The sequence below is a fragment of the Sphingomonas daechungensis genome, from assembly GCF_014489495.1.
GTDB lineage: Bacteria > Pseudomonadota > Alphaproteobacteria > Sphingomonadales > Sphingomonadaceae > Sphingomicrobium > Sphingomicrobium daechungense.
This window is the reverse complement of record NZ_CP060780.1, coordinates 1065001-1174640: the sequence shown is the minus strand read 5'-3', so window position 1 is coordinate 1174640 and position 109640 is coordinate 1065001. Positions and strand designations below refer to the sequence as shown.

The following is a 109640-nucleotide window of genomic DNA, read 5'->3' as shown; positions in this document are numbered from 1 at the left end:
ATTCGATATCGCTTCGGACGAAGGATTGGAAAAACGGCTTTAGTCAAAAAGCTCGGGACGGGCAGGACGCCTCATCCGGGACAAACGGTTCGTCGGCAAAGGAAGTGAACTGGCCGATTTAGCCGTCGCTGTTCGAGGTATGTCTGGCGGTGACCCAAGTCAATGCCGCCAATGAAGATTCGCGATCAGAACGGTTTGACGATCACTAGCACGACGATGATCGCTGTCGCGATTCCCGGCAGCTCGTTCATGATTCTCAAGGTGCGGCTGTCGAGCGGGCGCTTTCCGGCGGCCAGCCCCTTCCCGTACTTGCCCAGCCATCCCTGGTAACCCGTCAAGGCGATCACGAGCAACAGCTTGGCCTGAAACCAGTGCTGGTCCCAGGCACCAATCAGGTAGGCCAAGATCAAGCCCAGCACCCAGACGATGATCATCGACGGTGTAAGGATGATCGTGCGGACGCGATCCTCCCGCTCGATCCAGGCGCGGTCCTCGGCCGACCCGGGGTCGTCTCATGATGATAGACGTAGAAGCGCGGCAAGATGAACAGGCCCGCGATCCAGAACATGACGAACGTCAGGTGCGCGGCCTTAATCCACGGATAGGCGACGGTCAGCAGCTCGAAGGTGTTGTTCATGCGCGCTGTTTCACCTGGGCAAGCATCTGCTCGACATGAGCAATGGGCGTTTCCTGAAGAATTCCGTGGCCGAGATTGAAGATGTGCGGCCGTCCCGCGAAGGCGTCAAGGACGCGCTCGACGGAGTCGGCGAGGCTTTCCCCGCCTGACAGCAAAGCGAGGGGATCGAGGTTGCCCTGTACCGGCAGGCCGGAGGGCAGCTCACGATCGGCCCAGACCGGATCGACCGTTTCATCGACGCCGATCGCATCGATGCCGGTTTCGCGAGCATAAGCGCCGAGCTTGCCGCCGGCGCCCTTGGGGAAGCCGATGAACCGAACATGGGGATGGCGCTGCTTGACGGCGGTCGCGATGCGCGCGGTCGGCGCAATGACCCAGCGCTCGAACTCGGCCGGAGCCAGGCTGCCGGCCCAACTGTCGAATAACTGGACTGCTTCCGCTCCGGCCTCGATCTGTCCGGACAGATAATCGAGCGTCGTCATCTCGATACTCTCGATGATGGCTGCAAATCGCGCCGGGTCGGCATAGGCCAGCCGGCGCGTTTCCGACTGGTCGCGGCTGCCCTGGCCGGCGACCATGTAGGTCGCGACCGTCCAGGGCGCTCCTGCAAAGCCGATCAGCGTCTTCGACGGGTCGAGCGCTGCCTTCACCCTGCGAACCGTCTCGTAAATCGGATCCAGGCGCTGCAGCGCAGGCTGGAGGTCCTCCAGGGAAGCATTTGCGAGCGGAGGCGTGAGGCGCGGACCCTCGCCCGTGACGAAGGTCAGGTTCTGGCCCAATGCAAATGGGACGATGAGGATGTCCGAGAACAGGATCGCCGCGTCGAGTTCCGGGAAGCGGCGCAGCGGCTGCAGCGTGATTTCCGCCGCGGCTTCGCTGTCATAGACCAGATTGAGAAAGCTTCCGCGATCGGCTCGCAACTCGCGATATTCAGGGAGGTAGCGACCGGCCTGGCGCATCATCCAGACGGGAGGCGGATCACGCCGCTCACCGCTCAGTACGGCCAGCATGGGCTTCTGCAACGATCCGATTTCACAGGTTTCGCTCGGGCTCGAAGCCACCCTCTACTCTCCCTTATATATAGATTCTTAGAAGACTGATGATGTTGTTGGCGCGCGGGACGCGGGGTTTAGGCGTGGCTCCCGTATTTGCCAACAAGAGTGCGTTCCGGACTCCTGAGGGGAACCGGCGAGTCGCCTTGGCTCGTGCCCGCGATTCACAGGCTGGGGATAGAATCGGGCGCCCGTGGATGAATCTCGGGAAGGTCCAAAAGGGACGTCGAAGAATGGCACGATTGAGCCGCTCCCCAACTCCGCGCTAGGACGCCACACCCACTTTTCCACAAGGTTGTTCCAAACGTGCTGATCCTCGCGTCCGCTAGCCCCATCCGCCGCCAAATCCTCGAGAACGTCGGGCTCGAGTTCGAAGTCGTCCCGGCGAATATCGACGAGAGTGCCGAGAAGGACCTCGGGAAGGGTCTGGAAATGATCGCAAAGAGTCTCGCGGAAGCCAAGGCGGTCGCGGTCAGTCGGGAGCGGCCGGGCGACTGGGTGATTGGCAGCGATTCCGTGGTCGGCGTGGACGGCGCACTGTTCAACAAGCCCGCCAGCCGCGAAGAGGCCGCCGAGCACCTTCGGAAATTCTCCGGCAAGAAGATGCTGCTGACGAGCGGCGTGGCCTTGGCTCGCGACGGAGAGGTCGACTGGTCGCACTTCGGCCGGGCCGAGCTGGAAGTTCGCGACCTTTCGGAGGAGTTCATCCAGTCCTACCTCGATGCAGAATGGCCGGACGTCGGCAATACCGTGGGCGTGTTCCGCATCGAGGGCCGCGGGATCCAGCTGTTCGAGACGATCGCTGGAGGGCACTTCACGATCCTGGGCATGCCGCTGCTCCCTTGCTGAAGCGGCTTCGCAACAAGGGTCTGATGCAGTCATGACGTCATGTTTGACGTCACGACGCCAGGCTCGCGGGGCGGTGCAATGATGATGCTCGCGATCACCGGCTCCATCGGAATGGGGAAGTCCACGGTCGCGAGATTGTTCGAGAAGGCGGGCATACCGTTGTTCGATGCCGATGCTGTCGTCCGCGATTTGCAGGCCAACGATCCGGAAATGATTGCGGCGATCGGCAAGCGTTTCCCGGATGCCGTTCGCGGAACTGTGCTCGATCGGGAGACACTGGCGCGGGCCGTGCTCGGTGCCCCGGCGGAGCTTCAAGCTCTTGAGGCTATCGTCCATCCGGAAGTGCAGGCCGCGCGTCAGCGTTTCATCGAAGATCATCAAGACGCATCGGCGCTTCTGTTCGACATTCCCTTGTTATTCGAAACCGGCGGCGAAGAGGCGTTCGACAAGGTCATCGTGGTTTCGGCTCCGGCCGAGGTCCAGCGCGAAAGGGTACTTCAGCGACCTGGGATGAACGAGGCCAAGCTGAATGCGATCTTGGCGCGGCAAATGCCCGACGCCCAAAAGCGGGAGCGTGCCGACTTCGTCGTCGATACCGGCGCCGACCTTTCCGCAACCGAAGCCCAGGTGAATGAAATTCTTTATTGTCTCGGGCTCCGCTGAGGCCGATAGAAATCGGGTGCGAGAGATTGTCTTCGATACTGAAACCACCGGCCTGAATCCCGCCGGTGGCGACCGGATGGTCGAAATAGGTTGCATCGAGATGGTCAATCGGGTCGAGACCGGCCGCCATTTTCACGCCTATTTCAATCCGCAACGCCACATGCCTGCCGAGGCCGAGGCGATCCACGGACTCAGCAACCTGTTCCTGTCGGCGCAGCCGTTCTTTGAGGACAAGGTCGAGGAGCTGATCGAGTTCCTGGCGGATTCGCCGCTCGTTGCGCACAACGCCTCGTTCGATTTCGGCTTCCTCAATCACGAGCTCCAGCTGTGCGGTCGGCCGCTCGTCTGCATGAGCAGGATGGTCGATACGCTGGTGCTTGCGCGTACGCGGCATCCAGGCGCGAAACACAGCCTCGATGCCTTATGCACGCGCTTCGGCGTCGATCGCAGCCTTCGCGTGAAGCACGGCGCGTTGCTCGATGCTCAGCTTCTTGCGCAAGTCTATGTCGAGTTGACCGGTGGGAGGCAGATCGGTCTCGGCCTGGTCGCCGATACCAACGCCAAGGATGTCAAAGTCGGCGGACCGACCGTTACGGTCCGCGAGCCGCGCGTTCCGCGTCCGCACTTTGCGAGCGCGGAGGAACTGGAACGGCATCGTGCGTTTATCGCACGTATGGCGAACCCGCTTTGGGAACGCTTCGCGCCACTCGCCGCCTAGGGTGATTGACGCAATGGCCGGAGCGCGCCTAGCCGGCGCGCCGCACAGGAAAGGAGGGCTGAATGGTGGACGTACGGGTGACGGGCCATCAGGTCGACATCGGGGATTCGCTTCGCGAACTGGCAGTCGGCCGGATGCAATCGCTGACCGAAAAATACTTCTCGCGAGCCGTTTCGGCCAATGTGACCATGAGTCCGGGGCCCCATAACGATTTCATTTGCGATATCGTCGCGCCGGTCGCCCAGGGAGTGGTTTTGAAGGCGCATCACCGGGCGCCGGAAGCCAGGATTGCGTTCGAAGGCGCGGGTGACAAGATCGAGAAGCAGTTGCGTCGCTACGCCAAGCGACTGCGCGACCATAAAGGGAATGGCAGCGACGACTTCGTCGAGACGGCCGGCTATACCATTTTCGCAGTCCCGCCGGAGGCCGAGGAGCAATCCGAGGAGTCGTCGGACCATCCTGCGATCATCGCAGAGACGAAAGTCGACATTCCCGAGGCCACTGTGTCCGACGCGGTGATGATGCTCGACCTGCGCAACACGAACGCGCTGATGTTCAAGAATAGGGCATCGGGAGAATTGAACATGATCTACCGCCGCGACGACGGTAATATCGGCTGGGTTGAACCGCCCGCCCGCTGACAACATCTGGAATGTGTGTATCGGTGGACGTGCGGCGTTTGCCGTAGTGGTGAGTAGAATATGCAACTGGCCGATTTCCTGGATTTTGACGCGATCAAGCCTGCACTGCCGGGCGGCAACAAGCGCGCGCTGCTGCAGCAGTTGGCGCAGATTGCGGCCGGTCGTCTTCTCGCCGACGCCGGCGAGATCATGTCGAGCGTTTCCGAACGCGAACGGCTTGGATCGACGGGGTTCGGCCAGGGCGTCGCCATCCCGCATGGCAAGATCGAAGGCCTCAATCGGATCTATTGCTTGTTCGTGCGCCTCGCGGAGCCGGTCGACTACAAGTCGATCGACGGACAAAAGGTCGACCTCGTGTTTTTGCTTCTCTCGCCGCCCGATGCGGGGGCGGAGCATTTGAAGGCCCTGGCCGCGATCAGCCGTGTTACGCGCCATGCTCCGACGCTGGAGAAGATGCGAGGCGCCCGCAGCCGGGACGCGCTCGCGGCCGTTCTCATGGGGGCCGATGAGCGAGACGCCGCCTGACGCTTCCGAGCTGACGGCGACCGGAGCGGAAGGGCATTTCCGCCGTCTCGAATCGCTCTACCGCTCGGCCCCGGTCAACCGGACATTTGAATCGCGGATCGAGATCAGCGGGCCGGGTCATGCCAGGATCCGGTTCCAGGTCGACGAATCGTCATTTCACGCGGCAGGTGCGGCGCACGGAACGCTATATTTCAAGATGCTCGACGACGTGGCTTTCTACGCCGCGAACAGCCTCGTCAGCGACCGCTTCCTCCTGACCACAGCCTTCAACCTGCACTTCACGCGGCCGATGCGCGCGGGTGAGGCCGTCGCCGAGGGACGCTGGATCAGCGGGCGCCGCAGGGTGCTGATCGCCGATGCTCACATCATCGGCTCGGACGGAGAGGAAGCCGCGCGCGGGACCGGCACGTTCGTCAGGTCTCACATCCCGTTGAGCAGCCTGCCCGGCTACAAAAGCTGATGAACGAACGCCTTCCGGCGCACGTCGAAGTGTCGGCGATCATGCGACGGGTCGAAGCGGAGGGCGGTTTCGCAACCATGCTCCGCAGGGGCGATCCGGATCGCGGCGCAGTTGTCCTCTATATTCAGAAAAGAGGAGATTTTTGCGGAATTCTTGAGCGGGAACTCGGGCCGAACTTCACTTACGACTGGGTCTTCAAAACTGATGGTTCCGAAACTCTTGGCGATTTGATCGCGCGGAAATCGCGATTCGACCCGGATTTCTGGTTAATTGAACTGGACGTCGCGGAGCCGGAACGATTCATCGCTGAAACGACCGGCTCGGGTTGACCCCTGCTCCCGCGCCGGGAAAACAGGGTCCAACAAGAGCGGGGGCACCATCTTACCGGAACAAGCCGGGGCAGGTGCCACGCAAGACGGGGAACAAACACCAGGCGCTAAGCACAGTTTTTGAGTGCGATGTTGCGCGCCTGTGATGTCGGTTCACCGCCCAATGTTCGGATTTCATGTTTGTGACTTTACGATCGGCCTTGCTGATCTTCGCCGCAGCCAGCGCAAGCTCGGTTGCTCCGGCCCAAGTCGGCCCGACTTCGCAAGAGCCGCTAATTCCCGTGACGACTGCTTCGCTTCCGAAGATCGTCGTTCCGGAACCGATTACCAACCCGACCTATACGCCTGATGCCGACACACAGTCGGACGTTGATGGCGCGGCAGACTCCGTTGCTCCGCAAATCGTCAAGCCGACGGGCGACCTTTCGTCGCTGGTGGCCCAGCTTCGCGGCCCCGACGCCGGGAGTCGGGAGCTCGAGTGCCTCGCGGTCGGAATCTATTTCGAGTCGAAGAGCGAGCCCCTGGCGGGGCAGCTGGCTGTTGGCGAGGTCATCGCCAACCGTGCGAATTCGAACGGCCGCTTTCCGTCCACCTATTGCGGCGTGCTGTTCCAGCGTGGGCAGTTCAGCTTCATTCGCGGCCGGTCGCTTCCGACGGTCGCGCGGTCGAACCGCCAGTGGCAGACGGCTGTCGCAATCGCCAAGATTGTCGACCAGGACCTCAAGGATTCCGCGGCCGAAAACGCGCTGTTCTTTCACGCCAAGCGCGTGTCCCCGGGCTGGCGCCTGAAGCGCGTCGCATCGATCGGGAATCACGTCTTCTACCGCTAGAGCGGTTTTCGATATTCTTGTTTCGTTCTAGGGTGACCAGCGATGGCCACCCTAATCGATTCGTGCTTTGCCGACGCTCCGCCAATCGCTGCCGAAGTGGCGCGCGGAGTGACCCGGCTGTTCTGCCGCTCCGACCTGTTCGCGATCTGCGAAGTGCCGCTCCCTAACGGGCGGCGGGCGGACATGATGGCCATCGATGCCAAGGGCTGCTGACGATCGTCGAGATCAAGGTTGCGAAGGCCGACCTGCTTGGCGACGGAAAGTGGACCGACTACCTGGACTATTGCGATCGCTTCTTCTGGGCCGTCCCACCGGATCTGGCATCCATCTGTGACGGCGAGCGGTTCAAGCCTGGCGAGGCCGGCCTGATCGTGGCCGACCGCTACGACGCGGTGCTGATCCGTGAGGCGACCTATCGGCCGCTGGCGCCGGCACGGCGAAAGGCAGAGCTACTGAGGTTCGCGCGCAGAGCAGCCCGGCGCTTGTCGGCGCAGATCGACCCAAGCATGGGCGACGATTTCTAGGGCCTACTTCAGCTTGAAGCTGTCGAGATCGTCGGTCTTGGCCGGCTTCGCTTTGCCAGCCGCTTCGATGGTCGCGATGATCTTACGATTGCGCGTGTCGCGCTTCGCATAATCGCGAGCCGAATACCCGGCAGCGGCATCCTTCTTGTCAGGGTTCGCGCCCCTGGCGAGAAGAAGCTTCACCGACTCCAACTGGCGCTGCTGGACCGCGAGGATTAGCGCGGTCTCGCCCATCTTATTGGTAGCGTCGACCTTTGCGCCGAGTTGCAGAAGCATGTCGACGGCATCGGTGTAGCCAACCCGCGCAGCAACGATTAGCGGAGTGTTTCCGCCTCCATCCGCCAGGTTCGGGTCGGCGCCCTTGCCGAGCAGGAACTTGGTCCACAAATCGTCACCGCGCGCGATGACGATGGTGAGCGCAGTCTCGCCCTTCAGGTTCCGGGAATTGAGAAGGGCCGGGCGGCTTTCCAGCAACTCGGTCGCCTTGTTGCCGTCGCGTGAGCGGACCGCAGTCAGGAACGGCTCAGCATCTGAAACATATTGTGCGGCCACCGGCGCCGATGCTGCCGCAAGCGCGAAAGCGATCAATGCGAACCATTTCATATTGTCTGCCCTTTTGAGCCCTGCTCCTTGAACGCGCCCCGATAGCAAAGCATGTCTGAACTTGTCATGGCCAAGCCGAGCAAAACTTCCATCCCGTTCTGGAGCGGCCGCTGTCCGAACTGGATCGCGGGCAGTGGGAGGCGTTGTGTGACGGCTGCGGGCGGTGCTGCCTGCACAAGCTCGAGGATGAAGACACGGGCTTGCTTTATCCTACGAACGTCGCCTGCGCGCTTCTCGACCGCAAGAATGGGATGTGCATCGACTACGCTCACCGCAAGAAGCGCGTGACAGATTGCGTGGTGCTGGACCGCAACTCGCTCGGTGGACTCGACTGGTTGCCAGAAAGTTGCGCCTATCGGCTGCGGTCGGAAGGAAAGCCGCTTCGCGCATGGCATTATCTTATTTCGGGGAGCCGCGAGACGGTGCACGAAGCGGGCCAATCGACGCGTGGCTGGACGGTGAGCGAACTCGATGTGGATGAACTGGAAGATCATGTCGTCGACCGCGGGCTCTGAGGCTCTCTTTCGGCACGGCGACCTTCCGTTGCCGGTCGAAATTCGCGGCATCCGGGGTGCGCGGCGCCTGCGCCTGCGCCTGGACGAGAAGCGCCAGGTGCTAAAGCTCACCGGTCCGTTGCGAATGAGCCGCAAGGCGGCCCTGAAGTGGGCTGCGGAGCAGCGCGACTGGGTCGAAACGCAAGTCGCAGCGATGCTGCCAGCCGAGCCGTTCGAGCCCGGCGCGGTAATCCCGGTCGAGGGCGAGATGTGCGCCTCAGTTGGTCCGAAGAGGCACCGCGAACGCCGCGACTGGAAGGCGATTTACTCGCCTGTGGGGACCGCGAGATGGCTTTGCCAGGCGCATCGAAGTTTTCCTGCGCCGCCGATCTCTCAAGCTGCTTTCCGAGGAGACGGCGGAGTTCGCAGAACGCGCGAAGGTGACGCTGAAAGGCGTGTCAGTGGGCGATCCCGACACGCGTTGGGGAAGCTGCTCGTCGGCTGGCCGGCTGCGTTACAGCTGGCGGCTGATTCTCGCTCCGTCGGAGGTCCGGCGATACGTCGTCGCCCACGAGGTCGCGCACCTCGTGCACCTCAATCACGGTCCCGAATTCAAGGCATTGGAGCGCGAGCTCTTCGACGGTGACGCCGACGCCGCGCGGCTATTGCTGCGACGGATCGGGGCCGGTTGAAGCGGATCGGGCGGACGCTGTGAACCCGGCTGGGGCGGCCTGACCACTTGCGGCCGGGGCGCCGGCTGCCGCTGAGGTTGCTGGCGGTCCGCACTTCCAGGGGAAGCACCTTGTCGAGCCACTGCTGGTCGAGCTGATTGCCGGTCTGGGGCACTTGCTGGGGCTGGCCCGGAAGCGGCTGGCCGGGCGGGGGAATGGTGTCGATCGGCTGACCGGGAAGCGGATTGCCATTCTCGTCGACCAGCGGAGGCGGGCCAACGCTATTGTCGACGGCATAGGGATCTTCCTCGGCATCGAGGTTCCAGTCGGGCATCGGCACTTCGGTCTGGAAATTCTCCACCGGCCGGTTGGCGACGGCGACGACCATGAAGTCATGAAAGGCGCGCGCGGGGGCGGTGCCACCCTGCAATCCGGCAATTGCGCGAGCATCGTCGCGGCCCATCCAGACTCCGGTTGTCAGGCCGCTCGAGAAGCCGATGAACCAGCCGTCCTTGTTGGAGCTCGTGGTTCCGGTCTTGCCGGCCACCGGCCGTCCGATCTGCGCGGCGCGACCCGTACCCGTCAGCACGGCAGATTGCAGCAGGTCTGTCATTTCCGCAGCAACCCAGGGAGCGACCAGCACTCGGCCCTCCTCGCTTTCCTTCTGATAGAGCAGCCGGCCGTCGGCGGTGACCACCTTGCGGATCGCATACGGCGTAACAGAGACCCCTGGTTGGCGACCGACGCAAAGGCCCGAGTCATGTCGATCAGGCGCACGTCGCTCGTGCCAAGCACCATCGAAGGATAGGTCGAGATCTTGCTGGTGATACCGAAGCGGCGGCCATGTCGGCGATCGTGCCGAACCCGAGCTGGGCGCCGATCTTGGCACTGACCGTGTTGATCGACAGAGCGAAGGCTTCGCGCAGGCTGACCGGACCGCGGTTGGTTCGCGTCGAGTTGCGCGGCGTCCAGCCGTCGATCGTCACCGGTTCATCGACGATGGTGTCGGTCGGCTTCATCCCGGACTCGAGCGCCGCCAGGTACACGAACAGCTTGAACGATGAGCCGGGCTGGCGCTCCGCCTGCGTAGCGCGATTGTAGATGGAATCGACGTAATCCTTGCCGCCGATCATGGCGCGAACGGCGCCGTCCCTGTCGAGCGATACCAGAGCACCTTGGGCATTGGCGGGCGCGTTGGCAGCAATTGCCCGCTCCGCCGCGGCCTGCATGTTCGGATCAAGCGTCGTCCAGACGTCGATCGGTTCGTTGCTTTCATCGATCAACGTGTCGAGCTGGGCAGCGCCCAGTCGGTGAAGTATCGAACGCTGTTCTGCTTGGTGGTCGGCTGGATCTTCACCGCAGCGGAATCGACCTGCGCGGCGCGGTCCGGCGAGACGAACCCATTGTCGACCATGGTCTTGAGAACGACCTCGGACCGGCTACGGGCAGCCTCAATGTCGGCGGTCGGCGAATAGTTCGACGGTGCCTTCACCAGGCCGGCGATGATCGCGGCCTCGCCCAGCGAAAGGTTGCGTGCGCTATGCCCGAAGAAGCGCCTAGACGCCGCATCGATGCCGTAGGCGCCGCCGCCAAAATAGACGCGGTTCAGGTAGAGCTCGAGAATCTGGTCCTTGGTGAACTTGCGCTCGATCGCCAGCGCGAGGACCGCCTCCTTCACCTTGCGGCCGAACGTGCGGCTGTTGGTGAGAAAGATGTTGCGGGCCAGCTGCTGGGTGATGGTCGATCCGCCCTGCGTCCAGTGCCCGGTGTCCACGCGCACTTTCGCGGCGCGAGCGACTCCGACCGGATCGACTCCGAGGTGCGAGCGAAAGCGCTTGTCCTCCACCGCGATCATCGCGGCGCGCATTTCGGCCGGGATCTGGTCGTAGGGGAGCCACTGCCCGAAGCTTGGGCCGATGTTGACCAGGACCGCGCCGTTCGATGCTCGGACGCGGATCATCTGCCCCTGCCCGGTGCGGCTCTTGAGGTCCGAGTAGCTGGGAAGATTGGCATAGGCGACCGCGACCGCGACGATCAGGGCGATCAGGCCGAGCAGCGCTCCGTAAAGGGCAATCTTCAGCGCGGTCACGAGTGGCCTGCGGATGGGGTTCGAAGCGGCGCGGGCCATCGTGTGACGAGGATTATAAACTCATGTGACACCCGACAAGCGCTATCGCCATCGGCATCTTACCGCAGGATTAACCCTGTTTTGATGTTTCACCCGTAGCCACGGCCGCATGTTGGCCCGCACCGCACTCTTTGCTGTGGGTTTGGCGGCGGCGGCGTTGCTGGCGGCGATCCCCGACGCGCGCGCCCAGTGCAGGCTCTGCGACAAGCCGGTAACCGCGCCCAGAGCAGACTCGTCCGGCGAGATCATCGAGCTCCAAATCGAAGCCAGCCTCGACTTCGACCGGCTGGTCGTCCTTGGCGATGGTGAAGGCACGGCAACCCTGCTGCCCAACGGAACCCGGCAGACTTCGGGCTCCGTTGAGGCAATGGGCGGACGGGCGATGGTCGGCGAAGCGCATATCCGGGGGAGCCTGGCCGCTCCGTTCGAATCGACATGCCATCGCGTCTTCAGCTGCACTCCATGGGAGGCGGGCGAATCACGATCGACGAGATCGTCACCGACTTGCCGGGCGACCCTCGCCTCGATTCGCGGGCATTCTCAATTTCCGCTTCGGCGGGCGAATTCGTTTCAACGGAAGTAACGATGGCGACTTCCGGGGTGAGCTGCCGATCACCGTGGAATACCCTTGAGAGAATGGCCCAAAACGGCGGAATCCTTTCCGTCTTGGTAACCATGACCTTGAAGCAACCTCTAATCGGTTGGGTTAATGCGGCGATCACGGTGAGCGGACCAGCGGTCAGCCCAACCGCGAGACTTTTGGTTCGGAACAAGTGGGGATTCTCAAATGACGAAACTTCTTCGTAATACGTGCCTCGCCGCCTCGGTAGCGGCTTCGGCACTGGTTGCCACGCCGGCCGTCGCTGCGCCGGTTGGCGCCGCCACGCCCGCCACGGCGCGCGCTCGCATCGTTCGTCCGCTCCTGCTGACGGCGACCCGCAACCTGGACTTCGGCACGATCACGCTCGGCACGGTTGCTGCCGGCGGTGAGACCGTCGCGATGAACCAGGCCGGCGTTGTCACCTGCGGTTCGGGTGGCCTGACCTGCTCGGGCACCCCGGTTTCGGCGGCTTACAACGTGCAGGGCACCAACAACCAGGTCGTCGTGATCACCGCGGTCGCCAGCCCGCTGACGAACGCGAACGATGGCACGACCCTGTCGTTCTCGCCGAATGCTCCGGTTTCGGTCACTCTGACCAACTCGGGCGCTCCGGGCACCAACTTCAACGTTGGCGGCTCGATCACGATCGTCCCGGCAACGACCGACGGCGTCTACAGCGGCAACGTCAACGTCACCGTTGACTATCAATAAGCTGCTGAGGGCCCGCAAGGGCTGATCGGAAGGGAAAGGGCCGCGGTTCGCCGCGGCCCTTTTTCGTTGTCTGCATTCCGCGGGCGATATGGTTAGCGGGATATCAACCATTTTGGACCAAATCTCCCTCCGAACCCGTGGGAGATTTCGATGTCGTTCTTTCGTCTTGCTGCGCGCGCCGCGCTTCTTGCTCCGCTGCTGCTCGCCGCACCCGTTGCGCAGGCCGGCGTCGGCGACCTCCTGGTCGCGCCGACGCGCATCGTCCTCAACGGCAGTCGCGGCACCGAGATCGTGCTCAACAACATCGGCGATGACGTTGCGACGTATCGTATCTCGGTCGAGCTGCGGCGGATGACACCGGACGGGATGCTCCACGACGTCACCGATCCGAATGCGGAAGAAAAGCTCGCGGAATCAATGATCTTCTACGCGCCGCGGAGGGTCACGCTGGCTCCACGCGAGCCGCAGACCATCCGCATTTCCGCCCGTGCGCCGAAGGATCTTCCGGACGGCGAATATCGCGTCCACCTGCTCTTCCGCGCCGTCCCGCCGCCGACGCCAGTGCAGGCGCCGCAGGACGTGAAGGGCATCGCCTTCGCCCTGACGCCGATTTACGGCGTGACCATCCCCGTCATCACCCGCTTCGGCAATCTCGAGGCCAAGGCCGGAATCAGCAACGTGAAACTGACCAAGGCAGAGGGAAGCCCGCCGTCAGCGTTGAGCTGACCCGCAACGGCGAGCGCTCGACCTTCGGCGAGGTTCGGGTCATGAAATCGGGGATCAAGGACCCGATCGCCGTGCAGCGCGGCGTCGCCGTCTATACCGAGGTCGGGCAGCGAAGCCTCACCATCCCGATCGACGAGAAATATCTGGCCTCGGCCAGCGGGCATGTGACGGTTCAATATGTCGAACCGAGCGACAACGGCCCGCTCACCATCGCCGAGACCGACGCGGTCTTGAACTAGGACGCGGGAGCAGCCGCAGGACCGATCGATGCTGCGCGGCGGCAAGATCCTGGGGGCCTTCGCCCTGGTCGGCGCACTGTGCGCCGGCGCGCCTGCCGCGACGCCACTTGCGGACAGCTGGTCGGCGGACCCGGAAGGCCAATTCCTTCTCGACGTGAACCTTCACCGTCTCCGGCTTGGGGACGGTGTTCGCGCTTATGCGACGCCGGAGGGCACGTGCATCGTGTTCGGCGACTTTCTCGCGGCGCTCGACGTGCCGATGAAGATCGATCTTGCCGCGAAGAAGGCATCAGGCTGGGCGTTCAAGGAAGAGCACCGCATCTCCATCGATATCGCTTCCGGATCTGTAACGTACGGGAAAAGCACGGAAAACCTCGTGAAGGGCGCCGTCCGGGAAACCCGGAGGGATGGTGCGTCGACAGCACCGCCCTTGCTCGCTGGTTCGGGATCGGGGTCAAGCCGAACACCAACGGCTCGGCGCTGATCCTCGAATCCGATGCGAAATTGCCGGTCGAACTGGCGATCGAGCGCGAGAAGCGCGCGGCGCAAATCAAGCCGGCCAAGTTCGACCTCAGCACCCTGCCCCAGGTGAAGCTGCCCTATCGCATGTGGCGTGCACCCGCGCTCGACTTCGTCGTCAGCGGAGGAGTGACCTATCGCGCCAACGATGGCGTTCGCGTCGATCGCAGCACGTCGATCTACGCGGCCGGCGAAATCGCGCATTTGTCCTATGACGCCCGCCTCTCCACGGATTCCAAGGGCATTCCGAGCTCGCTGCGGGTGAGCGCCTATCGTTCCGATCCCGACGCAAAGCTGCTGGGGCCGCTCAAGGCGACGCACTTCGGCTTTGGCGACGTTAACGGTCTCGACAGTGGGCTCGGCGGCTCCGGCGCGAGCGGACGTGGCGCGGTCGTCACCAACCGGCCACTGTTCAATCCCACGGCGTTCGACAAAACGCGCTTCGAAGGCGACCTGCCAGTGGGATGGGAGGCCGAACTTTATCGCAACGGGGAACTGCTGGCCTTCGCCCGTCCGACAGCGTCTTCGCGCTATGTCTTTGAAGACGTGCAGCTTTTGTACGGCGAGAACCAGATCAGCATCGTCATGTACGGTCCGCAGGGGCAAATCCGTACGCGCGAGGAGATGATCAACGTCGGCCAGGAGAACGTGCCCAAGGGCAAGACCTGGTACTGGGCGGGCGCCAACCAGCCTGGCCGCGATGTCATCGCGTTCCACGATTCGCCCGACACGCTCAACTTGCCGAAAGCCCAGGCGGCTGTCTCAGTCGAGCACGGCATCGATGATCGCATGTCCGTAGGCGCGATTGCGCGCACGATGCTGATGGGCGACGAGCGACTGACGTTCGTGGAGGGCTCGATTCGCCGTTCGATCGGCCCCGCCCTCGTCGCAGTCGGCGTTGCCTGGGAGAGCGGTGGCGGCAAGGCTGCCCGCGCTCAGGTCCTGGCAAAGTTCGGCAAGGTCAATGTCAGTGGCGAGGCGCTGCTGACCGACAATTTCCACCTTGAGGGCCAGCGGCTCCGCCGATCAGGCAAAGACTTCAAGCTGGCCGTCGACGCACCATTCACTGTGGGCAAGACGTTCGTATCCGCACATTCTGATGTGCGACTGATCAAATATGAAGACAATTCGAGCCAGCTGGAGGCGGCGGCGCGACTTTCGACGACATTGCGGCGGTTCAATCTCGCGACGGATGTCCGCTATCGCAGGCAGTACCTCGCCAACGGCCCTGCGCCGCCCGGCGAACTCGAGGTCTCGTTGATCGGCTCCGGAGGCATCGGCAACGTCCGTCTCCGGGGCTACGGCACGTTTGAGGTCGCGCCGGAACGCCGTTTCCGCGCGGCCGAACTCAGTGCCTATTGGTCGGCGAGCGAACATGTCGACTGGGAGGGCGCGGTCGCTTACGACCCGGGTGCGAAGCGCGGGCGAATGCGAGTGTCGCACATCCGGCGCATCAACACGCTCGCACTTGCCGTGACCGGAGAGGCGGCGACCGATGGCTCGGTGGCAGTGGGCTTCAACCTCAACTTCTCGCTCGATCCCAACCACGGCTTTGGACTTTCGCGCGAGCCGTTGGCGGCTGCCGGCGCTGTGCGGGCGCGCGTCTACCGCGATCGCAACGACAATGGCGTACGCGACCCGTCCGAGCCGTTCGAAAAGGGCGCGCTCATCACCACTGGAACCAGGATTACAGAGAAGACCACTGACGAGCGGGGATCAGTTATGGTCGGAGGCCTCGCGACATTCACGCCCGTGGCCGTTGGCGTCGACACCACCAGCCTTGCCGACCCCAATCTGGTGCCGAGCAAGGCGTTGCAGGTGGTCGTGCCACGGCCCGGCGTGCCAGCTGAGGTGGAAATCGGCCTGGTCGGCGGTGGTGAAATCGAGGGCGCAATCGTCAAGAATGGCGGTCTCGGCTTCGAAGGCCTGGCGCTCGAGCTTGTCGACGCGCAGGGCAAGGTTATCGCCACGACGCAAACGGATTACGACGGCTACTTCCTGTTCGAACGCGCCGCGTATGGGCGTTACACGATTCGTGTAGCGAAGGATTCGGCGGTCGCTGCGAAGATCCTGCCCGACCTCAACACCGTGGCTGAGCTCACCGAAGAAAGGTCGGTTGCACGGCTGGGATCAATCCAGGTGACGAGGATACCGACCGTCGCATCGGCACAGTGAAAGTCGTCTCGGGCGACTTAAACTGTTATTGATTCTCAGTCGCAGCAGAGCGTACCGCTGGCGCTGATCCCGTTTCATTGGTGCGGTCGAGAAGACTCGAACTTCCACGGCCTTTCGGCCACAGCGACCTCAACGCTGCGCGTCTACCAGTTCCGCCACGACCGCACGCCATGAAGATTGGGAGCGGTCGGCGACCGCAATCCCGGTAGGCGCGCGCCTCTAGCAAGGGATGGCGAGCCGCGCAACGGGGGCAATCTGTCCCTCGGAGGGACGAATTCTTAAAGCACTGTTTACCATCGGGCACTGACGCGTTTAGCTGAGCGACAATGCTCACGCTTTTGCTCGCTTCGACCATCGCCGCCACGCCCGCGCAGTCGCCTTCGCGCACTGTCGCGTCGGCCTCGGCGCAGGCGACGGTCCGGATCGTTCGTGGAGCCGAAATGCGGTGGGGCCGGCCCGCGGATTTTGAGGCGAGTGTTGTTCGAGCATCCACGATCCGCGAGCGCGACGGCTCCCGCCGGACTGCATCGCTGGTGGAGTTCTACTAGCCGCCGACTTTCGGATCGCCGAGGGTCACCGTCAGCTCCTGCGCGGCGGGCGGGATATTGAGCTCGGCGCTGTTGAAACTGGCACTGCCGCCTGGGGAAGCATCTTCATCGGCGGCGGAATCGTCCATTTGTAGACCACTTTGCCCGACGCATCGTGGAGCTGGGCGGTGATCGGCGGGATCTTCTGCTGCTCGTCCGTCGGATTGATGATCCGGCCGCTGATGTTCAGGAACTCGTTGCCGCTGGCGAGCTGAGTTCGGTCGCTATGGGTCATCATCAGCTGCAACGGCGTATCCCCGGACCCCGCAATGCCGAGGCGCTGGCGAAGCTCGGGCGGAGCCAGGAACCAGACCGCGGCAACGATGGCCGCGATTCCCAGGATCGCCAGGATGATGATGAGCAGCCGACGCTTCGGCTTCGCACCAACGTCGTCCCGGGTTGCGAACGGGCTGAAGTCTTCGTCCCGCTCAACCCATTCCAGCCGTCCGGATGGCGCGGCTTCGGCAAGCTCGGGAATTTCCGTCTCCGGCGGGATCGGCGGGGAAGCCGGCGCTTCGGCGAGCGTCTCCTCTTCGCGATAGGACTCTTCGAGCGCGGCCTCCTCCGGCATCACCTCCTCGGCGGCAACGTCCGAATATTCTTCCGCCACAGAGTAACTCTCAGCGGAGGCTTCGATTGGCTGAATGTCTGGCTCGGCGAACTCCGGCATTAAAGCTTCGGGCTCCGAAACCTGTCCCTCGGCGGGAGGCATTTCGCGCCAGCTGTGCTGACACGCCTTGCAGCGGACCTGACGCCCGCTCGGCGGGATGGCGCCATCCTTCACGACATATTGCGTGCCGCAGGAAGGGCAGGTCAGGATCATGGCAGCACTCGTTCTTGGTTTTCAGAGGGTAAACAGGAATGCGCGCCCATTGGCAAGGCGGCGGCCACATGCAAGAAGCCGTTCGACAAGGAGGGCGGGCCTCTGTCGGCAATCGTGGAATTCGACAGCGTCGGTTTGCGTTACGGTACAGGCGCCGAGGTTTTGCGCGACCTCGACTTCCGGCTCGCGAAAGGCGGCTTCTATTTCCTGACCGGGCCCTCTGGCGCGGGAAAGACGTCCCTGCTGCAATTGCTCTATCTTGCGCGACGTCCGACCCGCGGGCGGATCCAGCTGTTCGGGCAGGATCTGACCGACGCTCCGCGCGACTTCCTGCCCGACTTTCGTCGCCGCATCGGCGTTGTGTTTCAGGACTTCCGCCTGATCCGGCATCTGTCGACCTTCGATAATGTCGCACTGCCACTACGCATCGCCGGGACGAGCGAAGCGGAGCTAGAAGGTCCGGTGCGCGAGATGCTCGCCTGGGTTGGGCTGGCCGATCGGGCCAGCGCTCGGCCGCCGACGCTTTCGGGTGGTGAGCAGCAACGTGTCGCCATTGCCCGTGCGGTCATCAGCCAGCCGGAGCTCCTCGTCGCCGACGAGCCGACCGGAAACGTCGATGCGGAGATGGCGATTCGCTTGCTGCACCTGTTCACCGCTCTCAATCGCCTCGGCACGACGATTGTCGTCGCGACTCACGACATCAGCCTGATCGCCCGCACCCCGGGAGCGCAGTTGATCAGGATCGAGAAGGGGACAGTGAGCGACCCGACCGGTCTTCTGAAGAATCCGCCGGCGGGGGCGCGCGAGTCCCATGAAGCTGTCCATCCTTGCTGGCACGGAGGCCGAGCGGCGACTCTTGCCCGGCGGGACTCATCGCGGACCGACGCCTTACGTCATCGCCATCATGACCTTTGCGATGATGATCGTCGCTGCCGCCGGCCTTGCGCTCGCCAATGCGGCCGGGATCGTCGCCGGTGCGGTAGAGCATCGCTACGTCCTGCAGCTTCCCGACGGGACTTCAGGCAAGCTGGACCAGGCCGTGAAGGCTGCGGCATCGGTCCGCGGCGTGACCAACGTCGAACCGGTCAGCGAAGACGAGATGCGGCGAACCCTGGAGAAGTGGGTCGGGCCAGGCGGCCTCGGGAAGGATCTTCCCGTCCCGGCAATTGTTCATCTCGAACTGGCTCCGAATGCCCGTGCAGCCAACATTGCGGCGCAGCTTGGCCGCGCCCTCCCCGGCTCGAGGTTCATTGCCGAGGAAGCAACCGTAGCACCCTTGCTGGGGTCGCTGAGGGCGCTTCGCTGGTTGGCAGTAGCGCTGGTCCTGTTGATGGCCGCGGCCACGTCAGCCGCGGTCGTACTGGCGGCGAGGGGTGCGCTCGACACGCACCGCTCCACGATCGAGATCATGCACGGGATCGGCGCGACGGATGAGCAGGTGGCGTTGCTGTTCCAGCGCAAGATTGCGCTCGACGCTATGGTCGGCGCCCTGATTGGCGGAGCGCTTGCAGCGATCGCGCTGCTGGTCATCGGCGGCGGCGGGATGGCGATGGCGCGAGAGCTTGCGGGGGCCCTCCGCTGGACGTGACGGATCTGGTCGTGCTGGCGATGCTGCCGATCGCGGCCGTCGTACTCGCAACTTTGGTTGCGAGGTTCGCGGTCCTCAGTGCATTGCACAAGGTCATATGATTGCTCGCTTTCTCTCGCTGTTTCTTCTTCTCTACGCGCTCGGCTTCATCCTCTTCTCGGTGACGCTGGGGCGGCCGGCCGAGAGCGATCTCAGGACCGACGCAATCGTAGTCATCACGGGCGGCAAGGGACGCATCGAGCATGCCTTGAAGGTGCTGGAGCAAGGCAAGGCGAAGCGTGTCCTCATCGCGGGCGCGGACCCCCTGGTGACGAAAAAGGATCTCGTCGACCGGTTTAACGCCGAGCGGCGGCTGGTGCGCTGTTGCGTCGATCTCGGCAGCGAGTCCGTCGATACGCGATCGAATGCGGAGGAGGCGCAACGGTGGCTGGCGAAGCATAGCTACCGGACGGTCCGCCTGATCACCAACGACTGGCACATGCGCCGGGCGGACTATGAATTTCGCAAAGGCCTGGACGGCAAGTACAAGATCTTTCCCGACGCGGTTCGGACCGAGCCTGCGTTCGGCACTTTGTTCGCCGAGTATAACAAGTATCTGCTTCGGCGCGCGGCGGTCTGGCTGGACGTGTGATGCGGCTGTTCCGGCAGGGCACTTACGCCCTGATCTTCTATCCTGCGACGTTTATGTTCGTGATCGGATGCTTTGCAGCAGGGCTGTTCGGATCGAAGCCGCTTCGCGCCGTGGTTCACGCCTGGACCGATTTTCATCACGCGCTGGTGCGAATGCTGGGGATCTTCACCGAGGTTCGTGGGAGCATTCCGTCCGGCGCGTTCCTCATTGCGGTCAAGCACCAGTCGATGTTCGAGACGCTGGAGATCGTACGCATCGCCAATACGCCGGTAATCGTCCTCAAGCGCGAGCTTAGCCAGTTGCCGGGTTTGGGTGGGCGACGCGACGTTATGGCGTCATCCCGGTCGACCGCTCGGCAGGAGCCAAGGCGCTCCGGGAAATGCTGCTGTTGGGCAAGGAGGCTGCCGCGATCGGGCGGCCGGTCATCATTTATCCTGAGGGCACGCGAGTTCGGCCGGGGGAGACGCCGCCGCTCCAGGCCGGCTTCGCAGGACTTTACAAGGCGCTCGGTCTGCCGGTCGTTCCTGTGGCGATGGACAGCGGACGCCTGTGGGGCCGAAACCTGCCGCGGAACGCAGGCACAGTTCACTTCGTGGTCGGCGAGCCGATCCCGGCCGAGCTCAAGCGCGAAGACATCGAGGCGCGGGTTCACGCCGCGATCAACGTGCTCGAATCAGGTCCGCAGGCGAGCGCCTAGCTTCTCGGCGGCTGCCACGATCCTTCTTGTAGTCTCGCCAAGCTCTGCCTCGGTGAAGCTCCTTTCGCCGGGCTGTAGGACCACCTCCACGGCGAGGCTGAGGCCGTCGGCCGTCTCGAACCGATCGAACAAGCGAGCGCCGGTGATGACCTGCTTGTCCGCGCCACGGATCGCACGGACGAGAGCATCGGCCTGGACCTCGGCGGGTACGATGAAGGCAAAGTCGCGAGTCACGGGCTGGAGCGCCGGCGGCGTGTAAGCCGAACGGGCATGACCGCTCGAGCGGGGCAGGGGAATCGCGTCGAGATAGATTTCGGCCGCGACTGCACGCTCGGGGGCGTCGATCACCTTCTCAAGCTTCGGGTGAAGCTCGCCGAAGGCCGCCACGATCGTTTTCGGGCCGAGACGAAGCGTCGCCGAACGGCCAGGGTGCCAGTTCGGCCCAGCATCCGGGAAGATCTGCAAGTTGGCCACTGGCGCACCGGCAGCCTCAAGCAAGGCCAAAGCTTCTGCCTTGGCATCGAACGCGTCGAATCGCTGCGCCTTGCCGCTTTGCCAGCCGCGCGGCTGCTTCTCACCGGCGAGCAGCAGCGTTGCCGTGGGCCGCTCGGCGTCGGCGAGATAGCGGCGCCCGATCTCGAACAGCCTGACCGAAGGAGCACCGCGGTCGAGATTCCGCCGAGCCGCCGAGATCAGGCCCGGAAGCAGCGAGGGTCGCATCACCTTCATGTCCTCGCTGATCGGGTTGGCGAGCGACCATTCGCCCGGACCGAAAGCGTCAGCCTCCGGCTCCGAAATAAAGCTCCAGGTCACGGCTTCGTCGAGGCCGCGCGCGGCAGCGGTCCGCCGGACAACACGCTCCAGCATCTGGGAGCGGGTGGCGGTCGGCTTGGCAACGCCAGCAGTGCGGGCAGGGGTTCGGCAATCACCTTATCGTAGCCCGTGATGCGGGCGACTTCCTCGACCAGGTCCGCGGTGCCGATGACGTCACGACGCCAGCTTGGGACGCGAACGCTCGCCGGATCGGCGAACTCGAAACCAAGCGACTCCAGGATGTTGCGCTGACGGTTCTCGGCGACCTCGACTCCGCCGAGGGCGAATGCGCGCTCCGGAACGAAGCGGACGGTACGATCTTCAAGCGGCGGGGTGCCGACGTGGATCGCCTCCGAAGCTTCGCCACCGCAGATGTCGAGGATGAGGCCAGTGAGGATGTCGAGCCCATCACCGAGGAAGGCGGGATCGACGCCGCGCTCGAACCGGCTGCGGGCATCGCTGGTGAGGCCGAGCTTCTGCCCCGTCTGCGCAATGCGTTCGGGCGTGAAGTAGGCGATCTCGAGCATCACGTCGGTCGTGCTCTCGCTGACGCCCGAATGCTCGCCGCCCATGATGCCGCCGATGTCGTGTACCTCGCGCTCGTCGGCGATGACCGTCATCGACGGGTCGAGCGTGTATTCCTTCTCATTCAGCGCAAGCACCTTCTCGCCGTCCCGGGCGGGCCGGGCGACGAGAGCGCGATCGAGCTTGGCGATGTCGTAGGCGTGCGCGGGACGCCCGACATCGAGCATGACATAGTTGGTGATGTCGACCAGCGCGGAGATCGGCCGTTGGCCCGCGCTCTTCAGCCGCCGCTGCATCCAGTCCGGCGAGGGGCCGTTGCGGACGCCGCGAACCGCGCGGCCGAAGAAGGCGGGGCATCCCGCCGAATCCTCGATGCGGATGTCGATGGGTGACTTGAAGCTGCCCTCGATCTGCGGAACCGCGAGCGGCTTCAACGTTCCGATGCCGGCAGCGGCAAGATCGCGGGCGATGCCCCGAACGCCCATGCAATCCTGCCGGTTGGGCGTGACGTTCACGTCGAACACCGGATCGTTGAGCCCGGCATAATCGGCGAAGGCGGTCCCGACGGGCGCATCGGCGGGAAGCTCGATGATGCCGTCGTGCTCGTCGCCGATCTGCAACTCACGAACGGAGCACATCATGCCTCGGCTCTCGACGCCGCGGATGGCCGCGACTTTGAGTGTGAGGTCGGAACCCGGCACGTAAGCGCCCGGAGGACCGAACACGCCGAGCATTCCAGCCCGAGCGTTGGGAGCCCCGCAAACGACCTGGACCGCTCCCTCCCCGCGTCGACTGTCAGCACCTGCAGCTTGTCGGCCTGCGGGTGGTTCTCCGCCGTCAGCACTTTCGCGACCCGGAAGGGCGCAAGCGCTTCGGCCGGATTGTCGAGGCTTTCGATCTCCAGCCCGATCGCCGTCAGTGTGTCGGCAATCGTCTGCTCGTTGGCATCGGTTTCGAGGTGTTGCTTGAGCCAGCTCAGCGAGAACTTCATGCGCCTACTCCCCCGCTGAGCGTGGGCACGTCGAGCGCTCGGAAGCCATAGTGCTTCAACCAGCGAATATCGCCGTCGAAAAAAGCGCGGAGGTCGTCCATTCCGTACTTGAGCATGGCGAGGCGATCGATGCCGCAGCCGAAGGCGAAGCCCTGCCATTCGTCCGGGTCGAGCCCACAATTGGCGATTACGCGCGGGTGGACCATCCCCGAGCCGAGAACTTCCATAAAGCCTTCGCTGCCGCCGATGGTCCGCTTGCCGTTCACGAGCGTGTAGCCGACGTCGACCTCGGCGGACGGCTCGGTGAACGGGAAGTAGGACGGGCGCATCCGCAGCACGACATCGTCGCGCTCGAAGAAGGCCTTCAGGAAGGTTTCCAGCGTCCACTTGAGGTGCCCCATGTGGATCGCGCGGTCGATGACCAGACCCTCGACCTGGTGGAACATCGGCGTATGGGTCGCGTCGCTGTCGGAGCGGTAAACGCGGCCCGGAGCAATCACGTAGAGCGGCGCGCCGGTCGCCTGCATCGCCCGAATCTGCACCGGCGAGGTGTGGGTCCGCAGGACTTTCGACTCTGTCTCACCCTCTTGGCGTTCGAGGTAGAAGGTGTCCTGCATCGCGCGCGCCGGGTGGAACTCCGGCATGTTGAGCGCGGTGAAGTTGTGCCACTGGTCCTCGATCTCCGGTCCTTCCGCGACCGCGAAGCCGAGGTCGGCGAAAATCTCCGCCAGCTCGTCCATGACCTGGCTGACCGGATGGACCGTACCGGTCGGCGTGTCCTGAGCCGGAAGCGACAAGTCGATCGTTTCGGTCGCGAGCTTGCGGTCCAATTCGGCCATTTCCAGCGCCGACTTCCGGTCGGCGATTGCAGAGGTGACCTGCTCGCGAAAAGCGTGGATCTCCGGCGCCTGGGCGGCCCGCGTCTCCGGGTCCATCGCCCCAAGCGACTTCAGCTGCTGCGTGATGCTTCCGGACTTGCCGAGCACGGACACGCGCAGTTGGTCGAGCGCGCCAAGGTCGGGCGCGGAGCGGATTTGGTCGAGAAGGTCAGTGTCTGACGCCATGGCGCGGCCTTAGCTGCACCGCAGCGCAAAATGCAAAGGCGCGTGCTACAGGGGTTCCATGAGCTGGCCTGTTCTCGATCCGGAGAAGGATCATGAAACGCTGACGATCCTGCATCTCACGGCGCAGATGCTCGGGAAGATCAGAGTGCGGCACGCACCATGGACCAATCACGGCTGGCATGTCGCGCTGCAGCCGAATGCGCGAGGCCTGGCGACCCTGCCGACGGCTGCCAGCGACGGGCGGACGTTCACGCTGGCGCTGGATCTGTGCCGCAACGCGATCGTCCTGACCACGAGCGCGGCAGAGCGCGGCGTTCTGCCGCTGGATGCCGGCTCCATTTCGGCATTGCATTCCGGACTCGTCGAGATGCTCCAGAAGTATCGGCTCCCATCCGATTTCAACGGAAAGCCGAACGAGATCGCTGACGCCGTACCGTTTGCCGAGGATGTCCAGCCGCGCGCGTACTCGCCGGAGTCGGCGGCGACCTTTCGCGAAGCACTTGCGGCGATGCTGCCCGCCTTCGAACGCTACCGTGCGAGTTTCATCGGCAAGTCGAGCCCTGTCCATTTCTGGTGGGGAAGCTTCGATCTGGCGGTAACGCGATTCTCGGGCCGAATCGCACCGCCGCATCCGGGCGGCGTCCCGGGACTTCCCGACAGCGTCGCGCGCGAAGCCTACAGCCAGGAAGTGTCCAGCGCAGGATTCTGGGCTGGCGGAGCAACCAAGGCGGACGCATTCTTCTACAACTATGCCTATCCGGAGCCCGCCGGCTTCAGGGATCGCCCGATCGCAGCAGGCGGCTGGAACTCCGACTGGCAGGAGTTCACCTTGCCCTATGACGAGGTGCGAGCCGCGCCGGATCCCGACGCTTTGCTGACCAGCTTTCTGCATTCGACCTACGAGGCAGCGGCAGATCTTGCCGACTGGGATCGAGCGACGCTCGAGAGAGAACCGGTCGCGCCCTAGCCGGGCAGGAAAGGGAAGGGCGAAATCGTTTTCCGGTTCTCATGCACCGCAAGCATCCGCCCCGCTGGGGGCATGGCGCGATAGGCGCACTCCATCCTCGGGCAGATTGAGCAGGCCGGCCCGACCGGAGTTGCCGGCGTATTGGTAAGGTCGAGGCCGTCGGCATAGGCAATGCGCGGGGCGTAGCGGACGTCGCATCCAAGACCGATGGCGAGCAATGCGTCGTCTCTCAACTCGGGACGAATCGGGCGCTCGATGGTGCGGCTGATCGTGAAGAAGCGCTGGCCGTCAGGCGTTTCGATCAGCTGGCGGATCGTCTGACCGGGCGTCTGGAAGGCCGCGTGGAGATGCCAGCGCGGGCAGGTCCCACCGAAGTGCGAGAAGGGGAAATTCTCGCCGGCATAGCGCTTGGAAATGTTTCCGGCCGGATCGACGCGCAGCATGAAGAAGGGGACGCCGCGTGCGCCGGAGCGCCCAAGTGTCGTCATCCGGTGCGCGATCTGCTCGACGTTGGCACCGAACTGTCCGCATAGGCGATCGATTGCGTAACGGTGCTCCTCCGCGGCGCGCAGGAAACGGCCGTAGGGCATCATGATCGCGCCCGCGGCATAATTGGCGAAGCTCATGTGCAACAGCGCTCGCGTTCCGGCGTCGGGTGGCCGCGCGTCGTCCGCCATGCGCTGTAGCAGGGGCGCAAGCTCAAGCAGAGCGAGCTGGTAGGCGAGGCCGAAGGTGCGATTCTCTGCCCGCAACAGGGCCGAAATCATGAAGGTGCGGCGCTGGGCGTCGTAATGCTGGCTGAAGTTGTCGAGCAGCTCCGGCGACACGACCTGCGCCTCGACGCCGTAGGCCTCCTTCAGGCGGCGGCGCAGCGCTTCGGAAACCGACAGCGGATCGCTGAGTGAATTGCCAAGGATTTCGCAGCGCTCTTCCAGCTCCGGGTAATGGTTCCGCTGCGACTGGATGTAGTCTCGCACCCACGTCTCAGGCGTGATCAGCGCGCGGGGTCGCCGGCTGCCTCCTCGTCCGTTCCGCTCGGCGGCCTGCGTTGGAGCTCTCGTAACGCGGTGTAGAGGCGGACCACGCCTTCCGAGACAGCGGGAGCGTTGTCAGACAGCTCGATCAGCTCCGCTCGGCCGATCCCGAGGTCAGCGAGCATTGGATCCGTAAAGATCTCGCCCAACTGGTCCGCGCCAGCCGTGTCACCGCCTTCGGAGGCGAACGCCTTCATGTCGATGTCGAAGGCTTCGGCCAGCCGGAGCAGGATTCCGGCGGTGACCGGCCGTTGGTTCCGCTCGAGGTGGTTCAGGTATGAGGCGGAGATGCCGATTTCCTCGGCCATCGCAGCCTGATGCAGCCCGCGCTCGCGCCTCAGGCGCCGCAGCCTTGCCCCTAGGAACAGCTTGCGTTGTGCAACCATTGTCGAATTGTGAACGAATTTACAAAGTACACAAGTATAGTTTTGTCACCTTGGCCCTTATTTGTGCAACGTTAACCAAAAGGCTGTGTTTCCCTGCACTTAGATCACAGGGATTCGCTATGTCTGACTTTGGTGTCGTTGTTTCCGCTCCCGCTGGCCGCTTCGATGGAATCGAGCGCCCGTATAGCGCTGAAGACGTCCTCCGCCTGCGCGGCTCGTTCCCGATCGAGCACACGCTCGCTCGTCGTGGTGCGCTGCGCCTGTGGGAACTGCTGCATCAGGACGAGCCGACTCGTGCGCTTGGCGCCATTACCGGCAACCAGGCGATGCAAATGGTCCGCGCGGGCCTCAAGGCAATCTATCTGTCGGGCTGGCAAGCCGCGGCAGACGCCAACACGGCCTGCTCGATGTACCCTGACCAATCGCTCTATCCCGCGAACACGGGCCCCGAGCTCGCCAAGCGGATCAACCGCGCCCTCCAACGCGCCGACCAGGTCGAGCACAGCGAAGGCGGAGCGAAGCGCGACTGGTTCGCGCCGATCGTTGCCGACGCGGAAGCCGGGTTCGGCGGTCCGCTCAACTGCTTCGAGATCATGAAGGCCTATATCGAAGCGGGCGTCGCCGGCGTTCATTTCGAAGATCAGCTCGCGTCGGAGAAGAAGTGCGGCCACCTCGGCGGCAAGGTCCTGATCCCGACCCAGGCAGCGGTCCGCAACCTCGATGCCGCGCGTCTCGCCGCCGACGTCTGCGGAGTTCCGACGATCCTCGTCGCCCGCACGGACGCGGAGAGCGCCAAGCTGATCACGTCCGACGTCGACGAGCGCGACCGGCCGTTCATGACCGGTGAGCGCACGCCGGAAGGATTCTTCCGCCTCGCCGACGGCACGGGCCTCGACCATTGCATCTCGCGCGGTCTCGCCTTCGCTCCGCACGCGGACCTGATCTGGTTTGAAACCAGCCATCCGAACCTGGACGAAGCGAGGACCTTCGCGGAGGGCATTCACGCCCGCTTCCCCGGCAAGATGCTCGCCTACAATTGCTCGCCCAGCTTCAACTGGCGCGCCAAGCTCGACGAGCAGACGATCGCCAACTTCCAGCGCGAGCTGGGCGCAATGGGCTACAAGTTCCAGTTCGTCACGTTGGCCGGCTTCCACAGCCTCAACCACGGCATGTTCGAGCTGGCGACCGGCTACCGCGATCGCGGCATGGCGGCTTACTCCGAGCTTCAGCAGGCGGAATTCGCCAGCGAGGCCAAGGGCTACACTGCGACCCGCCACCAGCGCGAAGTCGGCACCGGCTATTTCGACGCCGTCGCGACCGCCATTTCCGGCGGCCAGTCGTCGACCGTCGCACTCAAGGAATCCACCGAAGCCGCCCAGTTCATCGCGGCCGAATGAAGCCTTCTGGAGGAGGACGAGTATGACTTACCGTTACTGGGTGATCGGCGGCGATTATCGCGACTGCCGCTTCACGGACCTCAAGCCGGGCACCGAGATCGTGCATGGTCCCTACGACAACGAGCTGAAGGCACGAACCGAGTGGCAGCGGCTCACTTTTCGGGATCATTGCGAGGCCACGACGCGCTATTCGATCTGCATGGAGCCGAATCGCGCATGAACTCTGTGATCGACCGGCCGCGGATCGTGGCCGAGGCCAGCCGGGTACCGGGGCGGGCGCAGTGCTCACCCCGGACGCTCTCGACCTCGTTGCAGAGCTGCACGAGCGCTTCGATTCGCGGCGGCGGCAGCAGCTCGACAAAAGGCTGGAAAGGCAGGCGCGGTTCGACGCCGGCGAACTTCCCGACTTCCGCGAGGACACGCGAGAGATCCGTGAATCGAACTGGTCTGTCGGCAGCAACCCGGCCGATCTGCAGGACCGCCGCGTCGAGATAACCGGCCCGACCAACGCCAAGATGGTGATCAATGCGCTCAATTCCGGCGCAAAGGTGTTCATGGCGGACTTCGAGGATGCGACCTCGCCGACCTGGGACGAGCTGATCACCGGCCAGGCGAACCTCAAGGCTTATTGGCTTGGGCGCCTTGGTTTTACCGATCCGGAAAGCGGCAAGGGCTACCAGGTCGGAGAGAATCCGGCGGTGCTGATGGTGCGCCCGCGCGGACTTCACCTGCCGGAAGATCATGTGACGGTCGACGGCGAGGTCGTCGCGGGCGCATTCTTCGATTTCGCGCTCTACGCCTGGCACAATGCCCGGGCGGCGCTGACCAAGGGTTCCGGGCCATATTTCTACATTCCGAAGCTCGAGAGCATGGAAGAGGCGGCGCTGTGGAGCGACATTTTCGCTCTGACTGAAGACCGGCTTCGCCTCGAACGCGGGACGATCAAGGCGACGATCCTGATCGAGACCATCCCGGCGGCGTTCGAGATGGAAGAGATCCTCTACGCGTTGAAGGAGAATATCGTCGGCCTGAACTGCGGCCGCTGGGACTATATCTTCTCGACCATCAAACGACTGGGCCGGAGCGCCGATCGCCTGACGCCCGACCGCTCGGCGATGACGATGGATAAGGCCTTTCTCGCGGCCTACTCGCTGCGGCTGATCGACACCTGTCATCGGCGCGGAGCCTTCGCGATGGGCGGCATGTCGGCTTTCATCCCGGTGAAGGGCGACGAGGGGGCGAACCGCGCAGCGATGGACAAGGTCCGCGCCGACAAGCTGCGCGAAGTCACCAACGGGCATGACGGCACCTGGGTCGCTCACCCGGCCTTGGTACCGGCTGCGCTGGAAGCGTTCGAGGCGATGACCGGTCCGAACCAGCTATCGAAGCGGCCGGACCGCGTTCCCGGCCGCGACGAGATGCTGGAGCTGCACACCGGCCCTCGCACCGAGCAGGGCGCCCGCGAAAACATCCGCGTCGGCGTGCAATATCTAGCCGCCTGGCTCGGCGGGAAAGGCGCGGTGCCGCTGTACAATCTGATGGAGGATGCGGCGACGGCGGAGATCAGCCGCGCCCAGCTATGGCAGTGGCTGCATTTCGAGGCTCCCCTAGACGACGGCCGCAAGTTCAACCGTGAACTGTTCGACGCGCTCTACGAGGAAGAGATTGGCCTATTGCAGGAAGTCGAAAACATCGCCGACGCCTCCGACCTGTTCCGCGAAATGGTCGTCTCAGACGACTTCGTCGAATTCCTGACCCTGCCGGCCTACGAGCTACTCGACTGAAGCAGCGCATAGTAAGCGGCGGCGCCTGAGCGCCCCGGCGGCACCGCCCGAGCCGATTACCGCGCCCGCTGTGCCTGAGGCTGCGACTGATAGGTTGAAGGCCGCTTCTGCGCCACCATCGGGAAGGTTTCGCCTCTGTGGTAGGTTACGGTTCCGCACATGAAGTCGCCCTTGGCGGACAGCTTGCCGTCGAACCGGACGTCGCCCTCGCGGGAGGCAACAATCAGTTGGATGCTTTTGCCGGCCAAGGTGACCTTGCGCAGGACAACGGGCGCGGTCCTCGCCGGTGCCAGCGATCCGCCATAGTCAGCGCCGACGAAGCCGATCGACATTAGCCCGAAGCTGAGCGTTCCGCGGGGAATCATGAGGAAATCCCAATGGCCGTGAATGTTCGGAGCCTCGTCGCCCGCCGTAACGGCTCCCGCGTCGCAGTCCACGGCGATCGACGGTGCGGCTTCGCTCGCTGCCGGCAGTAGAGCTGCACATACCAACGCAAGGCCTGCGATAATCCGATTCATTACTTCCTCCCTGTCGCCATAGCGGCGTTGTGGTGCTCGGTTGGCGGGTGGCGATGCCGGTCGACAACAGGGAAAGTCGTGAATAGCCTTCGATATTTCGTGACCGGTGGGCCGATGCAATTGGCGATGCGTGAATGGCGGCAGATGGGGAAATGGCGCGGGCCGATCAGTGCCTTCGCTATCGGCGCGCTGCTTGGAGTGACAGGTCCATTCGGATCGCAAACCGCACTCGCCCCGGCCGTGAAATATGCATTCTGGATGGACGTAGCGCTCGTCGGCTTTGGCGCCGCCGCCGCCGCCGGGCGAGTGCTTTCATCCGCTGCGTTGGGCGGGAAGCAGGCAACGCGGATCGTCGCCATAGCAGCCGCATCCGCGGTGCCCATGACCTTCTTCGTGGCGTGGGCCATGGGCGTGGTTCGACCAGGCAGAGCATTCAGTCCTCTGCAGTTGCTCGGCTTGTATCCGTACGTGGCGCTGGTGCAGCTGCTGATCGCCTGGCTCACATCTCCGGACAACTGGATGAGTGCGGCCGCACCCGTGGAACAGCCAGCCGCCGCTCCCGAATACCCGCCCGAGTTCGTGTCGAAGCTTCCGCCTGCCTTGCGCCGAGACATACTCGCGCTTGAGGCCGAGGATCATTACGTGCGTGTGCACACCCTCCACGGCTCGGCACTGGTCTTGATGCGGCTGGCGGACGCGGCGGCACTGATCGATTCCCGGCTGGGCCTTCGCGTGCACCGTAGCTGGTGGGTGGCCAAAGACGGTGTTCGCGTGCTGGAAAGAACGTCCGGACGAGCGATTGCCCGGCTGGTTGATGACACGGTAGTTCCAATCAGCAGGGCACATTTGTCGGCAGCGCGGACAGTTTTGACAGGTTAGTTCTGTCGGGACGCGAAATGTCCTTATGCCCGCTATCCGCCCAAAGCTGACAGCTAACCCGAAACGAAAAGGGCGCCGGAACCGAAGCTCCGACGCCCTTTCCTTTTTCTTCAGCGCTGAGGCTTAGGCCGCGGCCTTGTTGCCTTCGAGAGCCTTCTTCGCCTGAGCGATGATGGCACTGAACGCTTCGCCTTCGTGCATCGCGATGTCGGCCAGGACCTTCCGGTCGAGGTCGATGTTCGCAAGCTTGAGGGCGTGGATGAACTGCCCGTAGGTCAGGCCTTCCGCGCGGACCGCAGCGTTGATGCGCTGGATCCAGAGGGCGCGGAAGCTCCGCTTCTTCACCTTGCGGTCGCGGTAGGCGTACTGGCCTGCCTTCTCGACTGCCTGGCGGGCGATGCGGATCGTGTTCTTGCGACGGCCGTAATAGCCCTTCGCATTGTCGAGGATCCGCTTGTGCTTTGCGCGCGTGGTTACGCCGCGCTTGACGCGTGCCATGTCCCGCTACTCCTTACTTGAGGCCGTAGGGCGCCCAGAGCTTCACGCGCGCCGTATCGGCGTCGGCGAGAACATCTGTACCGCGGTTCTGGCGAATATATTTGGCGTTGTGGCTGATCAGGCGGTGGCGCTTGCCCGCGACACCATGCTTGATCTTGCCGGTCGCCGTGAGCTTGAAGCGCTTTTTCACGCCGCTCTTGGTCTTCAGCTTGGGCATTTCGTCTCCTTTGCGTCCCGAAAGACGCGACATAATCCAACCGCCACGGCATGCCTTTTGGCCGGGCCATCGGTCTTCCAATGATTTGGAAAGCTGGGCGCCTATAGAGAGGGCAGCCGTTTAAGGCAAGTTCCCAGGCCCAGGCCGAACGCCCGTCAGTCGAACAGGCTGGAGACGGAGCTTTCGTCGGCAATGCGGCGGACCGCCTCCGCCAGCAAGGGTGCGATCGTCAGGCGGCGAATCTTGTCGCCTTCGGTATCGGGCTCGCCGCTGTAGATGGAATCGGTGACCACCAACTCCTTGAGCTCCGAAGCGCCGACGCGAGCGGCGGCCCCGCCCGAAAGGACGCCGTGGGTGCAATAAGCGAAGACTTCCTCGGCGCCCTGCTGGCGGAGGGCTGCAGCAGCGTTGCAGAGAGTGCCGGCGCTATCGACGATGTCGTCGACGAGGATGCAGGTGCGGCCCTCGACGTCGCCGATGATGTTCATGACCTCGGACTCGCCGGCGCGTTCGCGCCGCTTGTCGACGATCGCCAGCGGGGCGTTGTCGAGCCGCTTGGCGAGGCCGCGAGCGCGAACCACGCCGCCGACGTCCGGCGATACGATCATCAGGTTTTTGTTCGAAAGGCGCGCCTGAATATCGGCCGCGATGACCGGAGCGGCGAACAAATTGTCGGTCGGAATGTCGAAGAAGCCCTGAATCTGGCCGGCGTGCAGGTCGACCGAGAGGACGCGGTTGGCTCCGGCGGTGGTAATCAGGTTGGCGACCAGCTTGGCCGAAATTGGCGTGCGCGGCCCGGGCTTCCGGTCCTGGCGGGCGTAGCCGAAATAGGGGACGACCGCGGTGATCCGCTTGGCCGACGCACGGCGGAGCGCGTCGATGCAAATCAGCAGTTCCATCAGATTGTCGTTGGCCGGATAGCTGGTGGACTGCAGGACGAAGACATCCTCGCCGCGCACGTTCTCGTTGATCTCGACGAAAATCTCCTCATCGGCGAAGCGGCGGACGCTCGCCTCCGTCAGCGGAATCTCGAGATAGTCGGCGATGGATCGGGCCAGCGGCGTGTTGCTGTTCCCGGCGAGAAGTTTCATCGGCTGTGCTTCCCCCTTGCGGTCTCATCGCCTTAGCGAGCGAGTCACGGTGCCGTAAAGGTTGCCGAGGGCTGCCCAGACGCTAAATCGCCCGCATGGCTGCCGAAGTGACCAATCGACTGAGCATTGCGCTCGCCCAGATGAACCAAAGGGTCGGCGACCTTGAGGGCAACGCCAGGGCGATCCTGGCAGTGCGCGATCGGGCGTCCGGCGCCGACCTGCTGATGGTGCCGGAGCTGCAGCTTACGGGCTATCCTCCCGAAGACCTCGTCCTCAAACCCGAATTTGTTCGGCGGACGATGGAAGCAGCCGAGCGATTGATCGACGCGACGGCCTCGCCCGGGCCGGCGCTGCTGTTCGGATCAATCCACAACGAGGGCGGCCTCGACTACAATGTGATGATCCTTGCGGAAGGCGGGCGGATGGTCGCGCGCCGGCTAAAGCGCGAGCTCCCGAACTACGGCACGTTCGATGAGAAGCGCGTCTTCGCGTCGGGGCCCTTGCCGGAACCGATCGAGTTTCGCGGCGTCAAAATCGGCGTCCCGATCTGCGAGGATATCTGGCAGGAGATCGTTTGCTCGCACCTCGCCGATGCCGGCGCGGAAATCCTGCTGGTGCCGAATGGCAGTCCCTACGAGCTGGACAAGGACGACAAGCGCGCCCTGCTCGTCCGTTCGCGGGTCACGATGACCGGCCTGCCGATGGCGTACCTCAACCGCGTCGGGGCCAGGATGAGTTGGTATTCGACGGTTCGTCGTTCATCATGCATCCCGACGGGGAGCGTGTGGTGCAGTTCCCGGACTGGGATGAGAAGCTGTTGCTGACCGAATGGAAGCGGGAAGCCGACGGCTGGGTCTGCGAGACGCAGGAAAGCCATGAGCTCGATCCGTTTCCCGAGGATGTCTACCGGGCGATGATGGTGGGCCTTCGCGACTACGTCGGGCGGAATGGCTTCCCCGGCGTGATCCTCGGGCTGTCCGGAGGAATCGACAGCGCACTTTCGGCGGCAATTGCGGTCGATGCTTTGGGCCCCGACAAGGTTTGGGGCGTGATGCTGCCCTCCAAGTATACGTCTGACGAAAGCCTGGAAGACGCACGCGAGTGCGCTCGACTGCTCGGCTGCCGCCATGACGTCATCTCCATCGCCCGGGGGTGAACGCGATGGACGAAGCGCTTGCCGAGGCGTTTGCCGGAACGATGCCCGGTCTGGCGGAGGAAAATATCCAGGCTCGTCTGCGAATGGTCGCGCTGATGGCCTTGTCGAACAAGTTCGGACCCATGCTGCTGACGACCGGCAACAAGAGCGAGATGAGCGTGGGCTATGCGACGCTCTACGGCGACATGTCGGGCGGCTACAACGTACTGAAGGACGCCTACAAGACGACCGTGTTCGCGCTATCGCGCTGGCGTAACCGCAATAGACCGGAGGGTGCGCTCGGGCCGGACGGACCTGTGATGCCGGCCAGCGTCATCACCAAGCCGCCAACGGCCGAGTTGCGTCCGGGACAGAAAGACGAGGACAGCCTCCCGCCCTATTCCGACCTCGACCGCATTCTCGAGGCCCTGATCGACAAGGAGATGTCGGTTCGGGAGACGGCAAACGCGACGGGCGAGCCGGAAGAGCTTGTCGCGAAGATGGAGCAACTCGTGCTCCGCGCGGAATACAAGCGGAGGCAGGCTCCGCCGGGCGTGAAGATCGGCGCGCGCAACTTCGGCCGCGACCGTCGCTACCCGATCAGCAACTTCTTCCACACCGGCTTGCCGAAGTGAGCGTCGTCACTCGCTTTGCGCCGTCGCCGACCGGGCGGCTCCACGTCGGCAATATCCGGACCGCGCTGCACAACTTCCTGTTCGCGCGAAAGCATCGCGGCAGGTTCCTGCTGCGGATCGACGACACCGATCGCGAGCGCAGCCGGAAGGAATTCGTCGAAGCCATCCGCGACGATCTTGGCTGGATGGGACTCGATCCGGACGCCGAGGTCCGCCAGTCGGAGCGGTTCGACCTTTACGAGCGCGAATTCGATCGGCTGAAGTCGGTGGGACGCGTCTATCCCTGCTACGAAACGCCGGGGGAGCTTGAGCTTCGCCGAAAGGTCCTGCTCGGGCGCGGCCTGCCGCCGGTTTATGAGCGGAAACCTGACAATGCGCCGGTCCCCGAAGGCCGCCGTCCGCACTGGCGCTTCCGGCTCGATCACGAGCGGCCGATAGAATGGACCGATCTTATCCGCGGTCCGCAGCGGTTCGATCCGAAGCTGCTGTCCGATCCGGTCGTCCGGCGGGAGGACGGCAGCTGGCTCTATTTGCTGCCGAGCGTGATCGACGACGTCGACCTTGGCATCACGCACATCGTGCGTGGCGAGGATCATGTCACCAACAGCGCCGCGCAGATCCAGATGTTCGAGGCGCTTGGAAGCGAGGCGCCGTCTTTTGCCCACGAGGCTTTGCTGGTCGCATCGGAAGGCAAATTGTCCAAGCGGCTGGGTTCCTACGGCGCCGAGCATCTTCGCGAGGAGGGCGTCGAGCCCATGGCGATGCTGTCGTTGCTGGCGCGGATCGGGACCTCGCAGCCGGTCGAGCCGATTGCGTCACTGGATGAACTGGCAAGCGATTTCGACTTCGCGCATTTCGGCCGGGCGCCGGCGCATTTCGATCCGCAGGAGGTCGAGCACCTCAATGCCCGCCTGCTGCACAAGCTGGACCATGATGCGGTCAAGGACAGATTGCCCGCGGACACGGCGGAGGAAGACTGGTTGCTACTGAGGCCGAACTTGGAACGGTTGTCCGATTTCCGGTCATGGTTCGATGTGCTGCGCGGCGACGTCGACGTGCCGGAGCTGGCGCATGATGAGCGCCTGCTCATGAAGGACGCCGCAGCGGTCGCCGAACGGCTGGATTGGACGCAGGAGCCTTGGCGCGCGCTGACCGCCGAGCTGAAGGCGACCTCTGGCAAGAAGGGGCGCGAGCTGTTCCATCCGCTGCGACTCGCGCTCACCGGGCGCGAGAGCGGTCCGGAAATGGCCGGCCTCATCGAGCGGATGGGCAAGAGCCTTACCCTGGAAAGACTCAAGGCCGCAGCCAAGCGCTGACTGGGGGTGGTGGACGACTTCGCAGAAACCACTTTGTAATAAGCATGTAATGTTGTAACATCCCTCGTGTTGCTCTTGAGAGAGGAGAGGGACATGCCAGTCTATGCCAGCCCACCAGGCTTCGTCGGCCAGCGCCAACATCCGCGTGCACTCGTCTTTATCGTTGGAATTCACGCCGTTGCGATTGCTGCGGTGATGACCGCGAAGATGGACTTGCCCACGCGCATTTTCGAGCCGCCGATCATCGTGGATCAGATTCCGATTCCGCCGGACCCGCCTCCGCAAAAGGTGCCGGAGCCGCCAAAGCGGAAGTCTCCGCCCAATTCGTCCATCGATCACACTCAGCCGCTGGTTCCCATTTCCAATCCACGCGGACCGAGTGTGGACCAGACTCCGATCCCGACCCTGCCCACGCCCGGTCCGATCGGAACCGGCCCGGAAGTCGTGCCAGTCCCGGTACCCGATCCGGTTTGGATTGCGGCGCGATTCATCACTCCGAACCGGCTGATCAAGCCGCCTTATCCCGCTGACAAGCAGCGGCTTGAGGAGGAGGCGACGCTTCGGCTGAAGCTGTCGATCGACGAACGCGGGCACGTCGTGGCCGTTGAACCGGTTGGAAAGGTGGACCGCTCCTTCTTCGAAGCAGCCCGCCGGCACCTGATTGCGAACTGGCGCTACAAGCCGGCGACCGAGGACGGCCATCCGGTCCCCTCGTCGACGGTAATCACCCTGTCGTTCCGGCTCGCATGAAAGAAAGGGCGCGGCGCCTTTCGGCACCGCGCCCTTTCCCACACTCAAGGGGTTTACTGAGCGTTCGTCGAATTGTCCGCCGCCGTTGCATTGTCAGCCGCGTTGGCATCGACCTCGTTGCCGACCGTCGCGTTCGCGTCGACCGTGTTGAGGTCGGTCGTGTTGAGATCCGCACCGGCATCCAGGTTCTCCGTCTCGAGCGAGACGTTCTCGACCGCCGTATTCTCTTCGCTGGCCGCGCCACCGCACGCGGCAAGGGCTGCCGCGGCGACCGCGACGCTGGCGATTTGGAAAAGCTTCATATTCAAAATCCTCCGCAACTTTCTTTATTGGGCCCCGCCCCCGAAATCTCGGATTGGCCCCGGCAGTGAACCTGCCGGGGCCCTAGGGAGTTGTCGGTTGCCGAGAACATCAAACGAGAAGATTCTTCTCAATTCGACTGCGCGCTCTGAAAACCGAACGCGACGCTACTCCCACCCCAGGGCCTTCATGGGCAAGAGGGAGACCAGAAATAGCGTGGATGTTGCCGCTAGGCTGCCGATAGACAGAAGAATCTTCTCAATTCCCGCCGAGGCGCGATTGAAACATGCCAAAGGCCGGCTTTAGCTCAGCGAGCGCGGGCCGGTCGCTGCGACTGGCACTCCCATGCCGCAGCGCCTACATTCGTCCCATGTCCTGGTTCCCGAAACCGGTTGGCCCACGCGCCGCCTTTGCCGATCTGCGCGCCTTCATGCGCCAGCGGAGCCGCGAGCAATTCATCGGCGCGGCCCTTGCCGTGCTGGTCACAGCCGTCATCGTTTTCGAATTCCTGATCGATTCGAGGATCAACACGGCTCCGCCGCAGCAGATCGTCTATGCTCAGAGCTGGAGCGCAGACCGCACCGATGCCGAGATCGTCGCCCAGCAAAAGGTCGACCAGGCCAAGAAGGACGCAGCGGCGAAGGAAAAGCAGCGCCAGTTCCAGAAATTGGAAAAGCAGCTCGGAATGTGAGCGGGCCGGGGGAACGCCAGACTCGCGGTTCATGGCGGAGGCGGTGCGGCTCGGTGAAGCCGCGCGTGGCCGGAGCGCCCCCAATCCCAACGTCGGCTGCGTCATCGTTTCCGGCAAAGGCGAAATCGTCGGTCGAGGATCGACGGCGGCCGGCGGCCGCCCGCACGCCGAAGCCGTCGCGCTTGCCCAGGCCGGATCGAAGGCGCGCGGATCGACGGTTTACGCAACGCTTGAACCTTGTGCGCACGAAAGCCCGCGCGGCCCGGCTTGCAGCGACCTGCTGGTCGAGGCCCGGCCGTCGCGTGTCGTCATCGCACTGAAGGACCCGGACCCTCGCGTGCTTGGTCGCGGCATCCAGAAACTCCGTGAAGCGGACATCGACGTAAAGATGGGCGTCGGCCGAAAGGCGGCGCGAGAATCGCTGTCGGGTTGGCTGACCCGGCTTGAACTCGGACGGCCCAGGATCACCCTTAAGCTGGCATTGTCGATCGACGGAAAGATCGCTCTTCCGTCCGGCGAGAGCAAATGGATCACCGGCGAGGATGCGCGGAAGCATGTGCATCTGGAGCGGGCGCACTCCGACATGATTCTGGTCGGGCGAGGGACATACCAGGCCGATGCGCCGCGCCTCGACGTACGTTTGCCGGGCTGGAGGACTGGTCGCCCCGGCGTGCACTCTTGACTCGCGGGACGCCGTCGCCGGATGGGAAATCCTTTCAAATCCGGCGGATGTCTATCGACTTCATGACGTCAATGACCTGCTCGTCGAAGGCGGATCGGCCACCGCGACCGCCTTCCTGGAGGCGGATTTGGTCGATCGCATCCTCATCTATCGCGCGCCGATCATCGTCGGCGAAGGCAAGTCGTCGTTCGGTTATGTCGGGCTGGACGCGATCGCCGACGCGCATGGGCTGTGGAGGCCAAGCGATGGCAGGCGTCTCGGCGTCGACCGGCTTGAAGTTTACGAGCGGGTGCGCGGAGCTTAAGCGGCAGTCATGTTCACGGGCATCGTCACCGACGTCGGGGAAGTGGTCAGCGCCGAGCAGCGCGGCGATCGGCGATTGCGAATTCGCACGGGGTACGACCTCTCGACCGTAGACCTTGGCGCTTCGATTGCCTGTTCGGGCGTCTGTCTGACGGTGGTCGACAAGGGCGACGACTGGTTCGCGGCCGATGTCTCGGCGGAAACGATCTCGCGAACTGCCGGGGACATGTGGAGTGAAGGTGCGCGGCTGAACCTCGAAAGGTCGCTGCGCATGGGCGACGAGCTGGGCGGGCATATCGTCACCGGCCATGTCGACAGCGTGGGCGAGGTCATCGACGTGTCGGCGGAGGGCGACTCGATCCGGATTGCCATTCGCGTCGACCGGGGCTTGGCGCCAGCAATCGCGAAGAAGGGCTCGATCTGCCTCGACGGCGTGTCCCTAACCGTCAACGATGTGACGGATGTGCGGGACGGGACGGAATTCTCGGTGAACATCATCCCGCACACTGCGAATGAGACGACGCTCGGTGGGCTGAAGCCGGGCCGACAGCTCAATGTCGAGATCGACGTCATTGCCCGCTATATCGATCGGATGCTCGCTGCTCGCTCACATTAGGAACAGCACTGTTCCTGCTATCCATCACATTGCAATGTGATTATGGGAGAGCGCCATGAGCACTACTCTCATCGATCGGCTCAACGCCATCATCGAAACCGGCGAGGTCAGCCGCGCCGCTCTTGCTCGAGCCGCCGGGCTGCATCCCAACTCCCTGCGAAAGCTCGGCCATTCCGACTGGAACCCGACCGCTGACACGCTCGGGCGCCTGGAGAAGCTGCTCCAGCGCGGAAACACCGAAGTGCTGGTCGGCACCGAGGCGATCATCGACGAAGCCCGGAATGGCAGGATGTTTATCCTCGTCGACGATGACGACCGCGAGAATGAGGGCGACCTCATCATTCCGGGACAGATGGCGACGCCCGAAGCGATCAACTTCATGGCTCGTCACGGACGCGGCCTGATCTGCCTCGCTCTGACGAAGGAGCGGGCCGACACGCTCGGCCTTCAGCCGATGGTCAACAATAACCGCAGCCGCAACGAGACTGCGTTCACCGTCTCAATCGAGGCACGGGAAGGCATTTCGACGGGGATCAGCGCCGCCGATCGCGCGCGCACGATCTCGGTCGCGATCGACGCATCGCATGGGCCCGATGACCTGGTTTCGCCTGGACACGTGTTTCCGCTCGTCGCCAAGCCGGGCGGCACTCTGGTCCGCGCTGGGCATACGGAAGCAGGCGTCGACATCTCGCGTCTCGCCGGCCTCAACCCGAGCGCAGTCATCTGCGAGATCATGCGTGACGATGGCAGCATGGCGCGACTGGACGACTTGATGGACTTCGCCCGCACCCACGGGCTGAAGATCGGCACCATCCGCGACCTGATCGCCTACCGGCTGAAGAAGGACCACATGGTCGAGCGCGCGGCATCGACTGCATTTCGCGCGCAGAGTGGAGCGGAATGGCAGGCGCAGGTCTTCCGCGACAAGGCGACCGGCGAAGAGCAGTTGGCTCTCGTGCACGGGGCGCTCGACGTGACGAAACCGGTGCTTGTTCGGATGCATAGTCTCGACCTTTTCGCCGACGTCCTTGGCGAGCGCAGCCCGCGCTCAGGGCTGCTCCGTGGCTCAATGCGGATGATCGAGCATGAAGGTTCGGGAGTGATCGTGGCGCTACATGCCGCGGCTCCCGGATCCCTGTCGCGTTCGGCGGACCTTCGCGCCGGTAGGCCGACCGAAGGACCCGCTCTCAGAAGCTATGGCATCGGCGCGCAGATCCTCGCGGCGTTGGGCATTCACGAGATGGTCTTGCTGTCCAACACGCATCAGTCCCCCGTCGGACTCTCTGGCTACGGGCTGGAGATTGTCGAGGAACGCGCGATTGAGACGGAGGACTGACGCCATGGCGACCATCTTGATCGTCGAGGCGCGCTTTTATCCGCACCTCAACGACAAGCTGCTCAACGGTGCCCGCAAGGCTATCGAGGACGCGGGGCACAATCATGAGACGCTCACCGTGCCCGGCGCGCTTGAGCTCCCGGCGGCGATTTCGCTAGCAGCCAAGAGCGGACGATATTGCGCGTTCGTTGCGCTCGGCGTCGTGATCCGGGGCGAAACCTATCATTTTGAGATCGTCGCCGAGGAGAGCGCTCGGGCGCTGATGGATCTGACGCTCGAAGGCTTCGCGATCGGCAACGGCGTCCTCACGGTTGAAAATGAGGAGCAGGCGATCGTCCGCGCCGATCCGGGCCAATTGGACAAGGGCGGCCACGCCGCTCGCGCCGCCCTCGCCTTGTTCGACCTTCGCGAGAAGTATGCGCCCTAAGCGGCTTCGACGCGATCCAACGTGGGATAATCGACGTAGCCGGCCGCGCCACCGGAGTAGAATGTCGAGGTATCGCCAGGGCTGAGCCGTGCGCCGAGCGCGATCCGCTCGGGCAAGTCCGGGTTGGAAATGAACGGCCGCCCGAAGCTGATCCCGTCAGCGATGCCTTCCGCCATGCGTTCCCGCGCGCTTGGGCCGTCATAATCGCTGTTGAGCAGGATCTTGCCGGAATAAAGCGGCCGCATGGCGGGGCTGACGGGCACCGTTGGGACGGCGCCCGCGGACGTCGGCTGATGGGCCTCGCGAAGCTCGATCCACGGCACGCCCAGCTTTTCCAGCCGGTGAGCAACCGCAGTGAACAGCGCGATCGGATCGGAATCGTCGACGCCCTGCGTGTAGACGTTCGGCGAGAAGCGGATGCCGACGCGCTCCATCCCGATCGCATCGCCGACGGCTTCCAGGACCTCGGTCATGAAGCGCAGGCGATTGTCGATTGAGCAGCCGTACTGGTCAGTGCGGAAGTTGGCGCTGTTGCGAAGGAATTGATCGACAAGGTAACCGTTGGCACCGTGAATCTGGACGCCGTCGAAGCCAGCGGCGATCGCATTTCGCGCGGCCGTGGCGTAATCCCGATGATCCGCTGGATGTCGGCGAAGCTGGCGGCCCGAGCTGCGACGTAGGGCTTCTTTCCTTCATAAGTGTGAGCGAAATCGGGGGCCGTCGTGCACGATGCGCTGACGGGCTGGCCGCCACCCAGATCCGGGTGAACGAGACGGCCCATGTGCCAAAGCTGCGCAACGATCCGTCCCTTGGAGCGGTGGACGGCGTCGGTCACCAGCTTCCAGCCCTCGACCTGGTCGTCGTTCCACAAGCCGGGCGCGTTTGGCCAGCCGAGGCCTTCGCGGCTGATGCCTGTGGCTTCGGATATGATCAGGCCGGCACTCGCCCGCTGGGCATAGTAAGCCGCCATCAAAGCATTCGGCACGCCGTCCTTGCCCGAGCGAGCGCGAGTGAGCGGAGCCATGACAATTCTGTTGGCCAGGTCGAATGCGCCGAACTCGAGGGATCGAATAGATTGGACATCAGAGTCCTTCCAAACTGGTTGTGCCTCTCCGGCAGCCCACGGCTCAAATAGTTGTGCTCGCTATCCGTTCAATTCTGATTCTCACTGACATTCCATAAGGCCAGCTTATGAGCATCGTTTGACGTTCACACTTTCGCCGGCGTGGTGAAGGGCCTAATCCACGTCCCGTGAAGCGCTCCGATCATCATCCGTTCGCATTCGCCGCGCTCCTGTTCGGAAGCAGTGCGCTTGCGGTCGGTCCCTGGCTCGTTCGCCTGACCGGCGTGGGTCCGGTCGCAGCCGGCTTCTGGCGCCTGTCGCTGGCCTTGCCGTTCCTGTTTGCGATCGCGAAGTTTGCCGGCCAGCCGGTGCACTGGCCGGGCCGGGCGCTGGGGACGATCATCGCCTTCGCGGCATTTTTCTTCGCCGCCGACCTCGCCGCCTGGCACCTCGGAATCCACATGACCAAGCTCGGCAACTCGACATTGTTTGGAAACGTCGCGAGCTTTGCCTTCGCCGGCTGGGGCCTCTGGCTGGCGCGGAGCTGGCCTTCGAAGATCCAGGGCGCGTCCCTGATCCTGGCGGCACTCGGTGCGGTTTTGCTGATGGGAAGCAGCGCCGAACTATCGCTTCGGAACGTCCAGGGCGACATGCTCTGCCTTGCGGCCGGGCTGCTCTACGCCGGCTATCTAATTTCGGTCGAGCGGGCCCGCGAGACGCTTGCGCCATTGCCGCTGCTGTTCCTGTCCAGCGCGATGGGCGCGGCCATGCTGCTGCCTTTCTCGTTCCTGCTTGGAGAGACCATTGTCCCCAGCGATTGGACGTTTGTGATCATCCTGGCGATCAGCAGCCAGGTGATCGGGCAAGGCTTGCTTGTCTACGCGATCGGCGCCCTGTCGCCGCTTGTCGTCGGACTGACCCTGCTCACCCAACCGGCGATCTCGGCCTTTATCGGGTGGACGGTCTATGGCGAGACGCTATCGCCACTTGACTGGGTGGGGGCTCTAGCCATCGCCGCCGCGCTCATCCTGGTGCGATTGCCGAAGCGGGACTTGCAACCTGCGGCGCAAGGGGCGAGTTGAGCCCAAATGGAGCAGCCAAGCCCACTCAAGCAGATCCGCGATACCCTCGCGCTTGCCGTCGGCGAGAATGCGGTGTTCGACGGCTGGACCCAGGCGGCGGTCGATTCCGCGGCGGCGCAGCTCGGGATCGATCCGGACCAAGCCCGGCTGGCTGTACCCAAGGACCAGGCCGGCAAGATTGACACCTACATCAGCGCGGTGGACCAGGAACTCGAGGCGTGGTTCACGCCGGAGCGCCTGCAGGGCCTCAAGATTCGCGAGAAGATCCGCGGCCTTATCTGGAAGCGGCTGGAAATCATGGCTCCGGCGCGAGAGGCAGTGCGGCGCGCGCTGTCAATCCTGGCCATGCCGCAGAATCTGCCAACGGGGCTCAAGTCGGCTTGGCGCACCGCGGACACCATGTGGCGGATCGCGGGCGATACCAGCACCGATTTCAATCATTACACCAAGCGCATGACCCTCAGCGGCGTTTATGGATCGACGCTCCTCGTCTGGATCAACGACGAGACGGAAGGCTGGATGGAAACCTCCGCATTCCTCGATCGACGGATCGAGGACGTCATGCAGTTCGAAAAGTTCAAGGCGCAGTGGAAGGGCCAGGAGCACTTCAGCGTCACGCGTTTTCTGGGTCGGCTCCGCTACCCGGCTCGCTAGTGCGGCAAGCCCTTACGTAATACGCCCTATGGCGTGTCGCGCTCGTTATTGATAATCACTTGCAACATGACGGCGCACTTCAAACCGGAGTCGATCTCGCTCGACCAGCTCGAGGTCGGGTCGCGTGCGTCGATTGCCTCTATCGACTGGGACGCGCTTGAAGCCGGCGAATCCGCGCGTCTGAAGCATTTCGGGTTCGATGAGGGGGTCGTCGTTGAGCCGCTGCACTTCGGTCCGTTTGGCCGAGATCCGTTGGCTATTCGCGTCGGCCGGATGACCGTCGCCATCCGCCGCAGCCATGCTCGCGCCGTGCGCGTGACTCTCCCGCAGTAGGATTGCCATGACCCCGCTTCCGCTCGTCGCGGTTGCCGGCAGCCCCAATGCCGGAAAGAGCGCCTTGTTCAATGCTCTCACGGGCGCCCGGCAGAAGGTCGGCAATTATCCAGGCGTCACGGTCGAGCGCCATTCCGGACGCCTGACCCTCGCCGATGGCCGACCGGTCGAGCTGGTCGATCTTCCGGGCGCTTACAGCCTGGATCCCGCCAGCCCCGACGAGGCGGTGACCCGCGACGTCCTGCTCGGCAAGCAGAAAGGCGAGCGGACGCCTGACGCCTTGGTGATCGTGGTCGACGCGTCGAACCTCGATAGCCACCTCCGCTTCGCGCTGCAGCTGATTGAGCTCGGCCTCCCGACCATCGTCGCGCTGAACATGGTCGACCTTGCCAAGCGGGACGGCCTTGAGCTGGACCCGAAGCGGCTTGAGACCGAGCTCGGTGTCCCGGTGATCGAGACGGTCGCCGTCCGCAAGCGCGGCCTGCCCGAGTTGCAGGCGGCTCTCGACGACATGCTATCGGCGCCGCGTTGCGCGGTGAACGAACGGGTGCCTTCGGAACTCATTCAGCTCCAACGCCGTGCTCGCGATATCGCAAAGGCGGCGGTGGTCAGCGAAAGTCCGACGCGTCGCTGGACCCACCGGCTGGACAGTGTCCTGCTGCATCCGGTCGCGGGCCCGGTAATTCTTGCCGCCATCCTGTTCGTCATGTTCCAGGCGGTTTTCGCGTGGAGCGAGATCCCGGTCGGCTGGATCGAAAGCGGCATGGCACTGCTCGCGTCGGCCGCGACGGACGTGATCCCGGCGGGCGTGCTGCAGTCGCTAATCGTGGACGGCGTGATCGGCGGCGTCGGCGCGGTCGTAGTCTTCCTGCCGCAGATCCTGATCCTGTTCCTCTTCATCCTGATGCTGGAAGCGAGCGGCTACATGGTCCGCGCCGCCTTCATCATGGACAAGTTGATGCACGGCGCCGGGCTGTCCGGACGCGCGTTCATTCCGCTGCTGTCGAGCTTTGCCTGCGCGGTGCCGGGGATCATGGCCACGCGGACGATCGACAATCCGAAGGACCGTCTGACGACCATCCTGGTCGCGCCGCTGATGACCTGTTCCGCGCGGCTGCCAGTCTACACCCTGATCATCGCGGCCTTCATTCCCGACCGCGCGGTCGGACCGGGTATCGGCCTGCAAGGCCTGGTCATGTTCGGGCTGTACGTGGCAGGCGTCGTCGGCGCCTTGCTTGCCGCGTTGACGCTTCGCCGGACCATTACCAAAGGCGGCGGCGGGCGTTCATGATGGAGCTTCCGAAGTATCAGATGCCGCGCCTGAAGGACGTCGTCCTCGGACTCTATCAGCGCGCGATCATCTTTCTGAAACGTGCGGGCACGATCATCCTTGGCACCACCATCTTGCTGTGGGCGCTGGCAAGCTTTCCGCAGGCCAAGCCGGGTGAAAGCCAGGTCGACGTGTCGATCGCCGGCAGGATTTCCGATGGCATCTACGTTCTGGTGAAGCCGATCGGCTTCAACCGCGACATCTCGCTCGCATTGCTTCCAGCCATGGCCGCGCGCGAAGTTGCGGTCAGCGCCATTGCCACCGTCTACTCAATTGATGCGAGCGATGAGGAAGCAGCGGCGAAGCCGCTCGCCGAACGGTTGCAGGGACGCTGGTCGCTGGCGACCGCGCTCGCCTTCCTCGCCTGGTTCGTCTTCGCCCCTCAATGCATCTCGACCATCGCCGTCACGCGGCGCGAAACGAACGGCTGGAAGTGGCCGCTCTTCATGGTCAGCTATCTTTTCGTGCTGGCTTATGTCGCCGCCGGATTGACCTACTGGACGGCGGTCGCGCTGGGTTTATAGCGACTCTCCAAGACACGAAGGAGAGTGACATGGCGGGCGTGAACAAGGTGATCCTGGTCGGCAATCTCGGCGCGGATCCGGAAGCCCGTTCATTGAACAATGGCGGCGAGGTCGTGAACCTTCGCGTTGCCACTTCCGAGAACTGGAAGGACCGCGACGGCAACCGTCAGGAGCGGACCGAATGGCACCAGGTCGTCATCTTCAACGAGAACCTCGGCCGCGTCGCGAAGAGCTACTTGAAGAAGGGCTCGAAGGTCTATCTCGAAGGCCAGCTCCAGACCCGCAAGTGGACCGACCAGTCCGGCAACGACAAGTATACGACCGAGATTGTGCTTCAGCGTTTCCGCGGTGAGCTGGTCCTGCTCGACAGCCGTGGTGAAGGCGGCGGATCGGGCGGCGCATTCGGCGGCGGCGGTTACGGCGATGACTTCGGTGGCGGGAGCAGTGGCGGCGGCTCACAGCGCCAGCAGCGTCCGCAGCCGGCCGCGTTCGACAGCGACCTAGACGACGACGTTCCTTTCTAGGAGTCGCTCCGCTTCGGCTTGGCGAGCGCCGCAAACGGCCCCGCCTCCGCTTCACTGAGGACGCCTGCTTCCTTGAGCGCGGCCTCGGCCCCTGCACTGCGCGGATAAGGGTCGAGTCCGAGAGCCAGCGTATCCGCGATCGCACTGCCGAGATCGATGGCTGAACCGTCGTGAAAGACGACGTCGCAATCGGCTTCGACCAGTTCAACCTCCTCCTCCGACCCATCGGCGGCCGGCTCGGGCAGGAAATAGATGTCGAAGGCCTCGTCGATCCGGGCATCGACGGGTTCATCTGTCACCACGCAGCTCTGGCAAAGGCTTGCCTTCAGCCGTCCGCGGGCCCGGACGATCTCGCCTTTCCGGTCGAGCACCGCGTGCGCTTCGAGGCGCTCCAGTCCGCGGAGGCCGAGCCGTTCTGCGACGCCTGCTCGCTCGGACTCGTCAGCGCTGAGGTCGACTCGTTCGCCGTCGCGAATCTGGTTGAGCGGGAGCCGGTGGGCGAAGTCGTCGGTCATCCAATCTTCCCGTCGATCAAGTCCTCGACCCGCGACTCTTCGATGCGGGCCCAGAATATCCGCAGGGCCGATTCGCTGAAATCCAGCGCCTCCGTCGCCACGGTCTCATCCAGATAGACGCTGCGGCGGAGCTCCGCGCCCCACGTTTCCGTTGTCGCGACCAGCTTGCCCAGCGATCGGCCCGTCCAGCGACTGCGCCGACCAGCTGGCGAACCTGCTTGCCCAACGTCGGGTCGCCCGTCCCCATCTCGCGGATCTCGGCGTCGAGCGATTCGACGAGGCGCTCGGTCAGCGCCGTGCCTGCGTCCTTGCCCGGCTCGCCGTCGCGATCGAGCCTCACCATCAGCAGCGCGACGATCGTTGCCAGCACCGCGAATCGGCCGTTCACGGTGTCGGGGACCTGGCCCCGAAGGTACCAATCCGGCCGGCGAGCCTCTGCAACCGCGAGGCGGAACAAGGCTTGGCCGCGCTTCGGCTCGTCCGTTAATCTGGCGAACAGGGCGCGGAACATAGAACTCCTCTTGGCTCGAGCTTGCGTGTAGGGCTTGCGGCCCTTGGGGCGAGCCGCATATTGAGGCCACCCTGCGGTTGCGCAAGCCAACTGCCGGATATTGGGAGAAGGTCCAATCATGAAGTCTGCGGTTTTCAAAGGCGCGGTCGCCTGCATGGCGGCGACGATGCTGACCGGATGCGGCGGCATCACCGTGCGCGAGCACCGTGGCTATGTGGTGGACGAACAGCTGACCTCCGGCATCGCCGTCGGAACCGACAACAAGGCGTCGGTGCAGAAGACGCTCGGCGACCCGACCTTTACCGGCACGTTCGATCAGAACGACTGGTATTATGTCGCGCGCGACACCCGCGCCTTCGCCTTCCGCAATCCGAAGGTGACCGACCAGACCGTCATTCACGTCCGCTTCGATCCCGCCGGCAACGTCGCCTCGGTCGAGCAGACGGACGAGAAGCTGATCGCCTCTATCAGGCCGTCCGGCGATCGCACCCCGACGCTCGGCCGCGAGCGCAGCTTCTTCCAGGAGCTGTTCAACAATATCGGCACGATCAGTCAGCCAGGCCTGCCGGGCAGCCAGCGACAGTAATCTTTCTAACGGCCGCGCTTTCGCTTAGGCGAGGCGAATGACCGCTACGCCCGCCGGCATGACCTATGCCGATTATCTGGCCCTGGACACATTGCTCGGCGCGCAGAAGCCGCTGTCGGACCTGCACGATGAGATGCTCTTCATCGTCATCCACCAGACCAAGGAGCTCTGGCTGAAGCAGATGCTTCACGAGGTCGACCTTGCGATCGGCCTGGTGGACGAGGACCGCTTTGCGCCGGCTTACAAGGCGATGTCGCGGATCAGCCGGATCCAGTCGGTGATGACGCTTTCCTGGGACGTGCTGTCGACCCTCACGCCGGTCGATTACATGGCGTTTCGCCATGTGCTTGGGACGTCGTCCGGCTTCCAGTCGGCGCAATTTCGTGAGCTTGAATTCAAGCTGGGCCTCAAGAACCCCGCCTTCCTCGAATATCACAAGGACATTCCGGACGCGTCGGCGCGCCTCAAGGCGGCGTTGGAAGGGCAGAGCCTTCGAGAAGCGAGCCATGCGGCGCTCCAGCGCGCCGGCTTCGACCTTGGCGACGGATCGGACGATGCAGTCTCTGCCGCTTGGCTAGAGGTCTATCGCGATGCCGACCGCTGGTTCGATCTTTATCAACTGGCCGAAAAGCTGGTCGATATCGACGATGCCTTGTCGATGTGGCGGTTCAAGCATGTGCTGACGGTCGAGCGGATCATCGGCAACAAGCCCGGGACCGGCGGTTCGGCCGGAGCGCCCTACCTGCGCTCGACACTCGACAAGCGGGCCTTTCCCGAACTCTGGTCGCTGAGGACGGCGCTCTGAGCTTCAAGCCCCTGTTCGCGCGAAGCCTCGGCGCCAATCCGGATCGGCTGCACCTGGCAGCGCACAGCCATCACCTGTGGCCCGACGCGAGCTTCGAAGGACAGGTCGAATGCTGGGAGGATGCGGCGACGCTGGCCGACCGCAAATGGGACCGGATCATGGACGAGGTCTGGCCGGAGGCGCAGGCTAACATCGCCGCCGAACTCGGCACCGGCATGCCAGACGCAGTGGTGTTTGCCCCCAACACGCACGACTTTATCATCCGCCTCGTCGCCGCAGCGCCGCGATCCGGGCCAGCGGTTCGAATTCTGACGACCGACGGCGAATTCCACAGTGCGCGACGGCAATTCGCGCGTTGGGAAGAGAGTGGGGAGGCGGTCATCGACCGAGTCCCGTGCGAGCCCTTCGAAACATTGTCGGACCGATTCCTGGAGTCGGCACAACAAGGCGGCCACGACCTGATCTTCATCAGCCAGGCCCTGTTCGGCAGCGGCCGACGGTTCGACCGGGTTGACCAGCTTGCCTCGCTTGCAAGGCCCGAAGGCTCCTGGGTGGTGATCGACGGCTATCACGCCTTCATGGCGATCGAAGCGCCTTTCGACGAGGTCGCCGCGGAATCTGCTTTCTACCTTGGCGGTGGGTACAAATATGCGATGTCCGGGAGGGTTGCGCCTTCCTCCATGCGCCGTCGGGCTTTGGCGCCCGTCCGCCAATCACCGGCTGGTTCGCGGAATTCGAAGACCTTACCCTGCCGCCAGGATCCGTCGGCTACCGCAAGGACGCGATGCGGTTCATGGGCGCGACATTCGATCCTTCGGGACTGTACCGGTTCAATGCCGTTCGCCGAATGCTGGACGAGAATGGGCTGACCACATCGCGGATCTCAGCGCATGTCAGCCGGCTGCAGGAGCATCTGCTCGATGCAGTCCAAGGCACAGCCTTCAACAGGGTCGAACGGCTGAATGGGCCGGGTGACGCGCGTTTCCTGGCGTTTCGGACCCCAAGTGCAAAGCGCTGGTCGGACGAACTGCTCTCTCGAAACTGCATCACCGACGTGCGCGGAGACGTGTTGCGGATTGGGCTTGCGCTGTACCACGACGAGGAAGACGTGGAAGCTTTCGCCGAACTGGCGAAGGGCCTGGCCTAAGGCTTCAGACCTCGGCGGATGAGCTGGTTTGCAACGCGGGTGACCTCCGCCGGCGAGTCCTCGCCCCAGACACCGAAACGTAGACCCAGAAACACGTTCATGCCCATGATCGCCCAGGCCTCGACCTCGGTTGCGAGTGGCGAGTCAACCTTCACCACTTCACCTTTGTCCTTTCCGGCCTGAAGGCGGGCGGCGATGCGCTCGGCTGTGGTCATGTAATGCTTCCGAAAGCCATCCGGATCGACGAACTCGGCTTCGTCGATGATCCGGTAAACCTGACGGTGCGTCGCTACGAACCGAAGGAAGGACTCGAGCGCGAGACCCTCCGCTTCGAGTGCTCCTGATGCCGACTGTAGCACAGGCGCGACGTGATCGCGGACCTGAGCGGACATGTCGCGAACCACCTCCTGGAACACCGCCTCCTTGCTGTCGAAGTAAGTGTAGAAGGTCCCGAGTGCGACGCGCGCCCGGCTGGTAATCCCGACGATGGACCCTTCCGAAAAGCCCTTTTCACCGAACTCTTCCAACGCTGCGTCGAGGATCTTTCGAAGCGTCCTTTCTCCACGCGCGGTGCGGGGCGCCTTGCCGTCGCTCGCTGGACTGGAAGATTCAACGGCGCGCGTGGCCGCAGCCTCGCCAGCAGAACCATCCGCTTCCCGCGTCCCGGCCAATCTTGTCCCCCTCGGATCACCGGCCAATCAAACAAAGTTGAAACCCGGTTCAGGTTTCAGTATTACCGATGCTTGAACGCTGCGCAACCATCATAGCGCGGCGGGAGAGGGACATCAAATGATTCGCGCCGACCGCTATGGACGCCTGTTGCTCGCAGGTGTTGCCGGACTTGCCATCGCCACGCCGACCTGGGCGCAGACTGCGGAGCAGACGACTGCCGAAGCGCAGCAGCAAGCTCCGGGACCGGAGGCGACCACTGCCACAAACGACGAAGGCCAGGATTCGGCAACGGGTGAAATCGTCGTCACCGCCCGCCGCACCGACGAGCGGCTGCAGCGCGTCCCTCCTCTATTTCGGCCTTCAACGAACGCGCGCTCGATCGCATCCAGGCGACCGACACGACTGGCCTGCAAGGCGCGGTTCCGAACCTGAACATCGTCCAGGGTCGCGGATCGTCCAACGCCACCAACATCTACATTCGCGGCATCGGTCAGCCGGACGCGCTGCAGACCTTCGACCCGGCGGTCGGCGTCTATGTCGATGACGTCTATCTGTCGCGCATCCGCGGCAACCAGCTCGACTTGCTCGACGTCGAGCGGATCGAGGTGCTGCGTGGCCCTCAAGGCACGCTGTATGGTAAGAACACCATCGGCGGCGCGATCAAGTTCGTGTCGCGGAAGCCCGGCGACGAGCTTCGCGCGGAAGCCAGCGCAACGCTCGGCTCCTACACGCAGCTCGACCTGCGCGGAAACATCTCGGGCCGCTTGGGGAAGGCGTCTCGGCCGGAGTGTCGATCATGCGCTCGGTGCGCGACGGCTTCGTCGACGATCGCAACGACAAGCGCGAATATAACGACCGGGATTCTTTCGGCATCCGCACAGCGTTTGCCTTCACGCCTTCGAGCAAGGTGCGGCTCGACCTGGCGGTGGATTACAGCAAGGACGATGCCTCGCTGAACGTCGGTCGCCCCATCAACAATCTCGTCACCTTCTCTGGCGGCGTCCTGGTCGTCACCGATCCCGTCGGCTCCGGAAAGTACAAGTGGAAGGGCGAGACAACGCCAGGCCTCCCCAATTCGACCAAGCTCAAGCATTACGGATTTGCGGGTACTGCGGCTTTCGATCTAACCGACAATCTGACGCTGAAGTCGATCACCGCTTACCGGGTCCTCAAGACCGACGACTACATCGACATTGACGCGACACGGTATGAAGTGGGCGACGTCTTCGTTGGCGTCGATCAGGATCAGGTCAGCCAGGAATTCCAGCTCGCCTACACGGGCGAAAAGCTGAGCGCGGTCGGCGGCCTCTATTACCTCAACGAGAACGTGGATTCCCATCAGGAAGCCTATGCCGACGACCTGCTCGGCCCGGCGTTCTTCAACAGCGGCTTCCTCCGCACCATCGACGATAAGCTCAACACCAAAAGTTACGCCGCATACGCGAATGCTACGTACGAGATCGTGCCGACGGTGCGGCTGTCCGCAGGCATCCGCCACACCGAGGAAAAGAAGGATTACTGGCGCACGACCAGCACGTTCTTCTCGCTGCTGCCGGCCTTCAACGCGACCTACGTCTTCGCCCCGCCGAAGGCCAAATGGCACGACACGTCGCCGATGGTCAGCCTGGATTGGCAGGCGACGCCGGACACGATGCTCTATGCGCGCGTCGCGAAGGGATTTAAGTCCGGCGGCTTCAACGGCCGCGCCAATACGGTGGCAGAATCGACCAAGTACGATCCGGAGACGGTCTGGTCCTATGAAGCCGGGTTCAAGTCGACGCTTGCCAAGCAGCTGCGCGTCAACGGGTCGGTCTTCTACAACGACTACAAGAACTTCCAGGCCCGCGTCTCCGGGCTCGACACCGATCCCGTCACGGGCCTGCCGTCGCCGAAGCTGTCCGTCCTCAACGCCGGCAAGCTGAGCATCAAGGGCGCTGAGCTCGAAGCGTCATGGACGCCCGTGGCGAACCTTCTGCTCGACACGCAGGTCGGGTACCTCGATTCCGAATACAAGAAGTTTGCCGATGCGCGCTTCGTCAACTTCAACGGCAGCCGGGCATTCCAGACGCCGGCGTTCGCGCCCAAATGGACGCTTCGCTTCGGAGCCCAATATACCTTCGACCTCGGCGGGCCGGGCGGTATCACCATCGGCGGCCAGACGCGCTATCGTTCGCGCCAGGCCCTCGCCGTGGACAACACGCCGGTGAATTCCAACGTGGAGATCGATGGGCTCTTCCAGAACGGCTATTGGGTTGAGGACGCGCGCATTGTCTGGGAGAATTCGTCGAAGAAGATTGCGGTCGGCCTCTATGGCAACAATCTGACCGACAGGGCCTACAAGACGGACGCCCAGGAATTCTCGAGCGTGGGGAACATCCGCACAGTCTATTACGGCAATCCGCGGACCATACAGCTCAAGCTGACGGCTCGTTACTGAGGTCGCGAAGGGCGGCGGGGCTTGTCGCCCCGCCGCTGGCCTGCCAGCGCCAACATCAATGACCGAACCGACCGCCGAAGACCGAGCACTTCGTTCACGGGTGCTGCTGCTCCTCCTCTTCGCTTACATCTTTAACTTCATCGATCGGAACATCGCGGGCGTTCTCGCAGTTCCGATTCGCGAGGAATTCAACCTCTCGGACACAGCCCTCAGTCACCTCGGCGTCGCGTTCGGAATCTTCTACGCAGTCATCGCCATTCCGATTGCCTGGGCGGCTGACCGCAAGAGCCGCGTCAACATCATCGCCGCCTCTGTCGCGCTGTGGAGCCTGTTCACGGCGGCCTGCGGCGTTGTCCAAAGCTACACGCAGTTGGTCGTCGCACGCATGGGCGTTGCGGTGGGGAGGCCGGCGGAATCGCGCCGTCCTATTCGCTCATCTCCGACTATTTTCCGCGCGAGCGCCGGTCGCGAGCACTGGCGTTCTATTCGCTGGGCATCCCTATCGGCTCCGCACTCGGTGTGTTCTTCGGCGGCTGGCTGGCGGCGCAGCTGTCATGGCGGAGCGCGTTCATCATCGTCGGCCTGCTTGGGCTGCCCGCCGCCCTCCTCATCAAGCTGCTGGTTCCGGAGCCGGAACGGGGCCGCTTCGACGCGGCGCCGGCGGTGCCGATGCCTGCGGCGGAGGTCCTTCGCACCTTGGTCAGGATCCCAGCTTCTGGCTGCTGTCCTTCGGTGCGGCGTCCGGCTCGATCCTTGGCTACGGCCTGATCTTCTGGCTGCCGAGCTTCTTCAATCGCAGCTTCGGACTCGCAGTCGATCAGGTTGGCCTGTTTTATGGCTCGATCGTGCTCGTCGGTGGAGCGCTTGGAACGTGGTTAGGCGGCGTGCTCGGCGATCGGATCGGACCGTCGCGGCCTGGCGGGTATGCCCTGATCCCTGCCGTGTGCTTCCTGGTCACCGCTCCCATGCTAGCGCTCGGCCTATTCGCCCCCAACCTTCCCTTGGCGTGGGTGTTGTTCACCATCGGTCAGATGCTCGCGCTGGCATGGCTCGGGCCGGTGATTACGGCGATCCAGCACATCGTCGTGCCGGCCATGCGGGCAACGGCATCGGCCAGCTTCCTGTTCATCAACAATCTGATCGGAATCGCGTTCGGCATCTACTTCTTCGGGTGGTTCTCGGACGCCATGAAGGCCGCTCACGGGTGGATTCGCTCAAATATTCGATCCTGTACGGGCTCGGTTTCTACCTGCTCGCCGCTGTCTTCTACCTGTTCGCCGCACGGCGTCTGAGGGACGACCTCAAGTCTTAACCTCACCTGCAAGTGGCGGAAATCTCAGGCTCATGGGCCTTCCGCTACTCCTTCCCGTACATCTACCGGAAGGTGGAACGGCGCCCTGAAAGCGTCGTTGTGACAGGGATACAAAGGAGATTCGTGATGAGGAACCTCATCCTGATAGCTGGTGTCGCGGCGCTCGCGATCACCGCGCCGGCAGCAGCGAAGCCGGACAAGGGCGGCGGCGGCCATGGCGGTGGCGGAGGCCAGCGCGCACAGCAGCAGCGCGGCAGCGGAGGCGGTGGCCAGCAGGCTCAGCGTCAACGAGGCGGTGGCGGTGGCGGTCGTCAGGTGCAGATGCAGCGCATGGACCATGGCGGCGGCCGTCAGATGCAGGCCAATCGCGGCGGCGGACAGAAGCATGACTTCCAGCGCCAAAGCGGAGGCAATCGCCAGGCGCAGCGCGTCGAGCGAAGCGGACCGCGCTTTGCGAACTTCCAGTCCGATCGCGGACACGGTGCAAAGCAGGAGCGTCGCAACGGCGGCGACCGGCACGTGGCCAATGTCCAGCCGGGTCAAGGCCGCAACGCGAACCGAATCGAACGCCAGCCTCAGCGGGTCGAGCGCCAGGCCGCTCGCGTTGATAATCGAAGCCATCGCGACGGCCGGATCGAGATTCAGAACAAGGGCGGCCGCGACGATCGGCGGTTCGCTCAGGAGCGCGGAACCTTCCGCGACAGCGTCCGTGAATTCGCCCCGGTTCGCGCTTTCGAAGACAGCCGTCGTGTTGCGTTCGTGAGCCGCGACGACTTCCGCCAGCACGCGAAGTGGCGTGATTGGAATGACGGCGATTGGGATCGCAACTACGGCTATCGCGGCATTCCGGCCGCCTATGTCGGCTGTCCTCCGGGTCTCGCCAAGAAGAGCCGGGCCTGTGTGCCGCCGGGATTGGCGCGCGAGCGCTACGTTGGTCAGGCCCTTCCGGACTATTACCGGTCCAGCTACCTGCCGCTAGGCCTGCGGGATATCTACTACGACACGCCGGACCATTATTACCGCTATGGCGACGGCTACGTTTATCGGGTCAACCGGGGCGACAATCTGATCTCGGCACTGCTGCCGCTGATCGGCGCCGGCTACGGCGTTGGGCAGTACTTCCCGTACTACAACGAGCCCGGCTACTATGTGCCGAGCTATTACCAGTCGTTCTACCCGGACACGCCGTACGATTATTATCGATATGACGACGGCTATGTGTATCGGGTCGATGCCGGGAGCGGCTACATCGAGGACGTCATCCCGCTCCTCGATCGCGGCTACGGGATCGGGCAGATGATGCCGGCCGGGTACAGCTATTACAACGTGCCGTACCAGTATCGCGATTACTACCCGGACACGGCGGACTATTCGTACCGCTACGCTCCGGGTGCGATCTACCAGGTCGACCGCGACAGCCAGCTGATCACGGCGATTGCGACGCTGCTGACGGGCGGCCTGTCCGTGGGCCAGCCGCTTCCGCCGGCCTATTCGGTCTACAACGTGCCGATCGATTATCGCGACCGGTACTACGATCGGCCGGACGCCTGGTACCGCTATAGCGACGGCTACATCTACCAGGTCGATCCGACGACCCAGTTGATCACGGCGATGGTCCAGGCGCTCGTCTAATTGACGGCCGATGGATCGCTTGCGGCCCGGCATGCGTTGCCGGGCCGTTTCGCCTTCACAACGGAAATCAGGAGGAAGGCAATGACCTTCAGAATGCTAGCTGTGACCACGGCCGCGCTCGCTCTGGCGATTGGCGGCTGCAACAAGACCGACAATACCAATAGCTCCGCCCCGGATCAGCCGGCGCAGGCCGCGAAGGCCGCTGGCGACCAGACGATCTCGGCGGCGCTGGACAAGAATGGGCGCTTCTATCAGGCCGCCCATTCCGCCGGTTTGGACTCCACCCTGGCGGGTCCAGGCCCCTACACCGTACTGGTTCCCAAGGATGATGCCTTCTCAAAGGTCGACGGTGCGCTGAAGGACGCGGCCAATCCGGAGAACCGGGCCGAGCTGACTCGAGTCCTGACCTATCACATCCTTCCGGGCACGGTTCTGATCGAAGACCTCGGCAAGGCGGTCGACAATGGCAAGGGTAAGGCGCTCGTGCAGACGATGAACGGGCAGACGCTCACAGCCACGAAGGACGGCGCCAAGGTCGTCCTTACGGACGCTGTCGGGAACAAGGCGACCATTGTCGATGGAGACCAGAAGCGGTCCAACGGTGTCGTCCAGTACGTCGATACGGTGCTGATGCCTGCCGCGGCTTCGAAAGCGCCGGCCAAGTCCTGACATGTGAGTGGCGGCTTGCGCTCGCGAGCCGCCATTCTTGGCTTCCAAGCTACGGAACGCTCGCTATAAACGAGTGCTGATACCGGCATGATTGGGGGCAGGGCGACGCATGAAGGCGACGATTGAACGGGCGACACTCCTCAAGAGCCTGAGCCACGTCCAGTCGGTCGTGGAGCGTCGCAACACCATTCCGATCCTGTCGAACGTGCTCATCGAGGCGCGCGACGACGGGTCGATCCGTCTGATGGCCACCGACCTCGACCTGCAAGTCGATGAGAGCGTTCCTGCCAACGTCGCAACGGCGGGTGCTACGACCGTATCCGCCCACACCTTGTTCGACATCGTCCGCAAGCTTCCGGACGGCAGCCAGGTCGAGCTCAACGCCGCCGATGGGAAGATGCAACTGTCTGCCGGGCGGGCACGCTTCAACCTCTCGACGCTGCCGCGCGACGATTTCCCGGTCATTGCCGAGGGCGACCTGCCGACGCGGTTTGAGCTTCCGGCCGCGACGCTCCGCCAGATCATCGACAAGACCCGGTTCGCCATCTCGACCGAAGAAACCCGATATTACCTGATGGGCATCTTCCTCCATGTCGCCGACGATCAGCTGAAAGCTGCCGCGACCGACGGGCACCGCCTTGCCCGCGTGACCGTGGCCAAGCCGGATGGCGCCGACGGCATGCCTGACGTCATTGTCCCTCGGAAGTGCGTCGCCGAGCTTCGCAAGCTGCTTGAGGAGCTCGAGGGTACCGTCGAAGTGTCGATGTCGCCGACCAAGATCCGCTTCGGTCTTGGCAGCGCGGTGCTGACCAGCAAGCTGATCGACGGCACCTTCCCGGACTATAATCGGGTTATTCCGACCGCGAACGACAAGTTGCTGAAGCTCGACCCGAAGAGCTTCGCTCAGGGCGTCGATCGCGTCTCGACGATCGCCAGCGAGAAGACGCGCGCCGTGAAGATGGCGGTCGACCGCGACAAGGTGACGCTGTCGGTGACGTCGCCGGAAGCCGGAACGGCGACCGAGGAGATCGCGGCCGACTATGGCGCCGACGGCCTCGAGATCGGCTTCAACGCGCGCTACCTGCTCGACATCCTTGGCGAAATTGACGGGGACACCGTCGAGGTCCATCTCGCCGACGCCGCCGCGCCGACGCTCCTGCGCGAGAACGACAAGAGCTCGGCACTCTATGTCCTGATGCCGATGCGGGTGTGAATCACTCCGTAGGGGCACAGTATAGGAATCTGATAGTCGGGCTCTTGCTTGGCAGCCTCGCTTGCGAGGCATCGGCAGCGCCTGTCGCACCACCGGCCGTGATTAGTCCGGCGCCCATCGATCCCGCGGCTAAGGCTGCGGCGCTTCGGTTAGCCGGCATTCTCTATTCGGAGCGGTCACAGGCTGCGGTGGCGGAACGGATCGCCGACGGCGAACTTTCGGCGGCTTTCCGCGCAAATTCGGACTTGCAATTTCTCGATAAGGAATACCCGGGTTCACAGAGGCTATCCTTCGCGAGATGAAGCCCGCCTTGGTGCGTTTCACGATCAAGGAGCTTCCGGCTTATCATGAGCGGGTCGCGGACCTGATTTCCTCGCGTCTCAATGCCGCCGAAATTGAGGACCTGACGAAATTCTATCTCACCCCGACCGGTCAAAAACTTCTGAACGGGATGCAGCAGAATGCGACCGTCGGGGCGACTCTGAGCGAGGTCATGGCCGATCCCGATAAGCCCACAAGTTATGCGGCGGTCGCGGCGGACCACAAGGCAAGCACGGAAGCGGCAACGAAGCTGATCGACGAGAGCGACCAACCGGCGCTCAAGGAATTTGCGATGAAGCCCTATTTCACGCGCGTTGCGATGATGGCACCGGCGATGCGCAAGCTTGAGCAGGATTTCTCGAACGAACCCGCGCCAGAGTTCGAAGCTGAGATCGAAGCGATCATGACCGCGACACTCGCGAAGTTTGAGGCTGCGAAGAAGAAGTAGGACATGATCTGCCGGGTCTGGCGCGGATGGGCGACGCTCGAGAATGCCGAAGCCTATGAGCGTGTCGTTCGCGAGGACGTGATCCCGGGCATCGAAGCACGGCGGATCCCGGCTTTCATCACATCGACCTGATGAGGCGCGACCTTGGAAATGAGGTCGAGTTCATGACGTGCATGTGGTTCGACAGTATCGACGCAATCAAGGCTTTCGTGGGCGAGGATTACAGCGTTAGTCATGTGCCCGCCGCCGCTCAGGCAGTGCTGTTGAGATTCGATGCGCGCGCCGCACACTTCGAGGTTCTCGACCGCAGGGCTCAGTAGCTGGTCATTGCGAGCTTAGCGAAGCAATCCAGTTTGCGTTGCTGGATTGCTTCGTCGTTCTACTCCTCGCAATGACAGTAATGTGCCGGTCAGTCGCCTAACCCTTACCGACTTTCGATCCTACCCATCGGCACTGATTGAGCCGGGGGCTGGCTTTGTCCTTCTGTCGGGCGAGAATGGGGCGGGGAAGACGAACCTGCTCGAAGCGGTGTCGCTGCTGAGTCCTGGTCGCGGCCTGCGGGGTGCGGCGCTTTCCGACATGGCCAGGATCGGCGGAGAGGGCGGCTTCGCGGTCGCAGCCAGGCTCGCTGAGGCCGATATCGGCACTGGGACCGTTCCGACAGCTCCGGAACGCCGACAGGTTCGGATCAATTCCGCCCTGCTTCGGTGAACTCGCTGAGCGAACGGCTGTCCGTGCTCTGGCTGACACCGGCCATGGATCGGCTCTTCCTCGGCTCTGCAGGCGACCGGAGACGCTTCCTCGATCGCCTGGTTCTCGCCCTGCAGCCGAGCCACGCGCACCACTCCTCTAGGTACGAGGCGGCCATGCGGTCGCGAAACAAGCTTCTGGCGGACGACCGTATCCCGGACCCGTCGTGGCTTGCTGCCCTCGAACAGCAGATGGCGGAACATGGAGCCTCAATCGGAGATGCGCGCGCGCATACAGTTGCGGAGCTCGAACGCCGGCTGGAAGAGAGTCCGGAGGATGAATTCGCGAGGGCTTCAATTCAGATCGGCGGCTGGGAGCAGGCCGACCTGGCAGAGCAGCTGCGACAAGCTCGCGGTCGCGACGCCGCTGCCGGGCGAGCCACCGTCGGCCCCACCGCCAGGATCTCCTCGTCCTGCATCGTGCCAAGCAGATGGACGCAGCACGATCCTCGACCGGTGAACAGAAAGCGCTGCTGCTGGGGCTGGTGCTTGCACATGCCGAACTGGTCACCGAGCGACGCGGCGAACCACCCATCCTTCTTCTAGATGAAGTCGCCGCTCACCTGGATCCGAAGCGGCGCGCGGCCTTGTTTGCCCGTCTCGAAGGGCGGGGGCAGGTGTGGATGACGGCGACTGAGGCGGCACTGTTCGAAGGCGTCGGGACCGCGACCCGCTTCCATGTCGAAGGCGGCTCAGTGAGCGCATCCTAGACTTTTCGCGCTTTTGAGCTATATTGCACCGCAGCACGAAGCGCTTTTCCAAGCGGCGTGAACGTCCGGACGAGATCCGGGACCGGCCCGCGCTTCGACCGATTTTGCTCTCCAATTCACGCGGGGCGCTTTTTTGACCCCTTCGGACCGCGCGGTTTGCGCGGCCGTACAATATTGGAATTTCCATTGTCATTTCATAACCTTGGGCTGTCCAAGCCCCTTCTCGACGCGCTCGCGGCAAAGAATTATTCGCAAGCGACGCCGATCCAGACCCAGGCGATCCCGACGGTTCTCACGGGCCGCGATCTCCTCGGCATTGCCCAGACGGGCACCGGCAAGACGGCGGCGTTCATGCTGCCGTCGCTCGACCGTCTCGCGGCCAATCGCAACATCCCGAAGCCAGGCCAGATCCGCATGCTGGTGCTTGCCCCGACCCGCGAGCTTGCCTCGCAGATCGCCGCGAGCGCCGAAACCTACGGCCGCTTCATGCGCCTGTCGGTCGGCGTCATCTTCGGCGGCGTTCCCAACTCGAAGAGCGTCCGCACGGTTTCGCGCGGTCTCGACGTGCTCGTCGCGACCCCGGGCCGCCTGCTCGATCTGATCGATCAGCGTGCGCTCAGCCTTCGCGAGCTCGAAATCCTCGTCCTCGACGAGGCTGACCAGATGCTCGACCTCGGCTTCATCCATGCGCTGAAGCGGATTGTTGCCTTGGTTCCGGCCAAGCGCCAGACTCTGTTCTTCTCGGCCACGATGCCGCGGGCGATCAAGGAGCTGGCCGACAAGTATCTGACCAACCCGGCCGAAGTCGCCGTGACCCCGGTCGCGAAGACTGCCGATCGCATCGGCCAGGCCGTTGTGATGGTCAATCAGCCGGAAAAGACCGCGCTTCTGACCATCTTCCTGCAGTCGGAAAAGACCGAGCGCACACTCGTGTTCAGCCGTACGAAGCATGGCGCCGACAAGATCGTCCGCATGTTGAGCGCGGCGGGGATCTCCGCGAACGCGATCCACGGCAACAAGAGCCAGTCGCAGCGCGAGAAGGCGATCCGCGAGTTCAAGTCGGGCGAGGTTTCGGTGCTGATTGCCACCGACATTGCCGCGCGCGGGATCGACATCCCGGGTGTCAGCCACGTCATCAACTACGACCTGCCCGAAGTCCCCGAGCAGTACGTCCACCGCATCGGCCGGACGGCTCGCGCCGGGGCCGAGGGGAAGGCCCTTGCCTTCTGCTCGCCCGATGAGCGCGGCCTGCTGCGCGACATCGAGCGGCTAACGCGACTGAAGATCGACGTTGCTCCGCTTCCGGCGAACTTCCTCGAGACTGCGGAGAAGCTTAAGCGTCTCAAGCCGGCACCGAAGAAGGTCGAGGACCAGCCTCGCCGTGCGTCGCATGGTTTCAAGGCGGATCGCCGTGCTGACGGCCAGCGGCGCGATCAGCGCAATGAGCGCCAGCGTCATCCGCATCGCGGCGAGGGGCATGCCGCTCACCGATCCTCGGCTCAGGATCGCAATGGCCAGCGGCGTGACGATCAGCGTGGCGACGGCAGCCGTTCGTCCTACCGGCCCGAGGCCTATCGTGAAGCCGACGCGGGTCCGCGTCAGTCTCGTCCGAACGACACGCGCGGTCCGTCCCGTCCGGACGGTGGCCGTCCTCATGGGAAGTTCCACGGCCGTCGCGGCCGACCGGGCGGCCCGCGCCGCGCGCAGGGCTAGTTCGCGTAGGCCTTGATCAGGTCGAACAGATAATCGCGGCCGACATAGAGCGAGCGGACTTCGATCCGCTCGTTCAAGCCGTGCACGCCATTGCCGTCGGGGTCGCCCCAGATCCCGGGAACCCGTAGGTCGGAATGCCGACAGCACCCAGGAAGGTCGCGTCGGTGTAGCCGTTGGCCATGGCCGGCACGACCGGAACGCCGGGGAAATATTTGGCCGCAACCTTCTTGGCCGGCCCCATCACCTTGGGATCGAGCGGTGGCGCCGGCGGTGACGGCCGAAGCGGCGGAATAGCCGTCACGGTCACGCCGGGATCGCCGATGACCTTCGACAATTCCTCGCCAATCGATGCCACCGAATGTCCGGGAAAGATCCGGCAGTTGACGTAGGCGCCCGCGCGCTGTGCGAGTGCGTTCTTCGCATGACCGCCGTCGAGCATCGTCGCGACGCAGGTCGTCCGCAGGTTGGAGTGGAGGAACGGGTCCTTGTTGACGACGGCCTCCGCCGCTTTGTCCGCGGGGTTGGCAGAAAGCGCCACCATCGCCGCGCCGATCTCATCCTTCCGACCCGCGCCGGCCTCACGGAAGTAGGCCCGCGTGGTTTCCGTCATCTCCAGCGGGAATTCGTACGCCTCCAACTTCACGAGGCCGTGAGCGAGCTGATAGATGGCGTTGTCCGGTCGCGGCACCGAGCTGTGCCCGCCGGGGTTGCGGGTTTCGAGACGGAACGTGCCGAAGGTCTTTTCGCCGACCTGCATCGCCTGCTCGACGACCTTGCCCTTGCCGTCGGTCGATCCGCCGCCGCCTTCGTTGATGGCGAACTCGGCATCGATCAGGTCACGCTTGTTGGCGGCGAGCCACTCCGCTCCGTTGAAGGCGCCGTTGGTCTCTTCACCGCAGGTCAGCGCGATCTTCACAGTGCGCTTCGGCTTGTAGCCCGACTTCTGGAAGCGGATCAGCGTGTCGACCAGGATGGACGCCATGGCCTTGTTGTCGCTCGTCCCGCGGGCGTAGAAGTAGCCGTTCTCCTCAATCAGGGCGAATGGATCGCGAGTCCAATCCTCCCGCTTGGCTTCCACCACGTCGATATGGGCGATGCCGAGGACCGGCTTCAGCGTCTTCGACGTGCCCGGATAGACTGCGACGAGGCCGCCTTCCTTCGGATGCGCAGGATCCGCAAAAAGGGTGATCTGACTCTCCGGGAGCCCGGCCGCCTTCAGCCGCGCGGCCATACGCTCGGCAGCGAGGGTGCAGCTGCCGCTGCTCAGCGTCGTGTTGGTCTCGACCAGCTCCTTATAGAGTGCGCGAAACTCGGTCTGATCCAGTCGCGGGCTTGGGCCGAGACGGCAGAAGCGGTGAATGCAAACGCAATTGCGGCAGCGGATTTGATCATCTGGCCCCCGGTTTCGGCCGCCTTCGATCAGCAGCGGCAGCAAGCTTCACTTTTCGAGGCTCCCACGCAAGCAGAAGCTCGAAATTCCGCCGATTATTCCTATATCAGGGAGGACTGACTCACGCGCGCGTACGCGCACGCGCGAATTCGTGGGACTTTCGCGGCTTTTCACCTTATCCCGGATATCATGGCAACCGACCCCAACAGCAATTCCTATGGCGCCGATAGCATCAAGGTCCTCAAGGGCCTCGACGCGGTGCGCAAGCGTCCCGGCATGTACATCGGCGACACCGATGACGGATCCGGCCTCCACCACATGGTCTTCGAGGTCAGTGACAATGCCATCGATGAAGCGCTTGCAGGCCACTGCGACAGGATTCTGATTACGCTCAATCCGGACGGTTCCGTTTCGGTCGACGACAATGGCCGCGGAATCCCCACCGGAATTCACGCGGAAGAAGGTGTCTCGGCGGCCGAGGTCATCATGACCCAGCTTCATGCCGGCGGTAAGTTCGAGAACACGTCGGACGACAATGCCTACAAGGTGTCGGGCGGCCTCCACGGCGTCGGCGTGTCGGTCGTCAACGCGCTTAGCGAATGGCTCGATCTCACCATCTGGCGGGACGGCGAAGAGCATTACATGCGCTTCCGCCACGGCGAGGCCGAGGCTCCGCTCAAGGTTGTCGGCAAGACCGATCGCCGCGGAACCCGGGTGACCTTCCTGCCAAGCCCCGAAACCTTCAAGATCACCGATTTTGACTTCGACAGGCTCGAGCATCGCTTCCGCGAACTCGCCTTCCTGAACTCGGGCGTGAGGCTCCGTCTGCAGGACGCTCGGCACGACGAGCTGAAGGAAGTGGAGATGCATTACGAAGGCGGAATCGCAGCCTTCGTGAAATATCTCGACCGGGCCAAGACTCCACTGATCCCGGACCCGATCTCGGTCACCGGGCAGCGCGACGACATCGGCATCGAAGTCGCGCTCGAATGGAACGACAGTTACTACGAGCAGGTCCTCTGCTTCACGAACAACATTCCACAGCGCGACGGCGGCACGCACCTTGCGGCTTTCCGCGCGGCACTGACCCGGACGCTCAACAACTATGCAGACAAGTCGGGCGTCTTGAAGAAAGAGAAGATCAGCCTCGCCGGCGAGGACATGCGCGAGGGCCTTACCGGCATCGTGTCGGTGAAACTTCCCGACCCGAAGTTCAGCTCGCAGACCAAGGACAAGCTCGTTTCATCCGAAGTCCGTCAGCCGCTCGAAAGCCTGATCGCCGACAAGCTCGCAGAATGGCTGGAGGAGAATCCGGCTCACGCGCGGACGATTGTCCAGAAGATCATTGACGCCGCTGCTGCACGCGAAGCCGCCCGCAAGGCCCGCGAGGCCAGTCGCAAGTCGGTGATGGGCATCGCCTCATTGCCCGGCAAGCTGCACGACTGCTCGGAACGCGATCCGGCCAAGTCCGAGCTTTTCCTCGTCGAGGGTGACAGCGCCGGCGGCTCCGCCAAGCAGGGTCGCGATAGCAAGTATCAGGCGATCCTGCCGCTGAAGGGCAAGATCCTGAACGTCGAGCGTGCGCGCTTCGACCGCATGCTGTCGTCCAAGGAAATCGGGACGATGATCCAGGCGCTCGGCACGGGCATCGGCCGCGAAGAGTTCAACCTCGAGAAGCTGCGCTATCACAAGATCGTCCTGATGACCGATGCCGACGTCGACGGCGCGCACATCCGGACTTTGTTGCTGACCTTCTTTTACCGGCAGATGCCGGAGCTGATCGAAGCAGGGCACCTCTTCATCGCCCAGCCGCCGCTGTACAAGGTCGCTCGCGGCCGGTCGGAAGTTTACCTCAAGGACGATGCGGCGCTCGACGAATATCTCGTCGATGCCGGCCTGGACGGCTTAGTGCTGGAAGCGGCCGACGGCCAGCGGAGCGGGCAAGACCTGCGTGCCCTTGTCGACCATGCCCGTCGCATGCGGACCCTGATGCGCTACGCCCCGCGCAAATATGATCCGGCGATCATCGAAGCGCTGGCGATCAACGGCGCGCTGAAGCCGAACCTCGACGAAGCCGGGCAAAAGGCAGCGATCGCCAAGGTCGGGGAATGGCTCGGCCGGGCGGATCTCGAAGCGCAATGGTCGGGCGAGCTCGCGGCTGAGGGTGGTTATCTGCTCAAGCGGCTGTGGCGCGGCGTGACCGATGCGCACATCATCGAGAAGAGCTTCCTCATCTCGGCGGAAGCCCGCAAGCTGGCGACGCTCGCTGGCGAGCAGGCTGCGGTCTATTCGGCGCCGTCGGTGCTCAAGACGCTGAAGAAGGGCGCGGTCACCGAGGAGCAGAAGCCCGAGCCGATCGAAGGCGTAGAAACCGAAGATCAGCCGGAGGAGGCGGAGACCAAGGGCAAGACGGTCCCGGTTAGCCGCCCGTCCGAGATGCTCGATGCGGTTCTCGCGGCCGGCCGGAAGGGACTCAGCATCCAGCGCTATAAAGGTCTGGGCGAGATGAATGCGGAGCAGCTTTGGGAGACGACGCTCGACCCCTCCAATCGCTCGCTCCTTCGCGTCGAAGTCGCCCAGGCGGACGTCGCTGACGAGATCTTTACGCGGCTCATGGGCGACATCGTCGAACCCCGGCGGGAGTTCATCCAGGAGAACGCACTCAGCGTCGCGAACCTGGACGTCTGAGGAACTGCGGTAGCAGGATCCGGGTTGCCGCAACGTGTCCGCAGCGCCCTCGATCACCGTCGCCAGCTACAATGTGCGGAAGGCCATCGGCACGGACCGTCGCCGCAATCCGCAGCGTGTTCTCGACGTGCTGCACGAGATCGACGCGGACATCGTCGCTTTGCAGGAGGCCGACAAGAGGTTCGGCGGGCGCGGCGCGGCGGTTCCGCACGAGCTGATCGACGACCATGGCATGTACAAGCCGGTATTCTTCGGCGTGAAGCATCGCCGCGCGCTCGACCGCATGCCGGGTGGGAAGCACGTCGACTCGCTCTTGAAAATCAATACGCGGAACATGGGCTGGCACGGCAATGCCATCCTCGTGAAGCAGCATATCGGCGTTCTCGATTGCGCCGCTCTCGACCTTCCGACCTTCGAGCCTCGCGGCGCGGTGCTTGCGGAATTGCTGATCGACGAGCAGCCGGTGCGGGTCGTCGGCATGCACCTTGACCTTTCGGGCTGTGGCGGCGGCGTCAGATCCGCGCGATTCTCGACGCGGTCTCCCGGCGGCCGCAGCGCATGCCGACGATCCTGATGGGCGACACCAATGAATGGCGCGATGTCGCGGGTTGCCTGAAGGACCTTGAACCCGACTTCCACATCGCTTCGACCGGACCGAGCTTCCACTCTCGTCATCCAGTGGCGGCGCTTGATCGAATTATCGTCGACAAGGACCTGCACATTGCAGCAGCAGGCGTGCACATGAGCCCGTCTGCGCGGCGAGCATCCGATCACCTTCCTGTCTGGGCGCGACTGACGGGCTGACGTTCAGGCCGCGCCCGCGATCTTGCGCTGACGGCGGCGCTGGATCGATGAGCCGATCCCCATCGCCTCGCGATATTTGACGACGGTCCGGCGCGCGCAGTCGAAACCGCGCTGCTTGAGCAGGCCGGCGATGGCGTCGTCGCTGAGAATGTCCGCCTCACGGTCGATGATCTCGCGGATCGCCGCCTTCACGGCCTCCGCGGCCGCCCCGTCCCCTCGCCTTCGGTCGAAGCGACGCCCGACCCAAAAAAGTATTTCAGCTCGAACAGGCCACGATCGCACAGCAGGTACTTGTTCGAGGTGACACGGCTGATCGTGGACTCGTGCATCTCGATGGCTTCCGCAATTTCGCGAAGCGTCATCGGCTTCATCGCGGCCACGCCCTTTTCGAAGAAACCCTGCTGGCGCTTCACGATTTCCGACACAACCTTGACGATCGTCCGGGCGCGCTGGTCGAGCGCTTTCACCAGCCAATTCGCGCTGGCCAGGCATTCGCTCAGCCATGCGCGCGAGGTCTTGTCGCTCGGACCGCTTTTCAGCTCCTGATAGTAGCGCCGATTGACCAACAGCCGCGGCAGGGTCGCCTGATTGAGCTCGACCGCGTAGCCGCCCGGGTTTGGCGGACGATTACGTCGGGGGCCACCGCTTCGACACCCTTGCTCGAGAACTGGCAGCCGGGCTTGGGATCGTAGGCCCGAAGCTCGCGGACCATGTCGGAAAGGTCCTCGTCGTCGACTCCGCAGATCCGCTTGAGGTCGGTCATCCGGCCCTTGGCGAGGAGGTCGAGATTGTCGATCAGCCTCGCCATGGCCGGGTCGTAACGGTCGGCAGCCTTGGCCTGCAGCGCGAGACATTCGGCCAGGTCGCGGGCGCCGACGCCGGGCGGATCGAGGTCCTGGACCAGCGCGAGTGCTTCTTCGACGAATTCGACGGCTTCGTCGGTCGCTTCGGCAATGTCGCGAACCGAAACGGACAGATAGCCTGTTTCATCGAGCATTTCGGCGATGGCTCGCGCAAGGCGGCCAACTTCGCCGCCCGCACCGTGCAGCTGGTTGAGCAGGTGCTCGGCAAGCGAGTCCGCGGAATATTCCATCCGTTCGAAGTCGGGCCATCTTCCCCGCCGCCACTGCTGCTCAGCGCGACGTCTGAGTAACTGTCCGTTTCCAGCGCCTCGCTGTTCCAGTCGAAGTCGAGCGGCTGGTCGGATGTGCCGTCGGATGACACCATCAATTCGTCCGCACCGGGAGCGGCGGGGTCTTCCAATGAGTCCGCAGGAAAGTCGGCATCCCCGTCAGGCGCTGAGCTGGGCTCGTCGTCGCTGGACGAAGCCTCCAGCAATGGGTTCTTCGCCATTTCTTCGGCGATGACCGCCTCGAGCTCCATGTTCGACAGCTGAAGCAGGCGGATCGCCTGCTGAAGCTGCGGCGTCAGGACAAGTGCCTGAGTTTGCCGGATATCGAGACGTGGACCTAGCGCCATTGCGCCATCAGACTAGCGACAAAGGATTAAAGGGCGAAGCTCTCGCCAAGATAAAGTCGTCGCACTTCATGGTCCGCGACGAGCGCCTGCGGTGTGCCGGCGAAGAGTACCTGTCCGTCGTAGATGATGCAGGCGCGGTCGACGATGTCGAGAGTCTCGCGCACGTTGTGATCGGTGATCAGGACGCCGATGTCGCGTTTCTTGAGTTCGCGTACGAGCTCGCGGATGTCGGAGATCGAGATCGGGTCGATGCCCGCGAACGGCTCGTCGAGAAGCATGATCGACGGATCGGCGGCCAGGGCGCGCGCAATCTCGCAGCGCCGCCGCTCGCCGCCGGAAAGCGCCATTGCGGCAGATTCGCGAAGATGGGTGATGCCAAACTCGCCAAGCAACTGCTCCAGCCGGGCACGGCGCGCACCGGCATCCGGCTCCGCGACTTCGAGCACGGCCATGATGTTCTGCTCGACCGTGAGGCCACGGAAAATCGATGTTTCCTGCGGCAGATAGCCGAGGCCGAGGATGGCGCGCCGGTACATCGGCAGCTCGGTAATGTCCTGACCATCCAGGAAGATGCGACCGCTGTCGGGCTTCACCAGACCCATGACGGAGTAGAAGCAGGTGGTCTTGCCCGCGCCGTTCGGACCGAGCAGCCCGACGACCTCCCCGCGATGCACGTCGAGCGAAACGTCGTGTAGCACGGCGCGGCGATCATAGGCTTTGGCGATCGAGCGGACCTCGAGACCGCCTGCCGCCGCCTCCGGTTCCATCGCCGCGCGCGGCAGCGTTGCGGCTTCATTCACGGGATCAGCCGCCCTTCTTTTGCGGGACGGTGAAGTGACCGGTCACGCGACCACCGCTTTGTCCGACACCCGCCGGGCCACCGTCGATGACCGCTCGGCCCGAGTCGAGGTCGATCGTCAGCCGCTGCCCGTTGATCTGGGACCCTTCGCGCTTAAGCACGACGTTTCCGACCAGGGTGATGAGCTTGCGGTCAAGGTCGTAGATGCCGAACTCGCCCCGTGCAGTCTCCGACGGGCTCTGCACGGTCACACCGCCGCTCGCGTCGAGGCGATTGATCTGCACGCTCCCCGCGTTCGAATAAGCCACCGTCAGCCGCGCGGTTTCGAGTGTCAGCTCGTCTTGCCTGACGTGGACATTGCCGACGAAAATGGCGCGGTCGGCGCGGTCCTGGACCTCGATCCTGTCGGAGGTGACATCAATCGGAGCGTTGCTGTTGTGACCCTTTAGTGCCGACACCGGCGCATTCGCCTGGGCGAGCGCGGCTGCACCCGTCAGCAAAGCCAGCGGTGCGATCAGGAGAGGCGGCAAACGGCGCATTGTTCTCATCTGACCGCCCCTGTACGATTTTCAAGCGAGCGCGACCGTCCAGCACTACGGTTCGCCCGTCCAGATCCGCGCGCAAGCTGTCCGCCTGGAACTCTCCGAGCTCGGTGCGACCTGTGACACCGCCGTCGCTGGTGACCAAATTCTGCTTCAGATCCACAGTGACATCGCGGGTTACCAGCTGCTCGCCTTCCGGCCCAGCGACGCGGACCGGGCCCTGGACCGCCACCTTCTGCTCGTCGAGGTTGTAGCGCCCCTGGTTGGCAGCAACCGTGACTGGCCCGTTCGAAAGTCCGAATCGGGCAAGCATGCCCCAGATGTCGACGACCGGCTCATCCGACGAACGCTGGAGAGCGCGATTCGCCTCGATCTGGAACTTCTGCCCGCGATTGTCCTCGCCGACATAGCTGGCCTTTTCGACGCGCATGCGCTCGGGGCGTTCTCGACCTTCTTCTTGTCGAGCACGAAGCTAACGTCGCCGTGCTGATCGAGGGGAGCCATTGCCAGGAAGGCAATGACCACTCCCACCGCTGCCGGAAGGCCGATCTTCGCGAGACGCACGATCTTGTCGTGCGAGCTTCCCGGCACGGCCCAGCGCTGTTTGGTCGCGCGTTCCTGGTTGGCGAGATCGGACATGGATCAGCCGTCGTGAGCGAAAATATCCTGTTCCGGCCAACCCGCGAGATCGAGCAGGGCACGGTTGGGAAGGAAGTCGAAGCAGGCCTGGGCAAGCACGACCCGGCCTTCGCGGACCAGGCGCTCGTCCAGCTTTTCCTTCAGGGCATGAAGGTAGCGGACGTCGCTTGCCGCATATTCGCGCTGCGCGTCGTTGAGCTCGGGAGCGCCCCAATCGCTGGTCTGCTGCTGCTTGGAAATCTCCTGACCCAGAAGCTCGCGCACCAGGTCCTTCAGCCCGTGACGGTCGGTGTAGGTGCGGACCAGCCGGGAAGCCGTGCGCGTGCAGTAAAGCGGCGCGGCCATGAAGCCGAGGTAGGCCTGGATCATCGCGATATCGAAGCGTGCGAAGTGATAGAGCTTCAGTCGATTGGGATCGCCCAGAAGCGCCTTGAGGTTGGGTGCGGAATAGGGGCCGTCTTTCCTGAAGCGGACGAGATGCTCGTCGCCGCGCCCATCGGAAAGCTGGACGAGGCACAGGCGATCGCGATGCGGATGGAGGCCCATCGCCTCCGTATCGACGGCAATCGGGCCTTCGAAATGCACGCCCTCGGGCAGGTCTTCTTCGTGGAAATGGATGCTCATTCAATCGTCCCAAATCGCTGCAAACCGTACTGAGCCAGGCTGTCCCGGCAGGCCTGTCGGCGTGCCTCTTAAGCCCATGCCACGAGAACGCGCGGGAATCATCTAGAGAGGCTCGCTTTTTTCATGTAGGGTGCTGAACGGTGTGTGAGCAATCACGCCCCGACCGGTTGCGCTCTTTGGGCCCAGCGCGTTGGTTTTAAGACATTGCGGGCACAAAGGATTTTAGACGGGCATGGGTTTCGATAAAGGGCGTAAGGGGGACCGCGGTGGTCGCGGCCGTGATAAGCGCGACGATTTCTTCGGTGGTGAGAGCAGCTATGGCGACCGCGGCGGATTTTCCGACCGCGGCGGCTTTGGCGGTGGCGGCGGCGGCGGTGGATACCGCGGCGGCGGCGATCGCTTTGGCGGCGGTGGCGGCGATCGCTTTGGCGGCGGTGGTGGCGGCGGCTACGGCGGCGGCGGCGGAGGCGGTGGCTTCCGTGGCGGCGGTGGCGGCGGCGGTTTCCGCGGCGGCGGCAGCGGCGGTGGTGGCGGAATGCCTCCCCAGGTCGTCGGCGAAGGCAAAGGCGTCGTCAAATTCTTCAATCCGCAGAAGGGCTTCGGCTTCATCGTTCGCGATGACGGCGGCGAGGACGTGTTCGTGCACATCTCCGCTGTCGAGCAGGCCGGCCTGACCGACCTGGCGGACGGGCAGCCGCTCGAGTTCACCTTGGTCGACCGCGGGGGCCGCATTTCCGCGACCAACCTGCGAATCGACGGTGAGCCGATGGCAGTCGAACGCGCCGAGCGGGCTCCGCAGCGTCAGCTGACGGGCGAAAAGGCGACCGGAACGGTCAAGTTCTTCAACGCGATGAAAGGCTTCGGCTTCATTCAGCGCGACGACGGACAGCCGGATGCCTTCGTGCACATTTCGGCCGTCGAGCGCGCGGGCATGCCGACCCTCAACGAGGGCGACAAGTTGGAGTTCGAGATCGAGGTTGATCGCCGCGGCAAATATGCGGCGGTGAACCTGGCGCCGATCAGCGAATAAGGCGTTTCAGGGGGGCAAGACAGAGCCGGCGGGACCACCATCCCGCCGGCTTTTTCTATGAGGAGACGCGTCGATGAACATCATCGCCTTCCTATTCCTGGCGGCGACAGCGGCTGCTCCGTCCACGAGCCAGATCGATTTCGACGCGCGATGCATGATTGCGACCCAGCTGGCTTCCCAGCAGCTCGAGGGGTCGGAGGCGCTCGCAACATAAATGGCCTCCATGTACTTCTTCGGGCGAGTCGATGCCGTTCTGTCCGAGGCGGAACTGGAGGAGCGGATGGCCGCTGCTGGACGGATGATCGAGGGCAAACCCTCGGCCCGTATCTGCAAGAATGCGGAGACTACATGCAGGTCCGCGGCAAGGTGATGGAGACCATTGGCGGACGCCTGGAGGCGAAAGAAAAAGCCCGGCAACTCCAATAATTCGCTTCCACGAAGCTGGCCTACATCGCGCTGGCGTAGAAGTCCGCGAGGTCGGCCTTGAGCTGCCGTGCCGAGCCCGGATCCGTGTACATCATGTGCCCGCCGGATAGTATGTGTAGCGGATGTTCGCCGCGATCTGCGGCTCCAGCGCCATGTGGCCGATGTCGTAGTCCGCGCCGAAGAACGGGGTCGCGAGGTCGTAAAGGCCGTTCACCGACAATAGCTTCATCCTCGGATTGCCGCGCATCGCAGCCGCGAGGTCGACACTGGTGTCGACCGCCAGCTGCTGGCCCTGGGCAGACTTGTGCTGGAAGTTCCAGTCCTCGCCGATCCCGGCATAGTTGTTGGGCCGATGGGTCAGCGGAGTCTGGTAGCCGAGCTCGCGAAACAGATAGTCGTTGAGAGCGCCCGCGAAGGCCCGGTAATCGCCGTCGCCTGCGCATCGTAGCTCGGCGCCTCCCCAGCAGCATCCGCGTCCGTCCCGACGTAACGCGAATCGATGCGCCCGATGATCTGGCGCCGGTCGCGAAGAAGCTCTCGCTCGAACCGGTCGGGCGACACGCGCAGGTTCGATCGCAGGATATAGGCCGGCGACAAACCCGTCAGCCGAGCCATCTGCTGCGCGATAGACTCCCTCTCGGATTCCGTGATCGCCGTGCCTTTCTGGAGCGCGGAGGCGTAAGGCCCGGCCGCGAACGCCTTCGCCTCCGCCACCCAGCTCATCAGGTCGGGCTTCGGCTCGGCGACCTTGCCGTGGTACCAGGCGTTGGTTGCGTAGGTTGGCAGGAAATTGACCAGCGACTGGTCGCCGTTGAAGCTGTTGAAGTTTAGCACGGTCGAAACCAGCACGATGCCGTTGAGCTGGACGCCCTTGTCGGCAAGCATGTTCGACAGGCCGCCGGCGCGTGTCGTGCCGTAGCTTTCGCCGATGATGAACTTGGGCGAATTCCAACGGCCGTACTTCGTCAGGTAGCGCTGGATCGTCCGACTGAACGCGTCGAGGTCCTTGTCGACGCCGAAGAAGTCCTTCGACTCCGTCTTGCCCAGCGGGCGCGACAGTCCGGTCGTCGGTGCATCGATGAAGACGAGATCGCTGACGTCGAGAAGCGAATCGGGATTGGCGCCATAGCGGAAGGGCGGTCCGGCGATCGTTTCCGGAAGGGATGCATCGACCTTGATCGGACCGAAGCTGCCCATATGCAGCCACATCGTCGAAGAACCGGGTCCGCCGTTGAAAAGGAACGTCACCGGTCGCGCCGCACCGCGTCCGCCGTCGACCGTATAGGCGACGTAGAACATGCTTCCCTTTGGCGCGCCGTCGTCGTCGCGGATGGTCAGGTGCCCAGGCGTGACCGTGTAGCTGATCGTCCGCCCGCGGAGCGAGATCGATCTCTTCTTCGGTTGGGCATCCTCCTCGACGCTGGCGGCGGCGATGTCTGGATCCGGCTTTGCGGCATCCTCCTTCGACTTGGCGGAAGGCGCGTCGCCGGCCGGGGCTGGCGTATCGGCGGCGAAGGCGGCGGTGGAAAGGAGGAGGCTCAGCGCCAGGAGCGAGGAACGCATGCTTCGGTCAGTCCTTCATCGGGATCGGCTTGCCGCCGACCATGACATAGCCGACGCGCTGCACAGCCGTCGGATCGACCAACGGGTCTCCATCGACTGCGATCAGATCGGCCGACTTGCCCGGGTCGAGCGTGCCGGTGATGTCCGACAACTCGAGCAGGTCCGGCCCGCCTTGGTCGCCGCAATCAGCGCGTCGCGCGGGGTCATCCCGCCCTTCGTCACCATCAGCTCGACCTCCTTGTTTGCGGAGGTATGCGGCGCAACCGCGCTATCGGTCCCGAGCGCAATTTTCACGCCTGTGCGATAGGCGAGATTCAGCCCCTTGCCCCAGACGTCGAACGTCTGGCGAGCCTTGGCTTCGGATTCCGGGGCAGCTTGCCAGTGCCCATCAGACCCTGCACGCCGCTGAACGCCATCAGCGTCGCGGAATAGTAGGTGCCGTGCGCCTTCATCGCCTGCGCGCCGGCGGCGTCGAGGAACGTCCCGTGCTCGATCGAATCTACGCCGGCGTTGGTCGCCGCGAGAATGCCGCGCGCTCCGTGAGCGTGCGCAGCGACCTTCAGATGCATGGCGTGGGCAGCATCGACGATGCCCTTCATCTCCGCGTCGCTGAAATGTTGCTCGAGCCCCATGGCTCCGGGGTCGAGGACACCGCCGGTGGCCATGATCTTGATCACGTCGACCCCCTCTGCGGCGAGCTTGCGGACGGCCTCCTGGCATTGGTCGACGCCGGTGCAGACGGCGGGCTCAGGTGGGCGTCATCGACCGCTCGGGCGAGCTCCGGCGGAAGACCGGTGGCGGCGTCCGCATGCCCGCCGATGATCGACAGCGGGTCGCCCGACACCCGGATGCGCGGACCCGGAAAGCGTCCTTCCGTGACGGCATCGCGAACGGCGACGACCGCGCTGGCTTCGCCGCCAAGGTCGCGCACGGTGGTGAACCCGCCGCGCGCCATTTCCAGTGCATGCGTGAGCCCCAACGTGGTCGCATAGGCGATCGAATATTTCTGGGTGAAGTAAGCGTACCAGGGCGTTCCCGAAGTCTGCGTCAGGTGGACGTGGACGTCAGTCATCCCGGGCATCACCGTCCGGCTGCGCTCATCGACGACGGTCGCCCGGTTGGCGCTGTGAAGCCATCCTCAATCCGGGTGATCCGCCCGTTTTCAACGATGACGGTCGAAGCGCCGCGCGCGGGCTTGGCGGCATCCACGATCAGGCGACCGGCCTGAATGGCGTAAGTCTCAGCGCTGGCGGTGGAAGCGGTGGCGATCGCGACGACGGCTGCCAAAAGTTTCAGCATGCAACTCTCCCTGTCGGTGCGCGACCGTAACGGGACTCGCTGCGGCTTCAAGTCACCATTGCCAGGAGAGTGGCGATGAAGTCCGCCTCCGCCGCCGGCTTGTCGGTCCGGATCCGGCTGATCCGGGGAAAGCGCATCGCCAGGCCCGACTTATGACGGCTGCTCCGGTGGATCGAATCGAAGGCGACTTCGAGCACGAGGCTCTTCTCGACCTCGCGCACGGGTCCGAAACGCTGGATGGTGTGATTGCGTACCCAGCGGTCGATCCACCGCAGTTCCTCGTCCGTAAAGCCGAAATAGGCCTTGCCGACCGGCAGTAGCTCGCCTGCCTCGTTCCAGCAGCCGAAGGTGTAATCGCTGTAATAGCTGGACCGCTTTCCGGATCCGCGCTGGGCATACATCAGCACGCAATCGGCGGTCAGTGGATCGCGCTTCCACTTGTACCACAAGCCGGTCCGGCGGCCGGCGACATAGGGGCTGTCGCGCCGCTTCAGCATGATGCCTTCGATGGCGCCATCGCGGGCGCCGGCACGCAGCTCCTCCAGCTCTTCGAACGTGGCGGCTTCGATCAGTTGCGAGAGGTCGAACCGCTCGGGATCGAGCTTTGGAACGAAGGCTTCGAGAAAACCCCGCCTTTCCGCCCACGGCAGCTCGCGCCGATCCTCTTCGCCGTCGAACAGAATGTCATAGAGCCGGACGAACGCCGGATAACTGCCCAGCATTTTCTGGCTAACGTTCTTCCGGCCCAGCCTTTGCTGGAGTGCGTTGAAACTGGCCGCCGCACCGCCGTGCTGCTCGACAAGTCCCTGGCCGGAGCCGCGTACCAGGAGCTCGCCATCGAGAACGCCCCTGCTGGTGAAAGCCTCGGCGATTTCGGGAAAGCTGCCGCCGATGTCGTCACCGGTCCGGCTGTAGATTCGCGTCTGCCCGGCGATGTGGACCAGCTGGACGCGGATGCCGTCCCACTTCCACTCAGCAGCATAGTCTTCGAGCGAAACTTTCGTCTCTTCCAGCGGATGGGCGAGCATGAACGGGCGAAAAACCGGCACGTCCTGCGCCGTTGGTTGCGGACCGCGGCCTTCAGCCCAGTCGAAGAGCTCGAGAAAAGGCGGAGCGAGGCCGTGCCAGACCTCTTCGACCGCCTCCACGTCGATACCGAATGCGTCGGCCAGAGCCTGTTTCGCCAGTCGCGCCGAAATGCCGACCCGGAGCGCCCCCATCGCAAGCTTGAGCAAGGCGTAGCGTCCCGATGCGTCGAGGTGGTCGAGCATGTCGGCCAGCACCCGCGGCGCTTCCATCTTGCTTGCCGATCGGAGCCGCTCGACGGCGGTCGAGACGCTGATCGTGGCATCGTCGAGCTCGGGCTCGCCGTCTGCTGAGTTCGGCCACAGCAGGGAGATCGTCTCCGCCGAATCGCCGACATAATCCCGGCTCATCCGGAACAGGATCGGGTCGATCGTCTCTTCCACCAGCCCGCGAATCGCGGCGGGCTTCACGTGCGGGATGTCGAGGGTGCCGGTCAGCGCCGCGAGCGCGATGCCGCGGTCGGGGTCGGGCGTCTCCTTGAGATAATCGCCGATCACCTTGAGCTTCGTGTTGCGCGAGCGCGTGTAGACGAGATCGTCGAGAAGCTGGGAAAAGGCGCGCATCGGGCAACACAATGCCTCAATGGCGTTGCGGTGCCGAAACTTTAGTGCAGGCGAATGGCCAGGGCCGCCAGAATGGCGTTGGTGTCGGTGCTCCGATCGCTTGAAAGCGCCTCGTCCATATGCTCGAGGCAGCAGCGGACCGAGATGCGGTGGCCTGGGAGAAGTGCCAGCTGCGCCGACCGGTGAGCGAGCTCTTCCAACGCGGCAAGGCCGTTGGTCGCTGCGACCTGCCGGATGGCGTCCATCTGCGCATGAATGTCGAGCGGCGAGAGGCGCGCGGCGCGCTTGCTGAGCTCGGCGATCCGCTCGCCCAGCTGTTCACGAACGTCGCTGATGGACGGTGAAGTGCGTGCCCTTGCCATGAGCACAGTTTCAACGACGATGGTTAAGAGGCGGTTACAGGTCCGCGTCGCCTTGACAAATTGGCGTCTGGCGGTCATTTGCGCGACCGATCGAGCGGCTCCTTTGTGCCGCTCTCTTCGTTTCAAGCATTGGGATTAGGCGCGATGGCCAAGCCGACAACCGTCAAGATCAAGCTCGTCAGCACGGCCGACACGGGCTTTTTCTATGTGACCAAGAAGAACCCTCGGAATCAGACCGAGAAGATGAGTTTCCGCAAGTACGACCCGGTCGCGCGCAAGCACGTCGAGTTCAAGGAAGCGAAGATCAAGTAAGCCCCTGACGGCGTTAGACGTCGGCAGTTACAGGCTGTTTTCGCGCCAGCAGTGAGTCCACCTCCTGCACGAATCGCGCGACTGAAATCGGCTTCGTCACATAGGATTCGGCGCCGGCGCCCCGAATCCGCTCCTCATCGCCGGCGGTCGCGTAGGCGGTGACCGCCATGATCGGCACGTCCTTCAACGTCTCGTCGGCGCGGATCAGCTGGATCAGCTCGAGCCCGCTGACATGGGGCAACTGGATATCCGTGATTACCAGGTCCGGGATGAACTCGCGTGCGGCATCGTGGGCGAGGCGGCTGTCAGTGACGGCCTGCGGTTCATGGCCATGCGCTGCGAGGAGATCGCAGAACAGCTTGATGTTGAGGGCGTTGTCCTCGACAATCAGGATCTTGGCCAACCGGATATTCCCCCACTCTCTCGTGCTGATCTAGGCCATGCGGGCTCAACCGACAATTGACGCCGAGACTCTCGCGCTCTCCGCGCTTGCCGCCACGCTGACGGACGAACGCCGCGCGCAGCGGTTCCTCGACCTGTCCGGAATCGACACAGAAGATCTGCGTCGTCGAGCGGCCGAGCCTATCCTGCTTGCAGCTTTGCTACGTTTCCTTGAAGCGCATGAACCGGACCTGATCGAGGTCGCGGGTGCGATCGGTGTGAAGCCGGAAGAGCTTGTCGCCGCACGGGAGGAACTGGAAGCTTGAAGCGTCCGCTGCTGATTACCGACTGCGATGAGGTGCTGCTCCACATGGTCAGCCACTTCGCCGAGTGGCTGGAGGCCGATCACGGGATTCGCTTCGCCTTTGAGACGGGCCGCTTCTCCGAAGCTCTGACCCTCGTCGAAACAGGGGAGCCGCTGGCGCTCGACCAGGCGTGGCTCCTCCTCGACGCTTTCTTTCGCAGCGAGATGCACCGGCAGACCCTGGTGCCGGGGCCGAGGAAGCGCTGGGCCAAATCGGCGAGGTCGCCGACATCGTCATCCTCACCAATCTCGGCAGCGAAGCGCACCCCTGGCGGGTCGAGCAGCTGGCGAGTCACGGCATACGCCATGACGTCATCTGCAACTCCGGCGGGAAGGGACACCCGTCAGGCAACTGCTGAAGGAGCGAAAGCCGACCAACTCGGTATTCGTGGACGACTTGCCCCAGCACCACGAGTCGGTCGCAAAACATGCGCCGGAGGTCTGGCGGCTGCACATGATCGCGGAGCCTCTCGTCGCACAGGCCGTTCCCATGGCTGAGTACGCGCATGCCCGCATCGACGACTGGCCCAGCGCGACCGACTGGATCGTCGAAAGACTTTTGGAGAAGCCATGACCAAGACCATCCTCATCACCGGCGCCACATCCGGTTTCGGAAGGGCCTCGGCGCGGCGATTTGCGGCAGGCGGTTGGAGGGTGATCGGGACCGGTCGCCGGGCGGATCGGCTGAAGGAGCTGGCTGAGGAACTTGGCGACGTCTTCCTGCCGCTGGAAGTCGACATGCGCGATCCTGAAGCGCTCGGCGACTTGGCCAGACTGTCGGCGCCCTGGGGCGACATCGACCTGCTGCTAAACAATGCGGGCCTGGCTCCGCCCACGACCCCGTTGCCGGAAACCGAATGGTCGAAGCTCGACCAGATCATCGAGACCAACGTCACCGGGCTGGTTGCATTGACGCGGGTGCTGATTCCGAAGCTGGTCGAACGCAAGGGACAAATCATCAACCTGTCATCGGTCGCCGCCAATTATCCCTACAAGGGCGGCGCGGTCTACGCCGGCACCAAAGCATTCGTCCGGCAGTTCTCGCTCGACCTGCGCTGCGATCTCGAAGGGACCGGCGTTCGTGTGACTTCGGTCGAACCCGGAATGGCGGAGACCGAGTTCACCCTCGTCCGCACGGGTGGGGATCAGTCGGCGTCCGACGCGCTCTATTCGAACATGAACCCGATGACCGCCGAGGATCACGCCGAACTGTTCTGGTGGCTCGCGAACTTGCCGCCCCACCTCAACATCAATTCGATCGAGCTAATGCCGGTGAACCAGAGCTGGGCCGGCTTCGCGGTCCATCGCGAGGGTTGACCCGGCAGCCATGCGGGTGTTGAGGCGCGGCCATGAGCATTGACCAGCGCCTCGCCGAACTCGGCATCACCCTTCCTCAGCCAGCTGCCCCGGTCGCGTCCTACGTGCCTGCGGTCGAACAGGGCGGATTGCTCCACATTTCCGGCCAGATCAGCTTTGCCGAGGACGGCAGCCTGATCAAAGGCCGGCTGGGGAAGACGTGGATCTCGACGGCGGGATCGCTGCCGCGCGCCGGTGTGGAGTGATGCTCCTCGCTCAGATGAAGGCTGCGCTGGGCTCGCTCGACCGGGTCGAGCGGGTCGTGAAGCTTGGCGTGTTCGTCAACAGCACGCCCGCGTTCACTGGCCAGCCGAAGGTCGCGAATGGGGCATCAGAACTGATGCAGGATGTCTTCGGCGAGGCAGGCCGGCACGCTCGCAGCGCCGTTGGCGTTGCCGCTTTGCCGCTCGGTGTAGCGGTCGAGGTGGATGCGATCGTCGCGGTCAGGACCTGACCCGCTCGATCCAGGCCCGAAGGGGTTCGCGCACCGGGGCCTCCACTACGGAGCCGGCTTTCCCGAGAACAGCCTTCTGGCATTCGCGGCCGCAATGGAGATTGGCGCCGGGATCGAGTGCGATCTGCGGCTGACGGCTGACGACCGGATCGTCGTCTTCCACGACTCGAATGCCTGGCGGATGTGTTCCAGCCCCGTGGTCATCGGCGAAACACCCTTCGCGGAGTTGAATCGGCTGCGGGTCGGTGACGGACCTATCCCGACTTTGGAAAGCCTGCTGACGCTGATCGACGGCCGCGTCCCGCTCCTGCTGGAGGTTAAGGTCGAGCAGAACATCTGGCGTTGGATTCCCGCCTTGAAGGAGGCGCTGAAACAGTATCGCGGCCCGCATGGCGTGATGAGCTTCGATCCCAGGATCTCGCGCCTCCTCAAGACCAACCACCCACGCGTTCGTCGCGGGCTCGTCGTTCGCGACAAGCTGACGTCGACGAAACGCCGGCTGGCGATGTGCTTGGCCGATCCCCATTTCCTGGCCGTGGACCGATTGGCTCTTGAACGCCCGTGGGTGGCCGAGGCGCGGCAACGTTTGCCGGTCTATTTATGGACGATTCGGGGACCGCAGCAGCGCGCGGCAGCGCAGGTTCATGCGGACGCGCTTATTTGGGAAGCCGATGGCCGACCGTGAATCCGAAGTCGTTGCGAAGCTCGCCTCCGGCGTCAGCGGGCTAAACCAGGCGGCATGGGACCGGATCGTGGGCAACGACCCGTTCCTAAGCCATGCCTTCCTGGCAGCTCTCGAGATTTCTGGGAGCGTGGGCAAGGGCACCGGCTGGACCCCGCGACTCTCCTCGTCGAGGATTCGGAATCGCACCTGATTTCCGCTGCTCCCGCATATTTGAAGACGCACAGCCAGGGCGAATATGTGTTCGATCACGCCTGGGCAGATGCTTTCGAACGGGCCGGCGGATCCTATTTTCCGAAGTTGCAGGTTTGCGTCCCATTCACGCCCGTTCCAGGCCCGCGCCTGCTGGGAAAGCAGCCGCAGCATCTGCTTGCCGCTGTCGAAGCCGTGGCCGTCCAGAACGAGATCTCGTCGGCGCACATCACCTTTATCGACGATGCGGGAGCCGCGGAATGTGAGCGGCGCGGCTGGCTCATCCGCGAGGGTGTGCAGTATCACTGGTTCAATCGCGGCTACGCCGATTTCGACGCGTTCCTCGGTGCGCTGACCAGCCGCAAGCGGAAGGCCATTCGCAAGGAGCGCGAGGCTGCCAGCCAGGGCGTGGAGATTCGGGCCCTGAGGGGAGCCGAGATTGGTCCGGCGGAGTGGGACGCCATGTGGCGGTTCTACCAGGACACGGGTTCGCGAAAGTGGGGCCACCCTTACCTGACGCGAAGATTTTTCGACCTGATCGCCGAACGAATGGGCGACGCTCTGCTGCTTTTCCTTGCGTTGCGAGACGACGAGCCGATCGCCGGCGCTCTCAACCTCGTCGGGTCCGACACCCTGTACGGCCGCTACTGGGGAACGACCGAGGAAGCCCCGTTCCTCCACTTCGAGCTTTGCTATTACCAAGCAATCGAATGGGCGATCGCGAACGGGCTCGACAGCGTCCAGGCCGGCGCACAGGGCGAACACAAGCTCGCCCGCGGCTATGAGCCCGTAATCACCAGGTCGGCGCACTTTATCGTCGATCCCGGCTTCCGCCATGCAATCGAACGGTTCCTGGAAGAAGAACGTCGCGCGGTGGCCGCGGAGGTCGAATGGCTGAAGCGCGCTTTGCCTTACAAGTCCTCGTCGGCGTAGATCGCCACGCTCCGCTGTTCACCATCGGCGACCCCCGATACATGGCCCGAGTCGTGAATCCCCAGGCGCATTCGCCCGATGGCGCGACGGCGATCAAGCCGCCGAGTCCGCCAAGATCCTTGATGTCCTGCAGCGTGCCGTCGAGCGCCTCCTGCAAGGATTGGCCCGCCAACCGCACCCGCTCGCTCAACTGGTGCCCAGCGACGGCACGAATGAAATATTCACCTGAGCCAGTGGCTGATACGGCCGCAGACCGGTCGTCGGCGTAGGTTCCTGCTCCGATCAGCGGCGAGTCTCCGATCCGGCCCCACTGCTTGGCGGTCAGCCCACCGGTGGAGGTTGCGGCAGCGACATGACCTTGCTCGTCCACGGCGACCGCTCCGACCGTGCCGTATTTCACGTCGGCATCGAACCCGCCCTTGGCAAGGAGCTCGTCCAGCTGGCGCCGGCGCTCGGCGGTGACGAACCAGCTGTTCTCGACCTGCTCCATCCCCGTTTCGCGAGCCAGGCGGTCTGCGCCGTCGTACGAGAGGAAGACGTGCGGACCCCGTTCCATCAGCGTGCGCGCAAGGCTGATCGGAGCGCGAGTCGTGCGCAGGCCTGCGACCGCGCCAGCCCGGCGATTGCTGCCGTCCATGATCGCCGCGTCGAGCTCCACCAGTCCTTCCGCGTTGAGGGTGCTGCCGCGGCCGGCATTGAAGCATGGATCATCTTCGAGAACGCGGACAGCAGCTTCGACCGCATCGACCGCGCTGCCGCCGGCAGTGAGGATCTCCGCGCCTGCGTCGAGCGCCTCCCTAAGTCCCTTGCGGGCGCGCTCCTCGTGATCCTCATCGCCGTGGTCGGGCCGCATCGCGCCGGCACCGCCATGAATTACAAGCTTCCACCTAGACATCGCGCCAGCGCCTAGCGAGGCGCACCGGCAATTGCGAGCCGCTTGACTCCAACAGCAGTAGCGATATTATTGTGATATCACTTTTTGCCAAGGAGGCATTCGTGTCTACAGGGGACATCGTTGCACTGAATTCGAGCCGGGAGCGCGGGGCAGCGACCTCCAGCGGCTATCCGATGCTGGTTCTGCTACTCGTGTTGACCGCGCTGACCATTTGGGGCGTGATTCGGCTGGTCGGCGACGTGTTCGGCCCGCTGACGGCCGTAGCAATTCTCGCAGGGCCGCTGCTGTTCATCTTCGTGGCCTGCGGTTTCTACATGCTGCAGCCGAACCAGGCGGCGGCGATCACCTTGTTCGGCGATTACCAGGGAACCGACCGGGCAACCGGCCTCCGCTGGGTGCTGCCGTGGATGATGCGCAAGAAGGTTGCGGTCCGCGCCAACAACTTCATTTCCGACAAGATCAAGGTCAACGACCTGCGCGGCAATCCGATCGAGATGGCAGCACAGATCGTCTGGCGCGTGGTTGATACGGCGCAGGCCCTGTTCGATGTTGACGATTATCGCGCGTTCGTCACGGTCCAGGTGGAGGCCGCGATCCGGACCATCGGCTCTCGCTATCCTTACGACGATTTCGAGCATCTCGAAGTCACGTTGCGCGGCAATCACGACGAAGTCGGGGTCGAACTTCGCAAGGAACTGATCGCGCGCCTGGCGGTCGCCGGAATCACGGTCGACGAGTGCGGCTTCACCCACCTTGCCTATGCGCAGGAGATCGCGGGCGCGATGCTCCGCCGCCAGCAGGCACAGGCGGTGGTCGCCGCCCGCAAGACCCTGGTCGAGGGTGCGGTCGGCATGGTGGAGATGGCGCTGGCCGCCTTGTCGGAGAAGGATGTCGTCCACCTCGACGACGAGCGCCGGGCGGCGATGGTGTCCAACCTGATGGTCGTCCTATGCGGCGAGCGGGATACCCAGCCCGTCGTGAATACCGGAACGCTCTACACATAGGCTTGTCATGGCTGGTGGCGGCGAGCGAAAAGCGTACCCCTTGCGGGTCGATCCGGACCTTTGGTCCGCAGTAGAGCGCTGCGCCGCCGCCGACCTGCGCAGCGTCAACAGCCAGGTCGAATGTCTGTTGCGGGAAGCCCTGAAGGCGCGAGGCGTGAAGCTCGATCCGCCCCAGCCCGTGAAACGCGGGCGGCCGAAGAAGGAAGACGGAAATGCTTGAAAGCACGATCATTGCCCTGGCCGCCGTGACGGCTGCCTTGACCGCGCCGGGGCCGAAGGGGCCGCTAGCCGGAACCTTCCTCGATGCTGGCAAGAGCGCGCCAGTCGTCCTGATCATCCCCGGCTCCGGCCCCACCGACCGCGACGGCAACAACCCGCTTGGCGTGACCGCTGCGCCCTACAAGATGCTTGCCGAGGCGCTAGCCGAGAGAGGGGTGTCGACCTTGCGCGCGGACAAGCGCGGAATGTTCGGAAGCAAGGACGCAGTGGCGGACGCGAACGACGTCCGGATCGCGGATTACGTCACCGACGCCCGTTCGTGGATTGACACCCTGAAGACCAGGACGGGGGCTTCCTGCGTCTGGCTCCTCGGTCATAGCGAAGGCGGCCTGATCGCGCTGGAAGCAGCGCAGGATCGCACGAGCATCTGCGGCGTCATCCTGATCGCGGCGCCTGGCCGAAAGCTTGGCGAAGTCATGCGTGACCAGCTGAAGGCCAGCCCGAACACGCTCCTGGAGCCAGCGCTTGCGGCTCTTGGCGAACTCGAGGCGGGCCGGGCGGTCGATGCGACCAAGCTTCCCACGCCGCTGGCCACTCTATTCAATCCGAAGGTTCAGCCGTTCCTGACCGACCTACTGGCCAAGGATCCAGCGCGTCTTGCTGGGGCGTCGCAACGCCAATGCTCATCATCCAGGGCGGTCGCGACATTCAGGTTACGGAGAGAGATGCGAAGGCCCTTCATGCAGCCAACCCGAAGTCGCAATTGCTGGTCATTCCGACGATGAACCATGTCCTCAAGGATGTCGCCAACGACGACCGCGTGTCCAACCTTGCGACCTACTCCGATCCGACGCTTCCGGTCGACGCGGAGCTCGTGACGGCCATTGCCGCCACCGCCACGCCAAAGGCTCGGTGAGTGGCGGACTGGTTCGCACCGAAGCGGTATGGGCTCGGCTCCGGCAAGCCCATTAGCTGGCAGGGGTGGGCCGTCAGCATCATCTACATGCTGCTCGTCCTGGCCGCATGCCTGGTCCTCCAGCAAAGCCTGCTCGCCTTCCTCGCAATTTTCGTTCCAGCGACCTTGGCGTTCCTGATCATCTGCGCGCGCACCACGCGCGGTGGGTGGCAATGGCGCTGGGGAAAGGACGACTAGCCGACGGAAAGGTCGTGCTGCTGGTTGAGCAGCCGCCATTCGTCGAGGTCGGCGTGCATGGCTCGCGCTGCTTCCTCAACCAGATCGCCCACGCGGGACAGGTTGCTCGAATTGCGTGTGAGGCGATCGGCGATCTGCTCAAGGACGCGGGCAGTTTGCTCCGAACGGACGGCGCTGCCGACGTAATCGCCCTGAACCCGGATGCCGAAGATCGCGGTCCCGATTGCGGGCAAGCCAGCCGACAGAAGCGTGAACCAGTTGCTGTTCGCTTTCACCCAATGCGGCGCAAAGGCAAAGCCCAGGAGTAATACGACGCAGCCGAGTAGAGCAGTCGTGAACAAGGTCAGGCCAACAATTTCCAGCCGGTGATCCAGCCGCTCCGCCAGATTCGCCACGGACTTGTTGTATGCGACCTGTGGGGCAAGCTCGTGCTCGGCGATGGTCGAGGCCATGGCCTTCAGCCGGTCACCGTCGATCGCGCCCGACGGACATCCCATGCCGCGCCAGACCACGGCCGCATACCAATCCACCCATCGGCCGAAGGTCGGGTTCGCGGCTGTCCCCGGAGGGTCGGGCGCAGCCAGGCCTAGAAGCTTGAGGCTGCGCATTGGGCGCAGGCGCTCGGCCAGTTGGCGATAGTCGAGCCAGCGGCGATGCCACTGCCGGCGAACGCCGATCTGGGTGTTGAGCAGGATCGCAAGGATGGCAGCGAACTCCGCCACCGCGAGAATCTTCTTGGCGTCCGGAAGAACCAGCGTGGTCAGCGCGAGCAGAACCGCAAAAGCGGCAAGTACAAAGTTGAAGACGTGGCCGCTGCGATAGGATTGTGCGTAATCGCTGGCGAGGGTGTCGGCCCATTCGTACCAGGACTGAAGGCTCGCAATCGGCGTCGTAACAGCGGCGACCTTGTGACACGCATCGCAGTAGGTTTGCCATTCCTCATGCGTCCGAACGGCGCCGATTTCCGGCCGCCAGTGGTGCCGCCGCAGGCGCGCGACGCCCGTTGCGGCGAGCAGCAGGGGATATTCGATGCGGGTCCGGAGCTTCCTTCGGCACTCCCCCTGGAACATGTGGATGAACTCGCGCTCGCGCTCGTCCGGGGGCGGGGACAGCACCGCGGTGAGGACTGCGCCAAGCTCCTCCTCGCCGAAGGTGCGGACGTTCGCCTGGTCTTCCGCATGAGTGACGACCGCCGGGTCGAAGGCGCTCCAGCGAATTTTCAGTTCATCCGACGCTGCGACGGGAACATGAATGGTTGGCGTAGCGCGGTCGTGGGCCAGTCGTACGACCTCCCCGTTCCGCCCCGCCCACGAGGCGGAAGCCCGTCCCAGACCGCGATCAGCAAGTCGCAGTGAGCGACCGTCGCTCTTCCAGCCATGACGTAGCTTTCGAGGTGATGGTCGCTTTCGCCGGACAACTCGAGGACGCAGGTTGCGCGGGATAGAAGCGCATCGAACCGGACACGCCCGTCTTCGTCCGACATGTCGGTGCGATATCGCTCGCGATCGAAGGGGAGAACCGCGTGAAGCTCAAACCCTAGCCGAAGCGCAATCTCCGCGGCGATCTGGTCCGCCCGTCGGCCAGCGGCGAAACGAACAGCAGCCTCGGCGGCGCATCAGAAAAGAACGACTGGTTCGCCTCTCGAACTGCGGCGGCTTGTTCCGTCAGCGCTTTCAGAACCGTCGCAAGACGATCGTGGAGCGTGAGCAGAGAGTCGGCCGGAAGCGCATCCTTGCGATGCCCGGTCACCCCGACGGCGAGCACGAACGGCAGGGCCGGGGGCATTCGCGGCCCGGCCCATCGTTCAACGCGCGAGCCAAACGATCGCGACGATGGCAACGATTGCGATCGTCGCGACGCCAACAACGGCCGTGCTGGTGAAGCTCGTTACGGAGCGCGTGTTTCCGCCATTCTTCAAATCCGGATCGTACATGAATGGCGGATGATGGCCGTTAGCGTCGTCGTACGGCTTACCATCAAATCTGAGCGCGTACTTCAGATTGCAGGCCGACTTATTCAGATCGCGAACAGTTAGCAGATTGTTGGAGGAGGATGAGGGCGGACTTTTCAGGTCGAACTCTCCGGCGTCACCAGCTGCCGTTGGGCAATTGGGATCAAAGTCCACCCAAAATGCATCCGCCGGCGCCGGGTAGAACTTGAGTCCTAGATTGGTTTCGTCGCGGAAATGAAATTTGATGTCCGTCGGCGGCGTGCCTTCTGCGACGTCGATCTTTCCTGTCTTGGTGGGTCCGCCCGCGAAATTCCAGTCGTAATCGAATTGAACTGTTCCCGTCGCGTCCTTGAAGGCTTTGACCCGAACTTGAATGTCTGGGCTTGAATTCGTTTTGACCTTGGATGCTTCTGCGAGTTGGGTCGCCATTTCGTGTTCCCCTATTAGTTAACCATCCTCCGGTACCCGATAGACTGTAATTTGGCTCTGAGCGGACGAGCCTCAGCCAGACGGCCGAGATTCACAAGCAGCTCTGCCTGAAGAGCCAAGTTGGTCGGTTCATTGGCCTGCTTTGGCCATTTCTGCAAAGCTGAGAGCCACGCGGTTTGAGCGCCGGCGCGATCACCCTTTCGCGCTCTGACGTCTCCAATCAGCTTGAGGGCCTGAGCGACCTGCAAAGCAATTTCGACCGGCTCGCCTCGCCGCCGTGATCGAGCTGCATCAAGCGCTCGATTGGCTAAGTCGAGCGCTTCCTCCTCCGCTCCGCCAGCGAGGGATACTTGCGACCTCTTCATCAAACAATTGACGGCCAGGGATCGCCATTCAGCGACTTCGCTTCGTTCACCCGTCAGACGGCTGGCGCGATCGCACGCAGCTCTCGTTTGCGCTGCGGCTTCGTTCACTCGACCGGATTGCAGCAGCGTCGAGGCATAATCGAGCTGAGCACCTGCCGCCCATTGCAGCCAGTCCATGTTACCGGGCTCAGTCGGCAAAAGTTCGTCCGCAACAGCGACTGCTTTCCTTTGGTGCTCTAGCGCTTCGGGCAAAGAACCGTGGATCCCCAGCCATCGTCCCAGGGCCCTGTGGGCGGAGATCGCGCGCTCACGAATGCCCGCATCGGCCGGGTTCTTCAGTATCATTTGATCGATGGTCGCAACTTGGCGTTCTCGTTTGGCGATAGCTTCATCGAGGCGACCCTCAGAGAATTGAGAATCAGCCAGCCATGCCAAAGACTCGACCAATCCCTTCTGATAATCGAGGTTCGTGGGATCGCTGGCTGCGAGCGTCTCCGCAGTTTCTAAAGAACGTTGGAGGATCGCCGAAGCCTCTGGGTAACGTCGTTGCTCCATCAGGAGAGCCCCAGGGCTGTCGTCGAGTATTTGACCTCCAGCTTCCACTTCGGATTGTCGGGGTCCGCGGCGACCATCGCGTCAGCGAGCCGTTTGTATTCGCGCATTGACGCTTCCGCTTCCGGCATCAGCCCACGCTGATGCGCGACTTCGCCGACCCAGAAGACATTCTGCGCATGATCGAACAACCGCTGCGGATTGTCTGGTTCGCGACGAAGGGCCTCCGCGGTGCTCGCATAGGCCTCACGATAGAGATTCAGCGCGCGGCCGAGGTCGCCCCGGGTGTTAGCGATCTCGCCCATCAGCGTCAGGGCCTTCGATCGCTGCGTGAGGCTCTGGTCGGAAAGCTCGCTCTTGTCCTGGCTTTGGTAATAGGCAAGCGCGCGAGCCCCGACGGCATCGAGGGTATCGAGGCGTCCCAGTGGCTCCAGCTTGGTCCGCAAGTCGCCGAGCATGAAGCCGACCAGGCTCTCGGCCTCGCGCCGTTGGTCGCGGGCAATGTCGCGCGACTGAAGCGCGAAGATCGCCAGGCTGGTGGTCACCACCATGCCCGCAAGCGATGCGGCGGCCAGGATGGCCAGTCGGCGCTGCCTTCGGACCGTCTCCCGCTGAACGAGATCGTCCAGGCCGACTCCGAGCATTCCGGCGACCAGCTTGAGCAGGCCGAGGCGCTTGCCGTCTCGGTCATCGCGGAGGTCGGTGCACAGCGGCTCCGCCCGCCTGGGAGTCGGCCGGCCGCGGCGGTCGTACTGCACGCGTAGGGCGTGTGGCAGGCATTCCTCGGACTCTCGCCCGGGCAGGTCGCTAGCGAACGGTTCACCGTCGACGATGGCAGCGAGAACGGCTCCGTCGGGCCGAAGCCGCTTGAACGTGTCGATCTCCGCATTGGTCCAACGCGACTTGGCCGCGGCGGGCGAGCAAAGGACGATCAGGAACCGGGATGCCGCAAGCGCTTCGCGAATCTCCGCTCCCAGGTCGGAGGACGCCGCCAGCTCCTTTCGATCGCGAAAAATGGGCGTGAGGCGCTTCGGGACGATGCCGTGCGGGGTCAGCCGGCCGGCAATCGATGAAGGCACCCTGAACTTTTCGAGGGAGTCATGGAGCCATTCGCCCCAACCGGAATCGGTGTGGCTGTAACTCAGGAAGGCGAAGTAGACGGGGGAAGGAAGAGTCGCTGGCCGGTCGCGCCCGGCATCGGTCCGGTCACGTTCCTTACGCAGCAACTGGGCAACTTCGGCCATCCGCTGCCCCCGCGATTCCTGTTAACCCTGTTAACACAACAGCATAAGAGTCGCGATTGTCTTTGGATAACCGCATCCGGCTTTGCCGGAAGGGCGGCAGGCCCTATATCGCTGCCCATGTCTTCTGTTCGCCCCTGGCGGGATATCGTGCGGCGCAAGTCGCGTCAGATCATGGTCGGCTCGGTGCCGGTGGGCGGGGATGCGCCAGTCACCGTGCAGACAATGACCAACACACCGACTGAAGATGCGCGCGCGACCATCGACCAGATCCGCCGCTGCGAAGAGGCTGGCGTCGACATCATTCGCGTGTCCTGCCCGACCGCCGAAGCAACCGCCTCTCTGAGGGAGATCGTGCGCGCGGCCAACGTGCCGATCGTCGCCGACATCCACTTCCACTACAAGCGCGCGCTCGAAGCGGCCGATGCAGGCGCCGCTTGCCTGCGGATCAATCCCGGCAACATCGGGTCGGAAGACCGGGTCAAGGAAGTGATTTCCGCGGCGCGGGCGAATGGCTGCGCGATCCGCATCGGCGTCAACGCCGGGAGCCTCGAGAAGGACCTGCTCGAAAAGTATGGCGAGCCGTGCCCGGAAGCTCTGGTCGAGAGCGCGCTCGACCATATCCGCATCCTCGAGGACCATGGATTTCGCGACTACAAGGTCGCAGTCAAGGCGTCGGACGTGTTCCTTGCGGTCGCCGCCTATCACGCGCTCGCTGATGCGGTGGATTGCCCGCTCCACCTCGGCATCACCGAGGCCGGCGGCTTGATCGGTGGGACGGTCAAGAGTTCGATCGGCATCGGCTCGCTCCTTTGGGCGGGGATCGGCGACACGATCCGCGTCTCGCTCTCGGCGGAGCCGGAAGAGGAAGTGCGCGTCGGATACGAAATCCTGAAGGCGCTCGGCATCCGCAATCGCGGTGTCCGGGTCGTGTCCTGCCCCAGCTGTGCACGCCAGGGCTTCGACGTGATCCGCACGGTGCAGACGCTGGAAGAGCGGCTGCAGCACATCCGTACTCCAATGTCGCTCTCCGTACTCGGTTGCGTCGTCAACGGTCCCGGTGAAGCGCGCGAGACCGACATCGGGATCACCGGTGGGGGTCAAGGCAAGCACATGGTCTATCTGTCCGGCGTCACCGACCATCACGTGCGCGACGAGGACATGGTCGATCACATCGTCAGGCTGGTGGAAGCCAAGGCCGCCGAGATCGAAGCAGCGGCCGCTGCAGAGCAGACTCTCGACGCCGCCGAATAGCGGCCTTTAACCTTTATTCACCTTGTCGGCGCAGTCTTGCGCCATGGCGAAGCTGTTGCTGATCATCATGGCATTGGGCGCGTTGATCGACGGTCTGTCGTCGACTCAGTCCGAGCCGCCGCTGCTGATCGACGCTTCACAGCCAAACTCACCGGCACTCGACGCCAACGACTGATCCGCTAAGTCCGGCGCGTGAACCGCGTCGCCCAGCATCCTGTCCAGGCTTTTGCCGCAGCGCTTGCGGCAGTCGGAATCCTATCGGTCATGGATGCCGTGATGAAGGCGCTGGTGCTGGCCATCGGCATTTATGCGGTCAGCATATGGCGATCGCTGGCCGGACTGATCCTTGCGGGGGCGCTTTACCTTCCGCGAAGATTGCCGTGGCCGAGCACTGCAACCCTGAAGATCCACGTGTTCCGCGGCGTGATCGTGACCGCGATGGCCTTCCTGTTTTTCTGGGGGATCGGCCGGGTTCCGCTGGCGCAGGCAATCGCGCTGACCTTTATTGCTCCGCTGATCGCGATGATGCTCGCCGCGCTGTTCCTGCACGAAAAGATCGGCCGGAAGTCGATCGGAGGATCGGTCATCGCATTCGGCGGCGTCCTGGTCATCGTGCTGGGGCAGGCGCGCGCGGAGCTTGGCCCGGAGGTCCTGCTCGGCACCGCGGCCATCATCGGCTCGGCACTCTGCTATGCCGGCAACATCGTCCTGATGCGACACCAGGCGCTCGCCGCAAAGCCGCTTGAGATCACTTTCTTCCAGTCGCTGACCATCGCCGTGCTGTGGGCGATGGTGCTGCCTTTTGCCGGAATTCCTCATCTTCCGTCGCCAACCTGGGGAGCTTGGGTGGTCGTGGCGGCTGCGATGTCCACGGCCGGGGCCTTGCTGTTTGCGTGGGGCTATGCGCGGGCGGAGGCGAGCTACCTCGCGGCGACCGAATATAGTGCGTTCATCTGGGCAAGCGCTCTCGGCTGGCTGGTCTTTTCGGAGCCGGTGTCCTTCTACACGATTGCTGGCGCCGCGCTGATCGTCGGCGGTTGTATCGTTGCGGCGCGGAGCAAGCTCAAGGCTCCCGGCGAGGTCGAAGTCGCGACCTAAGAGCCGAGCGCGTTGATGGTGAACGCCAGCACGCCAAGGTTGAAGACGAAGGCCGCCATGCAATGGCCGACGACCACGCGCCGGATTGCGGGCGAGTTGATGTCGCAGTCCGAGGTCTGGAACGTCATCCCCAGCGTGAAAGCGAAATAGACGAAGTCCCAGTAGTCAGGCTCCTTCGTGTCCGGGAACTTGATCCCTCCCGCGTCGCCGCGGCCCTTCTCGTTCGGCAGGTAGTACATGTGCGCATAGTGGAACGCGTAGACCATGTTCCCGAACAGCCAGGCGATGATCAAGGTCGCGACGATTAGTGCGACGTCTAGCACTTTGGCTGCCTCGCTTCCGGCAATCACGGCGCCGACGGCGACAAGAATAACGGTCGTTACGGTGACACTGATGCCTAGCAGCAAGCCGCGATTAACGTCGTTTTCCTTGGACTGCTTGCGCATCTGTCCGCTGTCGTCGTTCAGCAGGGGCACGCAGGAAACCAGGAAGACCAGGGCCGCAATGTCGAAGCCGCTCATGATTCCTTTGAGCGGGTGCCACAGCCAGGTCATGAGTGCGCATCCCGCAATCAGCAGGACGACGAACGCCGTGAATCGGGCGGGTGCGAACTTGCTCATGACTGGCCTCCCCCGTTGATGGTAGCCTCACCAACGCGCGGGCGCTAACGACTTTGCGATGGCGTGGTTCTGGCTCATCGTCGGCGGACTTTTCGAAGTGGGGTTCACCACGTCGCTGCGCTTTGTCGACGGGTTTCGCAACTTGCCCTGGACGCTCGCTTTTCTGGCCTCCGTCGCGATCAGCATGGGGCTGCTGGAGCTTGCGTCGCGCTCGATCCCGATGGGCACGGCCTATGCCGTCTGGGGCGGAATCGGCGCTGTGGGGACGGTTATCGTCGGCATCCTCTGGTTCGGCGAGCCGGCGGCCACAATCCGCATCTTGCTGATCTTCGCAATTGTTGCAGCGATTGCGGGCTTGAAGCTCACCGCCTAAGTCCCGCCGAATATGACGACGACGCCCCAACCCGTTCGCGGGACCCAGAGCCTGCTCGGTGAAGACGCCGACCGCTTCCATGCGGTGGTCGACGGCTTCGATCGCGTGCGCCGCCTGTTCGGGTTCAAGCGGGTGGAAGTGCCGGTCATCGAGCCGACCGCCGTCTTCGCGCGGACGATTGGGGAGACGACCGACGTCGTTTCCAAGGAAATGTACACGTTCGAGGATCGCGGCGGCGAGCTGATTACGCTGCGGCCCGAGTTCACGGCGGGCATCTGTCGCGCGTATCTCAGCGAGGGCTGGCAGCAGTTCGCGCCGCTGAAGCTCGCGACGCACGGCCCCGCCTTCCGCTACGAACGCCCGCAGAAGGGCCGCTTCCGCCAGTTCCACCAGCTCGACGCCGAGATCATCGGAGCGGGCGAAGCTGCGGCGGACGTTGAGATCCTTTCCCTGGGCGCCCTGCTGCTGCGCGAGCTGGGCATCGACGAAGGCGTGACGCTACAGCTCAACACGCTCGGCGACGCGGAAACCCGTGACGCTTGGCGCGCCGCTTTGGTCGAACATTTCGAGGCGCATCGCGGGTCTCTCTCGGAGGACAGCCTGACCCGTCTGGAGCGCAATCCGCTCCGCATCCTCGACACCAAGGATCCGAAGGAGCGGCCGATCGCCGACTCCGCGCCGTCGATCGACGATTACCTGACAAGCGAGGCGGCGGACTTCTTCGCGCAGGTCACCGCCGGACTTGATGCCGCGGGCGTGAAGTGGACGCGCAATTCACGGCTGGTTCGCGGCCTGGATTATTACCGCCACACCGCGTTCGAGTTCGTCACCGATAGGCTCGGCTCGCAGGGCACGGTCCTCGCTGGGGGCCGCTACGATGGCCTGGTCGAATCCCTTGGTGGACCTCACACTCCGGCCATTGGCTGGGCTGCCGGAATCGAACGGCTCGGCATGATGATCGATGCGCCGGCGCCGGAGTGCACGACGGTGGCCGTTGTCCCTTGGGTGAGAAGGCGGAAGCCGCTGCGCTCGGCATCGTTGCCGGCCTTCGTCGCGAAGGGGTCGCCGCCGACATGGCCTATCGCGGCAACATGAAGAAGCGGCTCAGTCGGGCGAATGCATCCGGCGCGAAGTATGCCCTCATCCTGGGGACAATGAACTTGAGAGCGGCGAGGCGCAGTTGAAGGACCTGACCACGGGCGAGCAACGTGCCGTCTCGCTCGACCTCATCGGGGACGCAATCCGCCAATGACCCAGATTTCGTCGGAACGTATCGCGTCGATCGAGGCGAAAAAGCAGGAGCTTGCCGATGCCATGGCGGCCGGCGACCTTGCGCCGGACGATTTCGTGCGCCTGTCCAAGGAATATGCGCAGATCGAGCCGGTCGCCGCGGCCGCGCGCGAGGTTCGTCGTCTCCGCGCCGAGCTCGACGTCCTGAACGGGATGGTTGCCGATCCGACAGCCGAAGCGGAGCTGAAGGAAATGGCAGCGCTCGAGGCCGACGAGATCCGGCACAAGTTGCCGGAAGCGGAACGGGCACTGGCGATCAAGCTACTGCCGCGGGACTCGGCGGATGAGCGTGCGGCGATGCTCGAAGTGCGTGCTGGAACCGGCGGCGACGAGGCGGCGCTGTTCGCGGGCGACCTCCTGCGCATGTACCAGCGTTTCGCCGAAGCGCAGGGTTGGCGGTTCGAATTGATCTCGGCCAGTGCATCCGATGTCGGCGGCTACAAGGAAGCCGTGGCCTCCATCAGCGGTCCGGGTGTCTTCGCGCGCCTCAAGTTCGAAAGCGGCGTGCACCGCGTCCAGCGTGTGCCGGCGACGGAGAGTGGCGGGCGCATTCACACTTCGGCGGCGACCGTGGCCGTGCTCCCGGAGGCCGAGGATGTCGACGTGCAGATCGACGACAAGGATCTCCGCATCGACGTCTATCGCTCGTCCGGGCCGGGCGGACAGTCGGTCAACACCACCGACAGCGCGGTGCGTATTACACACCTTCCGACTGGACTGGTCGTTATCCAGCAAGACGAAAAGTCGCAGCACAAGAACAAGGCGAAGGCGCTAAAGGTGCTGCGGACACGCCTTTTCGAACTGGAACGAGAGCGGCTCGCCAGCGAGCGTGCGGGCGCGCGCAAATCGATGGTCGGTTCGGGCGACCGTTCGGAGCGCATCCGCACATACAATTTCCCGCAGGGACGGGTGACGGATCACCGCATCAACTTGACCCTGCACAAGCTGCCGGAAATCCTGGAGGGCCCGGCGCTTGGCGAGATGCTAAACGCACTGGTCGCGGAGGACGAGGCGGAGAGGCTCGCCGGCCTCGAGGAAGCGTGACCACAATTCTCCGCGCGCTTGGCCGGGCGACAAATGAGCTCGTCGTCAGCAGCGACACGCCCCGCCTCGACGCCGAACTGCTGATGGCAGAAGCGCTTCACATCGACCGCGACAAGCTGATCTTGTCGCCGCCGCAACGCGATGCGCCGGACCGCTTCTTCGAAATGGTCGAGCGGCGCAAGCTTGGCGAGCCGGTCGCCTACATCACCGGCCGCCGCGCGTTCTGGAACATCGAGCTGCACGTCGGCCCAGGCGTCCTGATCCCTCGCCCAGACAGCGAAGTACTGATCGCATCGGCGCTTGAGCATTTTGAGGGAACCGAGGGCCCGAAACGGATCCTCGATCTTGGTACGGGACCGGGACATTGTTGCTGGCTGCGCTCGACCTCTGGCCGGCAGCCACGGGTCTGGGCGTCGACACGTCCCGGCAGGCGATGTCCTACGCTGCGGCCAATGCCCGGCGGCTCGATCTCGAATCGCGGGTGAAATTCAAGCTTGGCGACTGGGCAGAGGGAATCGATGAAGCGTTCGACCTGGTTCTCTGCAACCCGCCCTATGTTGCCAAGGATGCGGAGCTCGGACCGGGGTCCGAGAGTTCGAGCCGGACGAGGCGCTATTCGCCGGCGCGGATGGGCTCGATGCCTATCGCGTCCTTGCTCCCGAATTGCCCCGCCTACTCAGTCCCGGCGGAATGGCTGCGGTGGAGATCGGGTACGATCAGGCCGAGCCGGTCACCGCTCTATTGGCTCGTGATGGTCTTTCCTCGCGCGTGGTCAATGACTTGGCCGGTCGGCCCGCGCGGTGTTGCTAACCTGGGGCAGCTAACAAATCGCTTGGAATTCGGCCCGACACTGACTACATCTTCCCTCAGGACCGGGCTCGCTCCCTTGAGAGAAGCTGAGCAGAACCCGCTCCACCCCCGACGCTATCGGCCGTTCGCATCGTGCCCCCTGGGCACAGTTCGGAACGAAAGGGTCAGGCCCGGCACGTGGAACTCGTGCAGGTCTGCCTGCCTCAGGCGAAAGGGAAAGCTTCTGGTTAAGGAAGTAGGAATTTGATCAATAATCGTCAGGGCGGCCGCAGGCGCGGTCGTGGTGGGGGACCAAGAGGCGGCCAGAACATCGGCGGTCAGCCCGGGGGCAATCGCCAGGACAACCGGCAGCGCGGGAACGCCGCCCAGCTGCTCGAAAAGTACAAGAGCATGGCGCGTGATGCGCAGCTCGCCGGCGATCGCGTGCAGAGCGAATATTACCTCCAGTTCGCCGACCACTATTTCCGCGTTCTCAGCGAGAACCGTGCCCGCTTCGAAGAGCAGAACCCACGCCGCCAGCGTGACGACGACCTCGACGACGAGGACGGCGACGAAATGGACGTCTCGGCCGAAGACAACTCGGACAACGAAGATGAGCAGCCGCAGCGTCGCGAGCGCAGCAACCGCGGTGACCGTGGTGACCGCGGCGATCGGCCGGAGCGCTCGGAACGTCCCCGCCGCTATTCGCGCGACGACCGCCAGCGCGATGAAGGTGACGACCGCAACGGGTTCGAGCGCGGCAATGGCGCCGAAGAGCGGATCGCGATGGACGTCCTCCCGCCGGCAATCGGCCGCGAAGAGAGCACCGACGACGTCGAAGCCGAAGTGGTCGAGGCTCGCCCCGACGCCGCAGCACGCGCCGTCCGCGTGCGCAGGATGAAGGCGACATCGCACCCGCCGCGTGATCTTCACGCTTAACAGGGACAAGAGCCGCAAGCTCATCGAGGGCCTGACCGAGGCGGCGATCATCGTCCGCGGCGCCTCGGTCGTCATGAGCAACGCTGCCGCTCGCAACCTCCTGGGTATCGGGATCGAAGGCGTCGATGTGCGCCAAGTCTTGCCGCATCCGGCCGTCATCGAGCGCCTCGTTCGCGGCGGTGTGACCACCCCTGAAGAGGTCGAGGCTTCCGGCTTCGGAGGCGCAAGACGGCAATGGCTCGTCAGGATCGCTCCGCTTGGCGACGGCGCCTTGCTGGTCCGCCTGATCGATCGCAGCGAAGCCCGCGCCGCAGAGCAGATGCGTGTCGATTTCGTCGCCAACGCTAGCCACGAATTGCGGACGCCGCTGTCGACCCTCATCGGCTACACCGAAACCCTCCGGGAGCGGACCGAGGAGCTCGACACCGAAACGACCGGTCGCTTCCTGTCGATCGTCCACGACGAAGCGCGACGGATGCAGCGCGTCGTCGAAGACCTGATCTCCCTGTCGCGTATCGAAGCAGAGAAGTTCACGACGCCCACGGAAGCCGTCGATCTAGAACAGTTGATCGAAGTATCGGTCGAGGGAGCCGCTCGAATGGCCGAGGAGCGCGGCTCGTCGCTGGTAATGCAGATCGAGCCGAACCTTCCGCCGGTCGCCGCCGATCGCGTGCAGATCCTGCAGGTCCTCGATAATCTCATCACCAACGCCCTGCGCTACGGCGAGCAGGGCACGCCGATCACGGTTTCGGCAGCGGTCGAGGACGCGATGGTGCACCTGACCGTCGCCGACCGGGGCGAAGGCATCGCGCCCGAACATCTCAAGCGCCTGACGGAGCGATTCTACCGCGTCGACACAAGCCGAAGCCGCTCGCTCGGCGGAACGGGCCTGGGGCTGTCGATCGTGAAACACATCGTCGAGCGCCACCGCGGCCGGCTCACTTTCGAAAGCGAAGTCGGGCAGGGCACGACCGTCCACGTCCTGCTTCCGGTAGCCGCCGAAACCCTGTCATGAGATTGTCATAACCACCTAGGCGGGCTAACCGGCGTTCGAAGCGTCGAGGCGCTCGCTCGCAGGGGAATTTCATGTTTGCTTGGTTCCAGCGGTTGTTGCCCAACGGGGCGACTTCTTCGGCATGTTCGAGGCCCACGCCGCAATGCTGGTCGCTGCCGCCGAAGCGCTGCAGGAGCTGGGTGACGATCACGCCTCGACCGAGAAGTGCCTGCGCACAATTCAGGATCGCGAGCATGTCGCTGATGATGTCATCCGCGATGTCCTCACGTCCGTTCGCAAGACATTCCTGACCCCGTTCGACCGCGGCGCGATCACTTCGCTGATTGGAGCGATGGACGATTCGATCGATGAAATGCTTGCCGCAGCGCGAGCGATCGATCTTTACGAGCTGAAGCAGCTTCGTCCGGAGATGAAGGACATCATCGGCATCATCGGCGAAGCGGCGCGAGTCACCAACGAAGCGATTCCGCTGCTCCGCAACGTCAACAAGAACGGTCATCGCCTCCATCAGCTGACGGAACGACTGGTGCGCCTCGAAGGCAAAGCCGACGATGTCCACGCCGCGGGTCTCAAGCGAGCGTTCCGCGAAGTCGCTCGAACGAACTCGCTGGAGTTCGCGGTCACGCGGGAGATTCTACGCCACCTCGAGCGGGTGACCGACGCATTCGAGGACGTCGCCAATCAAATCGATGGCATCGTGATCGACTACGCATAGGCGAGACAGATGCACGAGCTCGCCTTTCCGCTGCTGGTCGGCCTAATTCTGATCGCTCTGGCGTTCGACTTTCTCAACGGACTTCACGACGCGGCGAATGCGATTGCAACGGTGGTCGCGACACGACTCCTGAAGCCGGTGACCGCGGTGGCCTTCGCCGCATTCTTCAACTTCGCGGCCTATTTCCTCTCGCTGGCGGTTCCCGAGTTGCACAAGGTCGCCGACACGATCGGCAAGGGGATCATCGACAAGGATCTGGTGACTCCGGCCGTCGTCTTCGGAGCGCTCGTTGGTGCGATGTTCTGGAACGTCGTGACATGGCTGAAGGGCATTCCGTCTTCATCCAGCCACGCGCTCGTCGGCGGGCTGGTCGGCGCCGGCGTTGCTCATGCGGGCATGACCGGAATCCAGTGGAACGGCCTCAACAAGACCCTGATCGCAATCGTCCTGTCGCCCACTCTCGGGATGATCCTGGCGATGATCATCATGCTTGTAACGAGCTGGTTCGGCAGGAATGCGACTGCTGCGGGCGCGGATCGCGCTTTCCGGTTCCTGCACCTCGGTTCCTCGGCAATGTACTCGCTGGGGCACGGTCTGAACGACGCCCAGAAGACGATGGGGATCATCGCCGTCCTGCTTTACTCGACAGGCAACATGCAGGGCGAATTCCACGTCCCGCACTGGGTCGCCTTGTCCTGCTACGTCGCGATCGGGCTCGGGACCCTGTCGGGCGGGTGGAAGATCATTGAGACGATGGGGACGCGGATCACCAAGCTCGACCAGCACCAGGGATTCAGCGCGTCCCTCGGCGGGTCGGTGATGCTGTTCAGCGCCTCCTGGCTGGGCATTCCTGTATCCACCACCCACACGATTACCGGCTGCGTGATCGGCGCTGGCGCTGCCCGCCGTGCGTCCGCAGTTCGCTGGCAGGTTGCCGGCAACGTCATGACCGCCTGGGTCATCACGATCCCGCATCGGCGGCCGTCGCCGCGCTTTTCTATTACCTCACGACCCTCTTCTAGGGTGTCGGCAGTCACAGAACTGCAATGATTCTGTCACGAACAGGTCGCTGAACCACCGCTAGGGCCGTTTCGAATTCAGCCCGAACGGGAGTTAGCTTGTGAAGAAGATCATGTACGCGCTGCCGCTGGCGGTGGCGCTCGCCGCATGTGGCAGCAAGGGTGGAAACGACGCTGCCGGCGGTGCGGTCAAGCAACAGCTGAAGGTCGTCGGATCCTCGACCGTTTATCCTTTCACCACGGCGGTCGCCGAGCAATTCCAAAAGGACAATCCGAACGTCAGCATTGTCGTCGAATCGACTGGCACCGGCGCGGGCATGAAGCTGTTCTGCGGCGGCGTCGGTGCCAATTTCCCGGACATGACCAACGCATCGCGGGCCATCAAGAAGTCCGAGTTCGAAAGCTGTGTCGCGAACGGCGCCAAGGCCATCATCGAAGTGCCGATCGGCATCGACGGCCTGACCTTCATCGAAGGGAAGGGCAGCGAGCTCGCCAACCTCACCCAGGCCGACATCTACAAGGCGCTTGCCGCCAATCCGTTCGGCAAGGGCCCGAACACGGCTCAGACCTGGAAGGACGTGAATCCGGCTCTTCCGGCGATCAAGATCCGCGTCCTCGGCCCGCCGCCGACATCAGGCACGCGAGACAGCCTTGCGGATCTCTACCTTGAGAAGGGCTGCAACACGGACCCGGCGATGGAAGCGCTCAAGAAGTCGGACGACAAGAAGCACAAGGATGTCTGCACCAAGATCCGCGAGGACGGCGCGTATGTCGAAGCTGGCGAGAACGACAATCTGCTCGTCCAGAAGGTCAGCGCTGAACCCGGCACGCTCGGCGTCCTCGGCTTCAGCTACCTCGAGGAGAACCTCGACAAGGTGAAGCCGGTCCAGATCGCAGGCGTCTCGCCGAGCGAGAAGACGATCGCCGACCTGTCCTATCCGGGCGCTCGCAAGCTCTACATCTACCTGAAGGCGAGCACATTCCGGCCAAGCCGGCGCTCAAGGACTTCGTTGCCGCCTACGCCAAGCAGTGGGGTCCGGGCGGTCCGCTTGAGAAAAAGGGCCTGGTTCCCTTCTCGGGTGCGGACGCGGAAGCCGCCGCCAAGCAGGCGAGCGAGCTGAAGCCGCTCGATCCTTCGACGCTCAAGTAAGCTCCCGTGACGCTCGGATTTGCCTTTGTAACGGTCCTGCTGATCGCTGCGGCGGTCGGCGGGATCGCGTACGTCCGGGCGTCTCGCATGCGCCGGGAGGGTCGGCTGCATTCGCTGCCGATCTACCACGGCGTGCATTCCGCCATCTGGGTGCTGTTTCCAGCGCTGCTCGTGCTAGCTGCTTGGGCGCCGATGCAGGCCCGCCTGGTCGATCAGGCCGTGCTATCGAGCCCAGAAGGGAAAGCGCTGCCCGACTTCGAGATGCAGCGCGATGCCATCATCGACGAAGCGCGTCAGATTGCACACCGAGAAATCGCGGCGGGCTTCAACCCGGAATCGACTGCACTAGCCCCGCGGGTGGCCGAGGCGGAATCACGCTATGCGGGCATCGGCGGCATCGGCGCCATACTCGTCGCGCTGGGCGCCGCCGGCATTCTGCTTATGCGCAAGCGCGACAGCCAGTTCCGGGCCCGGACCGCGGTCGAGAAATGGATGAGCGCGTTGCTGCTGCTGGCGTCGCTGATCGCCATCTTCACGACGCTTGGCATCGTTCTGTCGCTGCTGTTCGAATCGCTTCGATTCTTCAAGCTGGTGCCGCTCACGGACTTCCTGTTCGGACTGACGTGGAGTCCCCAGGTCGCGATTCGCGCCGATCAGGCGGGCTCGTCCGGCGCGTTCGGCTCGATCCCCTTGTTTTGGGGAACGATCTTCATCGGCGCGATCATCGCGATGATCGTCGCCATCCCGCTCGGCTTGATGAGCGCGATCTACCTGACTCAATATGCGGCACAGCGGGTGCGCGCGGTGGTCAAGCCGCTGCTCGAAATTCTCGCTGGCGTCCCGACCGTCGTTTACGGCTATTTCGCAGCCCTGACGCTGGCTCCCGCGGTCCGCGATCTCGGCATTTCGCTCGGCATCGAATCGGCGAGCAGCGAGAGCGCTCTGGCCGCGGGCCTGGTGATGGGCGTGATGATCATCCCGTTCGTCAGCTCGATGGCCGACGATTCCATTGCCGCGGTTCCCGCTGCCATGCGCGACGGCAGCCTGGCCCTCGGCGCGACGCGGTCGGAGACGATCCGCAAGGTGCTGCTTCCGGCCGCTTTGCCGGGCGTCGTTGGCGGCGTCCTTCTCGCGGTCAGCCGAGCAATTGGCGAAACGATGATCGTGGTGATGGCCGCGGGTCTTGCCGCGAACTTCACTGCCAATCCGTTTGCCAGCGTAACAACGGTGACCGTCCAGATTGTGCAGCTGCTCACCGGCGACCAGGAATTCGACAGCGCCAAGACTCTCGCGGCCTTTGCGCTCGGCCTCGTGCTGTTCCTGATCACCCTCGCCCTCAACCTCATCGCACTGACGTTCGTGCGCCGGTACCGGGAAGCTTATGAATAGCCTCAGCGCAGACGCCGCGATCACGCGTTGGACGGGCGAGGCGATGCAGAATCGCCTGCGCGGCCGCTACCGGTCGGAACGGCTATTCAAGTTCATGGGATTTGCCGCCGTGGCGATCTCCCTGCTGTTCCTGGTCTTCCTGCTCGGCACAATGATCTCCAAGGGAATCGGCGGGCTCACCTGGGAATTCTTGACCGCGTCGGACTCGACCGATCCGGCAACGGCCGGCGTCTGGGGCGCGCTCAAGGGCAGCTTCCTCACCATCATGGTGACCATGGCTCTCGCCTTCCCCGTCGGGTGCTGTCGGCGATCTACCTTGAGGAGTTCGCTCCGCGGAATCGCTTCACCGACGTCATCGAAGTGTCGATCAATAATCTGGCGGCGGTGCCCTCAATCATCTTCGGCCTGCTCGGCCTCGCGGTATTCCTCAACACGATGAACCTGCCGCGATCGGCGCCACTGGTCGGCGGCCTGACTCTGGCGCTGATGACGATGCCGGTCATCGTCATTGCCGGCCGCAACGCGATCACGTCGGTTCCGCCGTCGATCCGTGAAGCGGCGCTCGGCGTCGGCGCATCCAAGATGCAGGTGGTGTTCCACCATGTCCTTCCGCTCGCACTTCCCGGAATCCTGACCGGCACCATTATCGGCATGGCGCGCGCGCTTGGCGAAACGGCCCCGCTGCTGATGATCGGCATGCGCGCATTCATCGCGGTGCCGCCGTCGGGCATCACCGATCCGGCGACCGTCCTGCCGGTTCAGATCTTCCTCTGGTCGGACGAAGTGGACCGCGCCTTCATCGAGAAGACGAGCGCGGCGATCATCGTGCTCCTCGTGTTCATGCTGATGATGAACGCGCTCGCCATCTATCTCCGCAACCGCTTCGAGCAACGCTGGTAGGCATCATGCTCATGACAGAAAAAACACCCGTAACCCCGATCACGCCGGTCCCGGCACCGTCCGCCGCCGTTCCGGCGATGGCCAACCGGGAAGGACCGTCGACGACGGAAGATCCCGGTCCCGCCGAGCCGACCACGCTCGACGCCGATACCCGGCCGCAGGATTTGCCGGCGGGCGCACTCTCCGTTTCGCTTGGCAAGGATGCCGACGCCGACGCCGATGTGCAGGGCAAGCGCGAACCGAAGATGCGCGCCAAGGACATCAGCGTCTATTACGGTGAGAAGCAGGCGCTTAAGGGCGTCTCCATCGAAATTCACGATGATCGAGTAACCGCATTCATCGGCCCATCGGGCTGCGGGAAGTCGACCTTCCTGCGCTGCCTGAACCGGATGAACGACACCATCCCCTCGGCCAAGGTGACGGGCAGGATCGAGCTCGACGGCCAGGACATCAACGCGTCCTCGATGGACGTGGTCCAGCTCCGCGCCCGGGTCGGGATGGTGTTCCAGAAACCGAATCCGTTCCCGAAGTCGATCTATGAGAATGTCGCCTACGGACCTCGGATCCACGGGCTGACGTCGTCCCGGGCGGAGCTCGACGAAACGGTCGAGAAGTCGCTGAAGCGCGCCGGGCTGTGGGACGAGGTCAAGGACCGGCTTCACGAAAGCGGCACGGCCCTGTCGGGCGGCCAGCAGCAACGCCTGTGCATCGCTCGCGCGATCGCGGTCGATCCGGAAGTTATCTTGATGGACGAACCCTGCTCCGCGCTGGACCCGATTGCCACTGCGCGTATCGAGGAGCTGATTCACGAGCTTCGCGGCCGCTACGCCATCGCGATCGTCACGCACAACATGCAGCAGGCGGCGCGCGTTTCGCAGCGGACGGCCTTCTTCCACCTCGGTGAGATGGTCGAATACGGCAAGACCAGCGAGATGTTCACAAATCCGCGCGAGCAGCGCACCCAGGACTATATCACGGGCCGCTACGGCTGATCGGAGCAGGATAATGCAGCAGCAGACCGGCCATACGCTCAAGGCTTTTGACGAAGATATCGATCGCCTGCGCGGCTTGATCAGCGAAATGGGCCAGCTCGCCCAGTCGGCCATCCGCGAGTCCATGCGATGCCTGATCGAGCGCGACACGGAAGGCGCGCTCCGCGTCGTCGAGCGGGACAAGGAGATCGACCGGCTAGAGATCGAGACGGAGAAGCGGGTCGTCCAGCTGATCGCGCTTCGTGCGCCGATGGCGGGCGATCTTCGCGACGCAGTCGCAGCCCTGAAGATCTCGGGTGTCGTCGAGCGTATTGGCGACTACGCAAAGAACATCGCGAAGCGTGTTCCGCTGCTGGAAGGCAGCAGTGACATCGAACCGGTGTCCCTCCTCCCGGAGATGGCGCGGATCGCGACCGACATGGTTACCGACGTCCTCCGCGCCTTCGTCGAGCGCGATGCCAAGGCGGCGGTCCGGGTCTGCGAGCGCGACCAGGCCGTGGACGATTTCTACGACTCCATCTTCCGCACCCTGCTGACGCACATGATGGAGAACCCGCACAATATCGGCCAGTCGGCGCACCTGCTCTTTGTCGCCAAGAACCTCGAGCGGGTCGGCGATCACGCAACCAATATTGCCGAAATGGTCTATTATGCCGCGACAGGAGACCACATGGTCGAACCGACTAAGAAACGGCGCCGGAAGACGACATGACCCGCAAGAAGCTGCTGCTAGTCGAGGACGACCGGGCGCTCGCGGAGCTTCTCATCTGGCATTTCGAGCGTGAAGACTTCGACGTTCGCCGGACTGGCGACGGCGAAGAGGCACTGCTGATGGCCGCCGAAGAAGTGCCCGACGTGATCGTTCTCGACTGGATGATCGAAGGCATCCTGGGGCTTGAAGTCTGCCGCCGGCTTCGGCGCCGCTCCGAGACCGCAAATGTCCCGATCATCATGCTCACCGCCCGCGGCGAGGAAAGCGATCGCATTCGCGGCCTTGAGACGGGTGCCGACGATTACGTGACCAAGCCGTTCAGCCCGCGCGAGCTGGTTGCCCGCGTTGGGGCGGTTCTGCGTCGGGTGCGCCCGGCGCTTGCGGCGGAGCAGCTCGGGTATGACGATGTCGAGATGGATGTCTCTTCCCATCGCGTTCGCCGCAGCGGCAAGCCGGTCTCTCTCGGGCCGACCGAATTCCGCCTTCTCAGGCACTTCCTCGAAAATCCCGGGCGCGTCTTCTCACGCGAGCGTCTTCTGGACTCGGTCTGGTCGCACGATCCGGACATCGACCTGCGGACCGTCGACGTCCACGTTCGCCGCCTGCGCAAGGCCCTCAACGACGGTGGCCGCAAGGATATCATCCGAACCGTTCGTTCGGCTGGCTATTCACTCGACGCGGAAGCCTGAAATCGCCGTCACGAAACTGCAACCAAGCGGTCATTTTGGAGTCGTGACGCCCCCTAGAGAGAGTCTGCCGGGGCGGTAGCGCCGGCGAATCCAAGGGGTATTTCCAAGATGTCTTCCAAGCTTTTGGCTCTGGCCGGAGTGGCGATCGCCGCAACCACCGTCAGCACTGCCGCTGATGCCCGTACCCAGATGCGCGCCGTCGGTTCTTCGACGGTCTATCCGTTCGCCAAGCAGGTTGCCGAGCGAGTCGCTCGAGCCAACCCGCGCCTTGGCGCGCCGATCATCGAGTCGACCGGCACGGGCGCCGGGATGAAGCTGTTCTGCGCCGGTGTCGGCGAGCGCTTTCCCGATGTCGAGAATGCTTCGCGCCGGATGAAGGCGTCCGAGGCCAAGCTCTGCGCCGCGAATGGCGTGACCAAGATCACCGAGATCCAGGTCGGCATCGACGGCATCTCGCTGGCGACCTCCAAGCGGACGCCGCTTGCGAATCTTACCCCGCGCGACATCTACCTCGCGCTCGCCAAGACTCCGTTTGGGAAACCGAACCGCGCCAAGACCTGGAAGGACGTCAACGGCAAGCTGCCGGCGCTTCCGATCCGGGTTTACGGCCCGCCGCCGACGTCGGGTACGCGCGACGCCTTCGGTGAGCTGATCATGACCGCCGGCTGCGACAGCAATCCGGGCATGGCCGCCGTCAAGAAGGCCGACGAAGGCAAGTACAAGGCAATCTGCACCGGCATGCGCGAAGACGGCGCATTCATCGAAGCCGGCGAGAACGATAATCTGATCGTTCAGAAGCTCGAAGCGAATCCCGGCACCGTCGGTGTTTTCGGCTATTCCTACCTCGAGGAGAACACGAACCTCCTGAAGGGCATCGCTATCAACGGCGTCGCGCCGAGCTACGATACGATCAGCTCGTTCAAGTATCCGGGTGCTCGTCCGCTCTATGTCTACGTCAAGAACGCACACGTTGGGGCCATCCCGGCGATCCGAGCCTTCGTTGCCGAGTTCACCAAGGAAAGCGCCTTCGGTCCGCAGGGCTATCTTCGCCAGGCCGGCATGATCGCTGCTCCGAATGCAGTCCGTGCGCGCAGCCAGCAGGCCGCTCGTCAGCTCGCTCCGCTGAACTTCGCCAGCCTGAAGTAGCCAAGCCAGCACTCAAAGTGACCAGTAATCGCCGGTCCTTCGGGGCCGGCGAAGGCCTCCAGACAAAGGGGCGGGGGAAAGGGAATAGAATGACTCGCAAGTTTGTAATCGCCGCGCTCTTGGCCGGTACTGCTATTGCCTCGGCGCCCGCCCATGCCGCAGCCCAGGACGCGCCCGCAGCGCAGCCTGAGCAGACTGAGCCGGACGCGTCGGACGCAACGGCTGATGCGACGATTGCCGGCACCAACCAGGTCGACGACCTGCAGGCCAAGATCGAGCTGCTCCAAGCGCAGGTCGAGGCGCTCCAGGACGCACTGGAAGGCGTGAAGACGCAGCAGGCGAAGGCCATTCCGACTTGGAAGGGCGCGCCGGAATTTGCGGACAAGGAAGCCGGCTTCACCTTCAAACCCAAGGGCTTCGCGCAGTTCGACGCCGGCTATGTCGGCTTCCCGGATGGCAACGAGCGCCGCGGCACGGTCAGCGGCCTCAACTTCGCGAACCTTGGCTGGAATACGCGTGCCCGCCGGCTCGTGTTCGGCGCCGAGGGAACGCTTCCGGGCCGGTTCGGCTACAAAGTCGAGTTCAACTTTGCCCAGGGCACGGTCGATTACGAGGACATCATCCTCACCTACGACTTCCAAAAGGCGCCGCTGCAGGTCTCGGTCGGTAACTTCTATCCTTATTCAAGCCTCGAAACGATGACGAGCTCGCGCCTCGGAAGCATGATGGAGCGCGCCTCGTTCACGGATGCATTCAACTACAACCGCCGCCTCGGCGTCGGCCTGCAGTTTTCGGACAAGGCGACTGACAGCTATCTCATCCAGGCCGGCATCTTCTCGACGCCGATCAACGATGCCACCTTTACCCGGACAGGTTGGCAGGCTTCGTTGCGCGCACTCTATACGCCAACGCTGGGATCGACCCGCCTTCACATCGGCGCGAACTTCCAGCACCGTTCGAACAACCGCGAGGCGCTCGGTCAGCAGTATCGCACGCGTCCGCTGACCCAGATCACCGACCAGCGCTTCATCGATACCGGTACGCTGGCGTCGAAGGGCGATGACACGCTCGGCGCCGAATTCGCGGCAGTCCACAAGAGTCTGCACTTCGCCGCCGAAGCGCAGAAGGTGTGGGTGCGCGGCACCTACACAGCGGCGGAACTGGCGGCCAACAACGCCAATCCGAACAATAACGACACCGCCACGGGCACCGCCCTCAATGGCGACCCCTCGTTCTGGGCGGCTACTTTGAGCTGGGATATTTCTTCACGGGTGAAACCCGCGCTTACAAGGGCGGCAAGTGGGATCGAACCAAGGTCGTCCATCCGTGGAACGACGGCGGCTGGGGCGCGCTGCAGCTCAACGGCCGCGTCGACTATGTCGATCTCAGCGACCGCGTCGCCAATGCTCCCACGACGGGCCTGGCCTTCTCTGCGCCTTATTACGTCAACGGCGGCAAGCAGCTTGGCCTCCAGGCCAGCCTGATCTGGAACCCAGTCGATTGGGTTCGCTTCGTTGCCCAGTACGGCCACCTCAACGTGACCGGCGGGCCTCGTGCGCTGGGCCTGGTCGATCCGGGCAAGCCAGCGGACAAGCGCAGCTTCGGCGTCGATACCTTCGCCGCCCGCGCCCAAGTCGAGTTCTAGTCGCCTTTCCTATTCCACTCCCCGGAACCGAAAGGCAGACCCCTCGCCCGGATGTACGGCGAGGGGGTCATTTTTTCATTCGAGATTGTCGACGGCCCTTGGGCGGTGCGTCTCGTCGAGCGCGACGAAGGTGAAGACGCCCTCGGTGACCTTCACTTCGGTCGCACCGCGATCGCGGCTGGCGACGACCTCGATCCGGACCCCCATCGAGGTCCGGCCGACGCGTTCGACCTCCGCATAGACGGAGATGAGGTCGCGCAAGTGGATCGGGGCGATGAACTCCATCCGCTCGATCGCGACCGTGGCCACAGGTCCGTTCGCCCTACGCGATGCCGTAATGCCGCCTGCGATATCCATCTGGCTAAGCACCCAGCCACCGAAGATGTGACCATTTGCGTTGATGTCGCTTGGGCCCGGGACGACGCGCAGGACGGGTTCGCGGCTCTTATCGGTCAAATGTCCTTTTCCTCTTCATAGGTATTGGCGTGATCGTCGTGACCGGTGTCCGCGCTGATGAAGACCAGGCTCATCAGTGCGCCCGCGAGGAGTACGGACAGCCCGGCCCCCAGCGCCGTCGCGATCATCATGTGGATCTGAATGCCTTTCTCGCCGCGGATCACCAGCAGGACGGCGATCGCCGCCACTATGATGGAGAAGAGGGCCATCCATTTCATGATCCGGCGAAACTTCTTGAGCACCGACAATCGTCGGTCGGAAACAGGGTCCGGACGGGGCATGGCCTTTCCTTTGGCCTCGCGAAGTGGGACTATCAAGGCTTGCACCTGTGCGAGGAGTCGGAGGTTGCAATGAACGTGCAAACGATCCTGGGCGATAAAGGAAGCGACGTCGCCACCATTGGCGCCAACGACACTGTGGCCGATGCCGTCAGGGTCCTCGGCGAAAGACGGATCGGCGCCTTGCCGGTCGTCGACGGCGACATCGTGGCTGGGGTCATGTCGGAACGCGACGTCATCTACTGCCTCAGGGACCACGGCGCGGAAGTGCTGGACTGGCCGATCAGCCGGGTGATGAGCTCGCCGGCGATTACCGTTGACCCATCGACGCCGATCCTCAGTGCGCTCGCGCTCATCACGCAGCGCCGGGTTCGTCATCTCCCGGTGGTCTCCGGCGGCCGGCTCGTGGGCATCGTTTCGATCGGCGACCTCGTGAAGCATCGGATCGAGCGGATCGAGAGCGAAGCTGCAGCCATGCGCGAGTATATTCAGAGCGCCTGAGCACTCGTTTCGTCGCAATTCGAAACGAATCACTTGCGCCGTCCTGCTCTACGGCTATTTCCGCACTCAGCGAATCGCTCCGGCCTTTCGTTCTTCGAATAGCAACGCTCTCAAGCGCTCCTC

Annotated in this window: 119 protein-coding genes, 1 tRNA gene and 24 pseudogenes (1 of these 144 running past the window's edge); 98 read left to right on the top strand and 46 right to left on the bottom strand. The window is 63.7% G+C overall.

Features of this window, described 5'->3' with window-relative positions; translation table 11 throughout:
* The 3 genes and pseudogenes from rho to hemE all read right to left on the bottom strand — a co-directional run.
* Positions 1–2: a 2-nt sliver of a transcription termination factor Rho gene (rho, locus tag H9L15_RS06270; RefSeq protein ID WP_187715552.1), read on the bottom strand. 1255 nt of this gene lie to the left of the window's left edge; only 2 of the gene's 1257 nt are visible here; the start codon is cut by the window's left edge — 2 of its three bases fall inside, at positions 1–2; its stop codon lies off the left edge, out of view.
* Positions 3–185: 183 nt separating this feature from the next.
* Positions 186–637 (bottom strand): annotated as a pseudogene (locus H9L15_RS06265) (CopD family protein).
* The gene (hemE, locus tag H9L15_RS06260; RefSeq protein WP_398286785.1) at positions 634–1698 is read right to left on the bottom strand and encodes a uroporphyrinogen decarboxylase; all 1065 of its coding nucleotides are present in this window, start codon (positions 1696–1698) and stop codon (positions 634–636) included. Before hemE ends, H9L15_RS06265 begins: the two are co-directional and overlap by 4 nt.
* A 297-nt stretch (positions 1699–1995) precedes the next feature.
* Between hemE and H9L15_RS06255 the strand changes: the two genes are divergently transcribed.
* From H9L15_RS06255 to H9L15_RS06215, 9 genes and pseudogenes are all read left to right on the top strand, one after another.
* The gene (locus H9L15_RS06255) at positions 1996–2538 is read left to right on the top strand and encodes a Maf family protein (protein WP_187715551.1); all 543 of its coding nucleotides are present in this window, start codon (positions 1996–1998) and stop codon (positions 2536–2538) included.
* A 78-nt stretch (positions 2539–2616) separates the two neighbouring features.
* On the top strand, positions 2617–3201 hold the full coding sequence (gene coaE, locus H9L15_RS06250) for a dephospho-CoA kinase (protein WP_187715813.1): 585 nt from the start codon (positions 2617–2619) through the stop codon (positions 3199–3201).
* A 16-nt stretch (positions 3202–3217) separates the two neighbouring features.
* Positions 3218–3919 carry a DNA polymerase III subunit epsilon gene (dnaQ, locus tag H9L15_RS06245; RefSeq protein ID WP_187715550.1) on the top strand — a complete coding sequence of 234 codons (702 nt, stop codon included), beginning with the start codon at positions 3218–3220 and terminating at the stop codon, positions 3917–3919.
* Positions 3920–3984: 65 nt separating this feature from the next.
* On the top strand, positions 3985–4560 hold the full coding sequence (gene hpf, locus H9L15_RS06240) for a ribosome hibernation-promoting factor, HPF/YfiA family (protein WP_187715812.1): 576 nt from the start codon (positions 3985–3987) through the stop codon (positions 4558–4560).
* Between the two features lie 60 nt (positions 4561–4620).
* Entirely contained in the window at positions 4621–5085 is a 465-nt protein-coding gene (locus H9L15_RS06235) for a PTS sugar transporter subunit IIA (RefSeq protein WP_187715549.1), read from the top strand.
* Positions 5066–5545, top strand: coding sequence for a PaaI family thioesterase (locus H9L15_RS06230; protein WP_187715548.1), 480 nt, complete (start codon positions 5066–5068; stop codon positions 5543–5545). The genes H9L15_RS06235 and H9L15_RS06230 overlap by 20 nt, the downstream gene beginning before the upstream one ends.
* 29 nt (positions 5546–5574) lie before the next feature.
* Entirely contained in the window at positions 5575–5874 is a 300-nt protein-coding gene (locus H9L15_RS06225; protein ID WP_262984935.1) for a DUF1491 family protein, read from the top strand.
* Positions 5875–6155: 281 nt separating this feature from the next.
* Positions 6156–6704, top strand: a complete 549-nt coding sequence (locus H9L15_RS06220) for a cell wall hydrolase (RefSeq protein ID WP_187715546.1) — start codon at positions 6156–6158, stop codon at positions 6702–6704.
* Positions 6705–6746: 42 nt separating this feature from the next.
* Positions 6747–7228, top strand: a pseudogene (locus tag H9L15_RS06215) (MmcB family DNA repair protein).
* Positions 7229–7231: 3 nt separating this feature from the next.
* Here the strand turns inward: H9L15_RS06215 and H9L15_RS06210 are convergent.
* The gene (locus tag H9L15_RS06210; RefSeq protein ID WP_187715545.1) at positions 7232–7831 is read right to left on the bottom strand and encodes an ankyrin repeat domain-containing protein; all 600 of its coding nucleotides are present in this window, start codon (positions 7829–7831) and stop codon (positions 7232–7234) included.
* A gap of 143 nt (positions 7832–7974) precedes the next feature.
* On the opposite strand from H9L15_RS06210, the gene H9L15_RS06205 reads away from it, so the two are divergent.
* Together H9L15_RS06205 and H9L15_RS20235 are read left to right on the top strand one after the other, a co-directional pair.
* Positions 7975–8346: a YcgN family cysteine cluster protein gene (locus H9L15_RS06205; RefSeq protein WP_262984934.1), complete on the top strand. Its 372-nt coding sequence runs from the start codon at positions 7975–7977 to the stop codon at positions 8344–8346.
* Between the two features lie 260 nt (positions 8347–8606).
* Positions 8607–9017: a M48 family metallopeptidase gene (locus H9L15_RS20235; protein ID WP_187715544.1), complete on the top strand. Its 411-nt coding sequence runs from the start codon at positions 8607–8609 to the stop codon at positions 9015–9017.
* A gap of 50 nt (positions 9018–9067) precedes the next feature.
* Here H9L15_RS20235 and H9L15_RS06195 read toward each other — a convergent pair.
* Positions 9068–11124 (bottom strand): annotated as a pseudogene (locus H9L15_RS06195) (transglycosylase domain-containing protein); the annotation flags it as partial.
* Positions 11125–11233: 109 nt separating this feature from the next.
* Between H9L15_RS06195 and H9L15_RS06190 the strand changes: the two are divergent.
* The 6 genes from H9L15_RS06190 to H9L15_RS06165 all read left to right on the top strand — a co-directional run bounded on the left by H9L15_RS06190 (position 11234) and on the right by H9L15_RS06165 (position 16095).
* Complete coding sequence (locus H9L15_RS06190; RefSeq protein WP_223276562.1) at positions 11234–11707, top strand: hypothetical protein; 474 nt, start codon at positions 11234–11236, stop codon at positions 11705–11707.
* Between the two features lie 204 nt (positions 11708–11911).
* Positions 11912–12436: a DUF4402 domain-containing protein gene (locus H9L15_RS06185; RefSeq protein WP_187715542.1), complete on the top strand. Its 525-nt coding sequence runs from the start codon at positions 11912–11914 to the stop codon at positions 12434–12436.
* Between the two features lie 150 nt (positions 12437–12586).
* Complete coding sequence (locus tag H9L15_RS06180) at positions 12587–13162, top strand: fimbrial biogenesis chaperone (protein ID WP_187715541.1); 576 nt, start codon at positions 12587–12589, stop codon at positions 13160–13162.
* A 41-nt stretch (positions 13163–13203) separates the two neighbouring features.
* Positions 13204–13401, top strand: coding sequence for a hypothetical protein (locus H9L15_RS06175; RefSeq protein WP_187715540.1), 198 nt, complete (start codon positions 13204–13206; stop codon positions 13399–13401).
* 28 nt (positions 13402–13429) lie between these two features.
* Positions 13430–13885 (top strand): hypothetical protein, encoded by a 456-nt coding sequence (locus H9L15_RS06170; protein WP_187715539.1) that lies wholly within the window; start codon positions 13430–13432, stop codon positions 13883–13885.
* A 20-nt stretch (positions 13886–13905) separates the two neighbouring features.
* Positions 13906–16095 (top strand): MSCRAMM family protein, encoded by a 2190-nt coding sequence (locus H9L15_RS06165; protein ID WP_187715538.1) that lies wholly within the window; start codon positions 13906–13908, stop codon positions 16093–16095.
* A gap of 78 nt (positions 16096–16173) precedes the next feature.
* Here H9L15_RS06165 and H9L15_RS06160 read toward each other — a convergent pair.
* Positions 16174–16260, bottom strand: a tRNA-Leu gene (locus H9L15_RS06160).
* 161 nt (positions 16261–16421) lie between these two features.
* Here H9L15_RS06160 and H9L15_RS06155 point away from each other — a divergent pair.
* The gene (locus tag H9L15_RS06155; protein WP_187715537.1) at positions 16422–16643 is read left to right on the top strand and encodes a hypothetical protein; all 222 of its coding nucleotides are present in this window, start codon (positions 16422–16424) and stop codon (positions 16641–16643) included.
* Positions 16644–16674: 31 nt separating this feature from the next.
* Here the strand turns inward: H9L15_RS06155 and H9L15_RS06150 are convergent, their stop codons facing one another.
* The gene (locus H9L15_RS06150; RefSeq protein ID WP_187715536.1) at positions 16675–17505 is read right to left on the bottom strand and encodes a zinc-ribbon domain-containing protein; all 831 of its coding nucleotides are present in this window, start codon (positions 17503–17505) and stop codon (positions 16675–16677) included.
* A gap of 102 nt (positions 17506–17607) precedes the next feature.
* Here H9L15_RS06150 and ftsE point away from each other — a divergent pair.
* The 4 genes and pseudogenes from ftsE to H9L15_RS17225 all read left to right on the top strand — a co-directional run.
* Positions 17608–18297, top strand: a pseudogene (gene ftsE / locus H9L15_RS17235) (cell division ATP-binding protein FtsE); the annotation flags it as partial.
* 19 nt (positions 18298–18316) lie between these two features.
* Positions 18317–19093, top strand: a complete 777-nt coding sequence (locus tag H9L15_RS17230) for a cell division protein FtsX (protein WP_223276739.1) — start codon at positions 18317–18319, stop codon at positions 19091–19093.
* A 97-nt stretch (positions 19094–19190) separates the two neighbouring features.
* Positions 19191–19724, top strand: a complete 534-nt coding sequence (locus H9L15_RS06135) for a YdcF family protein (RefSeq protein WP_187715534.1) — start codon at positions 19191–19193, stop codon at positions 19722–19724.
* A gap of 337 nt (positions 19725–20061) precedes the next feature.
* Complete coding sequence (locus H9L15_RS17225; protein WP_223276657.1) at positions 20062–20421, top strand: lysophospholipid acyltransferase family protein; 360 nt, start codon at positions 20062–20064, stop codon at positions 20419–20421.
* Here the strand turns inward: H9L15_RS17225 and pheT are convergent.
* Positions 20398–22750, bottom strand: a pseudogene (pheT, locus tag H9L15_RS06125) (phenylalanine--tRNA ligase subunit beta). The gene H9L15_RS17225 and the pseudogene pheT sit on opposite strands and share 24 nt — an antisense overlap.
* The gene (pheS, locus tag H9L15_RS06120) at positions 22747–23814 is read right to left on the bottom strand and encodes a phenylalanine--tRNA ligase subunit alpha (RefSeq protein ID WP_187715533.1); all 1068 of its coding nucleotides are present in this window, start codon (positions 23812–23814) and stop codon (positions 22747–22749) included. The pseudogene pheT and the gene pheS overlap by 4 nt, the downstream one beginning before the upstream one ends.
* Before the next feature lie 58 nt (positions 23815–23872).
* On the opposite strand from pheS, the gene H9L15_RS06115 reads away from it, so the two are divergent.
* Positions 23873–24781: a DUF5996 family protein gene (locus H9L15_RS06115; protein ID WP_187715532.1), complete on the top strand. Its 909-nt coding sequence runs from the start codon at positions 23873–23875 to the stop codon at positions 24779–24781.
* On the opposite strand, the gene H9L15_RS06110 is transcribed toward H9L15_RS06115, so the two are convergent.
* Both H9L15_RS06110 and H9L15_RS17220 read right to left on the bottom strand, forming a co-directional pair.
* Positions 24778–25758: a helix-turn-helix domain-containing protein gene (locus H9L15_RS06110; protein WP_223276561.1), complete on the bottom strand. Its 981-nt coding sequence runs from the start codon at positions 25756–25758 to the stop codon at positions 24778–24780. The two genes, H9L15_RS06115 and H9L15_RS06110, sit on opposite strands and share 4 nt — an antisense overlap.
* A 17-nt stretch (positions 25759–25775) precedes the next feature.
* Positions 25776–26201: a helix-turn-helix domain-containing protein gene (locus tag H9L15_RS17220; RefSeq protein ID WP_223276560.1), complete on the bottom strand. Its 426-nt coding sequence runs from the start codon at positions 26199–26201 to the stop codon at positions 25776–25778.
* A gap of 119 nt (positions 26202–26320) precedes the next feature.
* On the opposite strand from H9L15_RS17220, the gene aceA reads away from it, so the two are divergent.
* From aceA to aceB, 3 genes are all read left to right on the top strand, one after another.
* On the top strand, positions 26321–27598 hold the full coding sequence (aceA, locus tag H9L15_RS06105) for an isocitrate lyase (protein WP_187715531.1): 1278 nt from the start codon (positions 26321–26323) through the stop codon (positions 27596–27598).
* Between the two features lie 22 nt (positions 27599–27620).
* Entirely contained in the window at positions 27621–27818 is a 198-nt protein-coding gene (locus H9L15_RS06100) for a DUF4170 domain-containing protein (RefSeq protein WP_187715530.1), read from the top strand.
* A gap of 61 nt (positions 27819–27879) precedes the next feature.
* The gene (gene aceB / locus H9L15_RS06095) at positions 27880–29382 is read left to right on the top strand and encodes a malate synthase A (RefSeq protein ID WP_223276559.1); all 1503 of its coding nucleotides are present in this window, start codon (positions 27880–27882) and stop codon (positions 29380–29382) included.
* Between the two features lie 56 nt (positions 29383–29438).
* On the opposite strand, the gene H9L15_RS06090 is transcribed toward aceB, so the two are convergent.
* Positions 29439–29900: a hypothetical protein gene (locus tag H9L15_RS06090; RefSeq protein ID WP_187715529.1), complete on the bottom strand. Its 462-nt coding sequence runs from the start codon at positions 29898–29900 to the stop codon at positions 29439–29441.
* Between the two features lie 78 nt (positions 29901–29978).
* Here H9L15_RS06090 and H9L15_RS06085 point away from each other — a divergent pair, with 78 nt between their 5' ends.
* Complete coding sequence (locus tag H9L15_RS06085; protein ID WP_187715528.1) at positions 29979–30779, top strand: LytTR family DNA-binding domain-containing protein; 801 nt, start codon at positions 29979–29981, stop codon at positions 30777–30779.
* A 123-nt stretch (positions 30780–30902) separates the two neighbouring features.
* Here H9L15_RS06085 and rplT read toward each other — a convergent pair whose 3' ends face one another.
* From rplT to H9L15_RS06070, 3 genes are all read right to left on the bottom strand, one after another.
* Positions 30903–31277, bottom strand: a complete 375-nt coding sequence (gene rplT / locus H9L15_RS06080; protein WP_187715527.1) for a 50S ribosomal protein L20 — start codon at positions 31275–31277, stop codon at positions 30903–30905.
* 13 nt (positions 31278–31290) lie between these two features.
* Complete coding sequence (gene rpmI / locus H9L15_RS06075) at positions 31291–31494, bottom strand: 50S ribosomal protein L35 (protein ID WP_187715526.1); 204 nt, start codon at positions 31492–31494, stop codon at positions 31291–31293.
* Between the two features lie 155 nt (positions 31495–31649).
* Positions 31650–32585 (bottom strand): ribose-phosphate pyrophosphokinase, encoded by a 936-nt coding sequence (locus H9L15_RS06070; protein ID WP_187715525.1) that lies wholly within the window; start codon positions 32583–32585, stop codon positions 31650–31652.
* Between the two features lie 107 nt (positions 32586–32692).
* Between H9L15_RS06070 and H9L15_RS06065 the strand changes: the two are divergent.
* From H9L15_RS06065 to H9L15_RS06055, 3 genes and pseudogenes are all read left to right on the top strand, one after another.
* A pseudogene (locus H9L15_RS06065) lies at positions 32693–34355 on the top strand (NAD+ synthase).
* A complete protein-coding gene (gltX, locus tag H9L15_RS06060) occupies positions 34352–35671 on the top strand; it encodes a glutamate--tRNA ligase (protein ID WP_187715524.1) in 1320 nt (439 codons plus the stop codon). Before H9L15_RS06065 ends, gltX begins: the two are co-directional and overlap by 4 nt.
* Positions 35672–35764: 93 nt before the next feature.
* Positions 35765–36421 carry an energy transducer TonB gene (locus H9L15_RS06055; RefSeq protein ID WP_187715523.1) on the top strand — a complete coding sequence of 219 codons (657 nt, stop codon included), beginning with the start codon at positions 35765–35767 and terminating at the stop codon, positions 36419–36421.
* A 53-nt stretch (positions 36422–36474) separates the two neighbouring features.
* Here H9L15_RS06055 and H9L15_RS06050 read toward each other — a convergent pair whose 3' ends face one another.
* Entirely contained in the window at positions 36475–36723 is a 249-nt protein-coding gene (locus H9L15_RS06050) for a hypothetical protein (protein ID WP_187715522.1), read from the bottom strand.
* Between the two features lie 368 nt (positions 36724–37091).
* Here H9L15_RS06050 and H9L15_RS06045 point away from each other — a divergent pair, with 368 nt between their 5' ends.
* The 5 genes and pseudogenes from H9L15_RS06045 to ribH all read left to right on the top strand — a co-directional run bounded on the left by H9L15_RS06045 (position 37092) and on the right by ribH (position 40776).
* Positions 37092–37412, top strand: coding sequence for a hypothetical protein (locus H9L15_RS06045; protein ID WP_187715521.1), 321 nt, complete (start codon positions 37092–37094; stop codon positions 37410–37412).
* A gap of 31 nt (positions 37413–37443) precedes the next feature.
* A pseudogene (ribD, locus tag H9L15_RS06040) lies at positions 37444–38398 on the top strand (bifunctional diaminohydroxyphosphoribosylaminopyrimidine deaminase/5-amino-6-(5-phosphoribosylamino)uracil reductase RibD).
* A gap of 9 nt (positions 38399–38407) precedes the next feature.
* Positions 38408–39013, top strand: a complete 606-nt coding sequence (locus tag H9L15_RS06035; RefSeq protein WP_187715520.1) for a riboflavin synthase — start codon at positions 38408–38410, stop codon at positions 39011–39013.
* A 55-nt stretch (positions 39014–39068) separates the two neighbouring features.
* On the top strand, positions 39069–40349 hold the full coding sequence (ribB, locus tag H9L15_RS06030; RefSeq protein ID WP_187715519.1) for a 3,4-dihydroxy-2-butanone-4-phosphate synthase: 1281 nt from the start codon (positions 39069–39071) through the stop codon (positions 40347–40349).
* A gap of 4 nt (positions 40350–40353) precedes the next feature.
* Complete coding sequence (gene ribH / locus H9L15_RS06025) at positions 40354–40776, top strand: 6,7-dimethyl-8-ribityllumazine synthase (protein WP_187715518.1); 423 nt, start codon at positions 40354–40356, stop codon at positions 40774–40776.
* On the opposite strand, the pseudogene H9L15_RS06020 reads toward ribH, so the two are convergent.
* Positions 40773–41859: pseudogene (locus H9L15_RS06020) on the bottom strand (alkene reductase). The gene ribH and the pseudogene H9L15_RS06020 overlap by 4 nt on opposite strands.
* A gap of 168 nt (positions 41860–42027) precedes the next feature.
* Here H9L15_RS06020 and H9L15_RS06015 point away from each other — a divergent pair.
* The 6 genes from H9L15_RS06015 (at position 42028) to ssb (ending at position 46286) form a co-directional block, all read left to right on the top strand.
* Positions 42028–42921, top strand: coding sequence for a DMT family transporter (locus H9L15_RS06015; RefSeq protein ID WP_187715517.1), 894 nt, complete (start codon positions 42028–42030; stop codon positions 42919–42921).
* Between the two features lie 6 nt (positions 42922–42927).
* A complete protein-coding gene (locus tag H9L15_RS06010) occupies positions 42928–43575 on the top strand; it encodes a COQ9 family protein (protein ID WP_187715516.1) in 648 nt (215 codons plus the stop codon).
* 66 nt (positions 43576–43641) lie between these two features.
* The gene (locus H9L15_RS06005) at positions 43642–43908 is read left to right on the top strand and encodes a FeoA family protein (protein ID WP_187715515.1); all 267 of its coding nucleotides are present in this window, start codon (positions 43642–43644) and stop codon (positions 43906–43908) included.
* A gap of 7 nt (positions 43909–43915) precedes the next feature.
* Positions 43916–45199, top strand: coding sequence for a ferrous iron transporter B (gene feoB, locus H9L15_RS06000; RefSeq protein WP_398286766.1), 1284 nt, complete (start codon positions 43916–43918; stop codon positions 45197–45199).
* Entirely contained in the window at positions 45196–45762 is a 567-nt protein-coding gene (locus H9L15_RS20230) for a nucleoside recognition domain-containing protein (RefSeq protein WP_398286764.1), read from the top strand. Before feoB ends, H9L15_RS20230 begins: the two co-directional genes overlap by 4 nt.
* 29 nt (positions 45763–45791) lie before the next feature.
* Positions 45792–46286 (top strand): single-stranded DNA-binding protein, encoded by a 495-nt coding sequence (gene ssb, locus H9L15_RS05995; RefSeq protein WP_187715514.1) that lies wholly within the window; start codon positions 45792–45794, stop codon positions 46284–46286.
* Here the strand turns inward: ssb and H9L15_RS05990 are convergent.
* The gene (locus H9L15_RS05990) at positions 46283–46801 is read right to left on the bottom strand and encodes a YceD family protein (RefSeq protein WP_187715513.1); all 519 of its coding nucleotides are present in this window, start codon (positions 46799–46801) and stop codon (positions 46283–46285) included. The genes ssb and H9L15_RS05990 overlap by 4 nt on opposite strands.
* Positions 46802–46817: 16 nt before the next feature.
* Positions 46818–47312, bottom strand: coding sequence for a ubiquinol-cytochrome C chaperone family protein (locus H9L15_RS05985; protein WP_187715512.1), 495 nt, complete (start codon positions 47310–47312; stop codon positions 46818–46820).
* A 154-nt stretch (positions 47313–47466) separates the two neighbouring features.
* Between H9L15_RS05985 and H9L15_RS05980 the strand changes: the two genes are divergently transcribed.
* From H9L15_RS05980 to H9L15_RS17210, 4 genes are all read left to right on the top strand, one after another.
* A complete protein-coding gene (locus H9L15_RS05980; protein ID WP_187715511.1) occupies positions 47467–47898 on the top strand; it encodes an outer membrane protein assembly factor BamE in 432 nt (143 codons plus the stop codon).
* 37 nt (positions 47899–47935) lie between these two features.
* Positions 47936–48703 carry a tryptophan 2,3-dioxygenase gene (locus H9L15_RS05975; RefSeq protein WP_223276558.1) on the top strand — a complete coding sequence of 256 codons (768 nt, stop codon included), beginning with the start codon at positions 47936–47938 and terminating at the stop codon, positions 48701–48703.
* Positions 48704–48861: 158 nt separating this feature from the next.
* Entirely contained in the window at positions 48862–49572 is a 711-nt protein-coding gene (locus H9L15_RS17215) for an aminotransferase class V-fold PLP-dependent enzyme (protein WP_223276557.1), read from the top strand.
* Positions 49551–49850 carry a hypothetical protein gene (locus H9L15_RS17210; protein WP_223276556.1) on the top strand — a complete coding sequence of 100 codons (300 nt, stop codon included), beginning with the start codon at positions 49551–49553 and terminating at the stop codon, positions 49848–49850. The genes H9L15_RS17215 and H9L15_RS17210 overlap by 22 nt, the downstream gene beginning before the upstream one ends.
* Here H9L15_RS17210 and H9L15_RS05965 read toward each other — a convergent pair.
* On the bottom strand, positions 49847–50521 hold the full coding sequence (locus H9L15_RS05965) for a TetR/AcrR family transcriptional regulator (protein WP_223276555.1): 675 nt from the start codon (positions 50519–50521) through the stop codon (positions 49847–49849). The two genes, H9L15_RS17210 and H9L15_RS05965, sit on opposite strands and share 4 nt — an antisense overlap.
* A gap of 118 nt (positions 50522–50639) precedes the next feature.
* Here H9L15_RS05965 and H9L15_RS17205 point away from each other — a divergent pair, with 118 nt between their 5' ends.
* The 5 genes and pseudogenes from H9L15_RS17205 to H9L15_RS19435 all read left to right on the top strand — a co-directional run bounded on the left by H9L15_RS17205 (position 50640) and on the right by H9L15_RS19435 (position 54251).
* Positions 50640–50954, top strand: a complete 315-nt coding sequence (locus H9L15_RS17205; RefSeq protein ID WP_223276554.1) for a hypothetical protein — start codon at positions 50640–50642, stop codon at positions 50952–50954.
* Positions 50873–51121 (top strand): annotated as a pseudogene (locus H9L15_RS17200) (TonB-dependent receptor plug domain-containing protein); the annotation flags it as partial. The gene H9L15_RS17205 and the pseudogene H9L15_RS17200, both read left to right, overlap by 82 nt.
* Positions 51122–51318: 197 nt before the next feature.
* Positions 51319–52959, top strand: coding sequence for a TonB-dependent receptor (locus tag H9L15_RS05960; protein WP_223276553.1), 1641 nt, complete (start codon positions 51319–51321; stop codon positions 52957–52959).
* Between the two features lie 58 nt (positions 52960–53017).
* A pseudogene (locus tag H9L15_RS20225) lies at positions 53018–53727 on the top strand (MFS transporter).
* Positions 53679–54251, top strand: coding sequence for an MFS transporter (locus H9L15_RS19435; protein WP_317617635.1), 573 nt, complete (start codon positions 53679–53681; stop codon positions 54249–54251). Before H9L15_RS20225 ends, H9L15_RS19435 begins: the two are co-directional and overlap by 49 nt.
* 50 nt (positions 54252–54301) lie before the next feature.
* On the opposite strand, the gene H9L15_RS05950 is transcribed toward H9L15_RS19435, so the two are convergent.
* Complete coding sequence (locus H9L15_RS05950) at positions 54302–54814, bottom strand: hypothetical protein (protein WP_187715509.1); 513 nt, start codon at positions 54812–54814, stop codon at positions 54302–54304.
* Here H9L15_RS05950 and H9L15_RS05945 point away from each other — a divergent pair.
* The 8 genes and pseudogenes from H9L15_RS05945 to H9L15_RS05915 all read left to right on the top strand — a co-directional run bounded on the left by H9L15_RS05945 (position 54791) and on the right by H9L15_RS05915 (position 61726).
* Positions 54791–55903: a hypothetical protein gene (locus H9L15_RS05945; RefSeq protein WP_187715508.1), complete on the top strand. Its 1113-nt coding sequence runs from the start codon at positions 54791–54793 to the stop codon at positions 55901–55903. The genes H9L15_RS05950 and H9L15_RS05945 overlap by 24 nt on opposite strands.
* A gap of 81 nt (positions 55904–55984) precedes the next feature.
* Positions 55985–56572 carry a fasciclin domain-containing protein gene (locus H9L15_RS05940; protein WP_223276552.1) on the top strand — a complete coding sequence of 196 codons (588 nt, stop codon included), beginning with the start codon at positions 55985–55987 and terminating at the stop codon, positions 56570–56572.
* A gap of 109 nt (positions 56573–56681) precedes the next feature.
* Positions 56682–57785 carry a DNA polymerase III subunit beta gene (gene dnaN, locus H9L15_RS05935; protein ID WP_187715506.1) on the top strand — a complete coding sequence of 368 codons (1104 nt, stop codon included), beginning with the start codon at positions 56682–56684 and terminating at the stop codon, positions 57783–57785.
* Positions 57786–58083: 298 nt separating this feature from the next.
* Positions 58084–58554, top strand: a complete 471-nt coding sequence (locus tag H9L15_RS05930) for a DUF2059 domain-containing protein (RefSeq protein WP_187715505.1) — start codon at positions 58084–58086, stop codon at positions 58552–58554.
* A 3-nt stretch (positions 58555–58557) separates the two neighbouring features.
* Complete coding sequence (locus H9L15_RS18670; RefSeq protein ID WP_262984933.1) at positions 58558–58686, top strand: hypothetical protein; 129 nt, start codon at positions 58558–58560, stop codon at positions 58684–58686.
* On the top strand, positions 58686–58874 hold the full coding sequence (locus tag H9L15_RS17195; protein ID WP_223276551.1) for a hypothetical protein: 189 nt from the start codon (positions 58686–58688) through the stop codon (positions 58872–58874). The genes H9L15_RS18670 and H9L15_RS17195 overlap by 1 nt, the downstream gene beginning before the upstream one ends.
* Positions 58875–58956: 82 nt before the next feature.
* Positions 58957–60013 (top strand): annotated as a pseudogene (gene recF, locus H9L15_RS05920) (DNA replication/repair protein RecF).
* Positions 60014–60199: 186 nt separating this feature from the next.
* Complete coding sequence (locus tag H9L15_RS05915) at positions 60200–61726, top strand: DEAD/DEAH box helicase (protein ID WP_187715504.1); 1527 nt, start codon at positions 60200–60202, stop codon at positions 61724–61726.
* Here the strand turns inward: H9L15_RS05915 and H9L15_RS05910 are convergent.
* Positions 61723–63118 (bottom strand): annotated as a pseudogene (locus H9L15_RS05910) (M20/M25/M40 family metallo-hydrolase). The gene H9L15_RS05915 and the pseudogene H9L15_RS05910 sit on opposite strands and share 4 nt — an antisense overlap.
* A 187-nt stretch (positions 63119–63305) precedes the next feature.
* Here H9L15_RS05910 and gyrB point away from each other — a divergent pair.
* Genes gyrB through H9L15_RS19430 form a run of 3 tightly spaced genes read left to right on the top strand, consistent with a single transcriptional unit; the run spans position 63306 to position 66608 of the window.
* Positions 63306–65804 carry a DNA topoisomerase (ATP-hydrolyzing) subunit B gene (gene gyrB / locus H9L15_RS05905; protein WP_187715503.1) on the top strand — a complete coding sequence of 833 codons (2499 nt, stop codon included), beginning with the start codon at positions 63306–63308 and terminating at the stop codon, positions 65802–65804.
* A gap of 34 nt (positions 65805–65838) precedes the next feature.
* Complete coding sequence (locus H9L15_RS05900) at positions 65839–66378, top strand: endonuclease/exonuclease/phosphatase family protein (protein WP_317617599.1); 540 nt, start codon at positions 65839–65841, stop codon at positions 66376–66378.
* A complete protein-coding gene (locus H9L15_RS19430; protein ID WP_317617598.1) occupies positions 66363–66608 on the top strand; it encodes an endonuclease/exonuclease/phosphatase family protein in 246 nt (81 codons plus the stop codon). Before H9L15_RS05900 ends, H9L15_RS19430 begins: the two co-directional genes overlap by 16 nt.
* 3 nt (positions 66609–66611) lie before the next feature.
* Here H9L15_RS19430 and rpoN read toward each other — a convergent pair.
* From rpoN to H9L15_RS05875, 5 genes and pseudogenes are all read right to left on the bottom strand, one after another.
* Positions 66612–68087, bottom strand: a pseudogene (rpoN, locus tag H9L15_RS05895) (RNA polymerase factor sigma-54).
* Positions 68088–68113: 26 nt separating this feature from the next.
* Positions 68114–68854, bottom strand: coding sequence for an LPS export ABC transporter ATP-binding protein (gene lptB, locus H9L15_RS05890; protein ID WP_187715807.1), 741 nt, complete (start codon positions 68852–68854; stop codon positions 68114–68116).
* 37 nt (positions 68855–68891) lie between these two features.
* Complete coding sequence (locus H9L15_RS05885; protein WP_317617597.1) at positions 68892–69344, bottom strand: LptA/OstA family protein; 453 nt, start codon at positions 69342–69344, stop codon at positions 68892–68894.
* Entirely contained in the window at positions 69304–69858 is a 555-nt protein-coding gene (gene lptC, locus H9L15_RS05880) for an LPS export ABC transporter periplasmic protein LptC (RefSeq protein WP_317617596.1), read from the bottom strand. Before lptC ends, H9L15_RS05885 begins: the two co-directional genes overlap by 41 nt.
* 212 nt (positions 69859–70070) lie before the next feature.
* The gene (locus H9L15_RS05875; RefSeq protein ID WP_187715501.1) at positions 70071–70691 is read right to left on the bottom strand and encodes a ribonuclease D; all 621 of its coding nucleotides are present in this window, start codon (positions 70689–70691) and stop codon (positions 70071–70073) included.
* Positions 70692–70923: 232 nt separating this feature from the next.
* Here H9L15_RS05875 and H9L15_RS19425 point away from each other — a divergent pair, with 232 nt between their 5' ends.
* The 3 genes from H9L15_RS19425 (at position 70924) to H9L15_RS05860 (ending at position 72091) form a co-directional block, all read left to right on the top strand.
* On the top strand, positions 70924–71721 hold the full coding sequence (locus tag H9L15_RS19425; protein ID WP_187715500.1) for a cold-shock protein: 798 nt from the start codon (positions 70924–70926) through the stop codon (positions 71719–71721).
* 73 nt (positions 71722–71794) lie between these two features.
* Complete coding sequence (locus tag H9L15_RS05865; RefSeq protein ID WP_187715499.1) at positions 71795–71935, top strand: hypothetical protein; 141 nt, start codon at positions 71795–71797, stop codon at positions 71933–71935.
* Positions 71936–72091, top strand: coding sequence for a hypothetical protein (locus H9L15_RS05860; RefSeq protein WP_187715498.1), 156 nt, complete (start codon positions 71936–71938; stop codon positions 72089–72091).
* Between the two features lie 147 nt (positions 72092–72238).
* On the opposite strand, the gene H9L15_RS17175 is transcribed toward H9L15_RS05860, so the two are convergent.
* From H9L15_RS17175 to H9L15_RS05840, 8 genes are all read right to left on the bottom strand, one after another.
* Entirely contained in the window at positions 72239–72376 is a 138-nt protein-coding gene (locus tag H9L15_RS17175) for a hypothetical protein (protein WP_223276549.1), read from the bottom strand.
* A gap of 128 nt (positions 72377–72504) precedes the next feature.
* Positions 72505–73710 carry a S10 family peptidase gene (locus H9L15_RS05855; RefSeq protein ID WP_223276548.1) on the bottom strand — a complete coding sequence of 402 codons (1206 nt, stop codon included), beginning with the start codon at positions 73708–73710 and terminating at the stop codon, positions 72505–72507.
* A 7-nt stretch (positions 73711–73717) separates the two neighbouring features.
* Positions 73718–73861, bottom strand: a complete 144-nt coding sequence (locus H9L15_RS17170; RefSeq protein WP_262984932.1) for an amidohydrolase family protein — start codon at positions 73859–73861, stop codon at positions 73718–73720.
* A 163-nt stretch (positions 73862–74024) separates the two neighbouring features.
* Complete coding sequence (locus H9L15_RS18665) at positions 74025–74387, bottom strand: amidohydrolase family protein (protein ID WP_262984931.1); 363 nt, start codon at positions 74385–74387, stop codon at positions 74025–74027.
* Positions 74384–74791: an amidohydrolase family protein gene (locus tag H9L15_RS18660; RefSeq protein WP_262984930.1), complete on the bottom strand. Its 408-nt coding sequence runs from the start codon at positions 74789–74791 to the stop codon at positions 74384–74386. The genes H9L15_RS18665 and H9L15_RS18660 overlap by 4 nt, the downstream gene beginning before the upstream one ends.
* Entirely contained in the window at positions 74791–75009 is a 219-nt protein-coding gene (locus tag H9L15_RS17160) for a hypothetical protein (protein WP_223276547.1), read from the bottom strand. Before H9L15_RS17160 ends, H9L15_RS18660 begins: the two co-directional genes overlap by 1 nt.
* A 47-nt stretch (positions 75010–75056) precedes the next feature.
* The gene (locus H9L15_RS05845; protein WP_187715497.1) at positions 75057–76658 is read right to left on the bottom strand and encodes a cisplatin damage response ATP-dependent DNA ligase; all 1602 of its coding nucleotides are present in this window, start codon (positions 76656–76658) and stop codon (positions 75057–75059) included.
* Positions 76659–76699: 41 nt separating this feature from the next.
* Entirely contained in the window at positions 76700–77020 is a 321-nt protein-coding gene (locus H9L15_RS05840) for a hypothetical protein (protein WP_187715496.1), read from the bottom strand.
* 144 nt (positions 77021–77164) lie between these two features.
* Here H9L15_RS05840 and rpmG point away from each other — a divergent pair, with 144 nt between their 5' ends.
* Positions 77165–77332 carry a 50S ribosomal protein L33 gene (rpmG, locus tag H9L15_RS05835; RefSeq protein ID WP_187708539.1) on the top strand — a complete coding sequence of 56 codons (168 nt, stop codon included), beginning with the start codon at positions 77165–77167 and terminating at the stop codon, positions 77330–77332.
* A 13-nt stretch (positions 77333–77345) separates the two neighbouring features.
* Here rpmG and H9L15_RS05830 read toward each other — a convergent pair whose 3' ends face one another.
* Complete coding sequence (locus tag H9L15_RS05830; protein WP_395623132.1) at positions 77346–77726, bottom strand: response regulator; 381 nt, start codon at positions 77724–77726, stop codon at positions 77346–77348.
* Between the two features lie 46 nt (positions 77727–77772).
* Between H9L15_RS05830 and H9L15_RS05825 the strand changes: the two genes are divergently transcribed.
* The 6 genes and pseudogenes from H9L15_RS05825 to H9L15_RS05800 all read left to right on the top strand — a co-directional run.
* Positions 77773–78039, top strand: coding sequence for a DUF3572 family protein (locus H9L15_RS05825; protein ID WP_187715494.1), 267 nt, complete (start codon positions 77773–77775; stop codon positions 78037–78039).
* Positions 78036–78651 (top strand): annotated as a pseudogene (locus H9L15_RS05820) (HAD family hydrolase). Before H9L15_RS05825 ends, H9L15_RS05820 begins: the two are co-directional and overlap by 4 nt.
* Complete coding sequence (locus H9L15_RS05815) at positions 78648–79394, top strand: SDR family NAD(P)-dependent oxidoreductase (RefSeq protein ID WP_187715493.1); 747 nt, start codon at positions 78648–78650, stop codon at positions 79392–79394. Before H9L15_RS05820 ends, H9L15_RS05815 begins: the two are co-directional and overlap by 4 nt.
* A gap of 32 nt (positions 79395–79426) precedes the next feature.
* Positions 79427–79887 (top strand): annotated as a pseudogene (locus H9L15_RS05810) (RidA family protein).
* Positions 79862–80572 carry a glycerophosphodiester phosphodiesterase family protein gene (locus H9L15_RS05805; protein ID WP_187715492.1) on the top strand — a complete coding sequence of 237 codons (711 nt, stop codon included), beginning with the start codon at positions 79862–79864 and terminating at the stop codon, positions 80570–80572. Before H9L15_RS05810 ends, H9L15_RS05805 begins: the two are co-directional and overlap by 26 nt.
* A pseudogene (locus tag H9L15_RS05800) lies at positions 80559–81679 on the top strand (GNAT family N-acetyltransferase); the annotation flags it as partial. The gene H9L15_RS05805 and the pseudogene H9L15_RS05800, both read left to right, overlap by 14 nt.
* Here the strand turns inward: H9L15_RS05800 and H9L15_RS05795 are convergent.
* Entirely contained in the window at positions 81573–82547 is a 975-nt protein-coding gene (locus H9L15_RS05795; RefSeq protein WP_317617595.1) for an isoaspartyl peptidase/L-asparaginase family protein, read from the bottom strand. The pseudogene H9L15_RS05800 and the gene H9L15_RS05795 overlap by 107 nt on opposite strands.
* Positions 82548–82690: 143 nt before the next feature.
* Here H9L15_RS05795 and H9L15_RS05790 point away from each other — a divergent pair, with 143 nt between their 5' ends.
* The 5 genes from H9L15_RS05790 to H9L15_RS05775 are packed head-to-tail and all read left to right on the top strand — an operon-like array spanning position 82691 to position 84965.
* Positions 82691–83593 carry an SPFH domain-containing protein gene (locus H9L15_RS05790; protein ID WP_398286745.1) on the top strand — a complete coding sequence of 301 codons (903 nt, stop codon included), beginning with the start codon at positions 82691–82693 and terminating at the stop codon, positions 83591–83593.
* A 7-nt stretch (positions 83594–83600) separates the two neighbouring features.
* Complete coding sequence (locus H9L15_RS05785) at positions 83601–83813, top strand: toxin-antitoxin system HicB family antitoxin (protein WP_187715491.1); 213 nt, start codon at positions 83601–83603, stop codon at positions 83811–83813.
* Positions 83806–84597, top strand: a complete 792-nt coding sequence (locus H9L15_RS05780) for an alpha/beta hydrolase (protein WP_223276546.1) — start codon at positions 83806–83808, stop codon at positions 84595–84597. Before H9L15_RS05785 ends, H9L15_RS05780 begins: the two co-directional genes overlap by 8 nt.
* Entirely contained in the window at positions 84594–84728 is a 135-nt protein-coding gene (locus H9L15_RS18655) for a hypothetical protein (protein WP_262984929.1), read from the top strand. The genes H9L15_RS05780 and H9L15_RS18655 overlap by 4 nt, the downstream gene beginning before the upstream one ends.
* Complete coding sequence (locus tag H9L15_RS05775; RefSeq protein ID WP_187715490.1) at positions 84729–84965, top strand: hypothetical protein; 237 nt, start codon at positions 84729–84731, stop codon at positions 84963–84965.
* On the opposite strand, the gene H9L15_RS05770 is transcribed toward H9L15_RS05775, so the two are convergent.
* The 6 genes from H9L15_RS05770 to H9L15_RS05745 all read right to left on the bottom strand — a co-directional run bounded on the left by H9L15_RS05770 (position 84962) and on the right by H9L15_RS05745 (position 89506).
* Complete coding sequence (locus tag H9L15_RS05770) at positions 84962–86080, bottom strand: DUF4231 domain-containing protein (protein WP_187715489.1); 1119 nt, start codon at positions 86078–86080, stop codon at positions 84962–84964. The genes H9L15_RS05775 and H9L15_RS05770 overlap by 4 nt on opposite strands.
* Positions 86081–86184: 104 nt before the next feature.
* Positions 86185–86448 carry a hypothetical protein gene (locus H9L15_RS05765; protein WP_187715488.1) on the bottom strand — a complete coding sequence of 88 codons (264 nt, stop codon included), beginning with the start codon at positions 86446–86448 and terminating at the stop codon, positions 86185–86187.
* Between the two features lie 53 nt (positions 86449–86501).
* Positions 86502–86750 carry a hypothetical protein gene (locus H9L15_RS05760; protein WP_187715487.1) on the bottom strand — a complete coding sequence of 83 codons (249 nt, stop codon included), beginning with the start codon at positions 86748–86750 and terminating at the stop codon, positions 86502–86504.
* Between the two features lie 19 nt (positions 86751–86769).
* Entirely contained in the window at positions 86770–87345 is a 576-nt protein-coding gene (locus H9L15_RS05755) for a hypothetical protein (protein WP_187715486.1), read from the bottom strand.
* 14 nt (positions 87346–87359) lie between these two features.
* Positions 87360–88265 (bottom strand): tetratricopeptide repeat protein, encoded by a 906-nt coding sequence (locus H9L15_RS05750; protein WP_187715485.1) that lies wholly within the window; start codon positions 88263–88265, stop codon positions 87360–87362.
* Complete coding sequence (locus H9L15_RS05745; protein ID WP_187715484.1) at positions 88265–89506, bottom strand: TIR domain-containing protein; 1242 nt, start codon at positions 89504–89506, stop codon at positions 88265–88267. The genes H9L15_RS05750 and H9L15_RS05745 overlap by 1 nt, the downstream gene beginning before the upstream one ends.
* 117 nt (positions 89507–89623) lie before the next feature.
* On the opposite strand from H9L15_RS05745, the gene ispG reads away from it, so the two are divergent.
* Genes ispG through H9L15_RS05735 form a run of 3 tightly spaced genes read left to right on the top strand, consistent with a single transcriptional unit; the run spans position 89624 to position 91855 of the window.
* A complete protein-coding gene (gene ispG / locus H9L15_RS05740; RefSeq protein WP_187715483.1) occupies positions 89624–90757 on the top strand; it encodes a flavodoxin-dependent (E)-4-hydroxy-3-methylbut-2-enyl-diphosphate synthase in 1134 nt (377 codons plus the stop codon).
* Between the two features lie 43 nt (positions 90758–90800).
* Positions 90801–90932: a hypothetical protein gene (locus H9L15_RS18650; RefSeq protein ID WP_262984928.1), complete on the top strand. Its 132-nt coding sequence runs from the start codon at positions 90801–90803 to the stop codon at positions 90930–90932.
* Positions 90933–90949: 17 nt separating this feature from the next.
* Positions 90950–91855 (top strand): DMT family transporter, encoded by a 906-nt coding sequence (locus tag H9L15_RS05735; RefSeq protein ID WP_223276545.1) that lies wholly within the window; start codon positions 90950–90952, stop codon positions 91853–91855.
* On the opposite strand, the gene H9L15_RS05730 is transcribed toward H9L15_RS05735, so the two are convergent.
* Positions 91852–92475: a DUF1345 domain-containing protein gene (locus H9L15_RS05730; protein WP_187715482.1), complete on the bottom strand. Its 624-nt coding sequence runs from the start codon at positions 92473–92475 to the stop codon at positions 91852–91854. The two genes, H9L15_RS05735 and H9L15_RS05730, sit on opposite strands and share 4 nt — an antisense overlap.
* A gap of 58 nt (positions 92476–92533) precedes the next feature.
* On the opposite strand from H9L15_RS05730, the gene H9L15_RS05725 reads away from it, so the two are divergent.
* The 18 genes and pseudogenes from H9L15_RS05725 to H9L15_RS20210 all read left to right on the top strand — a co-directional run.
* Positions 92534–92848, top strand: a complete 315-nt coding sequence (locus H9L15_RS05725) for a DMT family transporter (RefSeq protein WP_187715481.1) — start codon at positions 92534–92536, stop codon at positions 92846–92848.
* A gap of 12 nt (positions 92849–92860) precedes the next feature.
* Positions 92861–94100, top strand: a pseudogene (gene hisS / locus H9L15_RS05720) (histidine--tRNA ligase).
* Positions 94097–95182: a peptide chain release factor 1 gene (gene prfA, locus H9L15_RS05715; RefSeq protein WP_187715480.1), complete on the top strand. Its 1086-nt coding sequence runs from the start codon at positions 94097–94099 to the stop codon at positions 95180–95182. The pseudogene hisS and the gene prfA overlap by 4 nt, the downstream one beginning before the upstream one ends.
* A gap of 5 nt (positions 95183–95187) precedes the next feature.
* Positions 95188–95992, top strand: a pseudogene (prmC, locus tag H9L15_RS20220) (peptide chain release factor N(5)-glutamine methyltransferase).
* Positions 95993–96235: 243 nt separating this feature from the next.
* Positions 96236–96910, top strand: coding sequence for a DUF4167 domain-containing protein (locus tag H9L15_RS05705; RefSeq protein WP_187715479.1), 675 nt, complete (start codon positions 96236–96238; stop codon positions 96908–96910).
* Complete coding sequence (locus H9L15_RS05700) at positions 96894–97925, top strand: sensor histidine kinase (RefSeq protein ID WP_187715478.1); 1032 nt, start codon at positions 96894–96896, stop codon at positions 97923–97925. The genes H9L15_RS05705 and H9L15_RS05700 overlap by 17 nt, the downstream gene beginning before the upstream one ends.
* Positions 97926–98046: 121 nt before the next feature.
* Positions 98047–98640, top strand: coding sequence for a DUF47 domain-containing protein (locus H9L15_RS05695; protein ID WP_223276544.1), 594 nt, complete (start codon positions 98047–98049; stop codon positions 98638–98640).
* Positions 98641–98649: 9 nt separating this feature from the next.
* A pseudogene (locus H9L15_RS05690) lies at positions 98650–99662 on the top strand (anion permease).
* Positions 99663–99772: 110 nt separating this feature from the next.
* Positions 99773–100809: pseudogene (locus H9L15_RS05685) on the top strand (substrate-binding domain-containing protein).
* A 6-nt stretch (positions 100810–100815) separates the two neighbouring features.
* A complete protein-coding gene (gene pstC / locus H9L15_RS05680; protein WP_187715477.1) occupies positions 100816–102198 on the top strand; it encodes a phosphate ABC transporter permease subunit PstC in 1383 nt (460 codons plus the stop codon).
* A pseudogene (locus tag H9L15_RS20215) lies at positions 102191–102334 on the top strand (DUF3333 domain-containing protein); the annotation flags it as partial. The gene pstC and the pseudogene H9L15_RS20215, both read left to right, overlap by 8 nt.
* A gap of 36 nt (positions 102335–102370) precedes the next feature.
* Positions 102371–103098, top strand: a pseudogene (gene pstA, locus H9L15_RS05675) (phosphate ABC transporter permease PstA); the annotation flags it as partial.
* Positions 103099–103343: 245 nt separating this feature from the next.
* On the top strand, positions 103344–104090 hold the full coding sequence (gene pstB, locus H9L15_RS05670; protein WP_223276653.1) for a phosphate ABC transporter ATP-binding protein PstB: 747 nt from the start codon (positions 103344–103346) through the stop codon (positions 104088–104090).
* A gap of 13 nt (positions 104091–104103) precedes the next feature.
* Positions 104104–104802 carry a phosphate signaling complex protein PhoU gene (gene phoU, locus H9L15_RS05665; protein WP_187715476.1) on the top strand — a complete coding sequence of 233 codons (699 nt, stop codon included), beginning with the start codon at positions 104104–104106 and terminating at the stop codon, positions 104800–104802.
* Positions 104799–105491: a phosphate regulon transcriptional regulator PhoB gene (phoB, locus tag H9L15_RS05660; protein ID WP_187715475.1), complete on the top strand. Its 693-nt coding sequence runs from the start codon at positions 104799–104801 to the stop codon at positions 105489–105491. Before phoU ends, phoB begins: the two co-directional genes overlap by 4 nt.
* Positions 105492–105599: 108 nt before the next feature.
* Complete coding sequence (locus tag H9L15_RS05655) at positions 105600–106637, top strand: substrate-binding domain-containing protein (protein ID WP_187715474.1); 1038 nt, start codon at positions 105600–105602, stop codon at positions 106635–106637.
* 89 nt (positions 106638–106726) lie between these two features.
* A pseudogene (locus H9L15_RS05650) lies at positions 106727–107701 on the top strand (porin); the annotation flags it as partial.
* 170 nt (positions 107702–107871) lie between these two features.
* A pseudogene (locus H9L15_RS20210) lies at positions 107872–108123 on the top strand (porin); the annotation flags it as partial.
* A gap of 234 nt (positions 108124–108357) precedes the next feature.
* On the opposite strand, the gene H9L15_RS05645 reads toward H9L15_RS20210, so the two are convergent.
* Together H9L15_RS05645 and H9L15_RS05640 are read right to left on the bottom strand one after the other, a co-directional pair.
* Positions 108358–108738 (bottom strand): acyl-CoA thioesterase, encoded by a 381-nt coding sequence (locus tag H9L15_RS05645; protein ID WP_187715472.1) that lies wholly within the window; start codon positions 108736–108738, stop codon positions 108358–108360.
* Complete coding sequence (locus tag H9L15_RS05640; RefSeq protein ID WP_187715471.1) at positions 108735–109019, bottom strand: hypothetical protein; 285 nt, start codon at positions 109017–109019, stop codon at positions 108735–108737. The genes H9L15_RS05645 and H9L15_RS05640 overlap by 4 nt, the downstream gene beginning before the upstream one ends.
* Before the next feature lie 69 nt (positions 109020–109088).
* On the opposite strand from H9L15_RS05640, the gene H9L15_RS05635 reads away from it, so the two are divergent.
* Positions 109089–109517, top strand: a complete 429-nt coding sequence (locus tag H9L15_RS05635; RefSeq protein WP_187715470.1) for a CBS domain-containing protein — start codon at positions 109089–109091, stop codon at positions 109515–109517.
* Positions 109518–109640: the final 123 nt, after the last annotated feature.

Bases quoted from the DNA above. Each gene is read 5' to 3' on its own strand.
- H9L15_RS06115 (WP_187715532.1), top strand. From the start codon at position 23,873: ATGAGCTGGCCTGTTCTCGATCCGGAGAAGGATCATGAAACGCTGACG.
- H9L15_RS05725 (WP_187715481.1), top strand. From the start codon at position 92,534: ATGGCGTGGTTCTGGCTCATCGTCGGCGGACTTTTCGAAGTGGGGTTC.
- H9L15_RS05980 (WP_187715511.1), top strand. From the start codon at position 47,467: ATGGCGGCGACGATGCTGACCGGATGCGGCGGCATCACCGTGCGCGAG.
- rpmG (WP_187708539.1), top strand. From the start codon at position 77,165: ATGGCCAAGCCGACAACCGTCAAGATCAAGCTCGTCAGCACGGCCGAC.
- H9L15_RS06010 (WP_187715516.1), top strand. From the start codon at position 42,928: ATGGAGCAGCCAAGCCCACTCAAGCAGATCCGCGATACCCTCGCGCTT.
- H9L15_RS06170 (WP_187715539.1), top strand. From the start codon at position 13,430: ATGCTGCGCGGCGGCAAGATCCTGGGGGCCTTCGCCCTGGTCGGCGCA.
- pheS (WP_187715533.1), bottom strand. From the start codon at position 23,814: ATGGCGTCAGACACTGACCTTCTCGACCAAATCCGCTCCGCGCCCGAC.
- H9L15_RS05640 (WP_187715471.1), bottom strand. From the start codon at position 109,019: ATGCCCCGTCCGGACCCTGTTTCCGACCGACGATTGTCGGTGCTCAAG.
- H9L15_RS06155 (WP_187715537.1), top strand. From the start codon at position 16,422: ATGCTCACGCTTTTGCTCGCTTCGACCATCGCCGCCACGCCCGCGCAG.
- H9L15_RS06035 (WP_187715520.1), top strand. From the start codon at position 38,408: ATGTTCACGGGCATCGTCACCGACGTCGGGGAAGTGGTCAGCGCCGAG.
- ssb (WP_187715514.1), top strand. From the start codon at position 45,792: ATGGCGGGCGTGAACAAGGTGATCCTGGTCGGCAATCTCGGCGCGGAT.
- H9L15_RS06045 (WP_187715521.1), top strand. From the start codon at position 37,092: ATGTCCTGGTTCCCGAAACCGGTTGGCCCACGCGCCGCCTTTGCCGAT.
- H9L15_RS05765 (WP_187715488.1), bottom strand. From the start codon at position 86,448: ATGTCGGACGAAGACGGGCGTGTCCGGTTCGATGCGCTTCTATCCCGC.
- H9L15_RS05635 (WP_187715470.1), top strand. From the start codon at position 109,089: ATGAACGTGCAAACGATCCTGGGCGATAAAGGAAGCGACGTCGCCACC.
- H9L15_RS06055 (WP_187715523.1), top strand. From the start codon at position 35,765: ATGCCAGTCTATGCCAGCCCACCAGGCTTCGTCGGCCAGCGCCAACAT.
- H9L15_RS05875 (WP_187715501.1), bottom strand. From the start codon at position 70,691: ATGAGCATCCATTTCCACGAAGAAGACCTGCCCGAGGGCGTGCATTTC.
- H9L15_RS05960 (WP_223276553.1), top strand. From the start codon at position 51,319: ATGCGCTCGGTGCGCGACGGCTTCGTCGACGATCGCAACGACAAGCGC.
- ispG (WP_187715483.1), top strand. From the start codon at position 89,624: ATGTCTTCTGTTCGCCCCTGGCGGGATATCGTGCGGCGCAAGTCGCGT.
- H9L15_RS17210 (WP_223276556.1), top strand. From the start codon at position 49,551: ATGCTGGACGAGAATGGGCTGACCACATCGCGGATCTCAGCGCATGTC.
- H9L15_RS17195 (WP_223276551.1), top strand. From the start codon at position 58,686: ATGAGGCGCGACCTTGGAAATGAGGTCGAGTTCATGACGTGCATGTGG.
- H9L15_RS18660 (WP_262984930.1), bottom strand. From the start codon at position 74,791: ATGCCCGGGATGACTGACGTCCACGTCCACCTGACGCAGACTTCGGGA.
- prfA (WP_187715480.1), top strand. From the start codon at position 94,097: ATGACCCAGATTTCGTCGGAACGTATCGCGTCGATCGAGGCGAAAAAG.
- H9L15_RS05975 (WP_223276558.1), top strand. From the start codon at position 47,936: ATGACCGCTACGCCCGCCGGCATGACCTATGCCGATTATCTGGCCCTG.
- H9L15_RS06190 (WP_223276562.1), top strand. From the start codon at position 11,234: ATGTTGGCCCGCACCGCACTCTTTGCTGTGGGTTTGGCGGCGGCGGCG.
- lptB (WP_187715807.1), bottom strand. From the start codon at position 68,854: ATGGAACCGGAGGCGGCGGCAGGCGGTCTCGAGGTCCGCTCGATCGCC.
- H9L15_RS06090 (WP_187715529.1), bottom strand. From the start codon at position 29,900: ATGAATCGGATTATCGCAGGCCTTGCGTTGGTATGTGCAGCTCTACTG.
- feoB (WP_398286766.1), top strand. From the start codon at position 43,916: ATGACCCCGCTTCCGCTCGTCGCGGTTGCCGGCAGCCCCAATGCCGGA.
- H9L15_RS06100 (WP_187715530.1), top strand. From the start codon at position 27,621: ATGACTTACCGTTACTGGGTGATCGGCGGCGATTATCGCGACTGCCGC.
- lptC (WP_317617596.1), bottom strand. From the start codon at position 69,858: ATGCGCGTCGAAAAGGCCAGCTATGTCGGCGAGGACAATCGCGGGCAG.
- H9L15_RS05940 (WP_223276552.1), top strand. From the start codon at position 55,985: ATGACCTTCAGAATGCTAGCTGTGACCACGGCCGCGCTCGCTCTGGCG.
- H9L15_RS06210 (WP_187715545.1), bottom strand. From the start codon at position 7,831: ATGAAATGGTTCGCATTGATCGCTTTCGCGCTTGCGGCAGCATCGGCG.
- H9L15_RS06005 (WP_187715515.1), top strand. From the start codon at position 43,642: ATGACGGCGCACTTCAAACCGGAGTCGATCTCGCTCGACCAGCTCGAG.
- dnaN (WP_187715506.1), top strand. From the start codon at position 56,682: ATGAAGGCGACGATTGAACGGGCGACACTCCTCAAGAGCCTGAGCCAC.
- H9L15_RS05695 (WP_223276544.1), top strand. From the start codon at position 98,047: ATGTTCGAGGCCCACGCCGCAATGCTGGTCGCTGCCGCCGAAGCGCTG.
- H9L15_RS05745 (WP_187715484.1), bottom strand. From the start codon at position 89,506: ATGGCCGAAGTTGCCCAGTTGCTGCGTAAGGAACGTGACCGGACCGAT.
- H9L15_RS20230 (WP_398286764.1), top strand. From the start codon at position 45,196: ATGATGGAGCTTCCGAAGTATCAGATGCCGCGCCTGAAGGACGTCGTC.
- gyrB (WP_187715503.1), top strand. From the start codon at position 63,306: ATGGCAACCGACCCCAACAGCAATTCCTATGGCGCCGATAGCATCAAG.
- H9L15_RS18650 (WP_262984928.1), top strand. From the start codon at position 90,801: ATGGCGAAGCTGTTGCTGATCATCATGGCATTGGGCGCGTTGATCGAC.
- H9L15_RS17175 (WP_223276549.1), bottom strand. From the start codon at position 72,376: ATGAAGCTATTGTCGGTGAACGGCCTTTACGACCTCGCGACCCCGTTC.
- rpmI (WP_187715526.1), bottom strand. From the start codon at position 31,494: ATGCCCAAGCTGAAGACCAAGAGCGGCGTGAAAAAGCGCTTCAAGCTC.
- H9L15_RS05780 (WP_223276546.1), top strand. From the start codon at position 83,806: ATGCTTGAAAGCACGATCATTGCCCTGGCCGCCGTGACGGCTGCCTTG.
- phoU (WP_187715476.1), top strand. From the start codon at position 104,104: ATGCAGCAGCAGACCGGCCATACGCTCAAGGCTTTTGACGAAGATATC.
- H9L15_RS05755 (WP_187715486.1), bottom strand. From the start codon at position 87,345: ATGGCGACCCAACTCGCAGAAGCATCCAAGGTCAAAACGAATTCAAGC.
- H9L15_RS05655 (WP_187715474.1), top strand. From the start codon at position 105,600: ATGTCTTCCAAGCTTTTGGCTCTGGCCGGAGTGGCGATCGCCGCAACC.
- H9L15_RS17220 (WP_223276560.1), bottom strand. From the start codon at position 26,201: ATGGTTGCACAACGCAAGCTGTTCCTAGGGGCAAGGCTGCGGCGCCTG.
- H9L15_RS05825 (WP_187715494.1), top strand. From the start codon at position 77,773: ATGCGGGCTCAACCGACAATTGACGCCGAGACTCTCGCGCTCTCCGCG.
- phoB (WP_187715475.1), top strand. From the start codon at position 104,799: ATGACCCGCAAGAAGCTGCTGCTAGTCGAGGACGACCGGGCGCTCGCG.
- H9L15_RS05845 (WP_187715497.1), bottom strand. From the start codon at position 76,658: ATGCGCGCCTTTTCCCAGCTTCTCGACGATCTCGTCTACACGCGCTCG.
- rplT (WP_187715527.1), bottom strand. From the start codon at position 31,277: ATGGCACGCGTCAAGCGCGGCGTAACCACGCGCGCAAAGCACAAGCGG.
- H9L15_RS06135 (WP_187715534.1), top strand. From the start codon at position 19,191: ATGATTGCTCGCTTTCTCTCGCTGTTTCTTCTTCTCTACGCGCTCGGC.
- H9L15_RS05730 (WP_187715482.1), bottom strand. From the start codon at position 92,475: ATGAGCAAGTTCGCACCCGCCCGATTCACGGCGTTCGTCGTCCTGCTG.
- H9L15_RS06185 (WP_187715542.1), top strand. From the start codon at position 11,912: ATGACGAAACTTCTTCGTAATACGTGCCTCGCCGCCTCGGTAGCGGCT.
- H9L15_RS06050 (WP_187715522.1), bottom strand. From the start codon at position 36,723: ATGAAGCTTTTCCAAATCGCCAGCGTCGCGGTCGCCGCGGCAGCCCTT.
- H9L15_RS17215 (WP_223276557.1), top strand. From the start codon at position 48,862: ATGGACGAGGTCTGGCCGGAGGCGCAGGCTAACATCGCCGCCGAACTC.
- H9L15_RS18670 (WP_262984933.1), top strand. From the start codon at position 58,558: ATGATCTGCCGGGTCTGGCGCGGATGGGCGACGCTCGAGAATGCCGAA.
- pstB (WP_223276653.1), top strand. From the start codon at position 103,344: ATGCGCGCCAAGGACATCAGCGTCTATTACGGTGAGAAGCAGGCGCTT.
- H9L15_RS17160 (WP_223276547.1), bottom strand. From the start codon at position 75,009: ATGCTGAAACTTTTGGCAGCCGTCGTCGCGATCGCCACCGCTTCCACC.
- H9L15_RS05805 (WP_187715492.1), top strand. From the start codon at position 79,862: ATGCGATCGTCGCGGTCAGGACCTGACCCGCTCGATCCAGGCCCGAAG.
- H9L15_RS05985 (WP_187715512.1), bottom strand. From the start codon at position 47,312: ATGTTCCGCGCCCTGTTCGCCAGATTAACGGACGAGCCGAAGCGCGGC.
- H9L15_RS05815 (WP_187715493.1), top strand. From the start codon at position 78,648: ATGACCAAGACCATCCTCATCACCGGCGCCACATCCGGTTTCGGAAGG.
- H9L15_RS05760 (WP_187715487.1), bottom strand. From the start codon at position 86,750: ATGCCCCCGGCCCTGCCGTTCGTGCTCGCCGTCGGGGTGACCGGGCAT.
- coaE (WP_187715813.1), top strand. From the start codon at position 2,617: ATGATGATGCTCGCGATCACCGGCTCCATCGGAATGGGGAAGTCCACG.
- ribB (WP_187715519.1), top strand. From the start codon at position 39,069: ATGAGCACTACTCTCATCGATCGGCTCAACGCCATCATCGAAACCGGC.
- H9L15_RS05860 (WP_187715498.1), top strand. From the start codon at position 71,936: ATGGCCTCCATGTACTTCTTCGGGCGAGTCGATGCCGTTCTGTCCGAG.
- H9L15_RS05990 (WP_187715513.1), bottom strand. From the start codon at position 46,801: ATGACCGACGACTTCGCCCACCGGCTCCCGCTCAACCAGATTCGCGAC.
- H9L15_RS06070 (WP_187715525.1), bottom strand. From the start codon at position 32,585: ATGAAACTTCTCGCCGGGAACAGCAACACGCCGCTGGCCCGATCCATC.
- H9L15_RS05865 (WP_187715499.1), top strand. From the start codon at position 71,795: ATGAACATCATCGCCTTCCTATTCCTGGCGGCGACAGCGGCTGCTCCG.
- H9L15_RS05750 (WP_187715485.1), bottom strand. From the start codon at position 88,265: ATGGAGCAACGACGTTACCCAGAGGCTTCGGCGATCCTCCAACGTTCT.
- H9L15_RS05785 (WP_187715491.1), top strand. From the start codon at position 83,601: ATGGCTGGTGGCGGCGAGCGAAAAGCGTACCCCTTGCGGGTCGATCCG.
- H9L15_RS05855 (WP_223276548.1), bottom strand. From the start codon at position 73,710: ATGCGTTCCTCGCTCCTGGCGCTGAGCCTCCTCCTTTCCACCGCCGCC.
- H9L15_RS05930 (WP_187715505.1), top strand. From the start codon at position 58,084: ATGAAGCCCGCCTTGGTGCGTTTCACGATCAAGGAGCTTCCGGCTTAT.
- H9L15_RS06180 (WP_187715541.1), top strand. From the start codon at position 12,587: ATGTCGTTCTTTCGTCTTGCTGCGCGCGCCGCGCTTCTTGCTCCGCTG.
- H9L15_RS05840 (WP_187715496.1), bottom strand. From the start codon at position 77,020: ATGGCAAGGGCACGCACTTCACCGTCCATCAGCGACGTTCGTGAACAG.
- H9L15_RS06235 (WP_187715549.1), top strand. From the start codon at position 4,621: ATGCAACTGGCCGATTTCCTGGATTTTGACGCGATCAAGCCTGCACTG.
- H9L15_RS17205 (WP_223276554.1), top strand. From the start codon at position 50,640: ATGATTCGCGCCGACCGCTATGGACGCCTGTTGCTCGCAGGTGTTGCC.
- H9L15_RS05795 (WP_317617595.1), bottom strand. From the start codon at position 82,547: ATGCGGCCCGACCACGGCGATGAGGATCACGAGGAGCGCGCCCGCAAG.
- aceA (WP_187715531.1), top strand. From the start codon at position 26,321: ATGTCTGACTTTGGTGTCGTTGTTTCCGCTCCCGCTGGCCGCTTCGAT.
- H9L15_RS17230 (WP_223276739.1), top strand. From the start codon at position 18,317: ATGAAGCTGTCCATCCTTGCTGGCACGGAGGCCGAGCGGCGACTCTTG.
- H9L15_RS19430 (WP_317617598.1), top strand. From the start codon at position 66,363: ATGCCGACGATCCTGATGGGCGACACCAATGAATGGCGCGATGTCGCG.
- H9L15_RS06150 (WP_187715536.1), bottom strand. From the start codon at position 17,505: ATGATCCTGACCTGCCCTTCCTGCGGCACGCAATATGTCGTGAAGGAT.
- H9L15_RS06230 (WP_187715548.1), top strand. From the start codon at position 5,066: ATGAGCGAGACGCCGCCTGACGCTTCCGAGCTGACGGCGACCGGAGCG.
- ribH (WP_187715518.1), top strand. From the start codon at position 40,354: ATGGCGACCATCTTGATCGTCGAGGCGCGCTTTTATCCGCACCTCAAC.
- H9L15_RS06175 (WP_187715540.1), top strand. From the start codon at position 13,204: ATGAAATCGGGGATCAAGGACCCGATCGCCGTGCAGCGCGGCGTCGCC.
- H9L15_RS18655 (WP_262984929.1), top strand. From the start codon at position 84,594: ATGAACCATGTCCTCAAGGATGTCGCCAACGACGACCGCGTGTCCAAC.
- H9L15_RS19425 (WP_187715500.1), top strand. From the start codon at position 70,924: ATGGGTTTCGATAAAGGGCGTAAGGGGGACCGCGGTGGTCGCGGCCGT.